The organism is Kribbella sp. NPDC051952 (assembly GCF_040680855.1).
GTDB lineage: Bacteria > Actinomycetota > Actinomycetes > Propionibacteriales > Kribbellaceae > Kribbella.
This window is the reverse complement of record NZ_JBFAXQ010000025.1, coordinates 1-102,322: the sequence shown is the minus strand read 5'-3', so window position 1 is coordinate 102,322 and position 102,322 is coordinate 1. Positions and strand designations below refer to the sequence as shown.

Genomic DNA, 102,322 nt, shown 5'->3' with positions numbered 1-102,322 from the left:
CGCCGCCACCACACCGCCCTCCACGCCGGCCACTGGACCATCACCATCACCAACGGCAAAGTCCACGTCACCCGCCCAACCTGGGCCGACCCACCCCGCCAACCGAACCAACTCCCACCACACCAAACCCCAAACCCCCTGACGCGACCGAGCAGCCGCCAACCCCACCCCCACCAACAGGCCGGGGGTGAACTCGCCGACCCTGGCCTGGTTCAACCAAGCCCCCTTCAACCAGAACCCGCCCCAGGCCCGCCGAAGCCAATCCCACCACCAACATCCCACCCGACCTCACCCCACCCGACCTCATCCCACCCAAGCCCGGTTCAACCAGAGTCACCCGACCCGGTCCCGGATCAACCGAACCTGCGTCATGCGAGCTCACCACGGACTCCATACCCAGGCTCACCACCATCACCACCGCCTGGCTCCTCAACTCCACACCCAGGTTCGCTCACCGTGGCAGCTGCCTCGCGGACGGATAGCCGTGCCCACGCTCCAGCTCGCTCAAGCCGGTGGTCGGCTGACGAGGCGAGCCTGCAACAAGCCGCCGCCTTCGCTGTCTGGGGCGATCCAACACCCGACAACACCCACACCCCCGCACCCGCACCCGCACCCGCACCCGCACCCGCACCCGCACCCGCACCCGCACCCGCACCCGCACCCGCACCCGCACCCGCACCGAGGATCCTTCCCCACCCGAGATCCCCACACCACCAGACGTAGCCACACCACGCCCCGAAACCACTCACCGGCAGAGGTACGCGCACCACCGCCCGGCCTCCCCACGCCCTAGGAGAACCGCACATCACCTCAGCGCCCCGGCCCCAAGACCCCCACACCGCCAGAGGTACGCGCACCACGGCCCGACGTCCTCACGCCACAAGAGGTCCGCACATCACCTGAGCGCCTCGGCCTCAAGACCCAGTGCTGCCCGCGGACTCCGCTCTGCCTGGGGACTCCGCTCTGCCTGCGGTCCGCGATCGCCTGGCAGCCTCTGTGGTCCCGGACCTCGATTCGGTAACCCCAGCGGTCCGCCCCGATCCCTCGGGAAGGAACTCCGGGGAGCTCACAGTCCGATCGCCGAACTAGCCGGCTGAGCGCCCGACGGGACGTTCTCCCAGTCGGGCGGTGACGGCGGCCGGGTTAACCGGCTGGCTGACGTTTGCCGGTGCTCTGACGGGCGGTCACCGGACTCGACGTACGACGCGAATGCCGTGGTTGACCGACTAGTCGATGTTGCCGGCGCACTGACCGGCGGTCACCGGACTCGACGTACGACGCGAATGCCGTGGTTGACCGGCTGGCTGACGTTGCCGGCGCTCTGACGGGCGGTCACCGGATCGACGTACGACGTGGATGTTGTGGTTGACCGGGTGGTGGTGTTGTGGGCGGGTCTGCGGTGCGGTGCTGCGCAGTCGGCTGCGTTCCGGGCGGGAACACGCGGATCTTGGTCGGGCGGCGAGCTTCTCCAGGCATTCGTCGTGCGAGGCCATGCTGATCTGCGGCGCGGACCTGAGCGCGGAGGACATCCGCTGACCAGCAGGACAGCCCGGCCTCAGCCAGCTGCATCCCGACTGCAGCACACACCAACCACTGACCATCAATTGCGGGTCTCTTAGCCGTCCAAGATCGTCGACGCCGGCCACACGCCGACTACGGGTGGCGACCAGGCGTTGGCAGGCGACGCGCAGCACCGCGACCGTGGCGACGGTCGAGGCTGTGGAGACGCTCCGGGGCGCAAAGGGCCGCGAGCGAGAAGATCGCCACCACCCATCACAGTTCCCAGCCGCCGCTTTCCTCAGCCGCCCTGTCCTCAGCCGCCACTTTTCTCAGCCGTCGCGTTCTGCAGCTGCCGCATTTAGTCGGCTGCCACGTGCTCAGGCCCGATCGGCAGGTCAGGTGGTGGGGACTGGCCGCCTGACCTGCCGAATTCTCTACGGACTAGCGGGCGTGGGCGGTGGTGGCTGCGGGACCACGCTTGGCTCGCCGGTGGTAGAGGAACGCCAGGCCCAGGAGGGCGATGGCGCCGGCTGTGGTGGGGAGGATGAGGTCGCTGTAGTCGCTGTAGTCGCTGTAGTCGCGGGTGGGAGTCGTTGCGGGTACGGCGGTGTCGTAGCCGCCGGCCAGGCCTTGGTCTGAGTAGTGGGTGCCGGGGAGCTTGTCGGAGTACCGGGTGGCGACGAGGTCCTGGTAGGCGGCGACGGTGATCGGCGCGGCGCCGATGGACTTGGTGGCCGAGGGGTTGAGCGGCCGAATCTGCGTCCCGGTGAGCGCGTACCAAGCACCGATCTGCGGCTCGGTGAAGACGAGCGCACCACGAGCAGCGGTGAACATCCGCGCCTCGGTGTCACCGCTCGCCACGTTGACCGCTTGCCAAGCACCCGTCCCAGAGTCGGGGACGGTGAAGACCGTCAGCGCCTGACCGCCTTTGCTGGCAGGAGTTGCGGCGTACCAGAAGGTTGCTACCGGCGCCGAAGCGTCGCGGATGAAGGCCGGGTTCAGGGCGTATACGGCATGAGCCTCCGACGACACACTCACGCCGGCCTTGGCGGATCCGGGCAGCTTCCCGAGAAGCCCCAGCGCAGTAGGCGAGTGAGCGGCGGTCGTTGCCTTGGCCAACTCGTTGCTGGAGACCGGATCGGGAGCAGCCGCGCTGGCGGCGCCAGAAACAGTCAAGGCAAGGCCGAGGCCGGCGGCGAGTACGGCGGCGCAGCGGTACAGGATGTGCGTCGGGCGCGGCATGTCAGGCTCCGATCCGGTACAGGGAGTGGGTCCAGGTGAACTGGGAGTTGGACCGGTACCAGGTGTACGTCGAGTAGTTGTAGCGCGGGTCGTCCGGCCAGGGGTTGTAGTACTCGATCGTGGAGTCCGAGGAGTCGTACCCGATGATGTCCATCATGTGCCCGCCGCCCGACGACCAGCCGATCCGCGTCATCACCGGGCGGCCCGCGGCGATCTCGCTGACCAGCGTGCTGAAGCCGAGGGTGGACGAGACGTAGCTGCCGGCGCTGATCCCGATCGAGCGGAACGCCTGCTGGTCGTTCGCCAGCGTGGCCTGGTTGTTCGGGCAGGTCGCGTTCTGACTGTTGCCGAAGGCCAGGTTGCAGAACTGGTTCTGCGAGTACGACTTCCCGTAGAACGCGGCGATGCTGTTACCGGTTGCGGCCCAGCACCAGTTCGACTTCTGCTGCGACTGGCCGGTGACGTTGAGGTAGTAGCTGCCGAGTGCGGCCGAGGCCGGCGGTGCGAGCGGTACCAGCGTGGCGAACCCGATGATCGTTGCCAGTAGCAAAGACCAGGAGCGGCTGGGGCGGAGCCTGCGCATGGATCCTCCTTGGGGGTGGGAGAGGTCCATCGTCAGGAGCGCGCCGGGACCCGGCAAGAACCTGTCACCGGCGCCCGGAGCAGCTGTGAACGCGCGGCGAGCGTGAACAGCGGGTCACGAACCAGTGCCGGACAGTGCTGTGAATGTTTACACTGACCCGGCGGACCGAAGGAGCAGCTCCATGATCGAATCGCCGGCGCGGCCAGTGACTCCCGAGACGTCGTTCGCCGAGGCGCTACGGCAGGCGATCGCACGCCGTGGCCTGGCCCTGAATCGCATCCGCACGCATCTCGCGGACCGTGGGCTGCAGGTCGGCGTCGCCACGCTGAGTACGTGGCAGAGCGGCCGCCGGATCCCGCGGGAGGACTCGCTGACCGTGATCAGTGCGCTCGAGGAGCTCCTGCAGGTACCGACCGGCTGGCTGACCGTCCGGATCCCACCTGCACGCAGCGAGCCCGCGACCGTCCACCCGTACGCCGTTGTCGAGTACGCCGAGGCCCTCAGCGGACTGCTCGACCGGCTCCGCCGCGACGCCCACGGCCGGGTGCGCAATCTCAGCGTGCTCGACGAGGTCCACCTCGGCCCGGATCGCAGCTCCCATCGGAGACGAGTCACGCAGAGCGTGGTCGCCGTACAGCCGGTGGATCGGCTGATCATCGCGGCTCAGGGCGAACTCGGCTGCGACGTCGACCAGCTCGCGCTGCGCGCGGTGAGCGGCTGCCGGACCGGGCGGGTCGCGCGGGATCCCGAGGCCAGCGCGATGCTCGGCGAGCTGCTGTTCGACCGCGTCCTCGCCGTCGGTGAGACGGCCGTTGTGCACTACGAGATCGAGGATCGCACCGGGCTGCCCACGACGGACTACCAGCGGTTCAACGAATGGGGCGGCGCCCACTATGTGCTCGAGGTGCAGTTCGACCGTGCCGCACTGCCGGTGCGGGTGAACGAGTTCCGGCGCACGCACACCGGCGGTCCCGATCTGCTCCGCCGCGACCTCATGCTCACCGCCGACGGCCGGGTCCACGTCGTCGAACCCTCCGCCGACCCCGGCACCGTCGGCATCGCCTGGGAGTGGGACTAGCTAGCGATTGAAGCCCGCATGGACGTGGTCGTGGTGGGTCTGGTCGGAGAAGAACGCCGCGCCGGACAGCTGGTACGGACCACCGACGTTGTAGGACCCGAGAGACTCGGCCGCCCGCATGTACGCCGTGGTCAGCGAGCGTGACGTTGTCGGCGCGACAACCGCGTGACCGTCGATCTGCCAGGTGTCGAACGCCCGTCCGCGCGGGTGATCGCTCGGCCGATTGGTCCCGAACACGTCCAGCGGATGCCCGGAGCGGATCACGCTGACGCCGATCCGGTAGGTCTTGGCGAGCTCGAGCATCGTGGTGAGCACGGTGTCATGCACCTGACCGGACCGGATATCCGCAGCGGATGCAGGCGGCAACAGGATCTGCTTGCTGGCCAGCACTTGCCGCGCCACCGACGAGAGGCTCGTGACCGGTGCTCCAGGCTGAGCCGGGTGAGTCGCAGTCACCCGCCATGTCCCCGATGACTTGCTCAGCCGTACGTCGACCGTCGTACCGCCGGTGATCACCCGGTTCTGCCTGATCGAGTACACGCGGCATGGGACCAGCACGCTCGCCGAGTCGCTCAGGATCCCGCCGTACTGCGCGTCGATCACCTCGATCGCCGCCGGCGTCCCGGTCGGCTGCAGGAGCCTGACTACCGCCGCCACCGCAAGCCGCTTCACCTGAGGCTGGATCTCCCCAGCCCCCGGCACCCAACTCTTCACGGAGGGCAGCACAACTGACGGAGTTGGAACAGGCGTCGGGGAGGGCGAGGCGGAGGGCGAAGGCGAAGGCGAGGGCGAGGGCGAGGGCGGCGGCGACGGCGAGCCGGCCGAAGTAGGAGCCGACGAAGACGACGAGGACGAAGGGGTGTCCTGACCCGAGGAATCACTACACCCAGCCAGCAACCCGGCCCCCGCGACCAGAAACACCCGACGCCCAACACGACTCATACACGCAGTCTCCCCCGGCCCTCAAGCGCGGCCAGGTCAGCTGGGCGACCAGCCGGTCTCCCGCGCCCACCGCTCGGCGCCCGCGATCAGGACCTGTGTCGCCGGTGCCTTGATCTGCCCATAGTCCGCCCAGTCGGTCACGCTGACCGCCAGCCGCTGCTTGAACGCTCCCCACCCCATCCGCGCCGCCTCATCGGCCCGCAGGTAGTCCCGGAAGAGCAACGCGTACCGAGCGTTCGGCCCACCCGCGATCCGGAAATGGATGTTGCACGTCCGAGCCCCCACCGGTGGTGCGAAGACCAGCTTGCGGCTCTCCGTACCGCTGGAGACCTCGAGAACGTTCCACGGCTCCGGCCTCAACCGGAAGCCCAGCCCTTCCATCGTTTCGACCAGCCCATCGCCGTCCAGGTCGGCAGTCCGCACCTGCACGTCGATGCAGTCCTTGGCCGGCAGACCGGGCACCGAGGTGGATCCGACATGATCCACCGCCACCGCATGATGGCCCAGCGCCGCAGCCAGCTTCCCGGCGATCAGTTCGAACTCGTCCGGCCACCCCGGTTGATAGTCGCCGACCGAAACCGACCCGTGGATCTCATCAGGAAAAGGCACCGGACCAGCTTGACGAGCACCAGACCTTGGTGTCGACCGAGTTATTGCGTGACGCGGTAGACGTCGAAGACGCCCTCGACCGAGCGGACCGCCTTGAGGACGTGACCCAAGTGGGTGGGATCGCCCATCTCGAAGGTGAAGCGGGACTTGGCGATCCGGTCGCGGGTCGTGGTCAGGGCCGCGGACAGGATGTTCACGTGGTAGTCCGACAGCACCCGGGTGATGTCCGACAGCAGGCGAGCCCGGTCCAGCGCCTCGACCTGGATCGCGACCAGGAAGACCGACTGGGCGGTCGGCGCCCACTCGACCTCGACGATGCGCTCCGGCTGGGTCTGCAGGTTCTCCACGTTCGCGCAGTCCGACCGGTGCACCGAAACCCCGGCACCACGGGTGATCCAGCCGATGATCTCGTCACCGGGCACCGGCGTACAGCACCGGGCCAGCTTCGACAGCACATCGGTCGCGCCCTTGACGATGACACCGGCATCGCCGCGCGCCGTCCGCTTCCGCCGCTCCCGCGTCGTCGGCAGGTGGACGCCCTCGGCCAGATCCTCGGCCGCGCCCTCCTCACCGCCGTACGTCTCGATCAGACGGCGTACGACGGACTGTGCGCTGACGTGACTCTCTCCGACAGCGGCGTACAGGCCGGTGACGTCGGGGTAGCGCAGCGAGTTGGCGACCGCGGTGAGCGTCTCGTGGGAGAGCAGGCGCTGCAGCGGCAGGCCCTCCTTGCGGAGCTGCTTGGCGATCGCGTCCTTGCCGTGCTCGATCGCCTCGTCGCGGCGCTCCTTGGAGAACCAGTGCTTGATCTTGTTCCGCGCGCGCGGGCTCTTGACGAACGTGAGCCAGTCTCGCGACGGACCCGCGCCCTGCGCCTTCGAGGTGAAGACCTCGACGACGTCACCGTTCTCGAGCGTGCTCTCCAGCGGCACGAGCCGACCGTTGACCCGGGCACCGATACAGCGGTGACCGACCTCGGTGTGGATCGCGTACGCGAAGTCGACCGGTGACGACCCGGTCGGCAGCGACATCACGTCGCCGCGCGGGGTGAAGACGTAGACCTCGGAGTTGTTGATCTCGAACCGCAGCGAGTCGAGGAACTCCGACGGGTCGGAGGTCTCCCGCTGCCAGTCGACGAGCTGCCGCACCCAGGGCATCTCGTTCGGCCCACCGATCTCGGTGGTGGGCGCGCCGGCCGCGTCCGGCGCGGCCGTGGTCGGGTCTTCCTTGTACTTCCAGTGCGCGGCGATGCCGTACTCAGCCCGGCGGTGCATCGAGAACGACCGGATCTGCAGCTCCACCGGCTTGCCCTGCGGGCCGATCACGGTGGTGTGCAGCGACTGGTACATGTTGAACTTCGGCATCGCGATGTAGTCCTTGAACCGGCCGGGCACCGGATTCCAGCGCGCGTGCAGTATGCCGAGCGCCGCATAACAGTCCCGGACCGACTCGACCAGCACGCGGATGCCGACCAGGTCGTAGATGTCGCCGAACTCGCGGCCGCGGACGATCATCTTCTGGTAGATCGAGTAGTAGTGCTTCGGCCGGCCGGTGACGGTCGCCTTCACCTTGGCCGCGCGCAGATCCTCGTGCACCTGGTCGATCACGGAGGCGAGGTACTCGTCGCGGGACGGGGCGCGCTCGGCGACCAGCCGGACGATCTCGTCGTACACCTTCGGGTGCAGGGTCGAGAAGGACAGGTCCTCGAGCTCCCACTTGATCGTGTTCATACCGAGCCGGTGGGCCAGCGGAGCGTAGATCTCCAGCGTCTCGCGGGCGATCCGCTCCTGCTTCTCCTGGCGCAGGAAGCCCAGTGTGCGCATGTTGTGCAGCCGGTCGGCGAGCTTGATCACCAGCACCCGGATGTCCTTGGCCATCGCGACGACCATCTTGCGGATGGTCTCGGCCTGCGCGGACTCGCCGTACTTGACCTTGTCCAGCTTGGTGACGCCGTCGACGAGCATGGCGATCTCTTCGCCGAACTCGCCGGTCAGCTCTTCGACCGTGTACGGCGTGTCCTCGACGGTGTCATGCAGCAGCGCGGCGCACAGGGTCGGCGCGGTCATACCGAGCTCGGCCAGGATGGTGGCGACGGCGAGCGGGTGCGTGATGTACGCGTCGCCGCTCTTGCGCAGCTGGCCGGTGTGGTACTTCTCCGCGGTCCGGTAGGCGCGCTCGATCATGCCGAGGTCGGCCTTGGGGTGCGTGGCGCGGACGACCCGGAACAGCGGCTCGAGCATCGGCGCCCGGTTCGGATGCCGGGTGCCGCCGAGGCGCGCCAACCGGGCCCGCACGCGGGCCGGGGCGATCCGTGGCGGTTGCTGGGCGGCAGGCGGTGACACGGGCGCCGGGCGCGCAGGTGCAGGCGCGCGCGGAGGCTCCTGCGGTACCACATTCGGCACCGCTGATGTCATCGCCGGGTCTTCGCCCACGTTGTGTCCCTCCGCCGACAGACCACCAGTCTAGGGGGCCCCGGCCAATGGGGTGGAAACACCCTGTGGACAACACGCCGGGTCAATCCCCGGTTGCAGAGAGTTTGCCCGATTTCAGACCGTCACGAGCGCGGTCACCTGCTCCTCGGAAAGCCGTTCCCGCCCCGGGAGGAAGGAGAGCTCGATCAAAACCGTCGTACTGACGACCTCGGCGCCACAGCGGCGGATCAGCCGCAGACACGCCTCGACCGTGCCACCGGTGGCCAGGACGTCGTCGATCACCAGCACCCGCTCCCCCGGCGTGAACGCGTCCTGGTGAACCTCGATGGTCGCCTCGCCGTACTCCAGCGCGTACGACTCCTCGTACGTCGCGGCCGGCAACTTCCCCTTCTTCCGCACCGGGACGAACCCGGCGCCGAGGGAGAGCGCGACCGGGGCGGCCAGGATGAACCCGCGCGCCTCGATCCCGACCACCTTGTCGACCACCGGCCTGCCGTCGTCGTCCCGCCCGGAATCGGCCAGCACCTCCACCACCTGGGCGAAGCCGCCGTGATCGGCCAGCAGCGGGGTGATGTCCTTGAACACCACCCCTGGCTGCGGGTAGTCCGGGATGTCGCGGATGCCGTCTTTGAGGACCTGCTCCAGCGACCTCATCTCACTTACCGCGCTTCGACCGCGGCTTGCGCGACGGTTGTGGCCGGCCGGAACCGGTCGCCTTCAGCGGGCGAGCCGCCGGCGTCGGCGCCGTACCTGCGGGCCGGTCCTGCTTGCGCGGCGCGTCCTTGACGGCCGAGCGCGCCGGGGCGCCTGCTGTCGCCACCGCAACCGGGGCACCGGTCGCCGCGGCAGCCGCCGCGAGCTGCGCCTTCTTGGCGGTGACCCGCTTGTTCAGCGCCTGCATGCCCGGCTCGCGCTCCTTGAAGACCGCGAGCAGCGCCGGAGCGATGAAGATCGACGAGTACGCACCGACCGCGATACCCACGAACAGCGCCAGCGACAGGTCCTTCAGCGGCCCGGTGCCGAGCACCCAGGTGCCGACCACGAGGATCGCACCAACCGGCAGCAACGCGGTGAGCGTGGTGTTGATCGACCGTACGACGGTCTGGTTGACGGCCAGGTTCGTCGCGTCGGAGTAGGTGAACCGGTTCGATCCGGTGATCCCCCGGGTGTTCTCCCGGATCTTGTCGAACACCACGACCGTGTCGTACAGCGAGTAACCGAGGATCGTCAGTACGCCGATCACCGTCGCCGGCGTCACGTCGAAGCCGATCAGTGCGTACACACCGACCGTGATCGTGACGTCGTGGATCAGCGCGATGATCGCCGCCGCCGAGCCCTTGGCTTCTCGGAAATACAGCCAGATCACCGCGAACACGAGCACCAGGAACACGATCAGCGCAAGCAACGCCTTGTCGGCGATCTGCTGACCCCAGGACGCGCCGATCTGCGACGACGTCACCTGCTCGACGGGAACCCCGGCCTTCTGGGCGATCGCGGCCTTGACCTTGCCGATGTCGTCCTGGGCGAGTGGCTTGGTCTGCACCCGCACGGCACCGTCGCCGATGGTCGTCACGACCGGGTCGCCGAGATCCTTCGCGTTGGTCGCCTTCACCGCGTCGGAGAAGTCCTGCACCGTGTGGTCGGTGATCTTGACCTTCGCCTGGAACTCGTTGCCGCCCTTGAACTCGATACCGAGCGCCAGGCCACGAGTGAACAGTCCGAGCAGCGAGACGGCCACCAGCACCAGGGAGACGGTGAACCAGATCTTGCGATGACCGATGAAGTCGTAGGAGACCTCACCGCGGTGCAGCTTGGCACCGAGCTGTCCGAGCTTCGACATCAGACCTCCCCTCCCACCGGCTTGCGCGTCGACGGCGTCTTGCGCGGCCGCAGCGTCGGTTTCATCTGCCCGGGCAACCGGTCGACGCCGAGATGCTCCGGATCCAGGCCGGACAGCTTGTGCCCGTGGCCGAAGAAGTCGGTCCGGGCCAGCAGCGTCACCATCGGCTTGGTGAACATGAAGACCACGAGCAGGTCGATCAGCGTGGTCAGGCCGAGCGTGAACGCGAAGCCCTTCACGCTGCCGACCGCCAGGACGTAGAGCACCAGCGCGGCGAGCAGCGAGATCGAGTCGGCCGCGATGATCGTGTGCTTGGCCCGGGCCCAGCCGGTCTCCACCGAGGAGCGCAGACTGCGCCCCTCACGCACTTCGTCCCGCAATCGTTCGAAGTAGATGATGAACGAGTCCGCGGTGATACCGACAGCCACGATCAGACCCGCGATACCGGCCAGCGACAGGGTGAACCCGATCGCCTTGCCGAGCAGGATGACCGACGCACCGGTGATGACGCCGGCGACCGCGAGCGACGCGACCACGACGATGCCCAGGCCGCGGTAGTACAGGAAGCAGAACAGGACGACGAGCGCCAGGCCGGCGATACCGGCCCAGATCCCGGCGGAGAGCTGCTCACCACCGAGCTGCGCCGACACCGTGTCGACCGTGGAGATGTCGAACTTGACCGGCAGCGAGCCGTACTTCAGCACGTTGGCCAGGTCGCGGGCCTCGGCCTCGGTGAAGGTACCCGTGATCTGCGCCTGACCGCCCGGGATCGGGTTGTCCACGCTCGGGGTCGAGATGGTCTGGCCGTCGAGCACGATCGCGAACAGGTTCGCGCCCTGGCCGCGCTGGGCGATGTTCGTGGTGGCCTTGAGGAACTTCTCCCCACCGTCGCCGGTGAACTTCAGGTTCACCTGCCACTGGATGCCGTTCTGCGGGATGCCCGCGGAGGCGTCCGACAGATCCCGGCCCTCCAGGATCGCGGGACCGAGCAGGTACTTGTACTGCTTGTCGCGGTCACACGAGAACAGCGGACCCTTCGGGTCGTCGGTCTGCTTGTCACCGCACTTGAACGCCGCGAACGCGGTCGTGGTCGCCGCGTCCGGGGTGTAGCTCAGCGGATCGCCCGGGTTCGTGGCCGGCGTCGACGGCGTGGTCGCCGGAGTGCTCGGCTTCGGGGTCGTGCTGGCGGCCGGAGTGCTCGGCTTCGGCGTCGGCGTCGCGGCCTTGCCGAGTGCGCTGGTCCAGGCCCGGCCGTTCGGCGTCGTGGTCGGCTTGGGCTTCACCGTCGCGCTGGGCTTCACGGTCGTGCTGGGCTTCGGCGTCGTACTCGGCTTCGGCGTCCCGGTCGGGGTCGCCGACGGGGTCGGCACGGCCGGCGGGTTGATCGGCTGCGCGTCGTACACGATCCGGAAGTAGAGCAGGGCGGTCTGGCCGACCTGCTGGACCAGGGATTCCTTCGTGGCACCGGGGACGGCCACGTTGATGTGGTTCGACCCGGAGGTGGTGATGTCGGACTCGGCGACACCGGCACCATTGACGCGCTGGTCGATGATGCTCTTCGCCTCTTGCAGCTGGTCCGCGGTCACCGAACCCTTGCCGTCCAGCGTCTCGGCGGTCAGCGTGATGGTGGTGCCACCCCGCAGGTCCAGCCCGAGCTTGGGCTTCCAGGTCTTGGTCAGCGCCATGATCCCGAACAGCAGGACCACGATGACCGCCAGGACGATCAGGTTCCGCCCTGGGCGCGATGTCGTCGTCGTTGCCACGTCAGATTCAACCTTTGTGCTTCTGGGCGCGCCGCAACGTCGGATGGACGCCGGGCGCCGCGCCGCAGGCCGTTGGGACGGAAATCAGTTCTCGGTGTGCGTCGGCGGCAGCTTCGGCGCGTCCTGCACCTTGCCGTCGGCCTTGTCCTTACCAGCGTCGGGTACGTCGACCGGGTCCTTGGCGGACGCTTCGACGACGGACTCGTCGGCGGGCTCCTCGACGGCCTCGTCAGCAGCGGCGTCGTCGTCCGGCACGACCCGGCCGACCGCGGCCTTGACGACCTGCACCAGCACGCCCTCGGAGATCTCCAGCGTCACGTACTCGTCGTCGGTCTCCTCGACGATCCCGACCAGGCCGCTGGTGGTGATCACCTTGGTGCCCGGCTGGAGCGAAGCGACGGTGTCGGCTTGCCGCTGACGCTGCTTGCGCTGCGAGCGGCTCATGAACCAGATCATTCCGACGATCAGGATCAGCGGCAGCAGCAGCGTGAAGCCGGAGCCGCCCCCAGAAGAGGCCATGGGAACTGCGAGGGATTGCATCGGGTCTCAAAATCCTTCGTCGATCGGGAGTACGGGCGTCCGGCACGCTCTGCTCAAGCGCGCAGGTCGCAGCGGAATGGGCCTGAGGGTCAGGCACCGGGGAGTCTAACCCTGAGCGGCAACAAGTGCCTCATGACACGGGGTCACGTTTGAGTTACTCGCTACGCAGTGTCTACGTTCCGGCGAACGCGGACGTTCCCCGGACCGGGGTTCTCTCTCCTTGTTCTCTTAGTCAGTGTCCTCGGTGTCGAACAACGTGTCCGCGAAGGTCGCACCCTTCGGAACCTTGAGCCCGATGTGCCGCCAGGCCGCGGGCGTGGCGACGCGACCACGCGGCGTACGGGCCAGATACCCGGACCGGACCAGGAACGGCTCGGCCACTTCCTCCACGGTCTCACGTTCCTCGCCGACCGCAACGGCCAACGTGGAAAGACCTACCGGTCCCCCGCCGAATCGACGGCACAGCGCGTCCAGGACGGACCGGTCGAGCCGGTCCAGGCCCATCTTGTCCACCTCGTAGAGCTCCAGCGCGGCTCTCGACAGGGCGATCGTGATGATGCCGTCGGCCCGTACCTCTGCGTAGTCGCGAACCCGGCGGAGCAGCCGGTTCGCGATCCGGGGTGTGCCGCGGGACCGGGACGCGATCTCGGCCGCGGCCTCCGGGGTGATGTCGACCTCCAGCAGGGCGGCCGACCGGTTCACGATCTTCTCCAGCTCGGCGGCCTCGTAGAACTCCAGGTGACCGGTGAATCCGAACCGGTCCCGCAGCGGGCCTGGCAGCAGACCCGCGCGGGTGGTCGCACCGACGAGTGTGAACGGCGGAATCTCCAGCGGGATCGCGGTCGCGCCCGGCCCCTTGCCGACGATCACGTCGACCCGGAAGTCCTCCATCGCCATATAAAGAAGCTCTTCGGCGGGCCGGGACATCCGGTGGATCTCGTCCAGGAACAGGACTTCGCCCTCGCTCAACCCGGACAGAATCGCGGCCAGGTCACCGGCATGCTGAATCGCCGGACCGCTCGTCACCCGCAGTGGCGCGGACAGCTCGCTGGCGATGATCATCGCCAGCGTGGTCTTTCCCAGCCCAGGCGGTCCCGACAGCAGCACGTGATCTGGTGCGCGGTTACGTCCACGAGCCGCGTGCAGGACCAGCTCGAGCTGCTCGCTGACCCGGCGCTGACCGCCGAACTCGGCCAGCGTGCGCGGCCGCAGCGCGGACTCGATCTTGCGTTCCTCGAGATCCGCCGCATCCGCGGACACCAGCGGCCGGACGTTGTCTTCCATCTCCTACGCCTTCGACAGCGCGCGCAAAGCGGCGCGCAGCAGGTCGGGCACGGACGGCTCCGGGTTGTCGGCAGCGAGTGGCGAGACCGCGGTGACGGCATCGTCGGCGTCGCGAGCGTTCCAGCCGAGACCGACCAGGCCTGCGTGCACCTGCTCGCGCCAGGCTTCAGCAGCCTGCAGCGGACGCCCGGTCACCGTCTTCGACGGCGCACCGATCTTGTCCTTCAACTCCAGCACGATCCGCTGCGCACCCTTCTTACCGATACCGGGCACCTTCACCAGTACGGCGAGATTCTCGGTCGCGACCGCCTGCCGCAACTGATCGGGACTCAGCACCGCCAACGCAGCCTGCGCCAGCTTCGGCCCAACCCCAGAAGCCGTCTGCAGCAACTCGAACAGATCCTTCTCGTCGTCGTCGGAGAACCCGTACAGCGTGAGCGAGTCCTCCCGAACCACCATCGACGTCGCCACCCGGGCCTCCTGTCCCGGCCGCAACCCGGCCAGCGTGCCGGGATGACAGAACACCTGCAGTCCTACTCCCCCGACCTCGATGACAGCGCAGTCGACACCAATCGCCGCCACCGGCCCCCGCACGAACGCGATCATCGCTTGCCTTCCTGTGCCGCCACCGCGGCACGCAATCTCGCCACCTGCAACCGTGACTGGGCCTGCGCCAACGCCTCCAGGTTGGCCCGGCTCCCAGCCGCCTCCTGCAACTTGCTCGCCACGCCACCACGCCAGACGTGACAGATCGCCAGCGCCAACGCGTCGGCCGCGTCGGCCGGCGTCGGACGCTCGGCCAGCTTGAGGATCCGGGTCACCATCGTGGTCACCTGCTCCTTGCCGGCCCGGCCCGAGCCGGTCACGGCGGCCTTCACCTCACTCGGAGTGTGCAGCGCGACGGGCAATCCACGCCGAGCGGCAACGACCATGGCCACTCCGGACGCCTGCGCCGTCCCCATCACCGTGCGGACGTTCTGTTGCGCGAACACCCGCTCGACCGCGACCGCATCCGGCTGGTACTTCGTGATCCACTCCTCGAGCTCGGCCTCGATCCGGACCAGCCGCTTGGCGACGTCCAGGTCGGCCGGCGTCCGGATCACCCCGACGGCGACCATGGCCGGCGGCTTACCCGGGGTGCCCTCGACGATGCCGAGACCACACCGCGTCAGCCCCGGGTCGACGCCGAGCACTCGCATGGACTACCTCCGAACGTTTGTTCGACAACCCTAACGGCACCACAATCAGAAGTAGTCGAGCATGTACGGCGTGGCGCCGGTGAAGGCCGTGTCGAGGGCAGCATCCAGCTCGACGGATCCGCCCGACGCCAGACCCGCGGCACGGAGGGTGGCCAGCGGCGTACCGGCGTACAAACCAGCAAGTCCACGTGGGCCAAGCACCAAGGCGTCATCGGACCCTTGAGTCGAGGTGAGTTCCCCTGACCCATCAGCAACTGACAGGTGCCAGTCGCCGCTGTTCGCGGGTACGTCGGGGTCGTCGAGCCGCAGGTCCGCCTCTACCCCCGCACCGGGCGCGAAGCCTCGGGCGGCGATCGCAGTGGGTGCGTCGAGCAGCCGCAGCATCCAGCGCTGGTGCTGCACCTCTTTATGGGCCTCGTGCTCGACCAAGAGGTGCACCGCGTCGTCCGGAGAGATGTACGCCCGCACGGTGTCGGCAATCGACGAGCCTGAACCGACAGTGGCCCACAGCGCGCGAGCAGTCGCCTCCGAACCGGCGACGAGCTCCTCCACGCACAGGTCGGAGCCGGACCAGTTGTAGACGACGATGCCGTCGTCAGCGAGGTACGCGAAGTTGTCCTCGTCCGCGAGCCACGAGGTGACCTCCTTGATCGGCCACACCAGCGGACCGCTCGTACGGCGTCGTGCGTGCGCCTCCCCCACCAGCTCCAGGAACCGCTCCGCATCCTCGGGCCCAGCACGTCGTACGGCGATCTCCTTGCCGCCGAGCGCCCGTAGATCGGCCGCAGGGAAGGAGAAGCGGTACCGGCCACCGCCGAACTCGTAGCCGAGGTGCCGGTAGATCACCGTGGTCGCCGGATACAGCGCGGTCAGCGGGAAGCCCTTGTCCGCGGCGCGTTGCAGCACACCCCGCATCAGCTTGCTGCCGACTCCACGGCCTCTGTACTCCGGTGACACGACCACCCCGGCCACACCGGCAACCGGTACGCGTCGACCGCTCCACCACTGCTCGAAGGCCCAGAACCGGGCCGCCGCGATTACCTCGTCACCGTCGGCGACACCGACGTACCGGCCGTCCTGCATGAACACCCGGGCGTCCTTGAGCCACTGCTCCCGATCACCGCCGGCCATGACTCCGAACGACCGTGCCCGCACCCGCATCACCGCATCCAGCTGGTCCTCGGTGATGTCCACAAACCGCAACGCGTCATCCACACCGCCGACCCTATGTCCTCGCGCCGGCTACTTGCGATCGGTTACCCACAGGTGGATCGTGCCCTCGACGACCACGGTCCCGTCGTCGCGGGTCGCCTTGACCGCGACCGGCACATCAGGTCCGGCCGTCCAAGCAGCCGGGTCGGTCTCGGCCGAGCAGGTCAGGGTCGAGGTGGACTTGGCGAGGTACGCGACCTCCATCCCCTTCGGCAGCCAGCGTTTTCCGGCCGGAATGGTTGCCTCCGCCAACGCACCCATCGCCGCCTCCAGACCGTTGCACACGGCAATCGCATGCACGGTCCCGATGTGGTTCTGCACGGCCCGCCGCTTCGGCAGGACCAACGCCGCGTAGTTGGGACTCACCTGCACGAACCGCGGCCGGATCGACCGGAAGTACGGCGCCTTCCAGGTGAACCCCCAGGAGAACACCCGCTCCCCACCCGGCACCGACCGCAACCGATCCCACAACCCCAACACCTGACTAGACATGCCTGGCATGTTACCCATGGGTTACTTACTCCGTCGACCCACTTACCAGTCGCCCCAGCACGCTCTCCGCAGGCCCCGGAGCCGCGGCGGTGGACGGGTGGCGTTCTGTGCGGGGTACTGGATTTAGACGATTCAATTCGTGGTGGATAGACTGCGGCCGTGGTGACTGTGGGTGGACGGGGGACGATGGCGACGCCCAGCATCAAAGAGGTCGCGCACCGGGCCGGGGTTTCGGTCGGGACGGTGAGCAACGTACTCAACCGGCCGTGGATCGTGGCCCCGGCGACTCGGCAGCGGGTGCAGGACAGCATCCGGGCGCTGGGTTTCGTACGGAACGAGGCCGCGCGGCACCTGCGGGCCGGAAAGAGCCGAACGGTCGGCCTGATCGTGCTCGACGTCGCGAACCCGTTCTTCACCGACATCGCCGAAGGGGCCGAATCACTGGCCTACGAGCACGACACCGTGGTGATGCTCTGCAACAGCAAGACCGACCCGGTCCGCGAAGGCCATCACCTCGATCAGCTCGAGCAGCAACGCGTCCTCGGCATCCTGATCACGCCGTTCGACAGCAACGATCCACGCCTCACCGCAATGGTCTCCCGCGGTACGCCGGTAGTCCTGGTCGACCGCGCCGCCGACCGCGGCCTCTGCTCGGTCAGCGTCGACGACCAGCTCGGCGGACGCCTGGCCGGCAACCACCTGATCGAGGCCGGCCATCGCCGAATCGCCTTTATCGGTGGGCCTTTCACCATGCAGCAGGTCTCCGACCGGATGGCCGGCATCACCGCCACCGCCGAGGAAGCGGGCGGCGTAGATCTCCAGTACTACGAGGTCGACGTGATGGGCGTGATCGAAGGCCGCAAGATCGGCGAACAGCTCGCCGCACTCCCCGCGCGATCCCGCCCGACCGCGGCCTTCCTCGCCAACGACCTCCTCGCCCTCGGCTTCCTCCAGGCCATGTCCGTCGCCGGTCTCCGCGTCCCGCGCGACATGGCGATCGTCGGGTACGACGACATCGACTTCGCACGTGCTGCCGCCGTACCGCTGTCATCGGTGCGGCAACCGGCCGAACTGCTCGGGCGGTCCGCGATGGAGCTCCTCCAGGAGGAGGTCCAGGCGGCCGACCAGCATCGCCACCGCCAGGTCATCTTCCAGCCCGACCTCATCATCCGCGAATCCAGCGACTACACCCGCTGATCCACCAGAACCCACTCCCCTCACCAGCCGACCTCGACAGCTTCCGGCTTGAGGGCGATAGCGCCGGGTTGCGTGCAGAAGGACTGGTAGTAGTCATGTACGTATACCCCTGGCTGAGCGTGGCGCCGGGTGGATGTGCGAGCTGATCGGCACTACTACCTGTTCTTAGGTACAGATCCCCCTGGACACCGCCCACATCCGGGCAGAACACCCCGGTGTGACCAGTCTCTGACAAACGCTTTCCAAGCCGTTGACGTTGAGACGATTCAACTATATGGTCACATCACTTTTCGCCCGAATTACGTCGGAACATCTAGGCAGGCACCATGAGTGGCTGGTCGATCAAGCTCTACAACGCAACAGATGAAGTCGTCTGGGCGATCAAACTGAACGCCCTGTGGATCGTGTTCACCCTGCTCGGCGGTGTCGCCCTGGGTATCGGGCCGGCCACGCTCGCAGCCTATTCACTGGCCAGACGCAGGTCATTCGGTGAATCGTTTCATGCATGGCCCGCTTTCCGCGTCGCCTACCGCCGTGAGTTCCGCCGCGGGTCCCTCGTCGTACTGCCGCTCGTCGCGGCTGCCGTCGTCCTGATCGGCAACTACCTGTTCTTCGCGTCGCTGGGCGCGGAGGCGTCACTCCCCCGGCTCGCCAGCCTGATCGCACTCGTCGCGCTCGGAGTGATCGCCGCCTACGTTCTCCCGCTGGCCGTGCACTACGACCTGCGGGTCCGCGAGCTGTTGCCCAAGGCCTCGTTGGTCGCGCTGGCGCGGCCGGCGTCGTCGCTGGTCCTGCTCTTCGTCGCGGTCTCCATCGCCTACGTGTCAGCGAAGTTCCCGGTGCTCGGGATCGTGCTGGCCGGCGGCGGGTGGATTCAGCTCAACACCTGGCTCTGCCTGCGCTTCTTCGCCGAGAACGAGGCGCGCCTGTACCTGAAAGGGAACCCATGACCATCTTCTCCCGAAGGCGTATCGCCGTTGCTGTCGCCGCCTCGACCGCACTGCTCGCCGCGGCCGCCTGTTCCGGCGGCGACGACGACCAAGGCGGTCAGGCCGCCAGCACAGAGCTCACCATGATGGCGCCGCTGTTCGGCACCGCGCCGGACCCGAGTGGCGAGCTACAGCAGGCCGTCGAGAAACTCGTCGGCAAGAAACTCAAGATCACCTGGGTGCCGAACGCCGAGTACGGCGACAAGTCGAACGTCACGCTCGCCTCGGACAAGATCCCCGACGTGATGGTGGCGAACGAGAAGAGCCCGTCGTTCGTCAAGGCCGCCGAGGCCGGCGCGTTCTGGGACCTGACCGGCAAGCTCGACAAGTACCCGAACCTCAAGCCGGCCAACGAGCAGACCGCGAAGAACTCGATGACGAACGGCAAGACCTACGGCATCTACCGGGTCCGGCCACTGCTGCGGTCCGGCATCGTGATCCGCAAGGACTGGCTGGCCAAGCTCGGCCTGAAGGAGCCGGAGTCCGTCGACGACCTCTACGCGATCGCGAAGGCGTTCACCGACCGCGACCCGGACGGCAACGGCAAGAAGGACACGTACGGCCTGATCATCCCGAAGTGGCCCGGCAACTACGCCAGTGCCAGCCCGTACGACGTGGTCGAGACCTGGTTCGGTGCTCCGAACGGATGGGGTGAGCGCGACGGCAAGCTCGTCCCCGGCTTCGACACCCCGGAGTTCCTGGCCGCGAACGAGTGGCTGCGCAAGTGGGTCAAGGAAGGCCTGGTCAACCCGGACTTCGCCACCCTGGACAGCGCCAACTGGAACGACCCGTTCGTCCAGGGCAAGGGCGGCATGATCATCGACGTCAACGTCCGCGCGACCCAGCTGCTCGACCTGTTCAAGGAGAAGAACCCGAAGGACTTCGACAAGGTCACCCTGGTCGGGAACCTGAAGGGTCCGGACGGCCAGAAGCACTCCTACCCCTTCACTGGCTACAACATGGTGATGGCGATCTCCAAGCAGCACACCCGGACCGACCAGCAGCTCGACCAGGTACTGCAGACGCTGGACAAGCTCGAGTCCAAGGAGGGCTCGATCCTGCTCACCAACGGGATCGAGGGCCGCAACTTCAAGGCCGACGGACAGTACGCCGTACCGATCAATCAGGACGACCCGAAGGTCAAGGCGATCCAGAACGACGTGGACAAGGGCTTCATCCAGCTCGGTACGCGCGCCTCCGTCGGACTCGGTGCGTATGCGCCCCGGCCGAACGATGCGGCCAGCCGGACGATGCGGGAGAAGTTCGACGTACTGATGAACGAGGACCTCAAGACCGCGGTCTTCAACCCGGCTCTCAGTGTGATCGCGCCGACCTCGGTGTCGAAGGGACAGACGCTCGACACGATCGTGCCGGACGCCCGGATCAAGTACCTGTCCGGGGCGATCACCGAGGACCAGCTGAAGGCGCAGATCAAGCGCTGGTACGACAGCGGCGGTACGCAGATCGCCCAGGAGACCAACGACCTGGCCGCCAAGGCCGGCGGCTGAGCGGCGGTCGATCGATGGCCACCGATCTGGTGCCGGGAGTGGTTCAGCCTGCCGCGGACGTCTCGCGGCAGGCACCACCTCCGAAGCGCAAGCGCCGGGCCCGGCCCGTGCCGCTGTGGCGGGACCTGCTCCGGTACCGCTGGCTGTACCTGTTGCTGCTGCCCGGCCTGGTGTACTTCGTCGTCTTCAAGTACCTGCCGATGTACGGCCTGACGATCGCGTTCAAGGACTACGTGCCGTTCCTGGGCTACTCGGGCAGCGAGTGGGTCGGGCTGAAGCACTTCCAGGAGTTGTTCACCGGCCCGGACTTCGGCCGGCTGATGTTCAACACACTGCTGCTCGCATTGTTGACAATCGTCTTTGTCTTCCCGGCGCCGATCGTGGTCGCGTTGATGCTGAACGAGCTCCGGGTCCGGGTGCTGAAGCGGTCCGTGCAGTCCTTGATCTACATCCCGCATTTCCTGTCCTGGACGATCGTCGCGTCGCTGACCTACCTGCTGTTCTCGGTGGACTTCGGCGTGATCGCGAACTGGATCCACAGCCTGATCGGCGGGCAGAAGACCGACTACGTCGCGCAGGCGGACTGGTTCCGGCCGCTGATCGTGCTGCAGTTGCTGTGGAAGCAGACCGGTTGGGGCACGATCATCTACCTGGCCGCGCTGGCCGGGGTGGACTCGCAGCTCTACGAGGCGGCCCGGGTGGACGGCGCCGGCCGGTGGCGGCAGTTCTGGCACATCACGTTGCCGGCGATCCGGCCGACGATCGTGGTGATGGCGATCCTGACGTCTGGCAACCTGATGGACTCCGGGTTCGAGCAGATCTGGCTGATGACCACCTCGCTGAACCGCGATGTCGCCAGCGTGTTCGACACCTTCGTCTACTACGTCGGCATCACGCAGGGTTCGTTCAGCTACGCGACCGCCGTCGGCCTGTTCAAGGGCGTCGTCGGGGTGGTGCTGATCCTCGGCTCCAACCTGCTGGCCAAGCGCCTCGGCCAGCGCGGCCTGTTCTGAGGAGGATGAGGATGCCGAACAAACAAACCGTCCGGTACTACGACTCACGCGGCAGCCGCGCCTTCGACGTACTGAACATCGTGCTGCTGAGCGGGCTCGCAATTGTCACCGTGCTACCGATGCTCTACGTGCTCGCGGGGTCGTTCGCGACCGAGTCGGAGATCAGCTCGAGGCCGTTCTTCCTGTGGCCGGAGAAGTTCGTCACCGACACGTACCAGTACATCTTCTCGACGGACACGTTCGTACGGGCGTTGCTGACCACGGTCTGTGTCACCGCGGTCGGCACCGTCGTGCAACTGCTGCTGACGTTGACGATGGCGTACCCATTGGCGAAACGGTTCCTGCCCGGGCGGGCGCTCGTACTGAATCTGGTCGTGTTCACGCTGGTGTTCAGTGGCGGGATGATCCCGACGTACCTGGTGGTGCGTGATCTGGGGCTGCTGGACAGCTATTGGGCGCTGATCCTGCCGCTGGCGATCAACCCGTTCTACCTGATCGTGGTGAAGAGCTTCTTCCAGGAGTTGCCGGAGGCACTCGAGGAGGCGGCCCGGATCGACGGCTGCAACGAGCTGAACGTGTTCCTGCGGATCGTGCTGCCGTTGTCGAAGCCGATCATCGCGACGTTCTCGCTGTTCTACGCGGTCGGGATCTGGAACGACTACATGTCGCCTTTGCTCTACATCGACGACAGCCACAAGTGGACCTTGCAGATGATCGTCCGCCAGCTCACCGCCGCGAACGCGGACTCGGCGAACGTACTGCAGCAACTCGAGACCGTGACCTTTCCGGAGCAGGGCCTGAAGTTCGCGGTCGTGGTGGTGGCGACGCTGCCGATCCTGTTCTTCTACCCGTTCCTGCAGAAGCATTTCGCCAAAGGTGTCCTGATCGGATCGGTGAAGGAATGACGACGGTGCAATGGCTGGAAACTCCTTGCCGGCAAGGAGTTTCGTGGGGTGTCCCCTGGGCTCGCGGGACGGTTGCCGAGGGCACGGAGTTCGCGTTGGCGGACGGTACGCCGGTGCAGAGCTGGACGACCGCGACCTGGCCGGACGGGTCGATCAAGTGGTCCGCCCACGCGATCGGTCCGGCCGAGCATCCGGAGTCGTCGTACGAACTCGTCGCCGGTGAGCCGGGTACGCCGAGCAAACCGGTCCGCGTAGAGCGGAGCGGGGAGGAGGTCCGGGTGTCTTCCGGCGAGGTCGTCTGGGTGCTGAAGGCGCCGGGATTGATTGCCTCGATCAACTACAGCGGGCAGGAGATCGTCCGGGACGTCCGGTTGGTCAGCCTCCGTCAGGACGCTCCGGACGAGGAGTTGAACCGCACCCGGCGGCAGACCACGGCGATTGTCGACAATCTCATTGTCGAGCAGGACGGGCCGGTGCGAGCCGTCGTCAGGCTGGACGGCAAGCACGGCGACTGGCTCCCGTTCTCCGTCCGGCTCTACTTCTACGCGGGTGCGACCGACGTACGGATCGTCCATTCCTTCATCTGGGACGGCGACCCAGACCGCGACTTCCTGGCCGGTCTGGGCCTCAGCGCCGATGTGGTGATGCGCGACGAGCCGCACAACCGCCACGTCCGCCTGGCCGGCCCGTCCGGCTTCCTGGCCGAGGCCGTCCGCGGTCTGACCGGCCTCCGCCGCGATCCAGGCGAGGACGTACGCCGTGCCCAGATAGCCGGCGAGGTGATCGAGGAGATCCCCAACTCCGAGGTGGCCGACCGCCTGAACCTCATCCCGCAGTGGAACGACTACACCCTCGACCAGAGCAGCGCAGACGGCTTCACCCTGCGCAAACGCACCGCCGAAGGACATGCGTGGGTCACGATCCCCGCAGGCACCAGAGCACCTGGCTACGGGTACGTCGGTGGCGTCAGCGGCGGACTCGGCTTCGGACTGCGTGACTTCTGGAAGCTGCACCCGACCCGCCTGGACATCCGCAACGCGGCCACAGACCTCGCCACCGCCACAGTGTGGATGTGGTCGCCCAGCGCGCCGGCCATGGACGTGCGCTACTGGCACGACGGCATGGACCAGGACACGTACGCCGAGCAACTCGAGGGACTCGAGGTCACCTACGAGGACTACGAACCGGGGTTCGGGAACGCTCACGGCATCGCCCGTACGCATGAACTGACGCTGCGGGTCCACGAGTCCACACCGTCGACTGACGAGCTCGCGGAGCACGCAGCGCTCCTCAACTCTCCCGGTCTGCTCGCGGTCGCCCCGGCTCGCCTGTTGGAGGCAGGCGTCTTCGGCACCTGGAACCTGCCCACGGCAGACCACCAGGACATCGAGGGACGGCTGAACTTCCTCTTCCAGTACTACGTCGGCCAGCGCGAGCAACGCCGGTGGTACGGGTTCTGGGACTACGGCGACGTCATGCACACCTACGACCGCGACCGGCACACCTGGCGGTACGACGTGGGTGGGTACGCGTGGGACAACTCCGAGCTCTCGCCGGACCTATGGCTCTGGTACCAGTACCTGCGGACCGGTCGGGCGGATGTGTTCCGGTTCGCCGAGGCGATGACGCGGCACACCGGTGAGGTCGACGTACACCATCTGGGCCGGTGGAAGGGCCTTGGTTCGCGGCACAACGTGCAGCACTGGGGTTGTAGCTGCAAGCAGGTCCGCATCTCTAGTGCGATCTACCGGCGCTTCTACTACTACCTGACCGCGGACGAGCGGACCGGCGACCTGCTGGACGAGCTGGCGACGATCGAGGAGGCGTTCCTCCGGGTCGATCCGCAGCGCAAGGTACGACCTGACGTCTACTCCCCCGACCCGCACGCGCTGTCGATCGAGCTCGGCGTGGACTGGGGTGCGGTCGCCGCGGCCTGGCTCACGCGGTGGGAACGGCACGGCGACGAGCGGGCTCGGGCTCGGTTGGTCGGAACGATGACCGACATCGCCGCACTGCACTACGGATTCCTGACCGGCAACGCTCGGCTGGATCTGTCTACCGGACGCTTCGACACCAGTCGGCAGTCCATTGCGGTCTCACACCTGTCCTCGCTCTTCGGACTGCCGGAAATTTGCTCGGAGCTCATCGACCTCGATCTCGACGCACCGGGGTTCGAGAAGGCGTGGCTGGACTACTGCCGGCTCTACCTGCTCTCGCCCGAAGAGCAGACCGCAGAGGTAGGCCAGCCGCTGCAGGGCATCTCACTCGTCCAGGCGCACAGCCGACTCGCCGCGTACGCCGCCGCCCGCACCGGCGACGCGGAACTGGCCCGGCTGGCCTGGCGCAAGTTCTTCCTCGACGAGGGCGATCAGCTCAACCGCAACGCCATGCAACGCGAGGCGGAGTGGAAGACGACTCACGTCGACGGCGGGCTGATGCCGGTCGACGAGGCCGCGTTCGTCAGCACCAACGGCGCGGCGCAGTACGCGCTCGCAGCGATCCAGAACCTGTCCCTGATCCCGGAACACCGACCTGATAGAGCCCGGACGCGATGAGCTGTCCCAGAAAGGAATGGAACGGCATGGAGGTCTCCCGACGCACCGTCCTAGCAGGTGCAGCCGCCATCCCAGCGGCGTCCCTGCTCGAGAACACCCGCGCCGCTGCAGCCGCAGCTCCTGAAGTGAGGCTCACCTGGTTGGAAGGCAAACCAAGCACTGCAGCTGTCACAACCTGGGGCACACCATGGCCCAAGGGCGCCGTACCCGCGAACCAATCCTTTGCCCTCAAGGCCGCCGACGGTACGCAGGTACCCCTGCAGAGTTGGCCGACTGCCTACTGGCCGGACGGCTCGCTCAAGTGGAGTGCGCACGCCATCGCGGTGGACGCACCCGCGGAGTCGTACACACTCGGCCCCGGAACCACCGCCGCGCCGGCCCAACCGGTGACGGTCAAGAACGAGAAGCTGTACGTCGACGTCGACACCGGCGTGATCAAGGCCCGGATCCGCAAGAGCGGCTCGGAGCTGATCAGCCACATCTGGCGTGGTGACGTGCTGATCGCCCGCAAGGGGCAGCTGGTCAATCTGAAGCAGGACAAGATCGCCGAGAACGAGGAAGGCGGCAGCGTCCGCGAACGCTACGAGAGTGACATCACCCGCGTCACGGTGGAGCAGGCGGGACCGGTGCGGGCCGTCGTACGGATCGAAGGCCGGCACAAGTCCCGGAAGGGCAAGACCTGGCTGCCGTTCTCGGTGCGCCTGTACTTCGTGGCCGGCGCCGAGAACGTGCGGATGGTGCACACGTTCGTCTACGACCGAGACGGGCAGAAGGACTACATCGCCGGGCTCGGTGTGCGGTTCCGCGTGCCGATGCGGGATGCGGCGTACGACCGGCATGTCAGGTTCGTCGGTGAAGGCCACGGGATGGTTTCCGAGGCGGTGAAGGGGATCACCGGGTTGCGACGGGATCCGGGTGCCGCCGTACGCGCTGCTCAGATCGCCGGGACCGAACTGCCTGATCCGGCGACGTGGGACCAGCGGGTGACGACGCGGCTGAAATGGATTCCCGAGTGGGGCGACTATTCGCTGAGCCAGCTGAACGCCGACGGTTTCACGGTGAAGAAGCGGACCAAGCCGGGGCGCGGCTGGATCTCGGTCGACCAGGGCAAGCAGGCGTCCGGGCTCGGGTACGTCGGCGGGGTGAGCGGTGGATTCGCCTTTGGATTAAGGGACTTCTGGCAACGTCACCCGACCCAGCTGGACATCCGAGGCGCCGCGACCGAGGAGGCCGAGGTCACCGTGTGGCTGTGGTCGCCGGAGGCCGGTGCGATGGATACGCGGTTCTACCACGACGGGATGGGCGAGGACACGTATCCGGAGCAGCTGGACGCGCTCGAGATCACCTATGAGGACTACGAGCCCGGTTTCGGTACGCCGTACGGAATCGCGCGGACGGCCGAGCTCACATTCTGGGCGCTTGCCGCGACGCCCACCGCGGCCCGGCTGGGTGATCTGGCCGACCAGGTGCGGACGCCACCGCAGCTCATCAACCCGGTCGACCAGCTCGTCTCGACGCGGGTGTTCGGCGGGCTCGTCACGCCGGTGGATCGGTCCGTGCCGGCGAAGCAGGCGATCGAGGATCACCTGGACTTCTTGTTCGACTATTACCGCGGTCAGGTCGAGTCACGGCACTGGTACGGGTTCTGGGACTACGGCGACATCATGCACACATTCGACGAGGACCGGCAGGTCTGGCGGTACGACGTGGGCGGGTACGCGTGGGACAACTCGGAGCTCTCGCCGGACCTGTGGCTCTGGTACGCGTTCCTGCGGTCCGGACGGGCGGACATCTTCCGGTTCGCCGAGGCGATGACGCGACACACTGGTGAGGTCGACGTCTACCACCTGGGACAGTGGGCCGGTCTGGGGACGAGGCACGGCGTACAGCATTGGGCGGACAGCGCGAAGCAGCAACGGATCAGTACGGCGATCTACCGGCGGTTCTACTACTACCTGACGGCTGACGAGCGTACGGGCGATCTGCTGTCGGAGCTGGTCGATTCCGACCGGACGTTCCTGGTGCTCGACCCACTCCGGAAGATCAGGACCGAGCCGTACGAGCCTGATCCACATGCGCTGGCCATCGGGCTCGGCACGGACTGGAGCGGGTTGGCTGCCGCGTGGTTGACCGAGTGGGAGCGTCACGGGCCCAAGGCGGACGTGGCGCACGCCAAGCTGATCGGGACGATGGAGACGATCGCCGCGATGCCGAACGGGTTCGTGACAGGTGGTGGTCTGTATGACCTGGACACGGGCCGGTTCGCGCCGGTGACCGAGAAGACGGTCAGTGTGTCGCATCTGAGCGCGATGTTCGGGCAGGTGGAGATCTGCGCCGAGATCATCGATCTGGTCGACATGCCGGCGTTCGAGGCCGCGTGGTTGCAGTACTGCCGCCTCTTCAACGCGACCCGCGCCGAGCAGACCGACGAGTGCGGCGCGTACTTCGGCAACCTCATCCTGCGCCAGGGACACTCGCGCCTGACCGCGTACGCCGCCGTACGCCTGAACCGGAACGACTTGGCCGCACGCGCCTGGAAGGAGTTCTACACCGGCGACGGCTACGCCCCGACCCTCCCGTGGTCGTCGGAACCGGTCACCACCACCCTCAACCCGACCCAGGCCGCCAAGTGGGTCTCGACCAACACCACAGCCCTCTACGGCCTGGCCGCCATCCAAACCCTGGCTCTGGTCGGCGACCAGATCGTCAACCCATGACAGAAGGGCGCGGGACCGGCGTGGTCCCGCGCCCTTCTGTTAGCCGGTGTCAGCCGACCTCGGCCATGATTTCGTCGGAGACGTCGAAGTTGGCGTAGACGTTCTGTACGTCGTCGCTGTCCTCGAGGGCGTCGATGAGGCGGAAGATCTTGCCCGCGCCGTCGGCGTCGAGCTCGACCGTCATCGACGGGACGAACTGGACGTCGGCCGAGTCGTAGTCGATGCCGGCGTCCTGCAGGGCGGTCCGGGCCGCGACCATGTCGGTGGCCTCGGTGACGACCTCCCAGGACTCGCCGAGGTCGTTCACCTCGTCGGCACCCGCCTCGAGGACGGCCTCCATCACGTCGTCCTCGGACAGCGACTTCCCGTCCTGCTCCTTGGCGACCACGATGACGCCCTTGCGGTTGAACATGTAGGCGACCGAGTTCGGGTCGGCGAGCGAACCGCCGTTGCGGGTCATCGCCGTCCGAACGTCCGCCGCCGCGCGGTTGCGGTTGTCGGTGAGGCACTCGACCAGCATCGCCACGCCGTTCGGGCCGTAGCCCTCGTACATGATGGTCTGGTACTCGGCGCCGCCGGCTTCCGCACCGGATCCACGCTTGACCGCGCGGTCGATGTTGTCGTTCGGGACCGAGGTCTTCTTCGCCTTCTGGATGGCGTCGTACAGGGTCGGGTTCCCGCCAGGGTCGCCACCGCCCATCCGGGCGGCCACCTCGATGTTCTTGATCAGCTTCGCGAAGAGCTTGCCGCGCCTCGCGTCGATGACGGCCTTCTTGTGCTTCGTGGTGGCCCATTTGGAGTGGCCTGACATGGCGAACCCAACCCTTCCTACCGCTGCTTCTGACTCAGAGCCCGCGAACCAGTTCGGCGAAGTAGCCGTGCAGCCTGGCGTCCCCGGTCATCTCCGGATGGAACGACGTGGCCAGCAACCGATCGTGGCGAACCGCGACGATCCTACCCGCGGCGGGGCCCGAGCTCACCGTCGAGAGTACCTCGACGTCGTGGCCGACCCGCTCCACCCACGGTGCCCGGATGAACACAGCGTGGTACGGCGTGTCGAATCCCGCTCCCAGACCCGGGAAATCCAGGTCCGCCTCGAACGAATCCACCTGCCGCCCGAACGCGTTCCGCCGTACCGTCACGTCGAGCCCACCGAGCGTCTCCTGGTCCTCGATCCCGCCGGTGATCCGATTCGCGAGCATGATCATCCCGGCGCAGGTCCCGAACGCCGGCATCCCGTCCGCGAGCCGCTTCTGCAGCGGCTCGAACAGCTCGAACGACCGCGCCAGCTTGTACATCGTGGTGGACTCACCACCCGGCAGGACCATCGCGTCGACCTGCTCCAGCTCGGCAGGCCGCCGTACGGCCCGACCCTCGACGCCGACCGCCGCCAGCATCGCGAGGTGCTCGCGGACGTTGCCTTGCAGCGCGAACACCCCGATGACGGTCACAGCGTCACCCTTCGCTGCCAGCTGAGCGTGACCTCGATCCGGCCTTCGTCGAAGACGGCCGGGAGATCGCTCTCGTTCAGCAACGTGAGCACGTCCTCGAGCAGAGGCTCGCCGGGTGCCACGTTGGCGGTGTCGGGGTGCCAGAGCTTGAGCTCCAACATCCCGAAGTCGACCGCGTGCCAGACATCGGTGTCGGTGAAGAACACCAGTCCCTTGGGGTCCTCGGCCGCCTCGAGCGCCTGCTTGGCGGCGTGGTGGTCCGACGTGTACCGGACCACCACCACACCCAGCTTCTCGAGCTCCGCGAGTACGGCGTCCAGACGGTCCGAATCCGTGCTCTCCGGCCACCCGGCCGCGTCGGCGTCGAGGTCGATGACCGCCTCTCCGATGAGCAGCGGGACCAGGGCGGACGCGTCCATGGCGGGCGCGTCCTCCCGGACAGCCTCGGTCAGGGCGGCCGTGACGGCCGCGTGGTCGGCGTACCCGGACCGCACCAGGACGCGGGCCAGGCCACGCAGCTCCCGGGCGGTCCGTTCGTCCACCGACTGCAGGTTGCTAATCACCTGCCCAGGCTACTTGACGCCTCCGGCAGTGACGGAGACCTGCAACTGGCGCTGGAAGATGATGTAGACGACCAGAACCGGCGCCACCGTGATCACCACGGCCGCGAACAGCGCACCGAAGTCCACCGCATAGCCGGCCTGCGACGCGAACGAGGCCATGCCCTGCGAGAGCACGTAGTTCTTCGAGTCGGTGTTCAGGGCGACCGGGAGCAGGAACTGGTTCCACAACCCGAGGAAGTTGAAGATGGCAACCGACGCCATCCCCGGGCGCGCCATCGGCAACATCACCGAGAAGAACGTGCGCCACTCCCCTGCCCCGTCGATCTGCGCCGCCTCGTAGATCTCGCCCGGCAGCGCCTTGAAGAAGCTGTGCAGGAAGAAGACGGTGAACGGCAGCGCGAACGCGACGTACGTGACGATGAGCCCTGGCAGCGTGTTCAGCAGCGAGAGGTTCTTCAGTACGAAGAACAGCGGCACGATCGCCAGGAAGACCGGGAAGGTCAGTCCGGCCAGCATGGAGTAGTAGATCGCCCGGTTGCCCGGGAACGTGAACCTGGCCAGCACGTAGGCGCACATGGCGCCGAGGATCATCACCAGCACCAGTGCGGCGCCGACGACGATCACGGTGTTCGCGAAGTAGCGACCGATGCCGGCCGTCGTCCAGGCGTTGGAGTAGTTCTCGAACCGCAGCTTGTGCGGCAGCGTCAGCGGGTTGCCCAGGACCTCCTGCGTCGACTTGAACGAGGACAGCAGCGTCCACACCAGCGGCAGGATCACCAGCAGCGACCACAGGATCAGCGCGACGTGGGCGGTGGCGGCCACACCCCTGCCCTCCCGGGCCCGCTGGCCGGGCACGCGGGACCCGGCCACGACGTCGGCCCGGTCGGCGGTGGTTGTCGTCATCGGCGTACCTTCACTTTCGGCTCACGTCCGCCGGTCAGCGCGTTCACTGTGAAGACCAGGAGCGCGAACAGCATCGTCACCGCGGCCAGGATCACGCCCATGGCGGTCGAGTAACCGAACTGCCCCTTGGTGAAGGCCGTGGTGAACAGTTGCTGGGGCATGACCAGCGTCGAGTTCTGCGGCCCGCCGCCGGGGTTCAGCGCCTGCATGTAGACGAAGGCGTCGAGCGCGGCGATGCCGAGATAGATGTACGCCGTCTGCACGTTGTCGCGGATCAGCGGCACCGTCAGCGAGATCGCGGTCCGGAACCGGCCGGCGCCGTCGATCCGGGCCGCCTCGAACACCTCGGGGTCGATGCCCCGGATGGCGGCGATGAACAGCACCATGTAGAAGCCGACGAAGCCCCAGATCATCACGAACATCGAGGCCGGCATCGCGGTCCGCGCGTCGCCGAGCCACGCGTAGTTCTCGAACCCGTGCAGCCCGATCTTCGACAGCACCGCGTCCAGGATGCCCGAGCCGGGCGTGAACACCTGGGCCCAGATCAGGCCGATCACGATCGCGGGGATCACGTACGGGAAGAACGAGACGATCCGGTAGAACCCGGAGTTGCGCAGTCCGCGGACGGTGCCCGTACCCGAGCCGCCGATCGTCACCAGCGTGGCCAGCGTCAGCGCCAGCACGATCGTCACGATCGGTACGACGATCGCGAGCAGGACGTTGTTGCGCACGGCCTTCAGGAAGATGTCGTCGTGGAACAGCCTGACGTAGTTGTCGAAGCCGACGAAGTTCTGTCCCGCGCTGAACCCGGACCAGTCGGTCAGCGAGTAGTACAGCGCCTGCACGAACGGGGAGACCACGAAGATCACGAAGACCGCCAGCGGCAGGCCGAGGAACACGACCATGAAGCTGACCCGGTCGAAGGTCAGCGGCCGGCGCCGCCGGGGGGCGGACCGCTTGGATCCGCCCCCCGGCGCCACAGATTGCGTCACGGTCACTTCGTGACCGGGATCTTCTTGACGGAGCTGTCGTTACGCACCTTGTCGGTGATCTGCTGCAGGCCCTTGGTCAGGCCGGCCGCGTCGAGCTGGCCGGACAGGAACGAGTTCCAGACCACCAGCTGGTCGGTGTTCATGCCGTACAGGGTGAAGACCTGGTAGTCGAAGATGTTCGTGCCGGCCGCGTCCAGCATCGCGGTCTGCGACTGCAGCGCGGTCGAACCGAAACCGTCCGCGGGCACCAGACCCTTGACGATCGTCGGCGCCAGCCGGGTCTTGGCGAAGTTGGTCGCCGCCTCCTTGGACAGCATCGCCCGGAGCAGCTCCTTGCCGCCGGCAACGTTCTTGCCCTTGGCCGGGACGATGAACGGCTCGCCGGCCGCGCTGCGCAGCGACGCGTACGGCAGCTTCGGGCTGTCGGTGAGCGTCGGCTCCGGGATGCCCTTCATCTTGAAGTCCGCCTTGGTGGCCTTCTTCATCTCGTTCTCGATCCACGAGCCCGAGGGGTAGAGGATGGCCTGCTGGTCGTTGCTCCACTTGGCCTGCGCGGCGGTGAACTGGGTGCCGGCACCACCGGGGACGAAGTAGCCCTGCTTGACCATCGTCTCCATGGCCTTGAAGACGCCCTGGATCTGCGGCATCGACCAGACGTTCTCCTTCAGGTTCTCCAGCCCCAGCCGAACCTCGTCGCCACCCTCCTTGATCGCGGAGTCGACGGCCAGGGTGTGGTAGTAGGTCGCGGCTTCCTTGCCCCAGACGAAGAGGTACTTGCCCTTGGCCTTGGCCTTGGCACCGAGGTCGAGCAGCGCGTCGTACGTCTTCGGCGGCTCCCAGCCGTTCTCCTGGAACAGGCTCTCGGAGTACCACAGGCCGTAGAGGGTGAGCACGTAGTTCATCGCGACGAACTTGCCGTCGTACGTACCGGGGTTCTTGGCACCCGGGTACAGCGTGTCGGCGATCTTCGTGCCCTCGTAGTTGTTGGCCTCGAAGACGTCGTCCAGCGTGGACAGGCTGTCCAGGATCGTGTTGAAGCCGATCTGGTTCGCGCCGGAGTTGTCGATCAGGTCCGGCGGGTTGCCGCCGACGAAGCGCGGCTGCAACTGCTGGGCGATCTGGGTGGACGGGGACACCTTGACCGTCGAGCCCGACTGCTTCTGCTGAACGATGTTGGCCGCGAACGTCACGTAGTCGAAGCCGTAGCCACCGTTGAAGATGACCGCGTCGACGCTCGACTTCTCCGCCATACCGAACGGGTTGTCGGCACTCTTGTCCCCGCCCTGCTGGGACGTGTTGCTGTCGTCGCCACTGGCTGCGCAGCTGGCGAGCGCGCCACCGAGGGGAAGCACCGCGGCGGCCGCCAGGCTCCCCCGAAGGAGACTCCGTCGTCCGATCTTGCTGGTCTCGCTCATGTGGTCCTGCCTCTTCTCACTAGATTCCCGACGGTGCTGATCACACCTGCCCCTTGTGGTGAGCGTCCCCCGTTCCGCAGCCAGCCAGCGCTCGTCGCAGCTCGTTGCCTACGTTCCAGCCGCACGATATTGGCCGCAGGGCGCACCACGACGCACTGCTGCTCGAGGTGATTACGCATTGTCTTGACTAAAGTCGTTCGACGTCAAGCCTGGCGACGGCGAGTCCCGGACCCAACAACCGGCGGCCGACCTGCCTGAACGACTTCTGCAAAGCACGCCCCCACGCTCGCCGCCCTGCACCAGCACCGCGACCGACGCGCCCGATCCGATCCCATTTCGTGACCTCGATGTGTCCGACCGGGCACGTCAGCGAGGTTTCAGCCGCTTGGTCGGGACGGCGGTGAGTGGATCTTCGGGCCACGGATGGCGCGGGTAGCGGGCTCGCAGGTCGGCCCGGACCTGGGGATAACCCTGCTTCCAGAACGATGCGAGGTCGCTCGTGATCGCGACCGGACGTCGTGCGGGCGACAGGAGATGCAGAACGACCGGGACACGGCCGTCCGCGACCGCTGGGGTGGCAGTCCAGCCGAACACCTCCTGCAGCTTGACTGCGAGGACCGGCGGCTCGACACCGTCGTACGCGAGTCGCACTTCGGAACCTGAGGGGACCCGGAGCCGTTCCGGTGCGAGTTCGCCGAACCGGGTCGCCGCGGGCCATGGCAGGAGTCGCCGGAGCGCCGACGCCACGTCGATGTGAGAAAGATCGCGAGAGCCTCGGACCGAGGCGAGCTCGGGCCCCAGCCATTCGTCGAGACCGGCCAGCAGTGCTTGGTCGTCGACCGCGGGCCACGGGGCTCCGAGGTGGGCGTGGCAGAACGCGAGCCGCTCCCGCAAGGCGAGTGCGGCCTCGGACCAGCGCAGTACGGACAGACCGCTGCGCCGGATCCCGTCACGAACGGCCGCTTGGACGAGCAGCCGGTCGGGTTTTGCCAGCGGGACGTCGTTGAGCACGATCGCGCCGAGGGCCTCGACGCGTCGAGTCACGATCCGGCCGTCGTCCCAGCGGATCTGGTCGGTGGTCGAGACGAGGTCGCCGGCGATGTCGCGCGCGGTCTGCTCATCGATCGGCGCCGCGGAACGGATCCTGGCGTCGGCGCGACCGGGAGCCCGGTCGGCGACCGCGATCGCCAGCCAGGTCGTGGTCCGCAACGGCGACTGCGGATCCAGCGCAGCACCCGTACCACCAGACATCTGGTACGTCGCGGAGTCCGCCGACCGGATCCGAGCGATCCGATCCGGGTACGCCAGACCCACGACGATCCCCGCCGCAAGATCGTCCGGTACGACGTGCGTCCCGCGACCGGTCGCCCCACCAACCGCCGGCCGCATTCCATCCCCGCCCGACGGGTCGCCGGTCGTCGTACCCCGGCCCGACGGTTCGCCGGTCGTCGTACCCCGGCCCGACGGGTTGCTGGTCGTCGTACCTCGGCCTAGGCGCTTTGTCTCCTCGCGCCAGCGGGCCGTGGCTCCGCGGTCGTCGCCGCGACGGAGAGCTCGCCAGCGTGCCGGGAGATCGTCGCCGAAGTCTCGGCCGGAGTCGTCGGAGAGCAGCGCGACGACCTCACGGGCCCGGTCGGCGCCGACTCGCGGCGTACCGTCCAGCAAGGCACGAGCCAACCGGGGATGCGCCCCGATCGCCGCCATCCGCCGGCCCCGCTCGGTGATCCGGCCGCCGTCGTCGACGGCATCGAGGCGGCGCAGTAGTTCGGTGGCAGCGGTCATCGCCACCGCGGGCGGCGCCTCGAGCAGGGTCAGACCGTCACCGGCCGGCGCACCCCACGCCGCGAGGTCGAGGGCGAAGGTGGCCAGATCGGCGATCGCGATCTCCGGCGCCGGATGATCGTCGAGATGCGAGTGGTCGGTGGCAGACCAGCACCGATAGACCCGGCCAGGCGCCTCTCGCCCGGCGCGGCCCGCTCGCTGGTCGGCCGACGACTTCGAAACCCGGCAGGTGACCAAGGCACCGAGGCCACGGGATTGATCGGTCCGCGGCTCCCGGGCAAGGCCCGAGTCGACCACCACCCTGACCCCGGGCACAGTCAGCGAACTCTCCGCGACCGACGTCGTGACCACGATCCGGCGAGTCGTGGCCGATGCCAGCGCGCGGTCCTGTTCAGCCCTGGACTGGCGACCGAACAACGGCAGGACGTTCTGATCGGCCAACCGGCGCGTCACACCGTTGATCTCGGCCTCCCCCGGGACGAACACGAGGATGTCGCCGTCGTTCTCGGTCAGAGCACGCCGTACGACGGCCGCGACGTGATCCAGCAGGCGTGGGTCGACCCGCCCACCGGGAAGCAGCGGCACGGGGACCGGCGGTGGGGCCCACTCGATCGCCACGTCGAACAGCGCAGCGGTCGCGGTGATCACGGGCGCCATGCTTAAGGCCTGACTCAGCCTGATCGTGTCCGGCGTGGCCGAGGTCGCGACGATCGCCAGGTCGTCCCTCAGATTCGCGCGGATGTCGACGCAGAACGCGAGCAGCAGATCGGCATCGAGGTGCCGCTCGTGGCACTCGTCGATCACAATCGCGGTGACACCGGGCAGCTCCGGGTTCTGCTGCAGACGCCGTACGAGCAGGCCTGTCGTCACGACCTCGACACGGAGTCCTTTGCCGCCGCTGCGTTCACCGCGCATCGCATAGCCGATGCGCTGCCCGAGCGGTTCGCCCACCAGCATCGCCAGCCGGGTCGCGGCCGCACGGGTCGCCATCCTTCGCGGCTCGGCGACGATGATCGTGCCCCCGAGCGCGTCACCCAGCGCGAGCGGCAACAGCGAGGTCTTGCCGGATCCGGGTGGCGCGACCAATACCGCCGTACCGTGCGAACGCACCGCGTCGACCGTGGCAGGCAGAGCCGCCCGGACAGGCAGATCCGCCCCCGGCACCGACGATTCAGGCAGCAACACGCCCCGACGCTAACCGACCGCGATCCCTCGCGCTCGGCGAGGCGCTGGGCTGGAGGGTCTCGTCGACCTTCCCGTGATCAAGGACTGCCGTGCCCCGCAAGCGCGTCGCGATCCTGGGAGAATGGCCCTTCTCAACTCGTCTGAAGCCGACCCGGTCGCCGGCTCGCTAGGTGCGGATCCCGAAACCCGAGGAATGTATGGGCGGGTTGCCGGTCTCGGGCGGCGCTTGGAACACCACGTTCTCCGCCCGCGATGAAGTACTGCATCGCGGGCAGGCAGCGAGGCACTCCTCGTGGGACGAGCACTCGTTCGCTACAAACTGCTCACGAGTCCGCCTGTCGGCGAGTCGATGTTGCCGACCAGACTCACACGGTCGAGGAAGATGTTCCGATGCTCGCAACTGGTCTCGGGGAGCAGGAGGCAGGCGTGGCAGGCGGCCAGGTTGAGACCGTCGGTGCCCGACGGGCCGGACTCGCTGCACACGGGGTCGTTGGAGCACCAGCCTGCACGGCTCAGGGCGGCGCTCAGCGTGTCAGCGAAGCGTTGCTCGTCGGCTAGCGCAGCGAGACCACCGAGACTGCCGGCCGCGTCTGAGGACGCTGTGTAGATCAGCAGGCCGGATTGGGTCTCCTCCGCATAGATGCGCTCACGCAATGAACCGATCGGGTATCCCGCGTCGAGGCTGAACTCCTGCAACAACGCGTGAGCGAGAGAGTGAATCGCGACGAACCTGGCTGATGGAGCAGGCAAGATCGGTGCGCCCGACTCAGCACCGCGCCGCCGGAGTGACTGGTCGAGAAGCTCGTGGCGTTGTCGGGCGAGCGGTTGCTTCTCCCAAGCGGTAATTGCGTCTTCGGAGAGACGGACGAATATACCTTCGCCGAGGACCTCCGTGGCGGGTAACCAGTGAAGATGGGCTTCGCTGAGTCTGGCCAGTCGGGGATTCGTGGTGTCAGTGACCATCGGGGTCACACGGGAGAAACCTTGCAGTGCGCGAACCTCGCGCAACCTGTTCGCCCTCGACACCTGTGCGACCAAGGCCCTTACACGCACGTCCACCTCGACCCCCACACACTGGAAGGTATCGAGCGGACCGCCCTCGTTCCCGTCGACAAGAGCCCGGTACTCCTCGTCACGCAGGTCCCTGTCACTCGGCTGGGCTGTGGTTTCCAGACCCTTTCGTTGCCGGACGACATCGACGATACCGTCGACCGACAGCCCCGGTCGGCCCTCGATCATCGCAGGCAACGCTGCGGCGAGCGCACTCTCCGGTAGATGCTCGAGGACGACCCAGTGTCTGGTGACGAATTGGGCGTTCGGGCTCGACCAGGGTGGAATCGAGATACTCGAGCGGACAGCTCCGAACCACACGTTGGAGGATCCTCGCTGGAGTGCCCGCAGCGGTTTCTCGCACTGTTCGTCCGATGCATCAGGTAGCCAAGGGCGCCTGCCACCACAACTCTTGATGTTGCTGAGCGCATTGCGACCGAACGAGCCGTCGAGATCGTGCGCTGGCACGCCGCAGGAGCATTTGATGACGATGTCGGCGAGGGAGGAGGAGGAGCCTTGCGATTCGAGTGTCATCCGGTGTGGGCCGTCTGGAACATCGGAGCCGCGATGGGTCCAGTTGAAATACGGGAAGTCCTCAATGTGACCGTTCTCGCAGCATGCAACGAAACGCGACGGTGTCAGGTCCCGCAGGCAGTCCGAACACTGCATTTTCTTCGCGTCGAAGTTCCAGTGACGGTCGAGTCGCCGACACTCCGGGCAGTAGTGGTAGGTCGGGAAGCGGACAACCGGAACGTCACCGGTCCTCTTTCCGCTGGCGGGCGCGTGAAACGTGTGCACATCGAGCGAACGAGCCAACCGCGGTTCATCGACAGCGGGCGACCACTTCTCGTCCCACTCGTCGATCCCACAGATCATGAAGCTCTGGTCACCGGCCGGGAAGAGCGAACCGACTCCATAGGTCGTGACGAGCTGGCTTTGCCTCGCCTTCGGGCGCTCACCGGTCGACATCGTCCCTCACCTTCTTGTTCTTCCTCGGGGAGATGATCTTCAACGTGCTCTCCCGGTCGACATTGCGAAGACTCATCAGCGTGGGCCATGGAGGCTCGGACGGCGGGAAGATGGCCGCCAGCGACTCGCCGGTAGACGCATTCATCGCCGAGCTGCCGGCGGGAATCATGAGGCCCTTGACGTCGGGGCCTTGCTCGGCCCACCGGGCGTACTGCAGAACCTCTCCAGCTTCGACAGCATCGCTCCAGCTCTCCACAAGGCTCTCCAATGCCGCACGGACGGCAGGCGCTGAGTCGGGCTCCACCTCGACGGCTCTGGCCACGATGATGTCGACGATCTGACCGAATTCATCGGTCTCGACGGGTATCGCAACCGACTTGTCCCCGGCAGCGCCAGGGAGTAGATGGCGCGCCAGAACGACGAGCAGGCCGTGCAGCCCACGGTCCAGCGCACGGAGCGCGAACGGCGTTGCACCGGTGGCCTCGACCTGGCTGTACAGGGTGCGGTGATACGAAGTGAACGACTCGTAGTGAGAGAGATCGCGCGACCGCGACGCGTTGTAGAGAGTGAGCACAAGCCCTGGATATCGGCGTCCGACACGGCTGGTCGCCTGAATGTACTCGGAGGTTGTCTGCGGTTGGCCCATCACTGCCATCAGTCCCAGACGGTCGACATCGACGCCCACCGAGATCATGTTGGTCGCCAGCACGATGTCCGGACTTCCCGGCTCCGTACACGGTGTTTGGAGCGCCTTGAGTTCGTGCGGGATCTCGCTGGACTTCTTGCGGGACGTCAGCTCTCGTGGATCTCGGATCTCCCGGAGCTCGCTTCCGTTCCGACCCGCCACCACCTTGATCCGGTCGCGTACGTCGTCGATCGACTGGATGTAGGCAGCGCCCAGGACTCTGAGGCTGTTGAAGTAACCCAACAGGGTCCAATAGGCGTCCTTCACCTCATCGGTTGTGTCAAGATCCGCTGCCCCCTGCAGCAGAGCGGAGTAGGTGCGAACCAGCAAGGTCGCATGACTGGTGCTCGTCGCCATCAACCCGACATATCGTCGGGTTCCCTTAACGTCTGCGGGGGCGTCCACTGCGAAGAACGAATCCGAGGCATCGATCCCGGGCGGCGGGAACTGCCGCGCTTCCCGAGCGAAGACAGCCCTGACCTGCTTGGACGCGCGCCTGATCGTTGCGGTCGATGCGACGAGCTTGGGCCTCGCCCCTGATCCACGGTCGGTCGCGAGGTGGTCGATTGCCGTCTCGTAGAGACCCACCAGGGTTCCCAGCGGCCCACTGATCAGATGGAGCTCGTCCTGCACGATCAGGTCTGGTGGTGCGTCGTGCCCCGAGCCGAACAGCCGACCGCTCTCCTCCCGCCATGCAAGCATCGCGAACTTGTCGACAGTTCCGATGACGAGCGAGGGCCGCTCGCGGTACACGTCGGAGTCGACCAGATGCACGGGAAGACCGTCGTGTTTGCTGAACCTACACAACGGATCGGGACAGCGAACGGTGACCCGATCCCGATGAACGTCGGCGTCGTAGTGATCTGGCCCGAGCTCGGAACCGCACCAGGGACAGTGCAGCAGCTGCACCGGGTCACCCAGCTCACCAGGCTCCTCGCCTCCCCGCCGCTTCTTGATGGCCTTCGCCGCATTGACGGCGTTGTTCGGTGTCGCACCCTGACCGACCCACAGGCCGATCGAGAAGGGCTTCCCGTCTGCCAGGCCAGGAGTCGCCGTGCGCAGGTCTTCGAGCGCACAGATCAACCCTGCCGCGCGCTCGAACTGCTGCAAGGTGAGTAGCCGCAGGGTATAACGCATGATGACGCCAACACCTGCGCCGTCGCCGTCCTCGCCGGCTCTTCGCAGGCGCCGGTGGACCAGAGCGAAAGCGATCAGGCCGAGGTATGCCTCGGTCTTACCGCCCCCGGTCGGGAACCACAGCAGATCGGCAAGATCACGATCGGGTGCGGTTGGGTTCGAGAGCCCCTCGAGGTTCATAAGGATGAAGGCGATCTGGAAGGGCCGCCACATACCGACCACATCCGTGGGCGGCGTGCTGCGTCCAGCGCGGATCATCTCCTGCCGGACCCGCTGCTGTTGCATGGCAAGGTTCATGACCCTGAATGCCTGATTCACCCGACTGTCGGTACCGAGCAGCTCGATTCCTCGACGCATGCGATCGACAGTCACCCTTGCATCGCGAAGGTGGCCATATGCAGTTGCTGCCTGCCCCTCCGTGAGTGTGCCGAGCTCTTGCTCCTGTTCGTCGATCCACTCTGCGTACCTGTCGACAAGCCGTTCCAGCGGCTCGCGTGTTCCGGGGTCCGCGAGCGCAATCATGCTGAGATCTTCGACATCGTCGCGATCGGCCTGGGCCAGCTGCAGATCGTGCTCCGGAAAGAACGTCGTCCCAACCTCGGTGACGTGATCGCTATCGGCCCAGGTGACGGCCACACCATGTCCGACTGCAAGATGGCGCTGTTTGCGGAACAGCAGCTCGGCACCCAGTTCGTCGGCGTCCATGTGGTCAGGTAAACGGTCCGGGCTCCGATCGGCCAGTTCGCCGCCGATGGCCTGCACGCGGATCCGCGGTCGGAACCAGCACAGAGCGTCGGTATGTCCCTTCTCAGGCCGCGTGAAGCTGTTGACCAGAACCAGCGTGGCGTTGACCACGCCATGGTGCGCCGGACGGACGACGACACGCAGCATCAGACCGTCCGCGATCTTGAGTTCACTCGGCATCCCGGGAACTACGGCGACAGTCTCTTCTACCGGCCCGATTCGCACCCTTCGCCAAAGGCTGGCCCGCCTGGAGCGGGCGCGACTGGCGATGCTGCCGGCCGCCGCATCGATCTGACCGGACTGCTCGTCGGGCTCGTACCGATCGGCTTCAATCACCACCTTGATCTGCCGTGTCCCCTCGGTCAGACCGAATGTGAGCCCGACCGTCGACGGGTACCGGAGGTGGGCGAAGGAGACACCGGGGTCGAAATCGCTGTCAGGCGCCGAGCTGCCCTCCTGGTCGGGCATCTCGTCGGCCATCTCGACGATGTCTTGGGAGCCCTCGGCAGAGCGCGGGTGCAGGATTCCGACGATGTACCGCTCCAGCGGCGCTTCCGACAGGACCTCGTCGTTCGCACCCCCGTAGAGATCGGTGACCACAGCCTCGACCATCCGGTCGCGCGCTTCGTACCACGGGTCGAGGTCAGTCATCTTTCGTCGATTCCTTCCAATCGAGGTGGAGCAGACCGGTCACCATCGGCGCCAGTCGGAATCCGTTTCTCCTGGTCGATCCCGGCCGCGGGTCGACAACCACTGTCGCGACGCTCTCGACCCGTGCTCCACTGAGGGTCGGCCACGATCGTCGAGTGTGCTCGACAGCGCCTGTGCGAGAAGCCAAGTCCTCGCCGAATCGACGTGACGTGCGCGCAACCGGGATCCCGTTGTGGGAGACGGTGTAGACCGGCACTGTCAGTGTCGATTCGAAACGATCGAGCCTGAGCTCGAGCGGGTCGCCGGCCGAAACCTGCGTGGTCAGCTGCAGTTCCGCTTCCGCAGCAGAGGTAGCAAAAGGCTCGACATCTGCGACTCCGATCTCAAAGGCGAACGTCTGCCAGCGCTTGTATCCGCCCAGATACCAGCGCTCTGCATGTAGCCCCCGCGTGCGGAAGAGACGTACGAATCGGTCATCGGGGCCGTTTGCGCGCACGAGCAGCCGACGCGCCCGGGTGAGCGAGACGAAGCGGGCGCGAAGCTGTTCGCCGGGATCCGTGGCGTCCTTGAGCCAGGCGTGCTCTGGAAAGTCGACCAGTACGACGTTGTCGAACTCGAGACCCTTTGCGCGGTGAACAGTCGAGACCACGACGGGTGTCGCCGGTTGATCCATGAGTTCGGGGGGCAGCGGCCGAGAACCACGGAGGCGCTGCGCGAGGCGCAACAGATCGATCTCCGTGCCTCTGCCCCGCTCCACTCCACGTAGCGCCCGCCAGAGGAGCGCGGAGTCGAGCTCGGGACGCTGTTCGCCAACCCGCTTGTCGAACTCGTTCCGGGCGACGGTGTCGGTCGGGACGTCACCCAGCAGCCGAGCCACCCAATCGGCGATCACCCGCTGCCGGGCACCGCGACGGACCTCGACCGCCGTTCGGTTCCGCAGGACTCCTGCCACCAGCAGCGCCTGACCATTGGTCGCCGTCAAGAAGGCAGTCCTTCCCGTCCAATGCGCGGCGAGATCGACGACCTCCTCGACGGTCCCCGCCGGCACAACTGCGGCATGGAAGTCATCGAGCAGTCTCGGGTCTCCACCGGACAGAACGGCCGGGCGCAGCGCCGCCGCGGCTCTCGTATCGCGGCTTCTCGCACGGTATTGCCCGGTCAGATGCCGAACCTCGGTCGCAGGCAGGGATGCGACAGCGTCCGCCAGCTCCGCGGACGACATGGTCGACAGCGGCTTGCGCTCGTTGCGGTCCGCGCGAATCTGGAAGTCGTAGATCCCTTGCGCAGGGTCCCCGAGTAGCGAAAACCCGGCCTCTGCCGGCAACTGCTCGACGATCGCCAACAGGAACTCCGCTCGGACGCCGACGACGTCCTGTACCTCGTCGACGATCAGATGTCCTACATCGTCGATCCGCCCCCAGCCCTCGTCGCGGAGCAGTCGTGTCGCCAGCGCAATTCGCCGGTCGAAGTCGCGGTCCTCGTACTCCTCCGTGCTGAGCTCACGCAGGAGCTCAGCCGCCAAGGAGTCCATCGTCTGCACACTGACCGGTCGGGTCCCCACGCGGGCTCGAAGTCGGGCGTCGGCAGCATGCACGGCGGCGTTCGAGAAGCTGATGACCAGCAGGCCGTCGACGGGATCGATGTCCTCGTCGTCGACGAGGTGCTCGACCAGGGCGGATACGACCTCGGTCTTGCCGGACCCAGGGCCAGCGATGACGATCTGACGTGTGTCGGCGACGATGTCGACCGCTGCGAGCTGGCTGTCGTCCAGCTGCGGCTCGGTCATCGTCTGCTCCACAGGTACTCGAACTCGTTGAAGGCGAGCAGATCGCCGTACTTCTGGAAGTTGTCGAGCACGTTGACAATCAGGACCTCCTCGGATCCGCCGTTCTTCGGGCCACGGAGACCACGCCCGATCATCTGTTGGTACACGTTCGGGCTGAAAGTCGGCCGCGCGACGTAAACGGCCTGCACCCTGGGTGCGTCGAAGCCTTGCGTCAGGACGTTGTAGTTCGTCAGCACCCGGATGCGTCCGGCCTTGAACTCGTCGATGTAGTGGCGTCGAGCGGCGGACTCGGTGTCGGCGGACACAGCCATGGCAGGAATCCCCCGGTGGGAAAGGAGTGCGGCGAGCACGCGCGCGTTTTCGACCGACGGCGCAAAGGCGAGCACTGTCCAGTCCGCGGGTTGGCCCGCGATCGAGTCCACGACGCGTAGGGTGCGCGTGAGGTCGGCACCGAGACGTTCGACCACTGCCGACGGGAGTCGCCGCGTCTGCTCGATCTCGGCGGCGTCCGATTCGGTCAAGTGGACGTCTGTCCCGCCGAGAATTTCGTGTCGTACCTGGGCGAGCACGCCCATGTCCTGCAGCTCTTCGTACGGATCTTCCTTCCGGAAGGCTCCGCGGTCGAGCCGGTTCTTGCCGTAGCGACCCGCCAGACGCTCGGTCTGTTCAGCAGACGTGCCACGGAACGGCGTCGCCGTGAGGCCTATCAACGGTCTCCGCTCTTCCGATCGCACACGACTGCTGCGGCCGAGCCATTCCAGCACTCGTGTGTACGACGGCGCGATCGAAGCGTGGGCCTCGTCGACCACGACGACCGAAGCCTCACGCAGCCAGTCGTACTCGTCACCCGACCTCGTGGTCAGGGAACTCAGCTTGTCGATTGTCGCGATCACCAACTGGAACACGCCCGGCTCTTCCGACACTTCGTTGGTCGCCCAGAGCCGACCGAGCCGCATCGGCAGCTGGGGACCGATGGCCCGCCACACGTAGGTCCAGGTCTCGGCAGCCTGCTCGCACAGTTCGTCGGTCTGGGCGATCCAGACCAGTGGAACTCTCGTGGACACGTCCTCGTCACGGGCGGCGTTGACGAGAGCCTCGATCGTGACCCGGGTCTTGCCCGCACCTGTCGGCAGCGACACCATCCCGCGATCGGGGCCCACTCGGCGCAGGAGCCCGGTGATGCGCTCGGTCACGAATTCCTGAAAGTCGTGAAGCGGGCTGAGGACGGCCGGACCGTCGATCATCTCGACCGCTGCGCGAGTCCCTCCGGGGAAGCCTGCCCAGTCGGGCGGGAAGCCCAGCGAGGCGACCCACTGCCGAGTCACGCGTCGACCGGCCCACTCGCGAGGAGGTTCCAGGCCACGGTCCTCAAGGGCCGGTCGCAGCTGCTTCAGGATGCCGACGCCGTGAACGGCACGCGCCAGGGCCGCGACCTCAGTGGGGACGGCGCCGCCACGATCCTGGTCGAGGATCTCGAGAGCCTGTGCGGGCACGCATCGCCGCAGGGCGTCAGAACCTACCGCGGCGACGAGGCGTGCATCGTCGTCCGTCGCACGCTTGATCTCGTTGCGGAGGTTGTTGGTGGCCGCCTGCTCGATCTGTCCGAGGACCTTCTCGATGCCTGCCTGACCGAGTTCGAGCCCCAGGACGGAGGAGATCTGTGCGAGCTGCTGGCGCGGCGACGTCGCGGTCACAAGCAAGGTGTCGCCGTCGCGGCGGGCATCGATCGGGTGCGCGACCTGCCCGCGCGGTGTGGCGATCATCTTCACGATGCGACCGGCAGGTTGGAGCTTGAGCTCCTGGTCGGCCAGGTCGAGATGGAGCTTCAAAGGCGGGTAGATGTCGGTGAGGTAGCTCCATTCACCGGATGTCTCGATGAGGATCTCCTCCTGAAGGAGGTCCTTGCCCCTGGGCATCTTCCAAGCCTCGACGAAGCGCTCGACATCGTCGTGGTCGACCGCCATCAGAGCGGGAACCTGGGCCTCGAGCATCGACTCGTAGACGGCTGGTTCGTCGGTGACACCGATGTTTCCGACATCCACCGACTGGAGCTGTGTTCCGACGCGAACCACCAACTTGTCGCAGGTTATTCGTCCCGGCAGCCAAGAGTAGAAAGCTGCGCGCCGGGTGTCGTCGCCCGGTCCGCGCCAGGTGTCCGCCGTCTCCTTGAGCGCCACCCATTCAGCGGTGGGTAGGTCCTCGGGGTCGGACTTGACGGCCAACGCCGTGGCCCACTCCTCGGACAACTCAACGGCAGGCAGTGTCGTGGCGTCCACGGCGTCGCTCGCCTTCAGCACGGCAGTCACAGGGCGGATGCCGAACGTGGTGGGCAGGCGACCGTGCCGGGCGAGGAACCACGTCTCAGGAGCGCTCAGCGTGCCTGATCCAAATCCTGCGTTGCTCGCGTGGCGTGCATGCCACCGGGTCGGCACCGGCCGCGAGAGAAGATGCTTGGTCGCCGCCGCAATGCCTTCCGGGCTGAGCGACAGGATGGGCGCCAGCGGCCATGGTGGCGATGCGCCCTTCGCACCTGGCGTGATCTGGATCTTCGAGAACTCCGGTTTGCTCGCGTTGCGGGACTGGGCTTTGACGAAGGCCCCTCGCATCTCGTCCTCATAAAAGCTGAACCAAGCCTCTCGTGGAGCCTTGTGTCGCCAGACCGGAGCGTCGACCGCTCCGACTTCGTGCAACAGATCCGCGTCGCGAGCGTGGAACCGTGGATCGATGACGCGGTCGCGGTCACGGCTGACATCCGCGGGAATGATTCGACCTGCCAGGTAGACCTGCCCGACCGGACGCCACGTCCCTGCGGCGGTTCGTATCCGCACGTGCTGTTCGAGGTGCTCACCGAGATCCTCGGAGAGGATTCTGATCGCGGTCTCCATCGGGACCTCACGCAGCACAGCGAAGATGCCGGGCCAGATTCCTGCCGGGTTCTTGAGCCCCGCCGACGTCCTGGCCAGGGCGAGCAGCCGATGAAGTTCGCCACTCCGGTCCATGACGACGATTCCCAGCCTTTGCAGTGCGTCGCGCACCGCAGGCAGTGCAGCCAGCTCGGGATCGACGAAGTCCACGTCCGACGTTTGATCACCGTCGACACGAACGAATACCTGCCCCTTGGCAGGTGCTCTCAGCTCGCCGTCCTCAAGACGGATGATCTTCGCTCTGCGCACGCCGACGAGCGCCTCGGTAAACCTTGTGTCCCTCGCGGCCTGTGCGTCGTCCACGATGCGTGCCGCCAAGAGGATCGCTGCTGCCGACGCAGCGGCACTGCCGTCCGTGACCAGTGCCTCGAGCCATTCGTCGACCCCGGCGGCGCTCTGTGCATCGCCGTCGTCGAGACGGTCCGAGAGCATCAGTCTGACGACCTTCTTACGGCGCTCAGGACTGCTGTAGGCGCTGGGGTGAAGCCACTTGTCAACAGGGGCATTGTCGATCGCGGCCCACTGTGCCAGCCATTCCGTCGGGACGTCACCGACCCATTTCAACGCGGCCGGGGTCTTGAGGACGTTGTTGCCGTCGGGCAGCGATGGCACGCTCCGCAGTCGGCGGAAGATCGGTTCGTTGATCTCGCGATCGACCCAGTTGCGCGGTTCCAGGCCTCGCGCCGGCATGGCGTCGATGGCCGCAACCGCCTCATCGGTGCCGCTCATCACCTGGATCGCGTCGCTGAACAGCTTCGGCAGCTTCTCGAGGAGCTCGTGGTTGAAGTCGCCCTCGAGCAGGCCGGTCCGGTCGTCGCTCAGCTTCCACGGAGCGTTGACCAAGCCTGCCAACGTGGTCTCGAAATGAGTGGGGAAGTAGGCCCACAACCTTCCGAGCCGACTTCCCGGCGGAATCGGCAGGGCGTACTGCACCTCGACCTGCCGACGAGCTGCGACATGACCGCCCTCTTCCCGTGCGGCCGGACTGGGGCGGTGCACCTCACGAGTCATCGACCAGCGAGTAGTTCTTCCACCGGACCTGAGCAGCACAGTTCGGTCCGGTTGCACCTCTTGACCGATCTTGCGATCACCGAGCCTGGGCTTGGTGCCGGCGGCTGTGTTTCGGTCGTCGTCCGCGAGGTTCCGCAGTCGCGCCTGTGTGATGTGCGGGGAGAACAGCATGAATTCTGCGGGAAATTGGTACAGACGCTCCGACAGCAGGTGGCTCGAGACCGACAACGGAAGCACGACCACCGTGCTCGCCCACTCCATGAAATCGCGCAGATGGGTGTCCTGCGCGCCCTCTACACCTGGGTCGAGGGTGCGAGCCAACCGCATCGTCGGATACCGAGGAAAATCGAAGCCTGCATTCTCGAGAGTTCGCGCCGCCCAGGCCTTGTCGAAGCCGAACGACACGGTACGGCTGAGGACCATCGGCCGGCCGGAAATCGCCAGGACCGACTTGAAGCCGATGCCGAACTTGCCGATCTTCTGGTCGTCCTTCGTGGAGATGTCCGAGGCCATGATCGACCGGACGCCTTCCTCGTCGAAAGGCTCGCCGTCGTTCGCGACGTACAGGGTGTCCTGAGTGAGGAGCACCTCCACCCGTGTGCCGCCACGTCGGGCCGCATCGGAGGCGTTCTGGAGCAGCTCCTCAAGTTGTCTGGTGGCGTATCCCCCCTCGGAGATACGTCGCTCGTTGTTCGCGTCCTGGAGGACGCGGCTGGGGTCCTCGGAATACACGTTCAGGCAGATCTCAGTCTGCCCCCGGACGACTTTCGCGAGCTCCGTATCGCCGCGCTCCCAACCGTGCACCCCGACCTCCAACCGCAACGAACCGTCACCGGCCCTCGAAACCTGCGCCGGCCCGGATCGATGATGTGAAACCGGCTTCTGATGGACACCGCGCAGCGTCCGCGTGGCCGAGTTCACAACCACTCGGCAGGATGTTCCGCCTCACCGGACAGTCCACCCGGGCGCGCATAGCACGCGGGCGCCGAGCTACTCGCCGTCCGCAACCGCTAGATTTACTGGCGTCTCAGAGGCAGATACGCGGCCCTGGGAGGCACTGCACCGAGGCCAAGCCTTGTCGAGAGCACGATATGAGGTCCGGCGGACACTCTCGGTCATCTCGCTGCTCATACGGAGCACCCAGAACCTGTGACCACGCTTGCGAACCCTCAAGTAGAGTCCGTCCGCCGTGTAATTGCGGTATCCGATCGTCCTATTCGCGACCATCTGGTTCCCCCCACAGGAATCGGCGCGACGGCGAGCACCTGCCTCACCGATTACCCCTGGCACTATGCACTGACTACGCTGCGTTGCCAAGAGGCTAATCACAGATAGTTATCTTCATCGCCGCAGATCTCTGGTGCACGGTTATCGGACGGCAAGTCCGGCATTCAACGCTCCACACAGTCCGCTGATGACGCAGTGGCGACCGGCCTGCGGGTCTGCCTGCCGGGACTACTCGGACTGCCTCCGCGAGTGTCCCCGGGCCATTCGGTCCGCGCCTTGATGTCATTCAGCACGTGCGCCGCCACACGCACCGCCGGCCATACCCGGTGCTGGCTGGCCACCTACCAACGCCGTCGTTCCCCAGAACCGGCGCAAGTCTCATAACAAGGCCGACACCAGCAATCTCTCAAAGGTGCTTAGTACACATCCCATCGGTATGCTGCACGCCTTGCTGGAGCCTAGAAGCTCGCTGCTCCTCACTCGCCTCCGCCGACGCCGCGAGCAGAACAGCTTGTAGCGGTTCCCGAAAGCACAGCCGACATCCACTCGCGCCCTTGCATCGGCGACCGGCCGGACCCATTTGCTCAGACCCGACGCTGGGCCACGGCACCCCACCATCTCGATCCAATGCCGTGGTCCAGATAGCCAACCCCACAATCTGGCCCGCCGGCATCGGTGAGATCAGCAGATCGCACTCGATTTGCGCTGAAGACCGAGGCGAGCAGCCCTTTCCGACCCGCTACCAGCCGCGCTCGGCGAGGCGGTGCGGCTGGGGGATCTCGTCGACGTTGATGCCGACCATGGCCTCGCCCAGACCGCGGGAGACCTTGGCGATCACGTCGGGGTCGTCGTGGAACGTGGTGGCCTTGACGATCGCCTCGGCGCGCTGGGCCGGGTTGCCCGACTTGAAGATGCCGGAACCGACGAACACGCCCTCGGCGCCGAGCTGCATCATCATCGCGGCGTCGGCCGGGGTGGCGATGCCGCCGGCGGTGAACAGCACCACCGGGAGCTTGCCGAGCGCGGCGACCTCCTTGACCAGCTCGTACGGCGCCTGCAGCTCCTTTGCGGCGACGTAGAGCTCGTCCTCGGGGAGGTTCTGCAGCTTGCGGATCTCCTGGCGGATCTGGCGCATGTGCGTCGTCGCGTTGGACACGTCACCGGTGCCGGCCTCGCCCTTGGAGCGGATCATCGCCGCGCCCTCGGTGATCCGGCGCAGCGCCTCGCCAAGGTTGGTCGCACCGCAGACGAACGGCACGGTGAACTGCCACTTGTCGATGTGGTTGGCGTAATCGGCCGGGGTGAGCACCTCGGACTCGTCGATGTAGTCCACGCCGAGGCTCTGCAGCACCTGCGCCTCGACGAAGTGACCGATCCGGGCCTTGGCCATCACCGGGATCGACACCGAGGCGATGATGCGGTCGATCATGTCCGGGTCGCTCATCCGGGACACGCCACCCTGCGCGCGGATGTCGGCGGGGACCCGCTCCAGCGCCATCACCGCGACCGCACCGGCGTCCTCGGCGATCTTGGCCTGCTCGGCGGTGACGACGTCCATGATCACGCCGCCCTTGAGCATCTCCGCCATACCGCGCTTGACCTTGGCCGTACCGGTCTGGGGAGTCTGGTTCTCGGTCACTGCTTCCTCCTGGTCGTGGGGCTCACTGTCCAGGTTAGGTGGCGGGCGGCATCGATCTTCAGTCCACCTTGGATCAAGTGGACTGGTTGATCGCCTGACCGAGCCGGGCGACCACGAGCCGCAGGGTCGACGGGGGCGCGGTGAACGGAATGCGGATGTGCCGGCGGTCGGTGCCGTCCGGGGTGAACAGGTCGCCGGCACCGAGCAAGAGGTTCTGTTCGCGGGCTTTGTCGAGCACTCGTCGGGCTCTGGTCTCGGTCAGCTCCAGCCAGAGCGTCATCCCACCGGTAGGCGTGGGCCAGGCCACACCGTCGAGTGTCTTCAGCCCGGCCTCCAGCGCGTTGAGGTTGGCTCGCAGCCTGGTACGGCGCCGACTGATCACCTTGTCGAGTCTGTGCAGGATGGCCTGGGCAAGGAGGTCGTCCAGCGCGCTGGGTGACGCCACGCTGAGCTGTGCGGCGGTGTTGATGCGTCTGCGCAGCTGTTTGCCGGTTCTGACCCAGCCGACGCGCAGTCCGCCCCAGACGATCTTGCTCAGCGATCCCACGCTGACTGTGCGCGGGTAGCGGCTCAGTGGCTCGGCCTGTTGACCACTGGCCAGCCAGAGCGGTCGCATGGTCTCGTCGCTGATCAGGGCGGCGCCGTACCGCCGGGCGATCTCGACTACCGCTGTACGACGATCAGCCGGGAGGCTGAGCCCGGTTGGGTTGTGGTTGTCGGCCTGGAGGTAGATGACCTTCGGGCGGTGCCGCCTGCACAGGTGTGCGAGCTGGTCGGTGTCCCAAACGCCCGCCGGCCACCCAGCGACGTCCAGCCGGTGCTTTCGGAGCAGGTCGAAGGCAGCTGGGTACGTCGGGGTCTCGGTGATCGCCACGCCCGGTCCGAGATCCAGTCCGGCCAGTGCGGCGTTCAAACCGGCCGCTGCGCCGACTGTCAGCGTGAGTTGATCGGGCTCGGTGGGCACGCCTTCTGTAGTCAGCCTGGCGGCTAGTGCCGCCCGAAGCTCCAGCGAACCACCCGGCGGGGGCCCGTCACCACCCATGGCCTGCGGGAGGCCGTCCTCGATGATCTGGGCAGCCGCCTCGGCCACGTCATGCGGTGCCGCGGTGGTTGCGAACCGCAGGTCCAGCACGGGCTGGTCCCCCGCCGTCACCGTCGACGCCGGCGCAATCGGGTCCAGCAGCCGGTCGAGCGGCCGGATCACGGTCCCGGAACCACGCTTGGTCTCCAGCACCCCGTCGTTCCGGAGATTGTCCAGCGCCCGTACGACGGTCACCCGGCTGAGGTTGAGCCGCTCCGCCAGCACCCGCTCCGACGGCAGCCGAGACCCGATCGACAGGTCCCCCCGCTCGATCCGCCGCAACACCAGCGCCTCGACCTGCTCGGTCTTCGTCCCATCCGCCGAATCAAGATCCGCCGCCCGCCACATAAGTCCAGTCTCCCACCACTGGCCTGCTATCCCCTGCCCCCACCACCCGGTCCCTGCACCGATCACCTCGTGCACCATCCGTCCCCCCGGTCGACTTTGCGGGGGGCTCGAGGTGGAGTGCGGGGTTGTCGGTGGGGGGTGTGAGGATCTGGGTATGGACGAGCGGTGGGCGATTGCGCCGGAGGAGGATGGCGGGGCGGTTCTCGTCGCGCTGCATCCGGACGGGCAGCCTGCCGGCGAGATCGTGCGCGAGCCGGACCTCGTCGCCGCGGTTGCGTCCCGCCCGCAGGTGACGCGGTGGGTCTGGCGATCGTCTGCGGAGATCTATCCCCGGTTGCTGGCCAACGGCGTCCGGGTTGAGCGTTGCTACGACCTGGAGAACTCCGAAGGTCTTCTGTTGGGTCACGAGGGCCGTCTCGGCGAACCACGGTCGGCCGCCGCCGCCTGGGCGCGGCTGACTGGCGCCCCGGTCCCACCCGATCCGCCACTGCGTGGCGTCGTACCAGGCGAGCAGTCTTCTCTCTTCGAGGTCACTGCGGAGCCCGTCCCGTTCGAGGCACTGCTCCGGGTGTACGCCGATCAACTTCGACGGCACCAACTGGCCGAGTATCCGGACCGGATGCGGTTGCTCACGGCATCGGAATCCTCGGGGATGCTGATCGCAGCCGAGATGGACCGCGCCGGGTTGCCGTGGAGCGCCGACGCGCATCGACAGCTGTTGACCGAGCTCCTGGGCGATCGGTTCGGCGGCACTGGCGAGCCACGCCGCCTGACCGAGCTCGCCGACGAGGTGTCCGCGGCCTTTGGTCGGCGGGTGCGCCCGGACCTACCTGCCGACGTACTGAAGGCCTTCAAGCAGGCGGGTTATCAGCTCAAGTCGACCCGGCGCTGGGAGCTCGAGACGATCGACCACCCGGCCGTTGCGCCGCTGGTCGAGTACAAGAAGCTCTACCGGATCTACACCGCGAACGGGTGGAGCTGGCTGCACGACTGGGTCCACGACGGTCGCTTCCGGCCGGGCTTCGTTCCTGGCGGGACTGTCTCCGGGCGCTGGATCACCAACGGTGGTGGCGGTCTCCAGATTCCTAAGGTGATCCGTCGCGCAGTGGTCGCCGATCCCGGCTGGCGGTTGGTGGTGGCCGATGCGTCCCAGCTGGAGCCGCGCATTCTCGCTGCGATCTCCCGCGATCCTGCGTTGATGGAGGTCGCGAGTGATCCCGGTGACCTCTACAAAGCCGTGTCGGACCAGGCGTTCTCGGGTGATCGCGCACAGGCGAAGATCGCCGTACTGGGCGCCATCTACGGCCAGACGTCCGGCGACGGGCTCAAGAACCTGGCCATGCTCCGGAAGCGATTCCCATTGGCCGTCGCCTACGTGGACGACGCCGCCCGAGCCGGCGAAGAAGGCCGTCTGGTCCGCACCTGGCTGGGCCGAACCAGCCCACCCACCGGCCACCCGCTGGACGAGGCAACCCTCGAAGGTCCCCCGGCCGAAGATCTCCCCACCGACGCCCGCAAAGCCCGAGCCTGGGGCCGCTTCACCCGAAACTTCGTAGTCCAAGGCAGCGCCGCCGACTGGGCCCTCCTGATGCTGGCGGCCCTCCGCCAGTCCCTGACCGGCATGAAGGCGGAGCTGGTCTTCTTCCAGCACGACGAGGTCATCATCCACTGCCCCGCCGACGAGACCCCCGCCGTCACCAACGCCATCCAGTCCGCCAGCAACACCGCCGGCACCCTCACCTTCGGCCAAACCCCCACCAACTTCGCCTTCACCACCGCCACCGTAGACAACTACGCCGACGCCAAGTAGTCCGCAGTGAGGTCGGCAGAGCGCGGTGAAGTGTGGGTACTTGGAACCGACTGGTGCTCCGGGACGCGGAACGGGTTGCGGGACGGCTGCGTCTGACGGGCCGTGGGGCGTAATCGAAATGATGCTTTGGACCGGGTATCGGCGACTTGACGACCGCAGTATGTTCTGCGGGTCTCGTCAGGACCTAACAGAGGAGTGACGTCATGGCATTCGGGAGGAAGGGGCGCGAAGAGCGTCTCAACGTGCTTCAGAACGGCGGACAGTTGTCAGGGCGCAAGGCCAAGAAGCTTGCCCGGGAGCAGGGCCGCGGCCGTGTGATCGACGGCAAGGTCTACAACACCAAGGGCAAGGTCATCAAGGACTTCAACCAAGGGAAGTAGCCAGAGCCGGCCGATCCGGGGCGACACTGCCCTCACGGGCCGTCCGGCCAAGAAGGCCACCCGGTCCGGTGGTCTGGGTGACGACGGCAAGGTTCAGGACACCGTCGGCCGGGTGACCGGCGACTACTCCAAGCGCACCCCAAGCGGTACAACGAGTACGGCGGCTGAGCAGTGAACAACGCCCCGGTGATGCCACGCGCGTCACCGGGGCGGCGTCTTTTGTGACCAGGTCGCCATGGCCGGAGTTGGCCTCGCGAGAATTCTCCGGACTGCCGGCAAGTAGTGGTCTAAATTCCCGGAAACAACTGGTCTAATCGACGAGTCTCTCCCAGTTTCTCTCGATTGATCAGGTAGTTGCCTAGAGCCAATGACCCTTTGCTTCGATAGTTTCAAGACATTCGTTCGGCAAACACAGAAAGTAGGGCGACGACATGGCTTGGGGCGACAAGAAGCGCGAGCAGAAGGCCGCGAAGGAACGCGGTAAGGACCAGGACGCCGCTTCGGAACTGAAGGGCAAGATGGCGCTCGGCGGCAAGATGTCCGGCAAGCAGGCCGCACGCGCCGCCAGGGCGATCAACCAGGGCCGGGGCTAGGGCGAAAGAGCGACACTGTGTTCGGCAGCAAGAAGGAAGCGCCCAAGAAGGGCAAGAAGAAGATGTCCAGGCGCGACTCCAAGGCGGTCGGCAAAGTTGGAGGACGCCATGGAGAACGGCGGCGTGATGAAGGGCCGTCAGGCCGCGCGCGCCGCGCGGGCAATGAACAAACGAGGCTTGGGTTAGCTGCGCAATTCGGCCGGCAGGCCGAATTGCGCGGCGTTGGTAGTTTCGTACGCGGTGATTTCTGCGATCAATCGGCCTTCCAGTCGAAAGATGTCAAGGCCGAAAAGATGGAAGCCGCCGGTAGCCGCAGGCCGGCGGAGGTAGGCGGCGAGGGTGGGTTGGCGGTTGACGGTGCAGGGGAGGAACCGCCACTCGCCTCGGTAGGCCGGGGTGAGGTTGGGGATCAGCGAGCGCAGTGCGTCCTCGCGGCCCTCGAACCAGAAGGGGTACGGCGGCATCGTGATGCGGATGTCCTCGTGCATCAGGGCGGCCAGGGCCGACGGGTCGGCGGAGTCCCACGCGGCCATGTAGCGCTTCAGGAGTTGCTGCTCGTCGGCGGAAGCATCCTGGGCGGACCACTCGGTGCGGTGGGAGGGGAGGTGGTCGCGGAGGACCGGGCGGGCTCGTTGGAGGGCTGAATTGACTGCAGCTACTGACAGGTCGACGGCCTCCGCGGTTTCGCGGGCGGACCAGCCGAGGACGTCGCGGAAGATCAACACGGCACGCTGGCGGGGTGGAAGGTGCTGGATCGCCAGCAGGAAGGCGAGTTCGATGGTCTCGCGGCGGATCGCGACAGCGTCGGGTTCCTCGGCGCGGTCGAGGAGTACGTCGGGGAACGGCTGCAGCCACGGCACATCCGCGCGCGCCGGTAGCGCGATACTCGGGAAGGACGCGGGCTCGAGCTGGTGCGGGAGGACTCGTTGCGGACGGCGTACGTCGTCGATGCAGGCGTTGGTCGCGATTCGATAGAGCCAGGCGCGCAACGACGAACGGCCCTCGAAGTCGTCGCGCCGGTGCCAGGCGCGCAGGAACGTCTCCTGGACCATGTCCTCGGCATCGTCGTACGAGCCGAGCATCCGGTAGCAGTGCACCCGCAGCTCGTGCCGGTAGCGCTCGGCGTCCTCCAGGTCGGCGTCCTCCAGGAAGGTCAACTCCCGTCCTTCAGTTCGATCGTCGACGGCATCGACGCGTGCCCGGCGAGGCGGAACCAGCTGACCAGTCGGCGTTGGCGGAGGTCGCGCGTCGACACCACGATGTCGTTGTGGAACCGGCGCGCCAACTGGACCCGCCGCATGGCCAGTCCCAGTTCACCGGACCATGGTTCCACGTCGGTGCCGGTGGCATGGATGGCGCGGGTGAGCGCGGACTCGGCCTGCTCGCGCTGCTCGGTCCAGAGCAAGGCCGCCGTACGGGCGCGATGGGCCGCGTCGAGGAGTAGGAGCGAGGACGCCGGGTCGAGGATGCCCGCACCGGCCAGCTCGGCGACCAGGGCCGACCGGCGGGCGAGCTCGGTCTCCAAGGAGGCCCGGGCGAAGTCGACCCGGTTGTGCAGGCGATCCAGGCGGCCGGCGGTCCAGCTCGCGTAGGCGCCGAACAGCAGCAGTACGACGCCGATCGCGAGCAACGCCCAGGACACCTTCACGGTCCTATTCGATCATCGATTACGGAGCGCTGACGGTCCGGCCGAATCCGGTAGTCGCCGCAGTGCGCGCCACTAGCGTCGGGACCATGGCTGATATCGGTGTGATCGGTGGATCGGGCTTCTACGAGTTCCTGGACGACGCGCGGACCGTCGAGGTCGAGACGCCGTTCGGAGCGCCCAGCGAGCCCCCCGTGGTGGGCGATCTGGACGGCCGCGAGGTCGCGTTCATCCCCCGGCACGGCGCCGATCATCGCTTCCCGCCCCACCGGGTCAACTACCGCGCCAACCTGTGGGCCCTGCGCGAGCTCGGCGTACGACAGGTGCTCGCACCGTGCGCGGTCGGCTCGCTCAAGCCCGAGCTCGTGCCCGGCACCTTCGTCGTCCCCGATCAGTACGTCGACCGCACCTGGGGCCGGGCCCATACGGTGTACGACGAAGCCCCCGTCGTACACACCTCCGTGGCCGATCCGTACTGCCCGACCGGCCGGGCCACGGTGATTGCCACCGGCAACGTCATCGGTGAAGGCACACTCGTGGTGATCAACGGCCCGAGATTCTCGACCCGCGCGGAATCCCAATGGCACGCGGCCCAAGGCTGGTCGGTCGTCGGGATGACCGGCGCACCCGAAGCCTCGATCGCCCGGGAACTCGCGCTCTGCTACACGTCGATCGCGGTCGTCACGGATCACGACGCGGGCCTCGAGACCGGGACGGGCGTGACGGAGGCTGAGGTGTACGCGACCTTCAAGCACAGCATGGTGCGGTTGCAGGACGTCCTCCGAGAGGTGATCGGCCAACTCCCCAAGCCGGATGCCGACTGCACCTGCCGGCACGCACTCGACGGGACGGCCGCGCAATGAGAGTCCTCCTGACCGGCGGCGCCGGGTTCATCGGGCAGCACGTCCACCACCAACTCGTTGCCGAGGGCCACGAGGTCGTCGTCCTCGACTCCTTCCGCCCCGACGTCCACGCACACAAGCCGGAGCCGCGCCCTGGACTGATCATCGGCGACGTCCGCGACGCCGAGACCGTCCGGCGAGCGCTCGACGGGATCGACACCGTGATCCACCTCGCCGCGAAGGTCGGGCTCGGCGTCGACCTCGACGACCTGGACGACTACGTCTCCAGCAACAGCCTCGGTACGGCGGTACTCCTGCGGCAGCTCGCACACGCGAAGATCCAGCACCTCGTCTACGCCAGCTCGATGGTCGTGTACGGCGAGGGCCGTTACGACTGTGCCGTCCACGGGCAGGTCGCGCCCGGGCCGCGCCGTACCGAGGATCTCGACGCCGGACGGTTCGAGCCACCCTGTCCGATCTGCAGCAAGCAGCTCCAGCCCGGCCTGGTCGAGGAGGACGCCGTACTCGATCCGCGGAACGCCTATGCGGCCAGCAAGCTCAACGGCGAGCACCTCGGCGCATCCTGGGCCCGCGAGACCGGCGGGCACATCACCGCCCTCCGCTTCCACAACGTCTACGGGCCGGGTATGCCGCGGAACACGCCGTACGCCGGAGTCGCGGCGATATTCCGCTCGATGCTCGAATCCAACCAGGCACCGCGGGTCTTTGAGGACGGACGCCAGCGCCGCGACTTCATCCACGTCCGCGACATCGCCGCGGCCGTCACGATGGCGGCGGGTGCCCTCCTCCACCAACCGCCCGTCACCGCCTACAACGTCGGCAGCGGCACCATCCACACCATCGGCGATGTCGCCACTGAGCTTTCCCGCGCGTATGACGGCCCGCCGCCGATCGTCACCGGTCAGTACCGCCTGGGCGACGTCCGCCACATCACGGCGTCCTCGGACCGCCTTCGCCACGACCTGGGCTGGAAGCCGGCCTACGACCTCACCACCGGCCTGGCCGACCTACTGAGTGCTGGGTAGATCGATCTGGAAGGCGCAGCCGCCGTCGATGTTGCTAACGGCAATCTTGCCGTCGTGCGATTCGACCACGCCGCGAGCGATCGCCAGACCCAGACCGCCGCCGCTCGAAGCACCGGCTTCTGGGGTCCGTTGTTCGTCCCCGCGCCAGCCGATGTCGAAGACACGGTCGAGGTCGTCGGTAGGAATGCCACCGCAGCCGTCGGTGACGGCCAGCCGGACCCGGCCGTCGGATTCACGGTCGACGGCGACCGTGACAGTTCCGCCGGGAGCGGTATGGCGGATCGCGTTGCCCACCAGGTTGGTCACCGCACGGGTCAGTTCATCCGGATCGCCTTGGACCGCAAGCCGATCGTCATCAACAGGGGTCGACACGGACAGCTGGACACCAGACGAGCGCGCGTGCTCGTTGTTCTCCCCCGCCACGTCCTCGGCCAGCTCCCGCAGACTGACCGCAGATCGGCGCCGAGGCAGTGGCGCCGCGGACAACCGGGAAAGCTCGAACAGGTCATCGACCAGCCCGGTCATCCGATCGACCGTCGCCCGCATCTGCCGCAGCGCACCGGGTACGTCGTCGATCACGCCGTCCTCGAGCCCCTCCGACACGGCCCGCAACCCGGCCAGCGGCGTCCGCAGATCGTGGGACATGAAGGCCACCAGCTCGCGCCGGCTCGCTTCCAATGCCCGCTCACGGTCGTGCGACGCGGACAGCTTGCGACGCGTCATCTCCAACTCGTCCGTCAGCTCCGCCAACTCGGCCGGGACCGCACCGGCGAGCGCAACCGGAGCGTCGTACGACGTCCCCAGGTGACGCAACCGCCGGCCGACATCCCGCGACCCCGTGCTGATCCAATGCCCGAGCAGAACCGACATTCCCAGCCCGAGCAGGGCCGCGAATGCCAGCGTCCACAGCACCACCCACGAGTCGTGCGAGGAGATGAACATCGCCCGCACGCTCTGCAGCACCGCCGCGAGCGCGGCCGCCATTGGAGCCAGCGCCACCACGATCATCGTGATCCGCAACGAACGCCGCCGGAACTGCCACAGAATCGCGGCACCGAGCGCGGCGACCACCAAGGTCCACAGCGTGGTCAGCGCCAGGATCGTGAACATGTCCTTGTTCATTCGGCATCTCCGACGAACCGGTAGCCGGTCCGTGGCACCGTGAGGACGAGCCGCGGATCCGACGGATCCACCTCGATCTTCTCCCGCAACCGCCGTACATGGACCGTCACAGTCGAGGAGTCACCGAAGTCCCAGCCCCACACGCGACGCAACAGCTCGGCCTTCGTGTACGCCTTGCCCGGATGCGACACCAGGAACGCCAGCAGGTCGAACTCGCGGTGCGTCAGCGACAGCTCGACCTCGTTCAGATACGCACGCCGCGCCGCCGTGTCGACCGTGATCGGACCCGCGCTCAGCTTTGTCGGCGTCAGATCGAGCCCGGCCAGCCGTTCCTCGCGCCGCAGCATCGCCTGCACCCGGAGCGTCAGCTCGCGCGGGCTGAACGGCTTGACCACGTAGTCGTCCGCGCCGACCTCCAGCCCGACCAGCCGGTCCTCCTCCTCGCCCCGTGCGGACAGCATGATCACCGCGGCCCCGTCGTCGGCCGCGCGCATCCGGCGCAGCACCTCGAGCCCGGACAGGCCGGGCAGCATGACGTCCAGTACGACGACCGACGGCTTCCACTGCTGCCACACTTCGACCGCGGCGACACCGTCGGCCACCACACGGGCGTCGTACCCGGCCTTGGTCAGGTACGCCGAGACGACGTTGGACACGGTCGGGTCGTCGTCGACCACGAGTACACGAGTTGCCACGGTCAGAGCCTAGATCGTCCTCGAGGTGCCGAGCCCGATCGGCACCATACCGACGTACGTCGTAAGCGAGCCGTAGTCACGACCTGCGCCCATCACGCAGCGTTTGTCCCTACGGTCGAAGGGTGTCAGTCGATCTCGTCCTGCCCTGCCTCAACGAGGCCGCGGCCCTGCCCTGGGTGCTCGAGCGGTTGCCCGCAGGCGTCCGGGCCGTTGTCGTCGACAACGGGTCCACCGACGGCTCACCGGAGGTGGCGGCGGGCTTCGGCGCGACGGTGGTCCACTGCGAGCTCAAGGGGTACGGCGCTGCCTGTCACGCGGGCCTGGAAGCGGCCGAGGCCGAGGTGGTTGCGTTCATGGACGCCGACGCATCCCTCGATCCACGGCAGCTGGACCGGGTCATCGAGCCGGTGCTGGCCGGGCGGGTGGACCTCATGATCGGTCGCCGTCGGCCGGTGTCGCGAGGCGCGTGGCCATGGCACCTCCGACTCGCGAATATCGAGCTGTCTCGTCGAATCAGACGCCGTACTGGAGTTCACCTCCACGATCTCGGACCGATGCGAGCCGGCCGGCGCACAGCACTCCTCCACCTAGGCCTGCAAGACCGAAGGTCCGGATACCCGCTGGAAACCGTGGTCCGCGCCGCCGACGCCGGTTGGCGGATCGCCGAGGTCGGGGTCGACTACCTCCCCCGCTCGGGTCGCTCCAAGGTCACGGGTACGCCGCTCGGCGCCGCGCGGGCCGTCCTCGACATGTCGAAGGTGCTGGCCGGATGACCCGCGGGACGTTGATCGTCATCGCGAAGGAGCCCGTGCCGGGACGGGTGAAGACACGGCTGCACAGCGAATTCACCGCTGCTGAGGCTGCAGCCCTGGCTCGGGCCTCGCTCGTGGACACATTGAGCGCCGTCCGCTCGACACCGGCTTCACATCGCGTACTAGCGCTCGACGGTGATCCCGGCCCTTGGCTGCCGGACGGCTTCGATGTGATCGCGCAACGCGGCGACGGGCTGGCGGAGCGGCTGGCCTCGGCCTTCGAGGACGCTTTCGACGGTACGCCGATGCTGCTCGTCGGGATGGATACCCCGCAGCTCACGCCCGAACTGCTGGGATTCCGATGGTCCGGGCACGACGCCGTACTCGGGCTGACTGACGATGGCGGCTACTGGTGCCTGGGGTTGCGGGTACCCGATCGCCGCGCGTTGGCCGGCGTACCGATGTCGACCGATCACACCGGGCGCGATCAGTTGCGACGGTTGCGGGCGTTGGGATTGCGCGTGCTCGTGCTGCCGACGTTGCGGGACATGGATACGCCGACGGACGCTGCGTTGATCGCTGCCGCCTATCCGTCGTTGCGAGTGTCGCGGCTGTATCAGCGGTTGCGGCATGCCGCGCATCCGGGGCTGCTGTTCGAGCAAGCGTTGGGCGGTACGGCGCGAGTCGTTGCCACGGGCATCGATGGCCGGACGGTGCCGGCGCTGTGCGAGGTGGAACGGTGGAAGGCACCCGCGGATGAGGTCGATCGACTGGCGTTGAGTCGGTGCGAAGGACCGGTCCTGGATATCGGGTGCGGTCCTGGGCGGATCGTGACTGCGCTGGCAGAACGTGGGATTCCGGCGCTGGGCGTCGACGTTTCGCCCCGAGCGGTGTCGCTCACCACTGCACGCGGCGCTGCGGCCCTCAGACGCCCGGTGCAGGATCGGCTGCCGGGCGAGGGGCGTTGGGGCAGTGTGCTGTTGATGGACGGCAACATCGGCATCGGCGGGGATCCGTCCGATTTGTTGCGCCGATGTGCCGAACTGGTGCGGCCGGACGGACTGGTGCTGGTCGAGGTCGATCCCGATGACGACCTCGACGACGAGGCGCCGATCGTACTGCGGAGCTCCACCGGCCGCCGGTCAACTCCGTTGCCATGGGCAAGGGTAGGCACCCGGGCAGTTCTCCGGCACGCCCGGCTGGCCAACCTCCATCCCACCGAAGACTGGCGAGCCGGCCGCCGAGCCTTCCTCGCCCTCCGCCGAACCGCGTGAAGTACGTCGGCGGTGGGATCGCGGTCGCGGCCTGCACTGCGGTGATCGTGACAGCAGCCGTTAACTGGCGGCCGAATCTCATCCTGCTCGTCGCAAGCCTGCTGGTGATGGGCGTGGTGTGGCGGCTCAAACGGTTGAGTGTGGCCGCCGTGGTGCTGGTGGCGGCGTTGTGTCAGCTCCCGGGGCTGACCCACGGGCCTATCACCAGTACGGACGCCTACCGGTACGTGTGGGACGGACGGGTGCAGCTGTCAGGCACTTCGCCGTACAGATACGTTCCGTTGGATGACAGGCTGGCGGGACTGCGGGATCCGGTGTTGTTTCCGGGGTTGCGGCCGGATCAGAAGTCCGGGCCGGTGCAGTCAGACATCGACGACCCGAGGACGCGGATCAATCGGCCCGGGGTGCCGACCATCTACCCACCGGTCGCGCAGGCCTATTTCACAGTGGTCGCGTTCCTCACGCCCTGGTCTGCCGGCACGCTAGGGCTCCAGATCGCGGCCGCATTGATCGCAATCGCGCTCACCTGGCTACTCGCCGTACAGAATCCACGCTGGGCGGCCTTGTGGGGTTGGTCACCGATCGTCGCCCTCGAAGCCGGTAGTGCCGCGCACGTTGACGTCCTCGCCGCACTCCTGATCGCGGCCGCCGTCATCATCGCGACCAGGCGACCGAAACTGGCTGCCGTCCTGCTCGGCGCGGCGGGTAGCGTCAAGCTGCTCCCCCTCCTCTTACTCCCCGCGTTCCGCGGCCGTCGGCCGCTAGTTGCCGTCGGCACCTTCATAACGTCGTACGTTCCACATCTCGTTGCCGTTGGCACCTTGGTACTCGGCTTCCTGCCCGGCTACCTCACCCAGGAAGGCTTCGACGACGGCAGCACGAGATTCGCGATTCTCGCGCTCCTGTTGCCTCCTGAGGCCCGTCAGGTCACCGCCGTGGCGCTCGCGCTCGCCGTGGCAACGGCTGCCTTCATCCGAGCCAGACACGAGCCGATCGCCCTCACCTGCTGCTGGCTGTACGGCGCCGCACTCCTGATCGCCACCCCCACCTACCCCTGGTACGGCCTCCCCCTGATCGCCCTCGCCGTCCTCGCCCGCCGGCCCGAATGGCTCGCCGTACCGATCGCGGCGTACCTGGCCTATGCCAGTTTCGGGCACGACATCCGCCAGGGCCTGATCCAGCTGGCCGCGGCTGTCATCGTTGTCATCGCGTTCACGATCCGTCACCGCACCACCACACCAAAGCCGTTTGACGCAGTGCCCGCCGCACACCAACACTGATCGGCGTGACGAAACGCATCGCTCTGGCGACCTCGGTCGACTTCCCCGAGCTGTACGAGCCGGACCTCCCGCTCGTCGACGAACTCCGCGCGGCCGGCCTCGAGCCGGTCGTCGAGATCTGGACCGACCCGGCCGTCGACTGGTCCGGGTACGACGCCGTCGTGCTGCGCTCGGTCTGGGACTACCACCGCCGGTACGACGAGTTCACCGCGTGGCTCGACCTGGTCGACAAGGCCGGCGTACCCGTGCTGAACGACAGCGACCTGGTCCGCTGGAATGCCGACAAGCACTACCTGCTCGAACTGCGCGAGCGCGGCGTGGCGATCGTCCCGTCCCAGATCGCGGCCGGCGCATGCCTGCGTGAGGTCGTCGCGGGTCTCAACGGCCAGGAGGTCGTCGTCAAGCCGATCGTCGGCGCCAGCGCACTGCACACGGTCCGTGGCGTGGCCGGCTCCCCCGAGCTCGACCAGGCGATGACCGACCTGCCGGATCTGGTGTACCTGGTCCAGCCGTTCCAGTCCGAGATCCTGACGGACGGCGAGTGGTCGCTGATGTTCATCGACGGCGAGTTCACCCACGCCGTCGTGAAGCGCCCGGCAGCTGGTGACTATCGGGTCCAGGAGCACCTCGGCGGCCACTCGATCAGCGCCGATCCGGCTCCGGCCGTACTGGAGAGCGCACGATCGGCCCTGCAGGCGGCAGGGAAGGCGCCGCTGTACGCACGGGTCGACGGTGTGGTCGTGAACAACCGCTTCCTGCTGATGGAGCTCGAGCTGATCGAGCCGTACCTGTTCCTCCCGCAATCACCGGAGGCAACGCGCAAGTTGGCCGCCGCGGTGGCCGCTCGCGTGCGGGAGACAGCGGCCGCATAAGGTCGGCGCATGCCCACGCTCGACGAGATCCGCCAGGCCGCGCGACAGCTCGACGGCCGTATCCACCGCACCCCGATCCTGACGTCGAGCGCGCTGAACGAGCGGTTCAACGGTGAGCTGCTGCTCAAGGCGGAGCTGTTCCAGAAGACCGGCAGCTTCAAGGTGCGCGGTTTACTGACCAAGCTGCTCCGGCTCAGCGCCGAAGAGCGTGAGCGCGGCGTGATCACGGTCTCGGCCGGGAACGCAGCCGGCGCGCTCGCTTGGGCAGCCCGGAACGCCGGGGTCCCGGCGACCGTGGTGATGGCGAAGACCGCCGTACCGGCGAAGATCGACGCGGCCCGCGGGTACGGCGCCACCGTCGAACTGGTCGAGGGTGACCTGATGGCCGAGTACGCGCGGATCCGGGACGAGCGCAAGCTCACCGGCGTGCACCCGTTCGACGACGAGGACGTGATCACCGGCCACGGCAGCCTCGGCCTGGAGTTGCTCGAGGATCACCCCGAGATCGACACCGTGCTCGTCCCGGTGGGTGGCGGCGGGCTGATCTCGGGCGTCGCCACCGCGGTGAAGCTGGTGAAGCCGGACATCCGCGTAATCGGTATCGAGCCCGAGCAGGCCGACGTGGTCAGCCGCAGCCTCGAGGCAGGCGAAGCTCGGACGCTCCCGACCGCGCGATCGATCGCCGACGGCCTTGCGGCACCGGTCTGTGGCACGCGGAATCTCCCGCTTATCCAGCAGTATGTCGACGGCGTCGTACGCGTGCGTGAAGACTCGCTGCTGGAGGCGACGCGGCTGGTGATGTCGCGGACCAAGCTCGCCCTCGAACCAGCCGCCGCGGCATCGTTCGCGGCGCTGATCGAGGGTCTCGAGCTGGACGGGGTCACCGCCGCCGTGATCAGCGGCGGCAACCTCGATGTGTCGAAGCTGATGCTCTAGGCGGTCGCGAGCCGGGCGTCGGATCTGACTCCGTCGCTCGGATCGTCGACCACGTCACCCTGACGAACCGGATCTTTCTCCGGCAGCAGGATGTCGCGCGACACCACCAGCATCAGCCACAGCGTGCCGGCCATCCGAAGGATCACGGAGAACCAGTAGATCCGGTCCGGCACGTTCGGATCCCCGGGCGCCAGGAATTGGGCCAGATGCATCCACACCAGCATCCAGTAGAAGCATTCGCAGGCCTGCCAGATCAGCCAGTCCCGCAACCGCGGCCGGGCCAGCGCCACCAGCGGCAGCAACCAGAGCACGTACTGCGGTGAGTACACCTTGTTGATCAGCAGGAACGCCGCGACCACCAGGAACGCGAGTTGCGCGAAGCGCGGCGGTCTGGGCGCCATCAGCCCGAGGATCGCGATCGACAGGCACAGCCCCGCGAAGATCACGATGTTCAGCTGGTTGACGTCCGCGACCTCGTGTTTGGCCAGCTTCAGCACGTACCAGATCGAGCCGTAGTCGCTCTCCCGCTGGTCGTTGAACGTCCAGAACGACATCCACTCGTTCTTGGCCAGCAGGTAGATCGGTGCGTTCACCAACCCCCACGCGAACACCGCGGCCACCAGCGCCTGGAACCACGGCCACAGCTTGCGACCGCGGATGCACACGATCAGCAGCGGCCCGAGCAGCAGGAACGGGTAGAACTTCGCCGCCGTCCCCAGCCCGAGCAGTACGCCGAACCACAACGGCCGGCCGCGTGACCACGCGAACATCGCCCCGGCCGTGAGTGCGACCGCGAACAGGTCCCAGTTGATCGTCGAAGTGAGCGCGAGCACTGGCGCGGCTGCGACGTACAGGGCGTCCAGGGGCTGTCCCCGGGCCGCACCTGGGCGGGATTCGACCCCGCGCGCGGTCGCGACGGTCAGGCCGACGATGACGAGCGCGCAGAGGAACAGCAGGACGAGGTTGACCAGGAAGAACACGCCCGCGGTGTCGCGCTTCTGCTCGACCGAGATGTCCTTCTTCGGGTCGCCGGTGATCACCCAGGTGATCCGCGCCGCGACCTCCATGAACCCACCGGTCAGCACCGGGTACTCGAGGACCGGGTAGTTGCCGGTGTCGAGGAACGGCCGGTTGCCCTCGGCGAACCCGCGCTCCTGGTACAGGAATCCGATGTCGGAGTAGCACAGCGCCTTGAACGGCCGCCAACTCTGCCGATCCCAGCCGGCCTCCATACACGGCGCCTTCTGCAGTACGCCGAGGCCGAACGTGATCGTGCACACCGCCAACGCGATCCGCAGCGGCGTCCACCAGGACGAGCTGAGCCGGGCGAACCGCCCCGACCGTCCACCGAGACCGACGGACAGCCCAGCGACGGCCGGATCGACCTCCGACGGCGTCTGCCGGTCCTGCGCGTCCTGGCTACGTGGTCCGGTCACGGTGGGCATCATCTCCTATCGGCTCACCTTGCGACCACCAGAGGTTACCCACAGGTGCCTGAACCTGAGCGCAGGCGGGCCCGCGTGCCGTCTGCGGCGAAGTGGTCCGGTCCGGATCGATGACGGACCTGGCCGGAGCTAAGGTCATCCGGTGGAGGACAGCTCAGGCGCCCGGGTGCAGCTCCGCTGCCTCGGCCCGTTCGAGCTCCGCATCGACGGTCAACCGATCGAACTGCCCGGAACGCGACCGCGCACGCTCCTGACGGCCTTGGCCCTGCGCGCCGGTCGGACCGTCACCGCCGACCAGCTCGCCACCGTCCTCTGGGGCGACGACGACCAGCCGGCCGATCCCCGCGCGAGCATCTACACCTTGGTCTCGCGCCTCCGCACTCGCCTCGGCGCAGACCTCGTCCATCGACACCCCGACGGTTACCGGCTGGGCCTGGCAGACGTCGACGCGATCCGGTTCGACCGTCTCCTCCAAGCGGGCCGGCTCGAAGACGCCATCCAGCTCTGGCGCGGTACGCCGTTCATCGGCCTCGCCTCCAGCTGGCTCGACCGCTACGAAACTCCCCAACTCACCGAGCGCTACCTCGACGCAGTAGAACGCCTCGCCGCCATCCCCGACACCGGCCAGCTCCCCAGACTGCTCGAACTCGCCACCGCCCACCCACTCCGCGAATCCCTCTGGCAGCGCCTGATCGTCGCCCTGGACGCCTGCGGCCGCACCGCCGAGGCCCTCGACCGGTACGACGAGATCCGCCGCCGGATCGCGGACGAGCTCGGCGTCGACCTGAGTCCCGGACTCCAGGCCGTCTACCAAAGCCTGCTCTCCCACGGATCGCAGCTCATCCCCCGCCAGCTCCCGAGTCCCGGCACCCAGCCCGTCGGCCGCGAGACCGAACTCAAGGCCCTCAACGAGGTCGCCGACCGAGACACTCACCGGATCGCAGTCATCATGGGCACGGCCGGGGTCGGCAAGACGACGCTCGCGGTGCACTGGGCGCAGCAGTACGCCGATCGCTTCCCGGACGGCCAGCTCTACGTCAACCTCCGCGGCTTCGAGCCCACCGCGAACCCGGTCTCCGCCGAGGACGCCGTACACGGGTTCCTCACCGCGCTGAACGTCCCGGTCAACACCATCCCGGCCGGCCTCGACGCCAAGGCCGCGCTCTTCCGCAGCTTCGTCGCCGACCGCGAACTGCTGATCCTCCTCGACAACGCCCGCACCGCCGACCAGGTCCGCCCCTTGCTCCCGGGTACGACGTCCTGCCTCGTCGTCATCACCACCCGGCTGCAACTCGACGGCGTGATCGCGGCCGGTGCGGAGCCGATCGTGCTCGACCTGCTCTCCCGTGACGCGGCCCGGCAACTCCTGATCGCGCGCCTCGGTCCGGATCGCGTTGGCACCGCCCCGACGGCGGTCGAGGAGATCATTCGGTACTGCGCCGGCCTCCCCCTCGCGCTCGCCCTCGTGGCCACCCGGGCCGCGATCCACCGCGACTTCGGCCTCGACACCATCGCCACCGAACTCCGCGACAGCCGACTCAACGTCCTGTCCGGCCCCGACACCCGCGTCGACGTCCGCGCCGTCTTCTCCTGGTCGTACGTCGATCTGCGCCCGGAGGCGGCGTACTTGTTCCGGCTGATCGGACGGCATCCGGGACCGGGTCTCTCGGCCGAGGCGGTTGCGGCCGTGCTCGACCGGCCGGCGTCCGAGGCAACCGTCGTACTGCGGGAGCTGCAGCGTGCGCATCTCATCGACGAGCCGCGGCCCGGCTGGTTCACGATGCACGACCTGCTGCGCGCTTATGCCCAGGACCTGCCGATCGAAGACGCAGACCGCACCGCCGAGCAGCGAATGCGGGACTTCTACTTGCGCGCGGCAACCACCGCGGCGGCCCGGTTGGACGCCGCCGACTTCGAGTGGTTCACGGCGGAGCGGTCAGCCCTGCTGGCGTTCCTGACTGCCACGCCTTCGAAGTTCTTGCCCGTTCTGCAGGACTATCTGGATCGCAGCGGGCACTGGCAGGACTGGATCGACGCCGGCGAGCTGACACTGGCCGACGCTCGTCAACGCCAGGACCTTGCCGCCGAGCGACACGCCCTGCTCGGTCTGGCGTTGGCCCACAACCGGCTGGAGAACTTCGCGGTGGCGGCCGACCTGGCCGCGCAGTGTCTCGCGGTCGCTCGCCGGATGAACGACGTACCGGCCGAGGCGCGGGCGCTGCGGGTGCTGAGCTTCGGGATCAGCAACCTCGGGCGGCACGACGAATCACTCGCGCTCGCTCGCGAATCGCTCGAGCTCTACACCGCGCTCGACGACGAACGCGAGATCGCCACCTGCCTGAATGCGATCGGCTGGGAACTCGCCCACCTCGACCGGCTCGACGAAGCGCAGCTCTCCTGCCGTGAGTCCGTCGTACGACTGGAGGCGCTGGGCGATCGGGCCAGCGTGGCCGCGACGTACGACAGCCTCGGTCACATCGCGGCCAGACTCGGTCAGCCGGTCGATGCCCTCAGCAACTATCGCGCCGCGGCCGAGCTCTACGAGCGCCTCGCGGATCGGTACCACGAGGCGCTGGCCCGGATGCGTCTCGCCGACGCGCTTGCCACGGCTGATCAGGACCCGCGTCCGGAGTACGACGTCGCACTGGCGCTCTTCACTCAGCTCCATCATCCGCAGGTTGCGGCGGTACGGGCGAAGTTGTCGGCCGTCGACGAGACATCAGCATGAGGGCTCCGGCCAGCAGCACCAAGCCCAGCAGGGCCGTCGCCCCAACAGCCAGGCCCATCCGGGCCCCGATGGGCCGGTAGACGCAGGACACCTCGGAGGCACCCGCGTTGACCGGGACCGCCAGCAGTCCGGCGCGCGTGCTGGATGCGATGGACGCGCGACCGTCGACCGAGCAGCGCCAGCCGTCGATCCGAATCGCGCCGATGACGACCGAACCGGCCGCACCCGGAGTGAGCCGGATGTCGATGCTGTGCCCGCCTACGCTCACCGCGGCCGGCTTGTTGGCGCTCAGCCGCCCCACTGCCGCGGTGAGCTGTCCGTGGTCCAGACACCCGATGGCAGCGGCCGGAAGCCGTGCCGTCCCGACCACTCGGACAGCCAGGTCGACGACACCGTTCGCGCCGACCTTCCCGATCCGTCGCATCGGTGCGCCGGAATAGACGCCCGGACGCTTCGCCTTCGGGTCCAGGTTGGTCACCCAGCGGTCCCCGTCGACCTGCACGTCGCCGATGAAGGTCGGCGCCGCGAGGTAGGCCTCCGTGCCGGGTCGACATGACGCGGTGAAGTGCGCTTCGGCCGGCTTGGCCGTACCCGGGGCCGGCGTGATCAGGAGAGTCTCCCGGCCGGAGATGCTGACGCCGGGCGAATTCTGCGGCTTCAGCTTCGGTACGGCGTAGACGTCGGCGCCGAGCGCACTCTCCTGCGGTCCGAACGGAGCCGGATCCGCCGACTGGTACGCCTTGGCCGGCCGCACGGTCACCAGCGGCGCGACCGCGTCGTTCTTGGCCAGCCGCGGTGAGGTCGCCACGCCGTCATCGCCCCCGGCGTCCTTCCCGACAACGACCCGGGCGCCGATCGAGAACACCGCGTCGACGACCGGGTTCTCCGGGTCGACGGTGGCCCGGCCGTACGAGCTGTACCCGAAGCCGAGGTCGAGCAACTCCCGGGAGATCGCGTCCGGGATCGTGCTCGAGTAGTACTGCGGTCCCTCGCCACCGATCAGCATCGGATCGTTCACCGTCAACGCCGCGCCAGGAGCCGACCGGTGCTGCGGCCAGTCGTTCGCTGACATCACCAGCGAACGGACCTCCGCATGCTCCTGCCCCCACGGCGCAGCGGCACTGAGGACCTTCCCGCGGGCCACATCGATCGCAACCGACGACAACGTCACCTCGACCAGTACGGCGCCAACCAGCAACGCCAGCGCACCACGTCGTACCCAGACCGGCAGCGGGCGGCGAGTGAGCAACCAGGCCAGCGCCGCGACAATCGTCAGAACCGGTACGACGACACGCGTGGTCGCCGTGACGTACCGGACGTTCCAAGTCACGGCGTACAGGACGAAGACCAGGACGGTCGGAGCCGCGACCGACACGACGCTGCGCAGACCCGACGCGACCGACATCCAGCCGACGATCACCAGCAGGCCGCCGATCACGAACGCCTGGCGGAACGGGCTGCCGTTCGGTGAGTCGAACCCGTGCCACACCTCGTGGGTGAACTCGATCTGCATGCTCAGCACCGTGAGCACCACCGTGACCGTCCAGACGATCCGCTCGCGGACCCGGATCGTCCGGTTGAACGGGAAGCTCAGCGCGAGCAGCAACATCAGCGTGCCGACGGCCAGCCCCGGACTTCTCCCGACGCCCTCGCTGCCCGGCAGCAGCCGGGACAGGAAGTCCACCCAGGAAATCGGCGTGAGCTCGGTCTTCGGGCTCGGCCGCGCGGCCCGGATCGCCTGGAACGTGGGCACGAGCAGCGGCGCCGCCAAGCCGATCCCGAGGCCTACGGCCACGATGCACCGCAGGGCGCCGGTCAGACGTTCGCGCCACGACACGGCTCCGTCGTACGACAGGAGCCGCGCCACGACGACGATCGCGGCGCCGATGGTCGCCATGTAGACCGTGTAGAAGTGCGAGGTCCACAGCAGCGCGATGACGAACGGCGTGACCAGCAGCGACGCGATCGACCGGCGCTGCAGGATCCACTCGCAGAGCAGGCAGATCACCGGAAACGCGACCATGCCGTTCAGCCAGACCGTCATGTAGGCGGCGTCGTCGATCGCCCAGGCACAGGCGCCGTACGACACCCCGGCCGCGATCGCCAGCCAGACCGGTCCGGTCGGGCGCAGCCGGCGCAGGTACGCCGTCATCGCGCCGGCGCCGAGCCCGATCGCGGCCACCGCGACCAGGAACAGCGCGAGGTCGATCCGGTCTCGCGGCAGGACGAGGGCGATCCACGAGAGCGTGGAACCGACGTACGCCATCATGTCGCCGAGGAACGGGACGCCGAACCCACTCGACCAGTTGAAGATCAGGTCGCCAGGCGCCTGGCCCGTGACGACGTCCCGCAGGTGTGCGTACATCGGGACGAACTGCTGACCGAGGTCGTTGGTGCTCCGAGCGCGATCGCCGAACGGGTACGTGCCGCGAATGATCCCGCTCGCCACGAAGGTCAGACTGGCGGCCACCCCGGCGACCAGGACAGGCCAGGCGTGCCGCAGGCGGCCGAAGGCGCGCCGCGGCACGGTCCACTCCTGCATCACGGCAGAACGACCCGCGCGGACTCGTCCCGGTCGAGCGCGACCGGCGCCGGAAGGTGCACCACCTCGGCCAGCGCCGCTGGGGCCGGGTGCTTGAGGTAGGTGAGCCGCGCCGCCTCGGCCCGATTCCGCCCGAGCGCGTCGAGCAGATACCCGAGCACCAGGATCAGGATCGCGATCAGCCCGATCGTCGAGGCCAGGATCGCGGTCGGGAACCGCGGCACCAGGCCACTGTCGAGGTACTCCAGTACGACCGGCACGCCGAGAATCAGCGCCACCAGACCGAACAGGCCGGCCACCACACTGTGGAACAGCGTGGGCTTCTCCAGCCGGGTCATATTCATGATCGAGCGAAGAATGCGTACGCCGTCGCGATAGGTGCGCAACTTGCTCTCACCACCGCTGGGCCGCTCCTTGTAACCGACCGGAATCTCCGCCACCGGCACCCGGAGATGCAGTGAGTGGATTGTCAACTCCGTTTCGATCTCGAACTCCTGCGAGAGCGCCGGGAACGACTTCACATAGCGATGCGAGAACGCCCGGTATCCACTCAGCATGTCGGTGATCTCCCGGCCGAACAGCGCCCCGGCGGCACCGGTCAGAACCCGGTTGCCGAAGGTGTGCCCCGGCCGGTACGCGGCCTCGTTCGAGTGTTTGCGTACGCCGACGACGTGGTCATAAGGCCCCGTCAGCAGCACCCGCACCAGCTCCGATGCCCGGGCCGCCTCGTAGGTGTCGTCGCCGTCGATCAACACATAGACGTCTGCTTCGACATCGGCGAAGGCCCGCCGGATGACGTTGCCCTTACCTTTGCGCGCAACATGCCGTACCACCGCGCCGGCGTCCGCGGCGATTGCCGCGGTGTCGTCGGTCGAGTTGTTGTCATACACATAGATCGTTGCCGTCGGCAGCGATGCCTGCAGCTCCGAAACGACTTTCCGCACCGCGACGGCCTCGTTGTAACAAGGCACGATCACCGCGATCTCGGTGCTGGAAAAGTCCTGCCCTTCAACCATTTCTCCTCCGCCCCAGGAACAACTACTTCATAGATGTCGCAAGGGTGGGGTTAAGTTGCATCGGCCGACGAAATTGATGGCTGGACCGGTAAAATGTTCACATTTCGGACCAGACCGTTACGCCGCCGTCACCGTCAGTCCGGCGATTCGAGGTGCGCGAGCCAAGTGATAAGCAGGCTCTCAAGTTGAGCCTGCTGGGCCTGGGTAAGCGGCTCCAACAGCCTTTGCTCATTGGCCATGTGGGCCGAGAAGGCCTTGTCGATCAGGCGGCGACCGGCCGGAGTCAGGCGTACGACGCGCCCGCGACCATCCGCGTCACTGCGACGACGCTGCACCAGCCCGGCCTGCTCGAGCCGGTCGACCCGCTTGGTCACCGCGCCGGTCGTCACCATCGTGTGCAGCGCGATCTCCCCCGGAGCACGCTCGTACGGCGCTCCGGCCCGGCGCAAGGCGGCGAGTACGTCGAACTCGCCCTCGGACAGGCCGTACTTCGCGTAGAGCAGGGTCAGCTCGCCGGTCAGATGGTTCGCGATCCGGTGCAGCCGGCCGATCACGCCCTGCGGACCGGTGTCCACGTCCGGCCGCTCGCTCGCCCACTCCGCCTGGATCCTGGCCACATGATCGTCGGTCACGCGGATGACTATATCTTCCTGGGAAGATATAGTAGTTTCCATGGAAAATACTCTGCGGTGGGCCGCGGTCACCGCGATCGCGCCGGTGGCCTGGGGGACGAACTACTTCGTCACCCACGAGTACCTGCCGACCGGGTATCCGCTGTACGGCGCCGTGTTCCGCGCGCTGCCGGCCGGCGTACTGCTGCTCTGCCTGGCCCGGCGCCTCCCCCGCGGAGTGTGGTGGTGGCGGTCGTTGCTGCTCGGCGTGCTCAACATGGGCGCGTTCTTCGCCCTCATCTACCTGGCCTCGCAACTGCTCCCGGTCAGCTTGGCGTCGACGATCATGTCCGCGTCGCCGCTGACGATGGCGATGTTCGGCTGGGCATTGTTGGCCGAGCGACCGACGGCGCCGGTGCTGGTCGGCGCCGCGGCCGGGATCCTCGGCGTCTGCCTGTTGCTCGGCGCCGGATCGACAACGGTGGACTGGCGCGGAGTCGCGGCTTCGGTAGCCGCCCTGACGATGTCGTCGTGCGGCTACGTCCTCGCCAAGAAGTGGGGGCGAGCCGACGGACCACTCGCGACCACATCCTGGCAACTCATCGCCGGCGGTCTCGTGCTGATCCCGTTCGCGCTGATCTTCGAGGGCGCACCGCCGCACCTCGACGGCCCGGCCCTCGCCGGTTTCGCGTACGTCGGACTGATCGCGACCGCCCTCGCCTTCACCGCCTGGTTCACCGGCCTCCGCCACCTCAGCGCCGCGACCGTCGGACTCATCGGGCTCCTCAACCCCGTCACCGGCGTACTGCTCGGGGTCCTGCTGTCGGGCGACGTGCTCACCGTGCGGCAAGTATGCGGACTCGGCCTGGTCCTGACCGGCATCGCACTCAGCCAACTCAAGCGCCCGCGCCGAGTGCCAAAGAGTCTCGAAGCGCTTCGACTGGGGTAGAACTGCAGCATCCAGCTCGAAGGGAATGACGATGGTCACGATCGGGGACGTCGCCCGGCATGCCGGGGTCGCGGCCAGCACGGTCTCCTACGTCCTCAGCGGGAAGCGGACGATCTCGACCGACACCCGTGAGCGCGTGCAGCGGAGTGTTCGCGCGCTCGGCTACCGGCCGAACGCGAGCGCCCGCGCCCTGGCCAGCCAGCGGTCCAACGTGCTCGCCCTGGTGATTCCGCTGCGCACCGGGATGCACGTGCCGGTGATGATGCAGTTCGCCGCCGCGGTCGTGACCACAGCCCGCCGGTTCGATCACGACGTACTGCTGCTGACCGCCGACGAGGGGCCGGAGGGTCTCGAGCGAGTCGCGCAGAGCTCGCTCGTCGACGCGCTCGTGGTGATGGATGTCGAACTGCACGACGAGCGGGTGCCGGTGCTGCGCGAGTTGCCGATGCCGTCGGTGCTGATCGGCTACCCCGACGACGCCGACGGGCTCACCTGTATCGACCTCGACTTCGTTGCCGCCGGCGCGCATTGCGTCGACCATCTCGCCGACCTGGGCCACCGCTCGCTCGCCCTGCTCGGTACGCCGTCCGCCGTCTACGAACGCCAGACCGGGTTCGCCCAGCGCACGCTGACTGGATTCTCGGAGGCGGCGGAGCGACGTGGCGTAATCGGAGTCGAGACGCCTTGTGAGCACACCTTCGACGCGGTCCTGGAGACCGTCGGACAGCTCCTGCGGGATCACCCGGACATCACCGGTCTCGTCGTACAGAACGAGCCGATCATCGGACCTCTCCTGGACGTCCTGCGGCGGCTCGGCCGCCGGGTGCCCGAGGACATGTCGCTGGTCGCGATCTGCGCGGACGACGTCGCCGAGCGGCAGGTCCCGCAGCTCTCGTCGGTGTCGATCCCGGCCGAGCGGATCGGCGAGCGGGCGGTTGAGTCGCTGATCACGAAGCTCGCGAGTGGCGACGTACCCGACCTGACACTCCTCCCGCCGACGCTCACCGCGCGCGGGAGCTCCGCATAACCGCATAGCCGCCGGCCGGCAGCGTCAGCTCGCCATCAACGGCCTCACCCGAGATGAGTTCGGTCCCCTCGGCGGGTACGACGACCTCCGCATCGCCGTGGTTGAGCAGGAAGGTCCAGGTGGTGTCGCTCGACCGTCGCCGTACGACCTCTACTGGCGACGCCGACAGACCCAACAGCCCCGCGGCCGTTTCGTCGTCCAGCTCGGTCGACACGTACCACGCCGTACCCGCACCCACCTCGCGCCGGGTGATCGCGGGCTTGCCGTCCAGCACTCCCCCGGCGTACCGATCGACGGCCTCGGCCGACACCGCGCGTACGTCCTCGCTCCACAGCCGCCCACGCCCACCGGATGACAGGGCAACCTCGTCTTCCAATGGGTGGAACTCCTCCACGCGTACGCCGAGTAGTTCGGCGAACGCGCCCGGATACCCGCCGGGCCTGACCTGCGCATCCGGGTCGACGATTCCGCTGAAATAGGTGACCACCAACTGCCCACCTTCGTGGACGTAGTCGGCCAGTGCTTCGGCGGTCTCATCGCTCGCGAGATACAGACTGGGTACGACGACCAACTTGTAGGCGGACAGATCCGCGTCCGGCGACGCGAAGTCGACCGTGACACCGGCCCGCCAGAAGTGCCGATGCGCTGACCGAACGGCGGCCAGGTAGTCGAGCGACGATGACGGCAGATGGGTCCCCTGAAGCGCCCACCAGCACTCGGCGTCCCACAGGATAGCGATGTCAGCCTCGACCTTGCTCTCGGCAACTTCCTTCAGCCTCGGCAGCACCTGTGAGCCGAATTCCGAGACCTCGCGGAACATCCGGCTGTCCGCGCCGGCATGAGGAACCATCGCCGAGTGGAACAGCTCCGACCCACCACGCGACGCTCGCCACTGAAAGAACAACGCACCCTGCGAACCGCGAGCAATGTGCGACAAGCTGTGCCGCGCCATCCGCCCCGGCTCCTTCGTGTGCAGCCGCTGCCCCTCGTTGAGCGTCCCCGCCGACTGCTCCATCAGCAGCCACGGCTTCCCGCCCGCCCACGATCGTGCGAGGTCCGCACCGAACGCGGTCTGCTCTTCGGCGCCGATATCCGATCGATCCGGATAGTGGTCGATGGCAACGACATCGACCTCGGCGGCCCAGCGCGCGTGATTCACCGGCACCCAGCCACCGAAGACGAAGTTCGTGGTGATCGGCAGCGTCGAGAGTGCCCGCAGCTCGGCCTTCTGCTCCAGGTACGCCGCGAGCAACTCGTCGGACCAGAACCGCCGGAAGTCCAGGTACTGCGTCGGATTCACCAGGTACTGCGTCTTCCGCGGCGGCTCGATGTCGTCCCATTCGGCGTACCCCTGACTCCAGAACGCCGTCGTCCACGCCTCGTTCAGCCGGTCCAACGAGCCGTACCGCTCCCGCAACCACTCGCGAAAACGTGCAGCCGCCAGCGGGCAGTAGCAAGTGGTCCCGTACTCGTTGTGCACGTGCCACATCGCCAGCGCCGGGTGATCGTGATACCGCTCGGCCAACGCCCGCGCGATCTCACGCGCGGCGTCGCGATACGCCGGCGCGCAGGCGCAGTACGTATCCCGGCTGCCGTACGTCAGTCGTACGCCGTCAGCCGTCACCGGCATCGCTTCCGGGTGGAGCCGGCTGAACCACGGCGGCGGTGATGCGGTCGGCGTGGCGAGATCGACGCTGACACCGCCGTCGGACAGCAGGTCGAGCACCCGGTCGAGCCAGCCGAACTCGTACTGCCCTGGCGACGGTTCGAGGCTCGACCAGGAGAACACGCCGACGGTCACCAGGTTCACGCCGGCCCGACGCATCAGGTCGGCGTCCTCGTGCCATACCGCCGGGTCCCACTGCTCCGGGTTGTAATCGCCGCCGTACCAGAGCCGGCTCATGACTTGATGGTGTAGCGCTCGCACACGCCCTCGGTCACCCGCGAGTCGGGCTGACCGTCGCGCATTGTCAGCTCGATCACCGCCGCCACTCCGCCGGTGGCGTTGGGCAGCTCGACGACCTTCGTCAGACCCTCGGACGGCTCGTACCAACGAAGCTCGACGTCGTCGGACCAGTCGTACTCCGGCCGATCGTCGACCGCCCCGAACGGAATCACTGCGCCTTCCCGCACCAGCAACGGAAGGCTGCCGAACCCGTGCGACTGCTGCACCCACCCCGGACCCGCGACCGTCGAGCCGGTCAGCAGGTCGGTCCACCGCCCCGCAGGCAGATAGAACGACACATCTCCATCAGCACTCAGCACCGGTGCAACGAGCAGATCCGGTCCGAGCATGTACTGGCGATCCAGATAGGCCACCCCCGGATCGTCCGGGAACTCCAGCACCATCGGCCGCATCATCGGCACGCCATCCTGATGCGCCTCGGCCGCCACGGTCATCAGATACGGCATCAGTGACAGCTTGAGCTTGGTGAACTTCCGCAGTACGTCGACCGCCTCGTCGTCGAACGCCCACGGCACCCGGTACGACGACGATCCGTGCAGCCGCGAGTGGGACGACAGCAACCCGAACGGCACCCAGCGCTTGAAGATCGCCGGATCCGGCGTGCCCTCGAAACCACCGATGTCGTGACTCCAGTAGCCGAAACCCGAAGCGGCCAAGGACAATCCACCACGCAACGACTCCGCCATCGCCTCGAACGTCGACTCGCAGTCCCCACCCCAGTGCACCGGGAACTGCTGCCCACCGGCCGTCGCGGACCGGGCGAACAGTACGGCGTCACCTTCGCCACGGTTGTCTTCCAGCAGACCGAAGACCGCGGCGTTGTAGAGCTGCGCGTAGTAGTTGTGCATGCGCTCCGGGTCCGAACCGTCGTACCAGACCACGTCGGTCGGGATGCGTTCGCCGAAGTCGGTCTTGAAGCAGTCGACCCCGAGGTCGATCAGCGCCTGCAGTTTCGAGCGGAACCAGGCAGTCGCGTCCGGGTTGGTGAAGTCGACGATCACCATACCGGCCTGCCACATGTCCCACTGCCAGACCGAACCGTCCGGACGCTTGAGCAGGTAGCCGAGCCGGCGACCCTCCTCGAACAGGATCGAGCGCTGCGCGATGTAGGGGTTGATCCAGAGGCTGATCCGCAGCCCGCGATCCTTCAGCCGGCGGACCATCCCGGCCGGATCCGGGAACGCGACCGGATCCCAGACGAAGTCGCACCAATGGAACTGCCGCATCCAGAAGCAGTCGAAGTGGAACACGCTCAACGGCAGGTCGCGCTCGGCCATCCCGTCGACGAACGCGCTCGTGGTCTCCTCGGTGTAGTCGGTGGTGAACGAGGTGGACAGCCACAACCCCATCGACCAGGCGGGCACCCGAGCGGGTCGTCCGGTCAGGGCGGTGTAGCGGCGCAGGACGTCCTTCGGCGTCGGGCCGGCGAAGACGTAGTACCCGAGTTCCTGTCCTTCGACGCTGAACTGGTTGCGTGACGTGACCTCGCTGCCGACCTCGAACGAGACCCGGCCCGGGCTGTCGACGAGTACGCCGTACCCCTTGCTGCTCAGGTAGAACGGGACGTTCTTGTACGCCTGCTCGCTGGACGTGCCGCCGTCGGCATTCCAGTTGTCGACAATCTGACCGTTCTTCACCAGCGGGCCGAAGCGCTCGCCGAGGCCGTAGACGGTCTCGCCGACCCCGAGCGCGAGCTGCTCGTGCAAATATTGCTTGCCGTCGGCATCGGTAATCAGGCCGACGCTGCGAGCGGACGAGTTCGTCAACGGCCGGCCGTCCTGCTCGAACCGCACGTCCCACGGCCCGTCGAGCTGGACCACCACGCTCAGTTCACCCGAGGTCAGTCGCGCCTCCGCGGCCCCGACGTCCACTTTCACGGGATGGTCGTCACCGGAGTTGAGCTGGTACGACGGCCGCGCGGGGAGGCCACCGAGATGATGCGCGATCCGGACCCCGATCACCCCACGGGCCGGCGAGGAGAACGTCACCGTGAACATCGGCTGGTTGAGCGTGTCCCCGCGCCGCTCGATCCGCTTGGCCGGCGCGTACACGGTCAGCTCCCGCTCCCCCGCCGCCACGCTCTCGACCTCAGCCGGCCGCAGCCGCGTCAGCCCGTCCCGCAACTGCCAGTACCCGTCGGTGAACTTCATCCGTAGAGCCTCTCTCACCCGACCGTCGAAGCGCTTCGATGACGCTACCACCTGCGGTTCACGGACTGAGAAATCCGTCCAGCTGGATGGACGAAGGCTGAGGATGGGGAGATGGACACGTCGGTGCTGGTGGGTTTCGTGGTCGCGGTGTTCCTGGTGAGCGTGGTGCCAGGGCCCGACATGCTGTTCATCGTGGCGAACGCGGCCGTCGGCGGGAAACGGGCCGGGGTGGTCGCCGCGGCCGGGATGTCGACCGGGCTCGCGGTGCACAGTGTGGCGGCGGCGTTCGGCCTGGGTGCGCTGATCCAGGCGGCGCCTCAGGTGCTGAACGGCGTACGCATCGCCGGAGCGGCCTTTCTGGTCTATCTCGCTTACCTGACCTGGCGTGCCAGCCGGCAGGAGGTCAGTGCGGAGGAGGACATCCAACTGCCAAAGCGGACCCTGCGGCGGACCTATTTGATGGCGACGCTGACCAACCTCGCCAACCCGAAGGTCATCCTGTTCTACCTGGCGTTCGTGCCGCAGTTCATCAGCACCGGCGCCGGCAGCTGGCCGGCCACCGTCCAGTTCCTCGTCCTCGGCGCGGTCTTCATCGGCGTCGGCTTCCCGGTCGACGCCACGGCGGGTCTGCTGGCCGGCAGCCTCACCGACCGCTTCTTCCGTGCCGGCAGTGCCGTTCGCCGCCGTCTGGAGCGAGTCACCGCCGGGATCTTCGCCGCGCTGGCCGCGCGCCTCGTTACCGACATCCACTGAGGGGTGGTGCGGGGGCGGTTGCGGGGTCAAGCTGGGGGCAAACCGACGACCGCCAGGGTCGGCGCGTTTCCTTGCGATGATGGGGAGATCTGATGGACGGCGCAAGCGGGTGGGTCAGGTGAAGGCCGCCCCGGGAGACCATGTTGTTGTCGAGGGCAACCATGTGAGTGCACACCGCCGGCAGGGTGAGATCGTCGAGGTCCATGACCCCGACGGCGCCCCGCCGTACCTGGTCCACTGGAGCGACACCGACTCCGAGTCCCTGTTCTTCCCGGGTCCGGACGCGCACATCGTCCGCGCCGGGTAAACCTAACGCTTGATGGTGGTCGCCGCGCGCTGGAGCTCGGTCAGCACAGTGCGGACGGCCTGACGCGCGGTGCGTTCGGGTCGATGCAGTGCGTCGATGTGACGTCGCGCGTGCACGCCGCGGAGCGGGCGGAGGACGACGTCCGGGTGCCGGCGGGCGGTCCAGCGCGGTATCAACGCGATGCCTGCTCCGGCCGCGACCAGCTCGGCGACGACGGTGAATTCGTTGACTCGATGGACCAGCTCGAGACGCTGATTCGCCGCGGCACCGATCGCCTCGATGGTGGACATCAACGGAAAGCCGTCGTGGACGGTGATCCACGGTTCCCCGGCGACATCGCGAGGTGTCAACGCCCGCTTCGCCGCAAGCGGGTGATCGACCGGTACGCCGACATCCAACGGCTCATGCAGTAGCGGGGTGACTGCGACCGTCCGTGGCCAGGCGGCACCGTGATCGAGCCGGTGCGCCAAGACAACGTCGTACTCGCGGGTGAGCGTTGGGAACTCGTCCTGCGGCACGTCCTCGTCGTGCAGGTGGAGTTGTGGCGCCGCGCCGGATCGCAACAGGTGTGGAAAGAACGCGGCGGCGGCGCTGTGAAAGGCGGCGACGGCGACCGGCCCGTCCGGCTGCTCGACGAACTCGTCGACGGTGTGCCGCGCGCGGGCCAACGCCGACTCGACCTCGGCGGCCGCACCGGCGAGCGCCTGGCCGGCCTCGGTGAGGACCACCCGCCGGCCGTCGCGTTCGGTCAACGGGACCGGGATGGATCGCTGCAACAGCCGCAACTGCTGTGAGATCGCCGACGGCGTAACCAGCAACGCCTCTGCGGCGGCCGTCACACTGCCCAGTTCGCCGACTTCCCGAAGCACCCGCAGCTGTCGTTCGTCCATCTTCACACTGTAGGCGCTCTACAGGATTGCTTTAGAAAGTGGTTCTTGGCTACAACGTTGCGAGACGTCACCGTTGACTCGTGCCCGGATCTCGCCGTACCGATGTCGTCCTGCTGCTGATCGCCCTGGTGTGGGGTTCGAGCTACCTCGCGGCCAAGACCGCGACCGCCGGCACGCCGGTGCTCACGGTGCTCTTCCTTCGCTACGCCATCTCCGCGGTCGCTCTGTTGCTCTTCGTTCGACGCATCAATCGCCGCGAGCTCAGGATCGGCGGTTTCCTCGGCCTCACCCAGGCTGCGGTCCTGATCCTCGAGACGTACGGCGTCACCCACACGAGCGCGGCCAACGCCGGGCTGATCATCAGCCTCACCCTGGTCATCACGCCGTTGCTGGATCGCCGCCGGATGCCCCCTAGGTTTTTCCTCGCCGCCGGGCTCTGCGTCGTCGCCGTCGGCCTGCTGATGTCGGGCAACGGACTGCACACCCCAGGCATCGGCGACCTCCTCATGCTCGCCGCCGCCGTCGTCCGCGCCGCCCACGTCGCCCTGGTCGGCCGCCTAGCCACAGGCCTCCGCCCGCTCCAACTGACCGCGGTCCAAACCCTCGTAGGTACAGCCCTCTTCGCGGCCCCCGCCGTACACCACCTGCCGTCCGCCGGCGACACCGCCACGTGGCTACAGCTCATCTATCTAGCCTTGTTCTGCAGCGTGTTCGCCTTCCTGGCCCAGACCTGGGCCGTCCAACGCACCTCAGCCAGCCGAGCTAGCCTCCTCCTAGGCACCGAACCCCTCTGGGCCGTTGCCATCGGCATCTGCCTGGGCAACGAACACCTGACCCTCCCCACCGCAATCGGCGCCGCCCTCATGCTCACCTGCACAACCTGGGGCGGCGCCATCGAACGCTCCCACCACTCAAACCCCAGCCGCAACAACGATGGCCACCGCGTTGCAGAGCACCGCGACAGAGATGTACCGGGTGAGCACGTCGCCGGACTCGAGCCGGGTCCGATAGCGCTGGAAGCCCTTGCCGATCGTCCAACCGTCGATCGGCAGCTCACCGGGCGCATGCAAGCGCAGGCCGTCGTCACCGATCTTGACGAGTAGCAAGAACACTGCGATGAAGGCAACGACCGCCCCAGCACTGCTCGCAATCACGCGAGCGGTCTCCAGGTCCGGCGACGGGTCGGCGAAACCGACGACGAGCCCGGTCGCCACCAGGCCGGCGAAGGTCACGATCAGGGCAATGACGGTGGCCCGAGCGGCCGGAGCCAGTGCGACCAGCCGCAGCACCTCCGCTCGTCTCTTCTCGCCACGCTCGTCGCCGGCCGTGTCGGTGATGAAGAAGTCCTTGATCCCGAGCGGCTCGTAGGCCCTGACCTGCTCGACGAAGACGGCCCCGTCGACCTTGGTCATCGGTAGTCCGGCCAACCAGGCCAGTCCAAGTTGGCAGAGCGCGAGGATGGCGAGTCCAACGGCCCCGTTCACGGGGCCGCCACATTCACCTTGGAGCGACAGGTGTGCACAGGCCCGGGCACGTTGTTGAGGAAGTCGGCCTCTGCCTCCGACCGGTACTCCGTGGTGGTGAGGATCCCGTGCGCCCTCGTGGTCCCGGCGGGCTGCCGCACCACCGCTACGGACCAGGTGCCATCCATCTTCGGTCCGAAGTTCCCACCCGGCCAACTCAGGGACGCCGCCTGCGCCGTACCCTGCTGCAGGATCAGGCTGGCACCCGGTCCGGAGCCCAGAAGCAGCACGGTCAGCACGATGTCGTAGGAGTCGTTGCCGAAGTTCGCGACCGTCACGTCGTGCTTCGCACCGGCGGCGAGGATCGGGTCCGGTTGGCAGCAGGTGTCGACCTGCAGACCCGCACAGGTGCTGGTGTTCTGGTACGCCGGCATCAGTGCATCACCATCTGCTGCGGGACAGTCATGGCTTCCTGAATGGCGCGCATGGCGGTTAGTACGTCGCTCATCGAGGCCGACTCGGTGAAGACGACCGAACCGTCGATCAGCACCGTGACCTGTTGCTCTCCGGACTGGACGGTCACGCCGACCACGTCACCGCTGCGACCGGACAGTTCCTCGCGCAGCGGGTACTCGTCCTCCGACTGCACCAACGTCGTGGTCCGCTCGTCGCTGACGCGGACAGACGTGGGACGAACCTCAGCGTGGTCGGGCGGGGCGAGCAGGTTGCGGAGCGAGAACTGAGTGCGTTCGTACGCCGTTCCCGCCTCCCGCAATGCACCCTCCAACTCGTCGACCAGACCGTTGACGAGCCCGGCCGACTGGCCGACCAACCCGATCAGACGCTCGCCCGTGTCCTCGTCGGTCGCCGGCAACTCGGCCAGGACGACGAATCTCGTCCCGGTCGATTCCGCCGACCGCCAGGCACTCTCGTGGTTGTCGGCGTAGGTCACCGCCCGGACGGTGAGCTCGCCGGCTCCGACGTCCGGCGGATCGACGTCCGCGGGTTCGCCGAGCTGGTCGGCGAAGGCAACGAGTTGATCATGTGACGCGGCAGTCTGCAGCCACGCGGAATGCACATACATCTGGTCCCCCCACATGTAAGTCCCTCTGCAGAAGGTACCTCCGGGTCTCGCCGTCGGCGAGACCTCGCGACGGCGACCATCGGCGAGACCTCGTGATCAGGCGTCGGCGGCGGCGTCTAGTTGTTCTCGGAGGATGTCGGCGTGGCCGGCGTGGCGGGCGTGTTCGCGGATCAGGTGGACGTGGATCCAGCGGAGGGAGACTTCGCCGAGGCGGGGGTGGGGTACGACGTGGTCGAGGGGGAGATCGGCGGCAATCCGGCGGGACTCGGCGCAGGCCTCTTCGTAGGCCGCGATGATGTCGGGGATGGTCTCGGTGTCATCGAGGTGCCAGCTCGCCTCCCCGCCGGCTGACTCGCCCTTGATCTCATCGCGCGGTCGGCCTGCCACGGTGTGCTGGAACCAGTTGCGCTCTACTCCGGTGAGGTGCTTGACCAAGCCGATCGGTGTGGTCAGCGAAGGCACCAGCCGGCGCCGTGCGTCCGACTCGGACAGACCGCGGAGCTTGCCCACCACGTCCTTGCGGTGCGCATCCAGAAACGCCTCGAGCACTTCCCGCTCGCCCGCCGTACGGGCGAGATCCTCGTCGATCAGGTTCATCCGGCGAATGTAGTCAGGACCGGGTCCACCTCTGATCGGTGGAGCCGTTGCCGCGGACGCCGTACAAGAACCCGAGCGCCAGACCGCAGACTCCGGTCAGCCCGATGATGAACGCGGTCCCGGTCCAGCTGAACTCCGGCTCGGTGGTGATCAGCCGCATCCAGACCCGGGCCGCGATACCCCAGCCCACCCCGAGACCAAGCCCAGCCGCGGTCGTGGTCAGCACTCGTACTGTCATCTCTCCCCCTCGGCGTCCATGCTGGGAGCACGGATCACTACGACAGACGAGGCATCGCCGAGTCGCGGGTGACAGCGAAAGATCTCTGCTTGCCCTGTCACCCGGTCCGGCGGGTCACTCGTCCGTAGGGGTGATGGGGGCTATGGATGCGGCTGCGAATCTGTCCGCCGACGAGGTGCGGCCGGATGCCGACGCTGGCCCGCAGCCAGCAGCGGATCCACGATCAGGACCGCGCGGCGGCTTACCTGGGGGTCGATCGTGATCAACCTGGCCCGCGACCACAACCGCCGCGGCCTGGTCTCGCTCCGGCACCGACTCCCGGCCGATCCGGACGACCGCTCGGCCGAGGACCACGCCACCGAAGGTGAGAGCCGGCGGGCGGTGATCGACGCCTTGCGCGCACTCCCCCGGCGCCAGCGGGACTGTGTCGTACTGCGCTACTACCTCGAACTGTCGATCGCCGATATCGCCGACACCCTCGGCCTGTCGCCGAACTCGGTCAAGACCCATCTGCGACCGGGTGCTCGGCAGCATCGCCGACGACCGGGTCCGGCGACGCCGGCTCACCCGGACCGTGCTCGGACTGGCTGCCGGCATTGTGTTGCTGACGGCAATCATCCTGATCTTCACGCACGGGAGAACGGTCGTCCCGTGCTGGACTGGTGGATCCTCGAGGTGTTCACCGACGTACTGCTGATCGCGCTGGCGCTATGGCTCGGGCCGTTCATCAAACGGTTCGGTCGGGCCTACGCGGCGGATGTCTTCCACGACAATCCGCAGACCGGCAAGAGCTACATCGTGCTGACCGACATCGTGTACTACCTGATCTTCTCCGCTTACGTCCTGTTCACGGTCAGCTTCGAGCCGCGGGAGAACTGGGGGCCGCTCGTCCACCCCGCCCAGGTCGCCTTCGAGGTCGGCCGGATCGGCGGCATCCTGCTCATCATCGGCGTACTGCACGGCCTCAACATCATCCTGATGCCGGTCCTCGGCCGGCTCTTCTCCCTCAACCGCAGAATCTCCGGCCGGTGACCCTCAGGACCGCGTCCATTTCTGATCGTCGGCGCCGGTACACGGCGCGGTGATGACGGCCACGCCGTTGTCGGTCCCGGTGGCGGTGAGGCAGCCGGCGGTGCTGGTGACGGTTTGGTCGGCGTTGAGTTGCCAGGTCTGGTTGGTCGCGCCGGTGCAGCTCTCGATGGTGGTGGAGGCGCCCGCGGTCATGCACTTGTCGGTGTACACAGTGAGCTCCCCGTTGGCCGTGTGGTTCCAGGACTGGTTGCCGCCATTGTTGCAGTCCCACAGGTCCAGCGCCGTACCAGGACTCGTGGAGAAGCCCGGTACGTCGACGCATCGACCGCTGGCCACACCACGCAAGGGCTCGCCCGGCGGGGCGGGCGGCAAGGTGTTCGTCGGCTCCTTCTTCAGCAGACCCCAGCCCCACCACAGTTGCGCGCGCCCACTTTGGCTGTTGACCTGAAGATCGCGCGGTCCGACCTGTGTGGTCATCGAGTAGGAGTCGCCGGTTCGTAGGCCGGGCCAGTAGACGATGCCTAGCTTCTGTTCGTGGGCTACTTGGGTCAGGGCGCCGAGGTAGGCGGTGTAGACGTTGCCTTCGTGGTTGCCGTAATTCAGGCCGATCGTCATCGGTGAGCCGGCCTCGTCGATGATCGTGCGCCAGCCGTACGAGCCGATCCGCGGCCGCAGGTTCGCCAGCCAGGCCGCCTCGGTGGTGTCGGAGGCCCAGAAACCGTAGAAATGCAGGGAAAGCAGCGTGCCCTTGAGTTCGGGCGCGGCGCCGACACCGGTGACGTTGTCGTTGTAGCCGGTGCCGGAGATGACGATCCGGCTGCGCGGGACGTTGTGATGCCGCGCGATCCAGGACGAGGTCAGCGCGACCCACTCGGTCAGCGAGTAGCCGAAGGGCTCGTTCATCGGCTCGAAGTACACGTGCGAGTTCTTGCCGTACGCCTTCACGACCGTGTCCCACATCGCGGCGTACTTGGCCGGGTCATCGACGCGACCGTCCTTCGCGTTGTCCGCCTCCCAGTAGCTGAGGATCACCTTGTAACCGTTCGCGACGGAGGCGTCGATCGCCGCGCGGTAGGACTTCCACCAGGTGGTCCCCACGCTCGACGGGTTGATCGGCAGCCGGATCGTGTTCGCCTTCAGCTCGGTCCGGAACTCGCTGACGATCCCGGTCGCCTTCCGGTACGTCGTGCGGTAGTCGTCCGCCGTACTCAGCCCGGACGGGACCACCTCGTCGTCGGCGTAGTTGTCCCGCGGATCGGCCCAGTTCACCCCCCGGAAGTCGTTCGTGCCGCTCGCGGCAGCGGGCATGACGAAGGCGCCAGTGAGGGCGCCGGCGAGGGCGGCGACGGCGAGTACGACGGACGCGATACGGCGGGCGGTTGATCTCACGACCAGATGTTCACGTGAACATCCACCGTCAGTCAATGGCTGACGACCATCAGATCCAATCGGAGCCAGTCGGCCAGGTCACGCAGTTCCCGCTGAACCGCGGCGCTGAGAGCCTTCGAGAACGGCGCGTCCTCGTGAATCGCGTCGACCCGGAAGACACCCTCCTTGCGATCAGACATCGCGTCGACCTTCCCGACCAGCCGGTCACCCGACAGGATCGGCAGCGCGAAGTATCCCCATTTGCGCTCGGCAACGGGTTTGTACATCTCCAACTGGTAGTCGAACTCGAACAGGTCGGTCATCCGCTTCCGCTCGTACACCAGTCGATCGAGTGGCGACAGGATCGCCGTACGTCCGGAGAAGGGCTGACCGAGCAGCTCGGGATCGACGCGCCACTGGCCCCGGACACCATCGATGACCGCAGGTTCCCCAACTGTCTCGAGACCTCTGGCACGGAGGATCCCGAGTGAACGCAACTGCTGCTCGTCCCGGATCCGGCGAGCGTCCTCGTACGGCACGACCGGATCGTCGGGATAGATCCGGCTGGCCAGATCCCACAACCGGTCGCGACCCTCCCGGCCCGCGGCCGCCACCTCGCCGCGCTGCACCATCAGATCGAGCAACCGCGGCACGTTCTTGTTGTTGTTCCAGCCCGACGACCGCCACGGTACGACGCAAGTGTCCGGTAGCTCCCGCAGCACCAAGGGGCCGTCCTGACGCAACCGCTCGAGGATGTCCAACCGGCAGCCCTCGTTGGCCATGACCCAGTCGCGCAAATACTCCTGCCACTCATTCAGCTCGCCGCGCCCCGGCCACTCCGCCATCTCGGCCCGATACAGCACCAGGCTCTCCAACGGCCGGACGAACCCACGCAACTCGAGCAGGTGCTGCGACTCCAACGCGTCCGCCAGCTCCCTCGGGTCGTACGACGAACCCAGTCGACTCCACGCCACCAGGTCCGCATTGGGCGCGACATAAGCGGTCTGATCCAGCTGAATCATGGTCAGACCCCGCACGAGCTCGAACAGATCGTCCGGCCGTTCGGCCGTCAGCAACTGCGCCCGTACGGCGATCCGGCGGGCGTCGCGGCGGGACAACTGGTGAGGAGTCACGACCGGAAGGCTAGGCCAAACCATCGACAGTTCCGGCGGGGAACGTGTCAGGCGTTGTCCACTACTGCCTGTAATGCGAGACTGGGAGCAGGTGGGGACCTGATGGTGCAGGGGGGCGTCGTGGCGGTACGTGATCGGGCTTTTGTGCCCTTGACAGTTCTACTCGTGGCAGTGACCGCGGTCAGCTGCTCGAAGGCCGAGGGCGCGGACTACAGCGACGGCAGCGCAGCTCCGGAATCGACTCCGTCGATCATCATTCCGACCAGTCCCGCGAAGGCGACGCCGGCCAAGGACTGCAAGCAGTCGACGGTGGCACTGGCACCGAAGGCCGAGATGGAGGGCGTGCAGCTCGAGGCCAGCACCGATCCGACGCTCACCTCGATGCTGTTGAAGAACACCGGCAGCCTGTCCGTCATCGTCGTACCGGATGCGGACTTCACCACGCGGCTGGTCGCGGCGCCGTACGCGAGTCCGGCCGACGATGCGTCGAAGGCCGCACTCAGCGCGGCGGTCAACTCCGGCAGCCTGGGAGTCGACAGCGGACTGCCGGCGTACGTGCCGCTGACGCAGGTGTTCATCGTGCCGCCGCAGTGGGCCGTCTGCGCACTCACCGACGTGGTCAAGGAACCAGCCGGCGTGCGCTACATGCGGGACAAGCGGTCGAGCGCGGAGTACTTCGTCGCGAAGGGACTGGCCGACTCCCTGTTCTCGAAATTCAAGGCGAACAAGGCCGCGCCGGCACTGCTCAAATGCACGAAGAACACCTTGCAACTGCTGAAGGAACACCCCGACCTGCAGGGCGCCGAGTTCTACGCCGAGATCCTCGGCGCGAAGTCCAGCTGCCGGGCCGGCTACAAGGCCCTGCTCGGCAATGACGAGCACGCGGCCCAGCAGACCGGCACCTCGGTCCTCAACGTGCTAGAGGGCACGCCGGAACTCCTCGAGACCACCAGGCTGTACGACGCCCTCGCGCAGGGCTGACCAGGGGTCGGATCCGGGTGCGATCAGGGTGAACTCCCCTGCCCCGGACGTCCGGGTGGCCGGAGACTGGAGAGCAGAACCCCTTGGCACACGGAGGACACAGAACATGATCGGCTTCATCGTCGCCGGACTCATCATCGGAGCACTGGCGCGGCTCTTCACGCCCGGCAAGCAGCGCCTCGGCCTGCTCGCGACGCTGCTGCTCGGCCTGGTCGGCTCGGTCATCGGTGGCACGATCGCGAGCCTGCTCGGTACCGGCGGCATCTTCGAGTTGAACATCCTCGGCTTCATCGCCGCCGTGGTCGCCTCGGTGCTGCTGGTCGGCACCGCGGAGTCGCTCTCGGCGAAGGCCAAGAACTAGCACCAGACCCCAAGAACTGGCACCACACCAGAAGCGCCGGCCCTCAGCTCTCCGGGTCGTTGCTGGCCATCGCCGCCCGCGGTTCGCGGCCGAGTGGCTGCGGCGGCCGGGGCAGCAACGGCCGGCGCTTCTCCAACGTCCGGATCACCGGCTGGTCCGGGGTGAGGATGATCTCCTCCCCCGCATGCCACAAGGTGACCCGGGCGTCCTCGCCGTCGTGCACCGAGTACTTCACCGCCACCGGATCGATCTCGACCTTCACCCGGACCCCACGCCAGCGGATCGCGAAGCTCAGCCCGGACAGCCCCTGCGGCAGCGCGGGATCGAACGACAGCCGCCCGTCGTTGTCCCGCAAGCCACCGAATCCGGCCACCAGCGCACTCCACGCACCACCCAGCGACGCCATGTGCAGGCCGTCCCCGGTGTTGTGGTGCAGGTTCCGCATGTCGATCAGCGCAGCCTCGTACGCATAGTCGTAGGCCAGGTCCAGGTGACCGACCTCCGCCGCCATCACGGCCTGCACGCACGCGGACAGAGACGAGTCCCGGACCGTCAGCCGCTCGTAGTAGTCGAAGTTGCGCGCCTTCTCCTCGGCCGTGAACGCATCGCCACACCAGTACGTCGCCAGCATCAGGTCGGCCTGCTTGATCACCTGCGTGCGGTACAGCGTGAAGTACGGCGCGTGCAGCAGCAGCGGGTACTTGTCCTTGTACGCCTCGAAGTCCCAGACGGCGTACCCGGTGAAGCCTTCGGACTGCGGGTGTACGCCGAGCTCCTCGTCGTACGGCACATACACAGCGGCGGCCGCGTCACGCCAGGACGCCTCCTCCTCCGCGTCGACACCGAACTCCCGCGCGAGGTTCGGCAGCCGGGCCGCGGTCTCGGCGGCGGAGCGCAGGTTGCGCGCGGCCATCAGGTTCGTGAAAACGTTGTCGTCGGCAACAGCGCTGTACTCGTCCGGTCCGGTCACGCCGGGCAGGTGCCAGCGTCCGTCCCGGTCGTGGTGGCCGAGTGAGATCCACAGCCTGGCGGTCTCGACCAACAGCTCCAGACCGACCTCTTCGAGGAACTGCTCGTCGCCGGTCGCTCGGAAGTACCTCATCACCGCCTCGGCGATATCCGCGTTGAGGTGGAACGCCGCCGTACCAGCGGGCCAATAACCCGAGCACTCCTGACCGCGGATCGTCCGCCACGGGAAGGCTGCGCCGCGCAGGCCCAGTTCCCCGGCGCGATCGCGGGCCATCGGCAGGATCGAATGTCGCCAGCGCAATGCGTCGGCAGCCGCGTCGGGCATCGTGTACGTGAGCACGGGCAGGACGAAACCCTCCGTGTCCCAGAACGTGTGGCCGTCGTAGCCGGCGCCGGTGAGTCCCTTCGACGGGATCGCCCGGCGCTCCGCGCGCGCACCGGCCTGCAGGACGTGGAACAGCGCGAAGCGCACAGCTTGCTGCAGCTCCGGGTGCCCCTGCACCTCCACGTCGGCGCCGTCCCAGAAGTCATCGAGGAAGTCGACCTGCTGCTTGGTAAGCCCGTCCCAACCGGAGAAGCGAGCACTCGCCAACGCAGCCGCGACCTGATCGCGAACGGCGGTCTCCGACCGCAGGCTGGACCAGCCGTAGGCCAGGTACTTCACCACGCGCACGCTCTCGCCCGGCTGCAGCTGGCAGATCACCGTCGACCGCGCCCAGTCCTCGCGGACGTCGAGGTCCATCGCATAGCGGGCCGTGGTGTCCACCTCGTGGTGCATCGCGGCGGCCATCAGCTGACGGCTGCGCGTGGTCCGGTGGATCAGGACGACGCCGTTCTCACCACCGTCGTGGCTGACCGGCTTCAACGGGTTGTCAAGGACAGCGGCCACCCGCGGATCGTCCGACAGCTTCGGCTGCGCCTCGTTGGCCACCAACTCGGACTGGATCACGAACCGCGCGGGCTGGTCCACCGCCTCGACGGTGTACTCGATCGCGGCGACCGCGCGCTGGGTCAGCGACACCATCCGGCGGCTGCGGATCTTGATCCGCTTCCCACCCGGCGAGGTCCAGTCCACGTCCCGCTCGAGGATGCCGGTGCGGAAGTCGAGCGAGCGCTCGTGCTTGCTCAGGTACCCGTAGCGCAGGTCGAACGGCGAGTCGTCCACCAGCAACCGGATCAGCTTGCCGTTGGTCACGTCGACCAGCGTCTGGCCGGACTCGGGGTAGCCGTAGCCGGCTTCGGCGTACGGGAGAGGGCGTTGCTCGTAGAACGAGTTCAGGTAGGTGCCGGGGATGCCGTACGGCTCACCCTCGTCGAGGTTGCCGCGCAGCCCGATGTGCCCGTTGGACAAGGCGAACAGCGACTCGGACTGGGCCAGCTTGTCGAGCGCCAGCCGGGTCTCCCGCAGCCGCCAGGGCTCGATCGGGTGGTGTCCGCGGTTGATCATTCGCCCTCCAGCAGTTCGGCCAGGTCGCGCACCACGACGTCAGCACCGTGCAGCTTCAACTCGTCGGCCTGTCCGACACGGTCAACTCCGATCACGAACCCGAAGCGCCCGGACCGGCCGGCCGTCACCCCCGCCAGCGCGTCCTCGAACACCACCGCCGCGGACGGCTCGACCCCGAACTTCTGAGCCGCCGCCAGGAACGTGTCCGGCGCCGGCTTCCCGGGCAGTCCCTCGGTCCGGATCGTCACGCCGTCCACGATCTCCTCGACGTACTGCGCGAGTCCGGTGACGTCGAGCACCTCGCGGGTGTTCGCGCTGGACGACACCACCGCTCGCCGGAGCCCGGCCTGCTCGGCGGCCTGCAGGTAGCGCCGGGAGCCCTCGAACACGTGTACGCCGTCGGTCCGGATCCGGCGCTGGACTGCGTCGTTCTTGAGGTTGCCGAGTCCGTTGACCGTCATCGCGCCCGGTGGATCGTCCGGGAGGCCGTCGGGCAGCGTGATGCCGCGGGAAGTGAGGAAGTCCCGGACGCCGTTGGCCCGGGGCTTGCCGTCGACGTACGCGTCGTACTCGTGGCGGGCGTCGAACGGGACGAAGGGGATGCCGTGTTCCTGCGCGTAGTCGCGCAGGAACTGGTCGAACATCTCTTTCCAGGCGGCGGCATGTACGGCGGCGGTATCGGTGAGCACGCCATCCAGGTCGAACAGGCAGACCCGGATCTCGGCAGGCAGTCCCAGCATGTCGCCCACATTAGGCGGTCAATCGGGCCGGGAGGCCAAAGGCCGGGAAACGGGAGTAGCCGAACGTCACTATCTCGACGATCTTGCCGTCGCCGATCCGGAGCACATCGAGCTTGAACGCGCGGAACACCGTGTCCCCCGGCCGGCGCAGATAAGAAGCTGCCGCAGGCAACCGATTCGCCCAGGTCGGCACCAGCCGCCAGTCGCCGTCCCGCTCCGGCCCGAACGCTCGTTCGAACAGCGGAAGCACGGCCGCGAGTCCGTCGAAGCGCGCCGGGTTCGGCGGCATCGACACGCGCAGTTCCTCGGCCGCGATCGCGATCGCCGCCGCGGCGTCGCACCGCTGGTGCGCGTCGATGAACCGATCCAGCACCTCGCGCTCCTCGGCGGTCGGCTGCGCGGTCCAGTCGGCGCGCCGAGCCGGCAACCGTTGCTGCATGGTCACCCGGGCTCGTTGCAAGGCGGAGTTCGCCGCCGCCACGCTGGTCTCCAGGAGTACGGCGGTGTCCGCGGCCGACCAGCCGAGTACGTCGCGGGCGATCAACGCCGCACGCTGCCGGGCCGGCAGCGCCTGCAACGCAATCAGGAACGCGAGCTCGATCGTCTCCCGGTCCACCGCGACCGTGTCGGGCTGATCGGTCGGCGGGGCGATCTCGTCGAGCATCCGGTCCGGGTACGGCTGCAACCACGCCACCTCACCGGATGACGTCGTACGCCGGGCGACGTCGAGGCAGACGTTGGTTGCGATCCGGTACAGCCAGGCCCGGAAGTAGGTCCGGCCGTCGAACGAGCCCCGGCCACGCCAGGCGCGCAGCAGGGTCTCCTGGACGGCGTCCTCCGCATCGTCGAAGGACGCCAGCATCCGGTAACAGTGCACATGCAACTCCCGCCGATGCCGCCCGGCGAGGTCGGCGAACGCTGTCTCATCCCCCGCGAACGCCGCCTCTTCGAGAGTCGTCATGGGCGGCGGTTGTGTCCGACCTCCTGGACCGTCCAGCCGTTGCCGTCCGGGTCCGCGAAGGTGAGGAAGGATTCGAAGTCACCGCGCTTCGGGCTGACGCCGGGCTGCTGGCCCTGCGCGCCGAAGTGGAACGGTTCGCTGACCTCCACGCCCCGCTCGACCAGCTCGGCCCGGGCCGCCTCGATGTCGGTCACCACCAGGTGCGTGCCCTGGTACGTGCCCGGCTCGGCCTTGGTCAGCCCGATACCGATGCTGATCGAGCATGCCGATCCCGGCGGGGTCAGCTGTACGACCCGGAACGAGTCACCGACGCTGTGATCGACGTCCTCGTGGAATCCGAGCTGCTCGACGTAGAACTTCTTCGCCCGGTCCACGTCCGATACCGGGACGATGACGAGTTCGAGCTTCCAGTCCATGACGGCCTCCTGCGTTCGGGTCGGCCTCAGTCTGACCGACGCTGTTGACCGTGTAACGCAGCGCCGCCCGGAAACTCATCGGTCCGGCGATGATTCCGTTCCGAAGATCTTCGCGAACCAGTCGAGCTGAGCGACCTGCTGGTACGTCTGGCCACCCTCGTGCTCGTTGTAGTGGTACACCTCGATCGACCTGTCAGCGCTCCCGTAGTGGTTGAAGGCCGCGAACACGGTCGACGGCGGGCAGGTCGCGTCCATCAGCGCGACCGAGAACAGCGCCGGCGCCGTGGCCAGCCGCCCGAGGTTGACGCCGTCGAAGTACCCCAGCGTCCGCAGCGCCGCATCCACGTCCTGCCGGAACCCCTTCAGGTACCGGGTGATCTCGGCGTACGGCTCCCGGTTGGTGATCTCCAGCGCACGCTGGAAGTGACACAGGAACGGTACGTCGGGAGCGCAGCCGAGCAGGTCGATCCCGGCCAGTCCGGCCAGCCCGGCCGCCGCGATCGCGATACCGCCGCCCTGGCTGGCACCGGTGACGATGATCCGGTCCGGGTCGACGAACGGTGAGGTCCGGGCGGCTTCGAGTGCGCGGACCGCGTCGATGAACACGCGCCGGTAGTAGTACGTCTCCGGGTCGGTGATGCCCGCGGTCATGAAGCCCGGGGTGTGGTTCAGACCGGCGTACGCGCTGTCGTCCGGCGTACCGACGATGCCGCCGGCGCTGTAGCCCTGACCGCGGGTGTCCATCACGAAGTGGGCGTACCCGGCCTGCGCCCACAGGTTCGTGGCGTGCGCGAAGCCGCGGCCACCGGAGTAGCCGAAGTACTGCACGACCGTCGGCAGCGGTCCGGTGGCGCCGGCCGGCACATGCAGCCAGCCCTTGACCGGCGTGCCGCCGAAACCGGCGAACGTGACGTCGTAGGTGTCGATGACGGCGAGCTTGTTGTCGATCGCCGTGAACGAGGCGGACAGGTCGTCGGTGCGCGCCTTCTCGATCGAGCGGCGCCAGAAGTCGACCAGATCAGCGGGTACGGCGACCTCGGGCCGGTACTCGCGGAGCTTGTCGAGGGAAAGATCGAACATGGCCATGAGCAACAAACCTACGTCAGACCACCCCACCTCGGAAAACGGTGTCCCACTGGTGGAACATAGCCGTCATGACCTTCTCCACCACCGAGCTGAGTGCCGCTCTCGGTACGCCGGTTACGGCGGTCGAGGTGATCGACACCTTCGCGGCCTCGTCGGCGGATGTCGCCCGGCTGCTCGTGCGCAGCGCCGACGGCTCCGGCCGGACCGTCATCGCCAAGCATGCGACCGGGCCCGGCGTGGCAGCGGCCCGTCGGGAGATCCGGTTCTTCGCCGAGCTCGCGCCACAGTGGGACCACCCGGCACCACAGTTGCTGGGCGCAATCGATCCGGGCGGCGACGGGCCTGTCCTGCTCGTGAGCGAGGACCTGCTCGCGGCCGGCTACCGCATTGTCGGCGCGGAGGTGTCGGACGAGCAGCTGTACGGCGCCATCGACGCGCTGGCCGGATTGCACGCGCACTTCTGGAACGACGTCAGCGGCGCGCCCGAACTCGAGCCCTCGGCGACCAGCTCCGCGCAGGCCTGGCCGCCGGAGGTGATCACACGACAGGCCGCCGCCGTACGTCGTGAGGCCGATCGGTTCTTCGCCGAGGCCGCCGAGCTGGACGACGCGGAGCGCGCGACGATCGATGAGGTGCTCGAGGCGTGGGAGCGGCAGTTCAAGGCCCGCGTCGCCGGCGGCCGGGCGATCACCCTGATCCACGGCGACTTCCATTTCCTCGGCAACGTGTTCTTCACCGGCAGCGACCCGCGACCGAAGGTCATCGACTGGTCCGAACTGAAGCCCGGCCTCGGGCCGCACGATCTCGCCTACTGCCTGAGCGTGGTGCCGTCCGATGACCGACCCAGCCGGGATCGGGAGCTGCTGCGGTACTACTGGAAGGCCCTGGGGGTGCCGGACTACAGCTGGGACCTCTGCTGGTGGGACTTCCGCTTCGCGCTGTTCAGCAACCTGTTCCAGTCGGTCTTCCAGCACAGCGTGCGCTGGTACCGAACCTCACTCGCCGCCATCGATGCGCTCGACGCCCGCACTGCGCTGACGGAGCCGCTACCGCTAGCGCGGTAGGACCTGGTCCAGTTGGCTGCGGGAGGTGATCCCGAGCTTCGGGAACACCTTGCGGAGGTGGTACTGGACCGTGCGGGCGCTGATGAACAGGCGGGTCGCGATCTCCGGGTTGGAGAGGCCGTCGCGAGCCATCCGGGCGATCTGGGCCTCCTGCGCGGTGAGTTCGCTCTCCGCCGGGACGACGCGTTTGCGAGCGGTTCCGCCGGCGGCCTGGAGTTCGCGGCGGGCCCGTTCGGCGAAGCCGGCGATCCCCATCGCCTCGAACATTCCGTGCGCCGATTTCAGGTACTCGCGCGCATCCGTACGGCGTCGCTCCCGGCGCAACCATTCGCCGTACAGGAGGTGGGCGCGGGCAAGCTCGACCTTGAGCCGGGTCTTCTCCAGGTACGCGATCGCCTCGCGATACAGGCGTTCCGCGGTTTCGCCGGCACTCAGCAACGCCTGGGAGCGGGCGTGTACCCCGAGCGCCCAGTCAGTGCCGGTCGCGGTGGCCATGTCGGCGAGCACCTGGCCGGCACGGTGTGCGGTGTCGATCGCCCCGATCCGGACCGCGGCCTCGACCAGTTCGCTCGGGGCCAGCATCATCGACCGAGCGTCGCGGGAGTCCTCGGTCGCATGCTGTGCCGCGACGGCCGCATCCTGGTACCGGCCGAGACCGTTGGCCAGCACAGCGGCCGCCCACTCGGCGAACACGATGCCGATGCCTTCACCGCGCCGGGTCCCGTCCTGCTTGGTGGCCTCGACCAGGGCGAGCGTCTCGTCCCGGTCGCCGCGGTACGCCGCCAGCGCCAGCCGCCCGTACGGCGCGAGTTGGCCGCCGGTCGCCTCGTTGACCGTCTGGACCTCGTCGGTCAGGGTCGCGGCCGCATCCAGCTCACCGGCGAACACGGACACGTAGGCGAGCGACGTCAGCGCGAGGCCGACGTTGCTGAGAACACCGGTCTCCCGAGCCAGCTGCACATGCCGCCTGGACAGTTGTTCCCAGCGATCTGCGTCCCACAATCGCAGCGCCGTCGTGGTCGCCATCCAGAGGAACTGCAGTTCCTCATCGACCGTCAGGTCGGTGCTGGAGCACGCGAGTGCTTCGTGCAGTGCCGGCGCACCCGCCGCGTACCCGTCCCCGTAGTACAGCGCGGTGCCGTCGAGCAGCCGGTCGACTGAACGAGTCACCGGCGGCCGTGGTGCCCCAGCGGCCGCATGCGCGATGTCGAAGACGTCACCGCCCGGGGTGGCCAGCCGACTCGCGAAGATTGCCGCCGAGAAGGCATCAAGGTACGTCGCCCTCGACAGCTCGACGTCCACGGACTCCAGCCGCTTGGCCGCCGCGAGCATCAGCTGTGGCGCGTCGTTACCGCGGTTGGTGCAGAACGCGAGCTGGGCCCGAATGAGGTCGGCCTTGGCCCGCTGGAATTCGCTGAGCTGCTCCGCATCGGCCATGGCAAGCAGCTCGGCCGCCGATTCGAACGCACCCGTCTTCAGCTCAGCCTGCGCGGCCGCGACCGCACGATCGCCTCGTTTCGCCGGGTCCAGGGTCAGTGCGGCCGACCGCTGTAAGAACGCGGCCGTCGCGGCGTATCCACTCCGGGCCAGCGCTCTCCCGGCTGACCGCTCCAATTCCGCGGCGACTTCCTCATCCGGTCCGGCGGCGGCCTGCGCCCGATGCCAAGCCCTCCGATCCGGATCGGCCTCGGCATCCGTCACCTCGGCCAGAGCCCGGTGGACCTCACGCCGCTCCCCCGCCGACGCGGAGTGGTACGCCGCCGACCGTACGAGCGGATGCCGGAACCGGACCCGCGTCGAGAACTCGGCCAGCCCGGCATCAGTCGCCGGCGCAGCCGCCTCCGGACCAATCCCGAGCAGGCCGGCAGCACGTCGTACGAGCGCGTTGTCGCCGGTCGGATCGGCTGCGGCGAGGACCAGGAGCCGCCGGGTCTCGGCCGGCATCGCGGTCACCCGGCGTACGAAGCTCTCCTCGATGCTGCCTGCACCGGGCAGACCGAAGCCGCCGGCCAGCTGCGCCGGAGTCATGCCGCGCGGGAGCTCCAGCAGGGCGAGCGGATTGCCATGGGCTTCGGCCACCAGCTGGTCACGCACCTGCGCATCAATCGGTCCGGACAGTTCGGCGTCGAGCAACCGCCGGGCGTCCGCGTCTCGCAGACCGTGGACCGGCAGCTCAGGTACGCCATCGAGGACGCCACCGACTGCACGGGTCGCGAAGATCAGCCCGACCGATTCGGCACCCAGCCGACGCGCCACGAAGGCGAGGATCTGCCCGGAGCACCGATCCAGCCACTGCTGGTCGTCGACCAGACACACCAGCGGCTTGTGCGCCGCCGCCTCGGACAGCAGGCTCAGCACCGCCAGTCCGATCATGAACATGTCCGGCGGCGGACCGGCCTTGATGCCGAACACGGTCCGCAGCGCCTCGGCCTGCGGTGCCGGCAGCTCCCCGAGCAGATGCAGCGCGGGCGCACACAGCTGGTGCAGGCCGGCGAACGCCAGCTCCATCTCGGACTGCACAGCCACGACCCGCGTGACGTCGAAGTCCTGTGCCTGGCAGACGACGTAGTCCATCAGGGCGCTCTTGCCGACCCCTGCCTCCCCGTGCAGCACCAGCGCGCGACTCTCCCCCGACCGCACTGCCCCAATCACCTGATCGAGTACGCCGCACTCGGCTTGGCGGCCGGTCAGCGCCAACTTCGACACCGCAGGCCCATGCACAGGCTCACGCTATCTCCTGGCGCCGACTGGTGGAGGTGGCCAGCCACTGGCGGATGCGAGCGAGGTTGCCCAGGTCGCACGCTCATGCAGTGCGCACCGAGCCGCTGACTGCCCGTTGTCGCCGTTCGGGATCCGTAATCGCTCAAGCTCTCGGAAGGACCTCCTCATGACCGGAACGCTCAAGGACAAGACCGTGCTCGTCGTCGGTCGCGGCGGCGGGATCGCCCGGGCGGTGACGATGGCCGCACGAGAGGCCGGAGCCCAGGTCATCGCCGCGGGGCGTAGTCAGGAGAAGCTCGCCGAGGCGTACGCCGATGAGCCCGGTGTCAGCACCGAGTACGTCGACCTGACCGACGAGGCCTCGATCGTGGCCCTGGGTGAGCGGGTCGGAAGCATCGACCACATCGTCTCCACCGCCTCGGCCCGGGCTCGCGGCAAGCTCGCCGACCTGAACCGGGACTCGGTCCGGCTGTCGTTCGACACCAAGGTGATCGGCCCGCTGATGCTGGCCAAGCACCTCGCGCCACGCATCAACGAGGGTGGCTCGATCACGATCTTCTCCGGTGTCGCCGCCAACAAGATCGCGGTCGGCACTCTCGCCGTCGCGATCACGAACGGTGCTGCCGACGTACTCGCGCGGTCGCTCGCACTGGAGCTCGCGCCGATCCGGGTGAACGCCGTCTCCCCCGGTGTGATCGACACCGGCGCCTGGGACGCGCTCGGTGACGAAGGCAAGGCGAAGTACTTCCAGGACCTGACCACACGCAATCCGGCCCGGCGGATCGGGGCCGCGGACGACATCGCGGAGGCCGTTCTGTACGCGATGACCAGCACCTTCGTCACCGGTACGACGCTCCGCGTCGACGGCGGCGAACCACTGATCTGACAGGAGACGACTGATGGGACTGTCCTGGCAACAAGGACCGCTCGCCACCGCCTCGATCGGCCGCTTCCTGGTTCCGGTCGAGCTCCCCGAGCGACTGCTCTTCGCGGAGCCGCTGCGTCGCCGGATGCGGGTCCGGTTCGGCGACACCTGGATCGCTGACAGTGAGGACGTCGTACTGCTGCACGAGCCGGCCCGGTATCCGGTGGCGTACTTCCCGCTGGGTGACGTGGTGGCCGACGTACTCACTGCTGAAGAGCGGACCACCAAGCACAAGGACCTCGGCGTGACGTCGTGGTTCACCGTCGCGGCCGGGTCGGACAGCAAGGCGCGGGCCGCTTGGCAGCACACCGAGCTGCCTGACTACGCGAGTGATCTGAAGGGACGGGTCGCGTTCGCCTGGCGGGCGATGGACGCGTTCTACGAGGAGGACGAGCGGATCGTCGGGCACGCCGCCGACGCCTACCACCGGATCGACATCCGGCAGACCAGCCGGCACCTCATCGTTCGCAAGGGCGACCAGGTGATCGCGGACACCTCGCGGCCGCTGGTGCTCTACGAATCGGGCTTCGCGCCGCGGTGGTACGTGCCGCGCGAGGACGTGGACGAGAACGCGCTGACTCCGGTCGAGGGCCAGACCTTCTGCCCCTACAAGGGTCTGTGCAGCTACTACGCCGACGGCGCCGCGTGGTCCTACGAGGACGCCTGGACCGAGGTACGGCGGATCTCCGGCATGGTCTCGTTCGAGCCGGACAAGATCGAGGTGGAACTGGACGGGAAGCGGCTGCGGCAGGAGCCTGGGCAGGGTGTGGTCTCGCATGGGATCGACCGTGATCTGACCGTGGAGGAACTGTCCGGATGACCAGTGCCAGCTTGCTGTCGGTGAATGTCGGCCTGCCGAAGAACGTCACCTGGAACGGGAAGACCGTCTACACCGGCGTCTGGAAGGAGCAGGTCGACGGCCCGGTGATGGCCCGGCGGCTGAACCTCGACGGAGACGGTCAGGGCGACAAGGGCGGCCACGGTGGTGAGCAGCGCGCGGTCTTCGTCTATCAAATGGACTCGTATCACCACTGGTCGCAGCACTTCGGCCGGGACGACTTCGTCTACGGGCAGTTCGGCGAGAACATGACCGTCGACGGGCTGCCCGACCACGAGGTGTGTATCGGCGACCGCTACCAGATCGGCGAGGCCGAGTTCGAGGTGACACAGCCGCGAGTCACCTGCTACCGCGTCGGAATGCGGATGGGCGAGCCCGAGCTGCCCGCACTGCTCGTCAGTCATCACCGGCCGGGGTTCTACTTCCGGGTGATCACGGAGGGCCGCATCCAGGCCGGCGACGCGATCGTGAAGACCCGGACCGGACCAGGCGCGCTGACCGTCGCCGACACGGATGCCCTGCTGTATCTGCCGGACCGCGACCTCGACGCCGTACGGCGTGCTCTGCAGATCCCGGCCCTCAGTCCGGGCTGGCAGGGCTCGTTCCGCGAGTTGCTCGAGGCATCCAGCGAGCAGACCACGTTCACGGCGGCGGGCGCGTCCGCGGCGACCCCGCCGGCATGGGAGGGGTTCCGGCAGTTGCGGGTGGTCGATGTGGTCCCCGAAACGGCCACGGTCTCGTCGATCAGTCTGGCCGCTGTGGACGACATGAAGCTGCCGGCGGCCAGGCCCGGTCAGTACCTGACGTTCCGGTTGCCGGATGCCGGCCTGCCGGTCCCGGTGCGCAGCTATTCGCTGTCCTCCCTCCCCGGGGCCGGCAGTTACCGGATCAGCGTGAAGCACGAGCCGCACGGAGTTGCGAGCGGCTATCTGACCAGCAAGCTCGCGGTTGGCGCCGTACTGGAGGTTGCTGCTCCGCGTGGTGAGTTCGTGCTCGAGGACGGCACCGAACCGGTCGTGCTGATCTCGGCCGGGATCGGGGTTACTCCGGTGATGTCTATGCTGCAGACGCTGGCAGCGGAACGCAGTACTCGCGAGGTGTGGTGGATTCACACCGCTCGGGGTCCGGCTGAGCAGCCACTGGCCGCCGAAGCGCAGCAGCTGCTGAGCACGCTGCCGAACGCGCACGAGCACATCTACTACTCCTCGACCGGCGGACGACTCACCAAGGACCGGTTGGCCGAACTGCAGCTGCCTGCCGATGCATCGGCGTACATCTGCGGGCCGGCCGGCTTCATGACCGACATGCGCGAGGCGCTGACCGCGGTGGGGATCGAACGGATCCACACCGAGCTGTTCGGTGCACTGGCCGCGATCAACCCAGGTGTGACCGACCGGACCGTACGGCCGCCTCATCAGCCCGCGGAGGCTGGCACCGGACCTCTGGTGACCTTTGCTCGCAGCGGGATCTCCACGGCCAGTGGGGACGGCAGTCTGCTCGAGCTGGCTGAGGCATGCGACGTACCGACTCGCTACAGCTGCCGCTCCGGTGTCTGCCAGACCTGCGTGACGCCGGTGCTGTCCGGCGAGGTCACCTACTCCCCCACACCGCTGGAGTCGCCTCCGAGCGGCCAGGCCCTGATCTGCTGTGCCCGCCCAACCACCGATCTCGTTTTGGACATGTGATGGATTACAAGCTCGAAGTCATCACCCTGGCCGTCACCGACGTTGACGCTGCCTCGGCCTTCTACACCTCGCTCGGTTTCAACCTCGACGTGGACTATCACCCGCGCGACGGCTTCCGCGTCGTGCAGTTCACGCCGCCCGGTTCGGCCTGCTCGATCCAGTTCGGCGAAGGTCTGAGCGACGCCTCGCCGGGATCCGCCCGCGCCAACTATCTCGTCGTCGCCGACATCGAGGCGGCCCACCAGGAATTGGTTGCGCGCGGCATCAAAGTCGGCGACATCCGGCACAAGACACCGATCGATACCTGGGCCGGCGACTTCGCTCCCGGAGCTGATCCGGAACGGCGTCGGGGGTCCAGCCGGTTGATTCGTAGAAGCGTTGGGCTTGGGGGTAGTTGGTGAGGGTCCAGAGGACGGCCTCGGGGTAGTCGGCGGCTAGG

Annotated in this window: 83 protein-coding genes; 32 read left to right on the top strand and 51 right to left on the bottom strand. The window is 67.5% G+C overall.

Annotation, left to right across the window (positions count from 1 at the left end; genetic code table 11):
- Positions 1-1,226: 1,226 nt before the first annotated feature.
- From AB0L70_RS34005 to AB0L70_RS33995, 3 genes are all read right to left on the bottom strand, one after another.
- Positions 1,227-1,529 (bottom strand): hypothetical protein, encoded by a 303-nt coding sequence (locus AB0L70_RS34005; protein ID WP_363690900.1) that lies wholly within the window; start codon positions 1,527-1,529, stop codon positions 1,227-1,229.
- Positions 1,530-1,941: 412 nt separating this feature from the next.
- Complete coding sequence (locus AB0L70_RS34000; protein WP_363690899.1) at positions 1,942-2,742, bottom strand: hypothetical protein; 801 nt, start codon at positions 2,740-2,742, stop codon at positions 1,942-1,944.
- Position 2,743: 1 nt separating this feature from the next.
- Complete coding sequence (locus AB0L70_RS33995; RefSeq protein ID WP_363690898.1) at positions 2,744-3,325, bottom strand: papain-like cysteine protease family protein; 582 nt, start codon at positions 3,323-3,325, stop codon at positions 2,744-2,746.
- A 181-nt stretch (positions 3,326-3,506) separates the two neighbouring features.
- Here AB0L70_RS33995 and AB0L70_RS33990 point away from each other — a divergent pair, with 181 nt between their 5' ends.
- The gene (locus tag AB0L70_RS33990) at positions 3,507-4,403 is read left to right on the top strand and encodes a hypothetical protein (RefSeq protein ID WP_363690897.1); all 897 of its coding nucleotides are present in this window, start codon (positions 3,507-3,509) and stop codon (positions 4,401-4,403) included.
- Here the strand turns inward: AB0L70_RS33990 and AB0L70_RS33985 are convergent, their stop codons facing one another.
- The 12 genes from AB0L70_RS33985 to AB0L70_RS33930 all read right to left on the bottom strand — a co-directional run bounded on the left by AB0L70_RS33985 (position 4,404) and on the right by AB0L70_RS33930 (position 16,716).
- A complete protein-coding gene (locus AB0L70_RS33985) occupies positions 4,404-5,117 on the bottom strand; it encodes a hypothetical protein (protein ID WP_363690896.1) in 714 nt (237 codons plus the stop codon).
- Between the two features lie 264 nt (positions 5,118-5,381).
- Entirely contained in the window at positions 5,382-5,954 is a 573-nt protein-coding gene (locus AB0L70_RS33980) for a GrpB family protein (RefSeq protein ID WP_363690895.1), read from the bottom strand.
- 41 nt (positions 5,955-5,995) lie between these two features.
- Complete coding sequence (locus tag AB0L70_RS33975; RefSeq protein WP_363690902.1) at positions 5,996-8,194, bottom strand: bifunctional (p)ppGpp synthetase/guanosine-3',5'-bis(diphosphate) 3'-pyrophosphohydrolase; 2,199 nt, start codon at positions 8,192-8,194, stop codon at positions 5,996-5,998.
- A gap of 306 nt (positions 8,195-8,500) precedes the next feature.
- Positions 8,501-9,040, bottom strand: a complete 540-nt coding sequence (locus tag AB0L70_RS33970; protein WP_363690894.1) for an adenine phosphoribosyltransferase — start codon at positions 9,038-9,040, stop codon at positions 8,501-8,503.
- Between the two features lies 1 nt (position 9,041).
- Complete coding sequence (secF, locus tag AB0L70_RS33965) at positions 9,042-10,226, bottom strand: protein translocase subunit SecF (RefSeq protein WP_363690893.1); 1,185 nt, start codon at positions 10,224-10,226, stop codon at positions 9,042-9,044.
- A complete protein-coding gene (gene secD / locus AB0L70_RS33960; RefSeq protein WP_363690892.1) occupies positions 10,226-11,989 on the bottom strand; it encodes a protein translocase subunit SecD in 1,764 nt (587 codons plus the stop codon). The genes secF and secD overlap by 1 nt, the downstream gene beginning before the upstream one ends.
- Positions 11,990-12,073: 84 nt before the next feature.
- Positions 12,074-12,508: a preprotein translocase subunit YajC gene (gene yajC / locus AB0L70_RS33955; RefSeq protein WP_363690891.1), complete on the bottom strand. Its 435-nt coding sequence runs from the start codon at positions 12,506-12,508 to the stop codon at positions 12,074-12,076.
- 249 nt (positions 12,509-12,757) lie between these two features.
- On the bottom strand, positions 12,758-13,813 hold the full coding sequence (gene ruvB, locus AB0L70_RS33950; RefSeq protein WP_363690890.1) for a Holliday junction branch migration DNA helicase RuvB: 1,056 nt from the start codon (positions 13,811-13,813) through the stop codon (positions 12,758-12,760).
- A gap of 3 nt (positions 13,814-13,816) precedes the next feature.
- Complete coding sequence (gene ruvA, locus AB0L70_RS33945; RefSeq protein ID WP_363690889.1) at positions 13,817-14,419, bottom strand: Holliday junction branch migration protein RuvA; 603 nt, start codon at positions 14,417-14,419, stop codon at positions 13,817-13,819.
- Entirely contained in the window at positions 14,416-15,012 is a 597-nt protein-coding gene (gene ruvC, locus AB0L70_RS33940) for a crossover junction endodeoxyribonuclease RuvC (RefSeq protein WP_363690888.1), read from the bottom strand. Before ruvC ends, ruvA begins: the two co-directional genes overlap by 4 nt.
- Positions 15,013-15,057: 45 nt before the next feature.
- The gene (locus AB0L70_RS33935) at positions 15,058-16,227 is read right to left on the bottom strand and encodes a GNAT family N-acetyltransferase (protein WP_363690887.1); all 1,170 of its coding nucleotides are present in this window, start codon (positions 16,225-16,227) and stop codon (positions 15,058-15,060) included.
- Between the two features lie 27 nt (positions 16,228-16,254).
- Positions 16,255-16,716: a hotdog fold domain-containing protein gene (locus AB0L70_RS33930; RefSeq protein ID WP_363690886.1), complete on the bottom strand. Its 462-nt coding sequence runs from the start codon at positions 16,714-16,716 to the stop codon at positions 16,255-16,257.
- Between the two features lie 159 nt (positions 16,717-16,875).
- Here AB0L70_RS33930 and AB0L70_RS33925 point away from each other — a divergent pair, with 159 nt between their 5' ends.
- From AB0L70_RS33925 to AB0L70_RS33895, 7 genes are all read left to right on the top strand, one after another.
- Positions 16,876-17,913 carry a LacI family DNA-binding transcriptional regulator gene (locus tag AB0L70_RS33925; protein ID WP_363690885.1) on the top strand — a complete coding sequence of 346 codons (1,038 nt, stop codon included), beginning with the start codon at positions 16,876-16,878 and terminating at the stop codon, positions 17,911-17,913.
- Positions 17,914-18,239: 326 nt separating this feature from the next.
- Complete coding sequence (locus AB0L70_RS33920) at positions 18,240-18,863, top strand: DUF624 domain-containing protein (protein ID WP_363690884.1); 624 nt, start codon at positions 18,240-18,242, stop codon at positions 18,861-18,863.
- Positions 18,860-20,410, top strand: a complete 1,551-nt coding sequence (locus AB0L70_RS33915) for an extracellular solute-binding protein (RefSeq protein ID WP_363690883.1) — start codon at positions 18,860-18,862, stop codon at positions 20,408-20,410. Before AB0L70_RS33920 ends, AB0L70_RS33915 begins: the two co-directional genes overlap by 4 nt.
- Positions 20,411-20,424: 14 nt before the next feature.
- The gene (locus AB0L70_RS33910) at positions 20,425-21,423 is read left to right on the top strand and encodes an ABC transporter permease subunit (RefSeq protein ID WP_363690882.1); all 999 of its coding nucleotides are present in this window, start codon (positions 20,425-20,427) and stop codon (positions 21,421-21,423) included.
- Positions 21,424-21,434: 11 nt separating this feature from the next.
- On the top strand, positions 21,435-22,328 hold the full coding sequence (locus AB0L70_RS33905) for a carbohydrate ABC transporter permease (RefSeq protein ID WP_363690881.1): 894 nt from the start codon (positions 21,435-21,437) through the stop codon (positions 22,326-22,328).
- The gene (locus AB0L70_RS33900; RefSeq protein ID WP_363690880.1) at positions 22,325-24,883 is read left to right on the top strand and encodes a Tat pathway signal sequence domain protein; all 2,559 of its coding nucleotides are present in this window, start codon (positions 22,325-22,327) and stop codon (positions 24,881-24,883) included. The genes AB0L70_RS33905 and AB0L70_RS33900 overlap by 4 nt, the downstream gene beginning before the upstream one ends.
- A 26-nt stretch (positions 24,884-24,909) precedes the next feature.
- Positions 24,910-27,600 (top strand): Tat pathway signal sequence domain protein, encoded by a 2,691-nt coding sequence (locus tag AB0L70_RS33895; RefSeq protein ID WP_363690879.1) that lies wholly within the window; start codon positions 24,910-24,912, stop codon positions 27,598-27,600.
- A 49-nt stretch (positions 27,601-27,649) separates the two neighbouring features.
- Here the strand turns inward: AB0L70_RS33895 and AB0L70_RS33890 are convergent, their stop codons facing one another.
- From AB0L70_RS33890 to AB0L70_RS33830, 13 genes are all read right to left on the bottom strand, one after another.
- The gene (locus AB0L70_RS33890; protein ID WP_327635802.1) at positions 27,650-28,411 is read right to left on the bottom strand and encodes a YebC/PmpR family DNA-binding transcriptional regulator; all 762 of its coding nucleotides are present in this window, start codon (positions 28,409-28,411) and stop codon (positions 27,650-27,652) included.
- A gap of 34 nt (positions 28,412-28,445) precedes the next feature.
- Positions 28,446-29,051: a pyridoxal 5'-phosphate synthase glutaminase subunit PdxT gene (pdxT, locus tag AB0L70_RS33885; protein ID WP_363690878.1), complete on the bottom strand. Its 606-nt coding sequence runs from the start codon at positions 29,049-29,051 to the stop codon at positions 28,446-28,448.
- A complete protein-coding gene (locus tag AB0L70_RS33880; RefSeq protein ID WP_363690877.1) occupies positions 29,048-29,614 on the bottom strand; it encodes a hypothetical protein in 567 nt (188 codons plus the stop codon). Before AB0L70_RS33880 ends, pdxT begins: the two co-directional genes overlap by 4 nt.
- A gap of 9 nt (positions 29,615-29,623) precedes the next feature.
- Entirely contained in the window at positions 29,624-30,517 is an 894-nt protein-coding gene (locus tag AB0L70_RS33875; protein WP_363690876.1) for a carbohydrate ABC transporter permease, read from the bottom strand.
- Positions 30,514-31,509 (bottom strand): sugar ABC transporter permease, encoded by a 996-nt coding sequence (locus AB0L70_RS33870; RefSeq protein ID WP_363690875.1) that lies wholly within the window; start codon positions 31,507-31,509, stop codon positions 30,514-30,516. The genes AB0L70_RS33875 and AB0L70_RS33870 overlap by 4 nt, the downstream gene beginning before the upstream one ends.
- Positions 31,510-31,511: 2 nt before the next feature.
- Entirely contained in the window at positions 31,512-32,924 is a 1,413-nt protein-coding gene (gene ngcE, locus AB0L70_RS33865) for an N-acetylglucosamine/diacetylchitobiose ABC transporter substrate-binding protein (protein ID WP_363690874.1), read from the bottom strand.
- Positions 32,925-33,290: 366 nt separating this feature from the next.
- Positions 33,291-35,891 carry an ATP-dependent helicase C-terminal domain-containing protein gene (locus AB0L70_RS33860; RefSeq protein ID WP_363690873.1) on the bottom strand — a complete coding sequence of 867 codons (2,601 nt, stop codon included), beginning with the start codon at positions 35,889-35,891 and terminating at the stop codon, positions 33,291-33,293.
- A 312-nt stretch (positions 35,892-36,203) separates the two neighbouring features.
- A complete protein-coding gene (locus tag AB0L70_RS33855) occupies positions 36,204-37,910 on the bottom strand; it encodes a DUF1998 domain-containing protein (RefSeq protein WP_363690872.1) in 1,707 nt (568 codons plus the stop codon).
- Positions 37,897-41,127 (bottom strand): helicase-related protein, encoded by a 3,231-nt coding sequence (locus tag AB0L70_RS33850; RefSeq protein WP_363690871.1) that lies wholly within the window; start codon positions 41,125-41,127, stop codon positions 37,897-37,899. Before AB0L70_RS33850 ends, AB0L70_RS33855 begins: the two co-directional genes overlap by 14 nt.
- Positions 41,120-42,913, bottom strand: coding sequence for a UvrD-helicase domain-containing protein (locus AB0L70_RS33845; protein WP_363690870.1), 1,794 nt, complete (start codon positions 42,911-42,913; stop codon positions 41,120-41,122). The genes AB0L70_RS33850 and AB0L70_RS33845 overlap by 8 nt, the downstream gene beginning before the upstream one ends.
- Complete coding sequence (locus AB0L70_RS33840; protein ID WP_363690869.1) at positions 42,910-47,652, bottom strand: DEAD/DEAH box helicase family protein; 4,743 nt, start codon at positions 47,650-47,652, stop codon at positions 42,910-42,912. The genes AB0L70_RS33845 and AB0L70_RS33840 overlap by 4 nt, the downstream gene beginning before the upstream one ends.
- 1,162 nt (positions 47,653-48,814) lie before the next feature.
- Positions 48,815-49,714: a pyridoxal 5'-phosphate synthase lyase subunit PdxS gene (gene pdxS, locus AB0L70_RS33835; protein ID WP_363690868.1), complete on the bottom strand. Its 900-nt coding sequence runs from the start codon at positions 49,712-49,714 to the stop codon at positions 48,815-48,817.
- Between the two features lie 73 nt (positions 49,715-49,787).
- Positions 49,788-51,143, bottom strand: a complete 1,356-nt coding sequence (locus AB0L70_RS33830) for a PLP-dependent aminotransferase family protein (protein WP_363690867.1) — start codon at positions 51,141-51,143, stop codon at positions 49,788-49,790.
- A 154-nt stretch (positions 51,144-51,297) separates the two neighbouring features.
- Here AB0L70_RS33830 and AB0L70_RS33825 point away from each other — a divergent pair, with 154 nt between their 5' ends.
- The 3 genes from AB0L70_RS33825 to AB0L70_RS33815 all read left to right on the top strand — a co-directional run bounded on the left by AB0L70_RS33825 (position 51,298) and on the right by AB0L70_RS33815 (position 53,926).
- Positions 51,298-52,953, top strand: a complete 1,656-nt coding sequence (locus AB0L70_RS33825) for a bifunctional 3'-5' exonuclease/DNA polymerase (RefSeq protein ID WP_363690866.1) — start codon at positions 51,298-51,300, stop codon at positions 52,951-52,953.
- 203 nt (positions 52,954-53,156) lie between these two features.
- Positions 53,157-53,333 carry a hypothetical protein gene (locus AB0L70_RS33820; protein ID WP_363690865.1) on the top strand — a complete coding sequence of 59 codons (177 nt, stop codon included), beginning with the start codon at positions 53,157-53,159 and terminating at the stop codon, positions 53,331-53,333.
- Between the two features lie 431 nt (positions 53,334-53,764).
- Complete coding sequence (locus tag AB0L70_RS33815) at positions 53,765-53,926, top strand: hypothetical protein (RefSeq protein ID WP_363690864.1); 162 nt, start codon at positions 53,765-53,767, stop codon at positions 53,924-53,926.
- Between the two features lie 182 nt (positions 53,927-54,108).
- Here the strand turns inward: AB0L70_RS33815 and AB0L70_RS33810 are convergent, their stop codons facing one another.
- Together AB0L70_RS33810 and AB0L70_RS33805 are read right to left on the bottom strand one after the other, a co-directional pair.
- A complete protein-coding gene (locus tag AB0L70_RS33810) occupies positions 54,109-55,083 on the bottom strand; it encodes an RNA polymerase subunit sigma-70 (protein ID WP_363690863.1) in 975 nt (324 codons plus the stop codon).
- Complete coding sequence (locus AB0L70_RS33805) at positions 55,080-55,574, bottom strand: hypothetical protein (protein ID WP_363690862.1); 495 nt, start codon at positions 55,572-55,574, stop codon at positions 55,080-55,082. Before AB0L70_RS33805 ends, AB0L70_RS33810 begins: the two co-directional genes overlap by 4 nt.
- Positions 55,575-55,660: 86 nt before the next feature.
- Here AB0L70_RS33805 and AB0L70_RS33800 point away from each other — a divergent pair, with 86 nt between their 5' ends.
- Both AB0L70_RS33800 and AB0L70_RS33795 read left to right on the top strand, forming a co-directional pair.
- Positions 55,661-56,434 carry an S-methyl-5'-thioadenosine phosphorylase gene (locus tag AB0L70_RS33800; protein ID WP_363690861.1) on the top strand — a complete coding sequence of 258 codons (774 nt, stop codon included), beginning with the start codon at positions 55,661-55,663 and terminating at the stop codon, positions 56,432-56,434.
- Entirely contained in the window at positions 56,431-57,459 is a 1,029-nt protein-coding gene (locus tag AB0L70_RS33795; protein WP_363690860.1) for an NAD-dependent epimerase/dehydratase family protein, read from the top strand. Before AB0L70_RS33800 ends, AB0L70_RS33795 begins: the two co-directional genes overlap by 4 nt.
- On the opposite strand, the gene AB0L70_RS33790 is transcribed toward AB0L70_RS33795, so the two are convergent.
- Together AB0L70_RS33790 and AB0L70_RS33785 are read right to left on the bottom strand one after the other, a co-directional pair.
- Positions 57,442-58,581: a HAMP domain-containing sensor histidine kinase gene (locus AB0L70_RS33790; protein WP_363690859.1), complete on the bottom strand. Its 1,140-nt coding sequence runs from the start codon at positions 58,579-58,581 to the stop codon at positions 57,442-57,444. The genes AB0L70_RS33795 and AB0L70_RS33790 overlap by 18 nt on opposite strands.
- Positions 58,578-59,276: a response regulator transcription factor gene (locus AB0L70_RS33785; protein WP_363690858.1), complete on the bottom strand. Its 699-nt coding sequence runs from the start codon at positions 59,274-59,276 to the stop codon at positions 58,578-58,580. The genes AB0L70_RS33790 and AB0L70_RS33785 overlap by 4 nt, the downstream gene beginning before the upstream one ends.
- A gap of 122 nt (positions 59,277-59,398) precedes the next feature.
- Between AB0L70_RS33785 and AB0L70_RS33780 the strand changes: the two genes are divergently transcribed.
- The 5 genes from AB0L70_RS33780 to AB0L70_RS33760 are packed head-to-tail and all read left to right on the top strand — an operon-like array spanning position 59,399 to position 64,390.
- Complete coding sequence (locus AB0L70_RS33780) at positions 59,399-60,049, top strand: glycosyltransferase family 2 protein (protein ID WP_363690857.1); 651 nt, start codon at positions 59,399-59,401, stop codon at positions 60,047-60,049.
- Positions 60,046-61,302, top strand: a complete 1,257-nt coding sequence (locus AB0L70_RS33775; protein WP_363690856.1) for a DUF2064 domain-containing protein — start codon at positions 60,046-60,048, stop codon at positions 61,300-61,302. Before AB0L70_RS33780 ends, AB0L70_RS33775 begins: the two co-directional genes overlap by 4 nt.
- Complete coding sequence (locus AB0L70_RS33770; RefSeq protein ID WP_363690855.1) at positions 61,299-62,582, top strand: hypothetical protein; 1,284 nt, start codon at positions 61,299-61,301, stop codon at positions 62,580-62,582. The genes AB0L70_RS33775 and AB0L70_RS33770 overlap by 4 nt, the downstream gene beginning before the upstream one ends.
- A 5-nt stretch (positions 62,583-62,587) precedes the next feature.
- A complete protein-coding gene (locus AB0L70_RS33765; RefSeq protein ID WP_363690854.1) occupies positions 62,588-63,454 on the top strand; it encodes a hypothetical protein in 867 nt (288 codons plus the stop codon).
- A 9-nt stretch (positions 63,455-63,463) separates the two neighbouring features.
- Positions 63,464-64,390, top strand: a complete 927-nt coding sequence (locus AB0L70_RS33760) for a threonine/serine dehydratase (RefSeq protein ID WP_363690853.1) — start codon at positions 63,464-63,466, stop codon at positions 64,388-64,390.
- Here the strand turns inward: AB0L70_RS33760 and AB0L70_RS33755 are convergent.
- Positions 64,387-65,835: a glycosyltransferase 87 family protein gene (locus tag AB0L70_RS33755; RefSeq protein WP_363690901.1), complete on the bottom strand. Its 1,449-nt coding sequence runs from the start codon at positions 65,833-65,835 to the stop codon at positions 64,387-64,389. The two genes, AB0L70_RS33760 and AB0L70_RS33755, sit on opposite strands and share 4 nt — an antisense overlap.
- A 142-nt stretch (positions 65,836-65,977) precedes the next feature.
- Here AB0L70_RS33755 and AB0L70_RS33750 point away from each other — a divergent pair, with 142 nt between their 5' ends.
- The gene (locus AB0L70_RS33750; RefSeq protein WP_363690852.1) at positions 65,978-68,563 is read left to right on the top strand and encodes a BTAD domain-containing putative transcriptional regulator; all 2,586 of its coding nucleotides are present in this window, start codon (positions 65,978-65,980) and stop codon (positions 68,561-68,563) included.
- Here AB0L70_RS33750 and AB0L70_RS33745 read toward each other — a convergent pair.
- The 3 genes from AB0L70_RS33745 to AB0L70_RS33735 all read right to left on the bottom strand — a co-directional run bounded on the left by AB0L70_RS33745 (position 68,490) and on the right by AB0L70_RS33735 (position 72,753).
- The gene (locus AB0L70_RS33745) at positions 68,490-71,090 is read right to left on the bottom strand and encodes a YfhO family protein (protein ID WP_363690851.1); all 2,601 of its coding nucleotides are present in this window, start codon (positions 71,088-71,090) and stop codon (positions 68,490-68,492) included. The genes AB0L70_RS33750 and AB0L70_RS33745 overlap by 74 nt on opposite strands.
- Positions 71,091-71,104: 14 nt before the next feature.
- Positions 71,105-72,121: a glycosyltransferase gene (locus AB0L70_RS33740; protein ID WP_363690850.1), complete on the bottom strand. Its 1,017-nt coding sequence runs from the start codon at positions 72,119-72,121 to the stop codon at positions 71,105-71,107.
- A gap of 134 nt (positions 72,122-72,255) precedes the next feature.
- Positions 72,256-72,753 (bottom strand): MarR family transcriptional regulator, encoded by a 498-nt coding sequence (locus tag AB0L70_RS33735; protein WP_363690849.1) that lies wholly within the window; start codon positions 72,751-72,753, stop codon positions 72,256-72,258.
- 40 nt (positions 72,754-72,793) lie between these two features.
- Here AB0L70_RS33735 and AB0L70_RS33730 point away from each other — a divergent pair, with 40 nt between their 5' ends.
- Together AB0L70_RS33730 and AB0L70_RS33725 are read left to right on the top strand one after the other, a co-directional pair.
- Complete coding sequence (locus AB0L70_RS33730) at positions 72,794-73,681, top strand: EamA family transporter (protein WP_363690848.1); 888 nt, start codon at positions 72,794-72,796, stop codon at positions 73,679-73,681.
- A 31-nt stretch (positions 73,682-73,712) separates the two neighbouring features.
- The gene (locus AB0L70_RS33725; protein WP_363690847.1) at positions 73,713-74,708 is read left to right on the top strand and encodes a LacI family DNA-binding transcriptional regulator; all 996 of its coding nucleotides are present in this window, start codon (positions 73,713-73,715) and stop codon (positions 74,706-74,708) included.
- Here AB0L70_RS33725 and AB0L70_RS33720 read toward each other — a convergent pair.
- Together AB0L70_RS33720 and yicI are read right to left on the bottom strand one after the other, a co-directional pair.
- Positions 74,683-76,611, bottom strand: coding sequence for a beta-galactosidase (locus AB0L70_RS33720; protein WP_363690846.1), 1,929 nt, complete (start codon positions 76,609-76,611; stop codon positions 74,683-74,685). The genes AB0L70_RS33725 and AB0L70_RS33720 overlap by 26 nt on opposite strands.
- Positions 76,608-78,824 (bottom strand): alpha-xylosidase, encoded by a 2,217-nt coding sequence (yicI, locus tag AB0L70_RS33715; RefSeq protein WP_363690845.1) that lies wholly within the window; start codon positions 78,822-78,824, stop codon positions 76,608-76,610. Before yicI ends, AB0L70_RS33720 begins: the two co-directional genes overlap by 4 nt.
- A 111-nt stretch (positions 78,825-78,935) precedes the next feature.
- Between yicI and AB0L70_RS33710 the strand changes: the two genes are divergently transcribed.
- Entirely contained in the window at positions 78,936-79,577 is a 642-nt protein-coding gene (locus AB0L70_RS33710; RefSeq protein ID WP_363690844.1) for a LysE family translocator, read from the top strand.
- A gap of 79 nt (positions 79,578-79,656) precedes the next feature.
- Positions 79,657-79,884, top strand: coding sequence for a DUF1918 domain-containing protein (locus AB0L70_RS33705; RefSeq protein ID WP_363690843.1), 228 nt, complete (start codon positions 79,657-79,659; stop codon positions 79,882-79,884).
- Positions 79,885-79,886: 2 nt separating this feature from the next.
- On the opposite strand, the gene AB0L70_RS33700 is transcribed toward AB0L70_RS33705, so the two are convergent.
- Positions 79,887-80,774, bottom strand: coding sequence for a LysR family transcriptional regulator (locus tag AB0L70_RS33700; protein WP_363690842.1), 888 nt, complete (start codon positions 80,772-80,774; stop codon positions 79,887-79,889).
- An 80-nt stretch (positions 80,775-80,854) separates the two neighbouring features.
- Here AB0L70_RS33700 and AB0L70_RS33695 point away from each other — a divergent pair, with 80 nt between their 5' ends.
- The gene (locus tag AB0L70_RS33695) at positions 80,855-81,877 is read left to right on the top strand and encodes a DMT family transporter (RefSeq protein ID WP_363690841.1); all 1,023 of its coding nucleotides are present in this window, start codon (positions 80,855-80,857) and stop codon (positions 81,875-81,877) included.
- Positions 81,878-82,254: 377 nt separating this feature from the next.
- Here the strand turns inward: AB0L70_RS33695 and AB0L70_RS33690 are convergent, their stop codons facing one another.
- The 4 genes from AB0L70_RS33690 to AB0L70_RS33675 form a co-directional block, all read right to left on the bottom strand.
- Positions 82,255-82,671, bottom strand: coding sequence for a hypothetical protein (locus AB0L70_RS33690; protein WP_363690840.1), 417 nt, complete (start codon positions 82,669-82,671; stop codon positions 82,255-82,257).
- A complete protein-coding gene (locus AB0L70_RS33685) occupies positions 82,671-83,321 on the bottom strand; it encodes a hypothetical protein (protein WP_363690839.1) in 651 nt (216 codons plus the stop codon). Before AB0L70_RS33685 ends, AB0L70_RS33690 begins: the two co-directional genes overlap by 1 nt.
- Before the next feature lie 96 nt (positions 83,322-83,417).
- Complete coding sequence (locus AB0L70_RS33680) at positions 83,418-83,918, bottom strand: DinB family protein (protein ID WP_363690838.1); 501 nt, start codon at positions 83,916-83,918, stop codon at positions 83,418-83,420.
- Positions 83,919-83,931: 13 nt separating this feature from the next.
- Positions 83,932-84,156 (bottom strand): hypothetical protein, encoded by a 225-nt coding sequence (locus AB0L70_RS33675; protein ID WP_363690837.1) that lies wholly within the window; start codon positions 84,154-84,156, stop codon positions 83,932-83,934.
- Between the two features lie 258 nt (positions 84,157-84,414).
- On the opposite strand from AB0L70_RS33675, the gene AB0L70_RS33670 reads away from it, so the two are divergent.
- Positions 84,415-85,188 carry a sigma factor-like helix-turn-helix DNA-binding protein gene (locus tag AB0L70_RS33670; protein WP_363690836.1) on the top strand — a complete coding sequence of 258 codons (774 nt, stop codon included), beginning with the start codon at positions 84,415-84,417 and terminating at the stop codon, positions 85,186-85,188.
- 3 nt (positions 85,189-85,191) lie between these two features.
- Here the strand turns inward: AB0L70_RS33670 and AB0L70_RS33665 are convergent, their stop codons facing one another.
- Both AB0L70_RS33665 and AB0L70_RS33660 read right to left on the bottom strand, forming a co-directional pair.
- Complete coding sequence (locus AB0L70_RS33665; protein ID WP_363690835.1) at positions 85,192-86,577, bottom strand: ricin-type beta-trefoil lectin domain protein; 1,386 nt, start codon at positions 86,575-86,577, stop codon at positions 85,192-85,194.
- 32 nt (positions 86,578-86,609) lie between these two features.
- Entirely contained in the window at positions 86,610-87,689 is a 1,080-nt protein-coding gene (locus tag AB0L70_RS33660; protein WP_363690834.1) for a crosslink repair DNA glycosylase YcaQ family protein, read from the bottom strand.
- A 165-nt stretch (positions 87,690-87,854) separates the two neighbouring features.
- Here AB0L70_RS33660 and AB0L70_RS33655 point away from each other — a divergent pair, with 165 nt between their 5' ends.
- Together AB0L70_RS33655 and AB0L70_RS33650 are read left to right on the top strand one after the other, a co-directional pair.
- Positions 87,855-88,670 carry a hypothetical protein gene (locus tag AB0L70_RS33655; protein WP_363690833.1) on the top strand — a complete coding sequence of 272 codons (816 nt, stop codon included), beginning with the start codon at positions 87,855-87,857 and terminating at the stop codon, positions 88,668-88,670.
- Between the two features lie 106 nt (positions 88,671-88,776).
- Positions 88,777-89,031, top strand: a complete 255-nt coding sequence (locus AB0L70_RS33650; protein WP_363690832.1) for a hypothetical protein — start codon at positions 88,777-88,779, stop codon at positions 89,029-89,031.
- A 43-nt stretch (positions 89,032-89,074) separates the two neighbouring features.
- On the opposite strand, the gene AB0L70_RS33645 is transcribed toward AB0L70_RS33650, so the two are convergent.
- The 5 genes from AB0L70_RS33645 to AB0L70_RS33625 all read right to left on the bottom strand — a co-directional run bounded on the left by AB0L70_RS33645 (position 89,075) and on the right by AB0L70_RS33625 (position 94,650).
- Complete coding sequence (locus AB0L70_RS33645) at positions 89,075-91,447, bottom strand: glycoside hydrolase family 65 protein (protein WP_363690831.1); 2,373 nt, start codon at positions 91,445-91,447, stop codon at positions 89,075-89,077.
- Positions 91,444-92,187 (bottom strand): beta-phosphoglucomutase family hydrolase, encoded by a 744-nt coding sequence (locus AB0L70_RS33640; RefSeq protein ID WP_363690830.1) that lies wholly within the window; start codon positions 92,185-92,187, stop codon positions 91,444-91,446. The genes AB0L70_RS33645 and AB0L70_RS33640 overlap by 4 nt, the downstream gene beginning before the upstream one ends.
- Positions 92,188-92,197: 10 nt before the next feature.
- Complete coding sequence (locus tag AB0L70_RS33635; protein WP_363690829.1) at positions 92,198-93,148, bottom strand: RNA polymerase subunit sigma-70; 951 nt, start codon at positions 93,146-93,148, stop codon at positions 92,198-92,200.
- A complete protein-coding gene (locus AB0L70_RS33630; RefSeq protein WP_363690828.1) occupies positions 93,145-93,564 on the bottom strand; it encodes a VOC family protein in 420 nt (139 codons plus the stop codon). The genes AB0L70_RS33635 and AB0L70_RS33630 overlap by 4 nt, the downstream gene beginning before the upstream one ends.
- Before the next feature lie 75 nt (positions 93,565-93,639).
- Complete coding sequence (locus AB0L70_RS33625; protein WP_363690827.1) at positions 93,640-94,650, bottom strand: acetylxylan esterase; 1,011 nt, start codon at positions 94,648-94,650, stop codon at positions 93,640-93,642.
- A gap of 68 nt (positions 94,651-94,718) precedes the next feature.
- Here AB0L70_RS33625 and AB0L70_RS33620 point away from each other — a divergent pair, with 68 nt between their 5' ends.
- Entirely contained in the window at positions 94,719-95,714 is a 996-nt protein-coding gene (locus AB0L70_RS33620) for an aminoglycoside phosphotransferase family protein (protein ID WP_363690826.1), read from the top strand.
- Here the strand turns inward: AB0L70_RS33620 and AB0L70_RS33615 are convergent.
- Positions 95,703-98,435: a LuxR C-terminal-related transcriptional regulator gene (locus tag AB0L70_RS33615; protein WP_363690825.1), complete on the bottom strand. Its 2,733-nt coding sequence runs from the start codon at positions 98,433-98,435 to the stop codon at positions 95,703-95,705. The two genes, AB0L70_RS33620 and AB0L70_RS33615, sit on opposite strands and share 12 nt — an antisense overlap.
- 166 nt (positions 98,436-98,601) lie before the next feature.
- Between AB0L70_RS33615 and AB0L70_RS33610 the strand changes: the two genes are divergently transcribed.
- The 4 genes from AB0L70_RS33610 to AB0L70_RS33595 are packed head-to-tail and all read left to right on the top strand — an operon-like array spanning position 98,602 to position 102,284.
- Entirely contained in the window at positions 98,602-99,321 is a 720-nt protein-coding gene (locus AB0L70_RS33610) for an SDR family oxidoreductase (protein WP_363690824.1), read from the top strand.
- 13 nt (positions 99,322-99,334) lie between these two features.
- A complete protein-coding gene (locus AB0L70_RS33605; RefSeq protein WP_363690823.1) occupies positions 99,335-100,180 on the top strand; it encodes a DUF427 domain-containing protein in 846 nt (281 codons plus the stop codon).
- Positions 100,177-101,883: an MOSC and FAD-binding oxidoreductase domain-containing protein gene (locus AB0L70_RS33600; protein ID WP_363690822.1), complete on the top strand. Its 1,707-nt coding sequence runs from the start codon at positions 100,177-100,179 to the stop codon at positions 101,881-101,883. The genes AB0L70_RS33605 and AB0L70_RS33600 overlap by 4 nt, the downstream gene beginning before the upstream one ends.
- Positions 101,883-102,284 carry a VOC family protein gene (locus tag AB0L70_RS33595; RefSeq protein ID WP_363690821.1) on the top strand — a complete coding sequence of 134 codons (402 nt, stop codon included), beginning with the start codon at positions 101,883-101,885 and terminating at the stop codon, positions 102,282-102,284. The genes AB0L70_RS33600 and AB0L70_RS33595 overlap by 1 nt, the downstream gene beginning before the upstream one ends.
- Positions 102,285-102,322: the final 38 nt, after the last annotated feature.

Bases quoted from the DNA above. Each gene is read 5' to 3' on its own strand.
- AB0L70_RS33995 (WP_363690898.1), bottom strand. From the start codon at position 3,325: ATGCGCAGGCTCCGCCCCAGCCGCTCCTGGTCTTTGCTACTGGCAACG.
- AB0L70_RS33875 (WP_363690876.1), bottom strand. From the start codon at position 30,517: ATGACGACAACCACCGCCGACCGGGCCGACGTCGTGGCCGGGTCCCGC.
- AB0L70_RS33895 (WP_363690879.1), top strand. From the start codon at position 24,910: ATGGAGGTCTCCCGACGCACCGTCCTAGCAGGTGCAGCCGCCATCCCA.
- AB0L70_RS33900 (WP_363690880.1), top strand. From the start codon at position 22,325: ATGACGACGGTGCAATGGCTGGAAACTCCTTGCCGGCAAGGAGTTTCG.
- AB0L70_RS33910 (WP_363690882.1), top strand. From the start codon at position 20,425: ATGGCCACCGATCTGGTGCCGGGAGTGGTTCAGCCTGCCGCGGACGTC.
- AB0L70_RS33820 (WP_363690865.1), top strand. From the start codon at position 53,157: ATGGCATTCGGGAGGAAGGGGCGCGAAGAGCGTCTCAACGTGCTTCAG.
- AB0L70_RS33680 (WP_363690838.1), bottom strand. From the start codon at position 83,918: ATGAACCTGATCGACGAGGATCTCGCCCGTACGGCGGGCGAGCGGGAA.
- ruvA (WP_363690889.1), bottom strand. From the start codon at position 14,419: ATGATCGCGTTCGTGCGGGGGCCGGTGGCGGCGATTGGTGTCGACTGC.
- yajC (WP_363690891.1), bottom strand. From the start codon at position 12,508: ATGGCCTCTTCTGGGGGCGGCTCCGGCTTCACGCTGCTGCTGCCGCTG.
- AB0L70_RS33730 (WP_363690848.1), top strand. From the start codon at position 72,794: ATGGAAAATACTCTGCGGTGGGCCGCGGTCACCGCGATCGCGCCGGTG.
- AB0L70_RS33595 (WP_363690821.1), top strand. From the start codon at position 101,883: ATGGATTACAAGCTCGAAGTCATCACCCTGGCCGTCACCGACGTTGAC.
- AB0L70_RS33850 (WP_363690871.1), bottom strand. From the start codon at position 41,127: ATGACTGACCTCGACCCGTGGTACGAAGCGCGCGACCGGATGGTCGAG.
- AB0L70_RS33800 (WP_363690861.1), top strand. From the start codon at position 55,661: ATGGCTGATATCGGTGTGATCGGTGGATCGGGCTTCTACGAGTTCCTG.
- AB0L70_RS33915 (WP_363690883.1), top strand. From the start codon at position 18,860: ATGACCATCTTCTCCCGAAGGCGTATCGCCGTTGCTGTCGCCGCCTCG.
- AB0L70_RS33740 (WP_363690850.1), bottom strand. From the start codon at position 72,121: ATGGTTGAAGGGCAGGACTTTTCCAGCACCGAGATCGCGGTGATCGTG.
- ruvC (WP_363690888.1), bottom strand. From the start codon at position 15,012: ATGCGAGTGCTCGGCGTCGACCCGGGGCTGACGCGGTGTGGTCTCGGC.
- AB0L70_RS33600 (WP_363690822.1), top strand. From the start codon at position 100,177: ATGACCAGTGCCAGCTTGCTGTCGGTGAATGTCGGCCTGCCGAAGAAC.
- AB0L70_RS33710 (WP_363690844.1), top strand. From the start codon at position 78,936: ATGGACACGTCGGTGCTGGTGGGTTTCGTGGTCGCGGTGTTCCTGGTG.
- ngcE (WP_363690874.1), bottom strand. From the start codon at position 32,924: ATGAGCGAGACCAGCAAGATCGGACGACGGAGTCTCCTTCGGGGGAGC.
- AB0L70_RS33825 (WP_363690866.1), top strand. From the start codon at position 51,298: ATGGACGAGCGGTGGGCGATTGCGCCGGAGGAGGATGGCGGGGCGGTT.
- AB0L70_RS33890 (WP_327635802.1), bottom strand. From the start codon at position 28,411: ATGTCAGGCCACTCCAAATGGGCCACCACGAAGCACAAGAAGGCCGTC.
- ruvB (WP_363690890.1), bottom strand. From the start codon at position 13,813: ATGGAAGACAACGTCCGGCCGCTGGTGTCCGCGGATGCGGCGGATCTC.
- AB0L70_RS33930 (WP_363690886.1), bottom strand. From the start codon at position 16,716: ATGTCTAGTCAGGTGTTGGGGTTGTGGGATCGGTTGCGGTCGGTGCCG.
- AB0L70_RS33605 (WP_363690823.1), top strand. From the start codon at position 99,335: ATGGGACTGTCCTGGCAACAAGGACCGCTCGCCACCGCCTCGATCGGC.
- AB0L70_RS33775 (WP_363690856.1), top strand. From the start codon at position 60,046: ATGACCCGCGGGACGTTGATCGTCATCGCGAAGGAGCCCGTGCCGGGA.
- AB0L70_RS33855 (WP_363690872.1), bottom strand. From the start codon at position 37,910: ATGTCGACCGGTGAGCGCCCGAAGGCGAGGCAAAGCCAGCTCGTCACG.
- AB0L70_RS33625 (WP_363690827.1), bottom strand. From the start codon at position 94,650: ATGGCCATGTTCGATCTTTCCCTCGACAAGCTCCGCGAGTACCGGCCC.
- AB0L70_RS34000 (WP_363690899.1), bottom strand. From the start codon at position 2,742: ATGCCGCGCCCGACGCACATCCTGTACCGCTGCGCCGCCGTACTCGCC.
- AB0L70_RS33790 (WP_363690859.1), bottom strand. From the start codon at position 58,581: ATGAACAAGGACATGTTCACGATCCTGGCGCTGACCACGCTGTGGACC.
- AB0L70_RS34005 (WP_363690900.1), bottom strand. From the start codon at position 1,529: ATGTCCTCCGCGCTCAGGTCCGCGCCGCAGATCAGCATGGCCTCGCAC.
- AB0L70_RS33845 (WP_363690870.1), bottom strand. From the start codon at position 42,913: ATGACCGAGCCGCAGCTGGACGACAGCCAGCTCGCAGCGGTCGACATC.
- AB0L70_RS33720 (WP_363690846.1), bottom strand. From the start codon at position 76,611: ATGAGCCGGCTCTGGTACGGCGGCGATTACAACCCGGAGCAGTGGGAC.
- AB0L70_RS33970 (WP_363690894.1), bottom strand. From the start codon at position 9,040: ATGAGGTCGCTGGAGCAGGTCCTCAAAGACGGCATCCGCGACATCCCG.
- AB0L70_RS33920 (WP_363690884.1), top strand. From the start codon at position 18,240: ATGAGTGGCTGGTCGATCAAGCTCTACAACGCAACAGATGAAGTCGTC.
- AB0L70_RS33705 (WP_363690843.1), top strand. From the start codon at position 79,657: ATGGGGAGATCTGATGGACGGCGCAAGCGGGTGGGTCAGGTGAAGGCC.
- AB0L70_RS33690 (WP_363690840.1), bottom strand. From the start codon at position 82,671: ATGCCGGCGTACCAGAACACCAGCACCTGTGCGGGTCTGCAGGTCGAC.
- AB0L70_RS33610 (WP_363690824.1), top strand. From the start codon at position 98,602: ATGACCGGAACGCTCAAGGACAAGACCGTGCTCGTCGTCGGTCGCGGC.
- AB0L70_RS33685 (WP_363690839.1), bottom strand. From the start codon at position 83,321: ATGTATGTGCATTCCGCGTGGCTGCAGACTGCCGCGTCACATGATCAA.
- AB0L70_RS33755 (WP_363690901.1), bottom strand. From the start codon at position 65,835: ATGCCCACCGTGACCGGACCACGTAGCCAGGACGCGCAGGACCGGCAG.
- AB0L70_RS33815 (WP_363690864.1), top strand. From the start codon at position 53,765: ATGGCTTGGGGCGACAAGAAGCGCGAGCAGAAGGCCGCGAAGGAACGC.
- AB0L70_RS33830 (WP_363690867.1), bottom strand. From the start codon at position 51,143: ATGTGGCGGGCGGCGGATCTTGATTCGGCGGATGGGACGAAGACCGAG.
- AB0L70_RS33700 (WP_363690842.1), bottom strand. From the start codon at position 80,774: ATGGACGAACGACAGCTGCGGGTGCTTCGGGAAGTCGGCGAACTGGGC.
- AB0L70_RS33795 (WP_363690860.1), top strand. From the start codon at position 56,431: ATGAGAGTCCTCCTGACCGGCGGCGCCGGGTTCATCGGGCAGCACGTC.
- secF (WP_363690893.1), bottom strand. From the start codon at position 10,226: ATGTCGAAGCTCGGACAGCTCGGTGCCAAGCTGCACCGCGGTGAGGTC.
- AB0L70_RS33650 (WP_363690832.1), top strand. From the start codon at position 88,777: ATGATCGGCTTCATCGTCGCCGGACTCATCATCGGAGCACTGGCGCGG.
- AB0L70_RS33635 (WP_363690829.1), bottom strand. From the start codon at position 93,148: ATGACGACTCTCGAAGAGGCGGCGTTCGCGGGGGATGAGACAGCGTTC.
- AB0L70_RS33760 (WP_363690853.1), top strand. From the start codon at position 63,464: ATGCCCACGCTCGACGAGATCCGCCAGGCCGCGCGACAGCTCGACGGC.
- AB0L70_RS33630 (WP_363690828.1), bottom strand. From the start codon at position 93,564: ATGGACTGGAAGCTCGAACTCGTCATCGTCCCGGTATCGGACGTGGAC.
- AB0L70_RS33905 (WP_363690881.1), top strand. From the start codon at position 21,435: ATGCCGAACAAACAAACCGTCCGGTACTACGACTCACGCGGCAGCCGC.
- AB0L70_RS33975 (WP_363690902.1), bottom strand. From the start codon at position 8,194: ATGCTCGAGCCGCTGTTCCGGGTCGTCCGCGCCACGCACCCCAAGGCC.
- AB0L70_RS33620 (WP_363690826.1), top strand. From the start codon at position 94,719: ATGACCTTCTCCACCACCGAGCTGAGTGCCGCTCTCGGTACGCCGGTT.
- AB0L70_RS33725 (WP_363690847.1), top strand. From the start codon at position 73,713: ATGGTCACGATCGGGGACGTCGCCCGGCATGCCGGGGTCGCGGCCAGC.
- AB0L70_RS33640 (WP_363690830.1), bottom strand. From the start codon at position 92,187: ATGCTGGGACTGCCTGCCGAGATCCGGGTCTGCCTGTTCGACCTGGAT.
- AB0L70_RS33645 (WP_363690831.1), bottom strand. From the start codon at position 91,447: ATGATCAACCGCGGACACCACCCGATCGAGCCCTGGCGGCTGCGGGAG.
- AB0L70_RS33990 (WP_363690897.1), top strand. From the start codon at position 3,507: ATGATCGAATCGCCGGCGCGGCCAGTGACTCCCGAGACGTCGTTCGCC.
- yicI (WP_363690845.1), bottom strand. From the start codon at position 78,824: ATGAAGTTCACCGACGGGTACTGGCAGTTGCGGGACGGGCTGACGCGG.
- AB0L70_RS33675 (WP_363690837.1), bottom strand. From the start codon at position 84,156: ATGACAGTACGAGTGCTGACCACGACCGCGGCTGGGCTTGGTCTCGGG.